The organism is Pseudomonas sp. HLT2-19-2, assembly GCF_054898005.1.
In genome coordinates this window covers 3,892,215-4,006,107 of record NZ_CM142712.1, presented here as the reverse complement: position 1 = coordinate 4,006,107, position 113,893 = coordinate 3,892,215, and the positions used below count along the sequence as shown (strand labels likewise).

General features: G+C 58.8%; 102 protein-coding genes and 9 pseudogenes (2 of these 111 only partly in view). 57 read left to right on the top strand and 54 right to left on the bottom strand.

Annotated features, from left to right (window positions below; translation table 11 throughout):
• From ACYZTU_RS18615 to ACYZTU_RS18580, 8 genes are all read left to right on the top strand, one after another.
• Positions 1-1,261 carry the 3' portion of a secretin N-terminal domain-containing protein gene (locus ACYZTU_RS18615; protein ID WP_461964658.1) on the top strand. 569 nt of this gene lie to the left of the window's left edge, so 1,261 of the gene's 1,830 nt are visible here — the last part of the coding sequence; its start codon lies off the left edge, out of view; the stop codon is at positions 1,259-1,261.
• A gap of 2 nt (positions 1,262-1,263) precedes the next feature.
• Positions 1,264-1,737, top strand: coding sequence for a type II secretion system protein (locus tag ACYZTU_RS18610; RefSeq protein ID WP_461964657.1), 474 nt, complete (start codon positions 1,264-1,266; stop codon positions 1,735-1,737).
• A 4-nt stretch (positions 1,738-1,741) separates the two neighbouring features.
• Positions 1,742-2,116 carry a type II secretion system protein gene (locus tag ACYZTU_RS18605; RefSeq protein ID WP_129443236.1) on the top strand — a complete coding sequence of 125 codons (375 nt, stop codon included), beginning with the start codon at positions 1,742-1,744 and terminating at the stop codon, positions 2,114-2,116.
• The gene (locus ACYZTU_RS18600) at positions 2,091-2,636 is read left to right on the top strand and encodes a type II secretion system protein (protein ID WP_461964656.1); all 546 of its coding nucleotides are present in this window, start codon (positions 2,091-2,093) and stop codon (positions 2,634-2,636) included. Before ACYZTU_RS18605 ends, ACYZTU_RS18600 begins: the two co-directional genes overlap by 26 nt.
• Positions 2,633-3,025, top strand: a complete 393-nt coding sequence (gene csgE / locus ACYZTU_RS18595; RefSeq protein ID WP_282381189.1) for a curli production assembly/transport protein CsgE — start codon at positions 2,633-2,635, stop codon at positions 3,023-3,025. Before ACYZTU_RS18600 ends, csgE begins: the two co-directional genes overlap by 4 nt.
• A complete protein-coding gene (locus ACYZTU_RS18590; RefSeq protein WP_461964655.1) occupies positions 3,022-3,441 on the top strand; it encodes a curli assembly protein CsgF in 420 nt (139 codons plus the stop codon). The genes csgE and ACYZTU_RS18590 overlap by 4 nt, the downstream gene beginning before the upstream one ends.
• A 31-nt stretch (positions 3,442-3,472) precedes the next feature.
• A complete protein-coding gene (locus ACYZTU_RS18585; RefSeq protein ID WP_461964654.1) occupies positions 3,473-4,339 on the top strand; it encodes a CsgG/HfaB family protein in 867 nt (288 codons plus the stop codon).
• Between the two features lie 831 nt (positions 4,340-5,170).
• Complete coding sequence (locus ACYZTU_RS18580; protein ID WP_461964653.1) at positions 5,171-5,377, top strand: DUF6124 family protein; 207 nt, start codon at positions 5,171-5,173, stop codon at positions 5,375-5,377.
• 103 nt (positions 5,378-5,480) lie between these two features.
• Here the strand turns inward: ACYZTU_RS18580 and ACYZTU_RS18575 are convergent, their stop codons facing one another.
• From ACYZTU_RS18575 to ACYZTU_RS18560, 4 genes are read right to left on the bottom strand one after another with little or no spacing between them, the layout of a single operon-like run.
• The gene (locus tag ACYZTU_RS18575; protein ID WP_461964652.1) at positions 5,481-6,929 is read right to left on the bottom strand and encodes a curlin; all 1,449 of its coding nucleotides are present in this window, start codon (positions 6,927-6,929) and stop codon (positions 5,481-5,483) included.
• A 27-nt stretch (positions 6,930-6,956) separates the two neighbouring features.
• Positions 6,957-7,418, bottom strand: coding sequence for a curlin (locus ACYZTU_RS18570; RefSeq protein ID WP_461964651.1), 462 nt, complete (start codon positions 7,416-7,418; stop codon positions 6,957-6,959).
• A gap of 59 nt (positions 7,419-7,477) precedes the next feature.
• Positions 7,478-9,724 carry an Ig-like domain-containing protein gene (locus tag ACYZTU_RS18565; RefSeq protein WP_461964650.1) on the bottom strand — a complete coding sequence of 749 codons (2,247 nt, stop codon included), beginning with the start codon at positions 9,722-9,724 and terminating at the stop codon, positions 7,478-7,480.
• 35 nt (positions 9,725-9,759) lie between these two features.
• The gene (locus ACYZTU_RS18560; protein ID WP_461964649.1) at positions 9,760-11,106 is read right to left on the bottom strand and encodes a hypothetical protein; all 1,347 of its coding nucleotides are present in this window, start codon (positions 11,104-11,106) and stop codon (positions 9,760-9,762) included.
• 278 nt (positions 11,107-11,384) lie between these two features.
• Between ACYZTU_RS18560 and ACYZTU_RS18555 the strand changes: the two genes are divergently transcribed.
• The 5 genes from ACYZTU_RS18555 (at position 11,385) to ACYZTU_RS18535 (ending at position 19,845) form a co-directional block, all read left to right on the top strand.
• Positions 11,385-12,833, top strand: a complete 1,449-nt coding sequence (locus ACYZTU_RS18555) for a sensor histidine kinase (RefSeq protein ID WP_461964648.1) — start codon at positions 11,385-11,387, stop codon at positions 12,831-12,833.
• 183 nt (positions 12,834-13,016) lie between these two features.
• The gene (locus tag ACYZTU_RS18550; protein WP_461964647.1) at positions 13,017-15,821 is read left to right on the top strand and encodes a multicopper oxidase domain-containing protein; all 2,805 of its coding nucleotides are present in this window, start codon (positions 13,017-13,019) and stop codon (positions 15,819-15,821) included.
• Between the two features lie 17 nt (positions 15,822-15,838).
• Positions 15,839-16,849 carry an SCO family protein gene (locus tag ACYZTU_RS18545; RefSeq protein ID WP_461964646.1) on the top strand — a complete coding sequence of 337 codons (1,011 nt, stop codon included), beginning with the start codon at positions 15,839-15,841 and terminating at the stop codon, positions 16,847-16,849.
• Between the two features lie 103 nt (positions 16,850-16,952).
• The gene (locus tag ACYZTU_RS18540; RefSeq protein WP_461964645.1) at positions 16,953-18,446 is read left to right on the top strand and encodes a sensor histidine kinase; all 1,494 of its coding nucleotides are present in this window, start codon (positions 16,953-16,955) and stop codon (positions 18,444-18,446) included.
• Positions 18,415-19,845 (top strand): sigma-54-dependent transcriptional regulator, encoded by a 1,431-nt coding sequence (locus tag ACYZTU_RS18535; RefSeq protein ID WP_449645920.1) that lies wholly within the window; start codon positions 18,415-18,417, stop codon positions 19,843-19,845. Before ACYZTU_RS18540 ends, ACYZTU_RS18535 begins: the two co-directional genes overlap by 32 nt.
• Before the next feature lie 2 nt (positions 19,846-19,847).
• Here ACYZTU_RS18535 and ACYZTU_RS18530 read toward each other — a convergent pair whose 3' ends face one another.
• The gene (locus tag ACYZTU_RS18530) at positions 19,848-20,234 is read right to left on the bottom strand and encodes a hypothetical protein (protein ID WP_461964644.1); all 387 of its coding nucleotides are present in this window, start codon (positions 20,232-20,234) and stop codon (positions 19,848-19,850) included.
• Between the two features lie 178 nt (positions 20,235-20,412).
• On the opposite strand from ACYZTU_RS18530, the gene ACYZTU_RS18525 reads away from it, so the two are divergent.
• Positions 20,413-21,258 carry a class I SAM-dependent methyltransferase gene (locus ACYZTU_RS18525; protein WP_461964643.1) on the top strand — a complete coding sequence of 282 codons (846 nt, stop codon included), beginning with the start codon at positions 20,413-20,415 and terminating at the stop codon, positions 21,256-21,258.
• Here the strand turns inward: ACYZTU_RS18525 and ACYZTU_RS18520 are convergent.
• Complete coding sequence (locus ACYZTU_RS18520) at positions 21,239-21,547, bottom strand: addiction module antidote protein (RefSeq protein ID WP_449645917.1); 309 nt, start codon at positions 21,545-21,547, stop codon at positions 21,239-21,241. The genes ACYZTU_RS18525 and ACYZTU_RS18520 overlap by 20 nt on opposite strands.
• A 2-nt stretch (positions 21,548-21,549) precedes the next feature.
• The gene (locus ACYZTU_RS18515) at positions 21,550-21,843 is read right to left on the bottom strand and encodes a type II toxin-antitoxin system RelE/ParE family toxin (protein ID WP_461964642.1); all 294 of its coding nucleotides are present in this window, start codon (positions 21,841-21,843) and stop codon (positions 21,550-21,552) included.
• 164 nt (positions 21,844-22,007) lie between these two features.
• Here ACYZTU_RS18515 and ACYZTU_RS18510 point away from each other — a divergent pair, with 164 nt between their 5' ends.
• From ACYZTU_RS18510 to ACYZTU_RS18455, 12 genes and pseudogenes are all read left to right on the top strand, one after another.
• Complete coding sequence (locus ACYZTU_RS18510; RefSeq protein WP_461964641.1) at positions 22,008-22,676, top strand: ABC transporter ATP-binding protein; 669 nt, start codon at positions 22,008-22,010, stop codon at positions 22,674-22,676.
• 1 nt (position 22,677) lies between these two features.
• Complete coding sequence (locus tag ACYZTU_RS18505; RefSeq protein ID WP_461971100.1) at positions 22,678-25,149, top strand: ABC transporter permease; 2,472 nt, start codon at positions 22,678-22,680, stop codon at positions 25,147-25,149.
• A complete protein-coding gene (locus tag ACYZTU_RS18500) occupies positions 25,139-26,203 on the top strand; it encodes a lipocalin-like domain-containing protein (RefSeq protein WP_461964640.1) in 1,065 nt (354 codons plus the stop codon). Before ACYZTU_RS18505 ends, ACYZTU_RS18500 begins: the two co-directional genes overlap by 11 nt.
• Positions 26,204-26,265: 62 nt before the next feature.
• Complete coding sequence (locus ACYZTU_RS18495; RefSeq protein WP_282381232.1) at positions 26,266-26,508, top strand: hypothetical protein; 243 nt, start codon at positions 26,266-26,268, stop codon at positions 26,506-26,508.
• Between the two features lie 11 nt (positions 26,509-26,519).
• A complete protein-coding gene (locus ACYZTU_RS18490; protein WP_170206238.1) occupies positions 26,520-26,687 on the top strand; it encodes a hypothetical protein in 168 nt (55 codons plus the stop codon).
• Positions 26,688-27,465: 778 nt separating this feature from the next.
• Positions 27,466-29,171, top strand: a pseudogene (locus tag ACYZTU_RS18485) (ShlB/FhaC/HecB family hemolysin secretion/activation protein).
• Between the two features lie 24 nt (positions 29,172-29,195).
• Positions 29,196-38,882 carry a two-partner secretion domain-containing protein gene (locus ACYZTU_RS18480; protein WP_461964639.1) on the top strand — a complete coding sequence of 3,229 codons (9,687 nt, stop codon included), beginning with the start codon at positions 29,196-29,198 and terminating at the stop codon, positions 38,880-38,882.
• The gene (locus ACYZTU_RS18475; protein ID WP_461964638.1) at positions 38,824-42,105 is read left to right on the top strand and encodes a hemagglutinin repeat-containing protein; all 3,282 of its coding nucleotides are present in this window, start codon (positions 38,824-38,826) and stop codon (positions 42,103-42,105) included. Before ACYZTU_RS18480 ends, ACYZTU_RS18475 begins: the two co-directional genes overlap by 59 nt.
• Before the next feature lie 7 nt (positions 42,106-42,112).
• Positions 42,113-42,505, top strand: a complete 393-nt coding sequence (locus ACYZTU_RS18470; protein ID WP_461964637.1) for an Imm50 family immunity protein — start codon at positions 42,113-42,115, stop codon at positions 42,503-42,505.
• A 120-nt stretch (positions 42,506-42,625) separates the two neighbouring features.
• Positions 42,626-43,882, top strand: coding sequence for an IS256 family transposase (locus ACYZTU_RS18465; protein ID WP_461964636.1), 1,257 nt, complete (start codon positions 42,626-42,628; stop codon positions 43,880-43,882).
• A 136-nt stretch (positions 43,883-44,018) separates the two neighbouring features.
• The gene (locus ACYZTU_RS18460; protein WP_461964635.1) at positions 44,019-44,600 is read left to right on the top strand and encodes a hypothetical protein; all 582 of its coding nucleotides are present in this window, start codon (positions 44,019-44,021) and stop codon (positions 44,598-44,600) included.
• A gap of 129 nt (positions 44,601-44,729) precedes the next feature.
• Positions 44,730-45,373: pseudogene (locus ACYZTU_RS18455) on the top strand (hypothetical protein); the annotation flags it as partial.
• A gap of 37 nt (positions 45,374-45,410) precedes the next feature.
• On the opposite strand, the gene ACYZTU_RS18450 reads toward ACYZTU_RS18455, so the two are convergent.
• A complete protein-coding gene (locus ACYZTU_RS18450) occupies positions 45,411-45,929 on the bottom strand; it encodes an Hcp family type VI secretion system effector (RefSeq protein WP_461964634.1) in 519 nt (172 codons plus the stop codon).
• Positions 45,930-46,374: 445 nt separating this feature from the next.
• Between ACYZTU_RS18450 and ACYZTU_RS18445 the strand changes: the two genes are divergently transcribed.
• A complete protein-coding gene (locus ACYZTU_RS18445) occupies positions 46,375-47,052 on the top strand; it encodes a type 1 glutamine amidotransferase domain-containing protein (protein WP_461964633.1) in 678 nt (225 codons plus the stop codon).
• A gap of 61 nt (positions 47,053-47,113) precedes the next feature.
• Here ACYZTU_RS18445 and hglS read toward each other — a convergent pair whose 3' ends face one another.
• From hglS to ACYZTU_RS18430, 3 genes are all read right to left on the bottom strand, one after another.
• Positions 47,114-48,493: a 2-oxoadipate dioxygenase/decarboxylase HglS gene (gene hglS / locus ACYZTU_RS18440; protein WP_461964632.1), complete on the bottom strand. Its 1,380-nt coding sequence runs from the start codon at positions 48,491-48,493 to the stop codon at positions 47,114-47,116.
• 110 nt (positions 48,494-48,603) lie between these two features.
• Positions 48,604-49,560: an alpha/beta fold hydrolase gene (locus ACYZTU_RS18435; RefSeq protein ID WP_461964631.1), complete on the bottom strand. Its 957-nt coding sequence runs from the start codon at positions 49,558-49,560 to the stop codon at positions 48,604-48,606.
• 22 nt (positions 49,561-49,582) lie between these two features.
• Positions 49,583-51,037 (bottom strand): flavin-containing monooxygenase, encoded by a 1,455-nt coding sequence (locus ACYZTU_RS18430; RefSeq protein WP_461964630.1) that lies wholly within the window; start codon positions 51,035-51,037, stop codon positions 49,583-49,585.
• A 191-nt stretch (positions 51,038-51,228) separates the two neighbouring features.
• On the opposite strand from ACYZTU_RS18430, the gene ACYZTU_RS18425 reads away from it, so the two are divergent.
• Both ACYZTU_RS18425 and ACYZTU_RS18420 read left to right on the top strand, forming a co-directional pair.
• Positions 51,229-52,302, top strand: a complete 1,074-nt coding sequence (locus ACYZTU_RS18425) for a diguanylate cyclase (RefSeq protein WP_461964629.1) — start codon at positions 51,229-51,231, stop codon at positions 52,300-52,302.
• Between the two features lie 344 nt (positions 52,303-52,646).
• The gene (locus ACYZTU_RS18420; RefSeq protein WP_449645534.1) at positions 52,647-52,949 is read left to right on the top strand and encodes a hypothetical protein; all 303 of its coding nucleotides are present in this window, start codon (positions 52,647-52,649) and stop codon (positions 52,947-52,949) included.
• 66 nt (positions 52,950-53,015) lie between these two features.
• Here the strand turns inward: ACYZTU_RS18420 and ACYZTU_RS18415 are convergent, their stop codons facing one another.
• The 11 genes from ACYZTU_RS18415 to ACYZTU_RS18365 form a co-directional block, all read right to left on the bottom strand.
• The gene (locus ACYZTU_RS18415) at positions 53,016-53,885 is read right to left on the bottom strand and encodes an isocitrate lyase/PEP mutase family protein (protein WP_449645535.1); all 870 of its coding nucleotides are present in this window, start codon (positions 53,883-53,885) and stop codon (positions 53,016-53,018) included.
• Positions 53,886-54,094: 209 nt separating this feature from the next.
• Entirely contained in the window at positions 54,095-54,271 is a 177-nt protein-coding gene (locus ACYZTU_RS18410) for a hypothetical protein (protein WP_461964628.1), read from the bottom strand.
• Positions 54,272-54,309: 38 nt separating this feature from the next.
• Positions 54,310-54,951, bottom strand: coding sequence for a transposase (locus ACYZTU_RS18405; RefSeq protein WP_461964627.1), 642 nt, complete (start codon positions 54,949-54,951; stop codon positions 54,310-54,312).
• Positions 54,948-55,724, bottom strand: coding sequence for a hypothetical protein (locus ACYZTU_RS18400; protein ID WP_461964626.1), 777 nt, complete (start codon positions 55,722-55,724; stop codon positions 54,948-54,950). Before ACYZTU_RS18400 ends, ACYZTU_RS18405 begins: the two co-directional genes overlap by 4 nt.
• A gap of 434 nt (positions 55,725-56,158) precedes the next feature.
• A complete protein-coding gene (astA, locus tag ACYZTU_RS18395; protein ID WP_461964625.1) occupies positions 56,159-57,193 on the bottom strand; it encodes an arginine N-succinyltransferase in 1,035 nt (344 codons plus the stop codon).
• Positions 57,194-57,254: 61 nt separating this feature from the next.
• Positions 57,255-58,271 (bottom strand): arginine N-succinyltransferase, encoded by a 1,017-nt coding sequence (locus ACYZTU_RS18390; protein WP_282382185.1) that lies wholly within the window; start codon positions 58,269-58,271, stop codon positions 57,255-57,257.
• Positions 58,272-58,390: 119 nt separating this feature from the next.
• Positions 58,391-59,740, bottom strand: coding sequence for an APC family permease (locus ACYZTU_RS18385; protein ID WP_282382188.1), 1,350 nt, complete (start codon positions 59,738-59,740; stop codon positions 58,391-58,393).
• 57 nt (positions 59,741-59,797) lie between these two features.
• Positions 59,798-60,550 (bottom strand): N-formylglutamate amidohydrolase, encoded by a 753-nt coding sequence (locus ACYZTU_RS18380; protein ID WP_461964624.1) that lies wholly within the window; start codon positions 60,548-60,550, stop codon positions 59,798-59,800.
• The gene (locus ACYZTU_RS18375) at positions 60,534-61,865 is read right to left on the bottom strand and encodes a glutamine synthetase family protein (protein WP_461964623.1); all 1,332 of its coding nucleotides are present in this window, start codon (positions 61,863-61,865) and stop codon (positions 60,534-60,536) included. Before ACYZTU_RS18375 ends, ACYZTU_RS18380 begins: the two co-directional genes overlap by 17 nt.
• A complete protein-coding gene (locus ACYZTU_RS18370) occupies positions 61,862-62,506 on the bottom strand; it encodes a cysteine hydrolase family protein (RefSeq protein WP_282382198.1) in 645 nt (214 codons plus the stop codon). Before ACYZTU_RS18370 ends, ACYZTU_RS18375 begins: the two co-directional genes overlap by 4 nt.
• A 2-nt stretch (positions 62,507-62,508) precedes the next feature.
• Positions 62,509-63,363, bottom strand: coding sequence for a MurR/RpiR family transcriptional regulator (locus tag ACYZTU_RS18365; RefSeq protein WP_461964622.1), 855 nt, complete (start codon positions 63,361-63,363; stop codon positions 62,509-62,511).
• A 339-nt stretch (positions 63,364-63,702) separates the two neighbouring features.
• On the opposite strand from ACYZTU_RS18365, the gene ACYZTU_RS18360 reads away from it, so the two are divergent.
• Together ACYZTU_RS18360 and cobF are read left to right on the top strand one after the other, a co-directional pair.
• Entirely contained in the window at positions 63,703-64,275 is a 573-nt protein-coding gene (locus ACYZTU_RS18360; RefSeq protein ID WP_461964621.1) for a histidine phosphatase family protein, read from the top strand.
• Complete coding sequence (gene cobF / locus ACYZTU_RS18355) at positions 64,275-65,030, top strand: precorrin-6A synthase (deacetylating) (protein WP_461964620.1); 756 nt, start codon at positions 64,275-64,277, stop codon at positions 65,028-65,030. Before ACYZTU_RS18360 ends, cobF begins: the two co-directional genes overlap by 1 nt.
• Here cobF and ftrA read toward each other — a convergent pair.
• The gene (gene ftrA / locus ACYZTU_RS18350) at positions 64,999-65,988 is read right to left on the bottom strand and encodes a transcriptional regulator FtrA (RefSeq protein ID WP_461964619.1); all 990 of its coding nucleotides are present in this window, start codon (positions 65,986-65,988) and stop codon (positions 64,999-65,001) included. The two genes, cobF and ftrA, sit on opposite strands and share 32 nt — an antisense overlap.
• Positions 65,989-66,088: 100 nt before the next feature.
• Between ftrA and ACYZTU_RS18345 the strand changes: the two genes are divergently transcribed.
• On the top strand, positions 66,089-66,523 hold the full coding sequence (locus tag ACYZTU_RS18345; protein ID WP_461964618.1) for a rhodanese-like domain-containing protein: 435 nt from the start codon (positions 66,089-66,091) through the stop codon (positions 66,521-66,523).
• On the opposite strand, the gene ACYZTU_RS18340 is transcribed toward ACYZTU_RS18345, so the two are convergent.
• Positions 66,524-67,165 (bottom strand): type 1 glutamine amidotransferase, encoded by a 642-nt coding sequence (locus ACYZTU_RS18340; RefSeq protein WP_461964617.1) that lies wholly within the window; start codon positions 67,163-67,165, stop codon positions 66,524-66,526. It abuts the gene before it with no gap.
• A gap of 249 nt (positions 67,166-67,414) precedes the next feature.
• Between ACYZTU_RS18340 and ACYZTU_RS18335 the strand changes: the two genes are divergently transcribed.
• Positions 67,415-68,194, top strand: a complete 780-nt coding sequence (locus ACYZTU_RS18335; RefSeq protein ID WP_461964616.1) for an ABC transporter substrate-binding protein — start codon at positions 67,415-67,417, stop codon at positions 68,192-68,194.
• 184 nt (positions 68,195-68,378) lie between these two features.
• Complete coding sequence (locus ACYZTU_RS18330) at positions 68,379-69,095, top strand: alpha/beta hydrolase (protein WP_461964615.1); 717 nt, start codon at positions 68,379-68,381, stop codon at positions 69,093-69,095.
• A 3-nt stretch (positions 69,096-69,098) separates the two neighbouring features.
• Here ACYZTU_RS18330 and ACYZTU_RS18325 read toward each other — a convergent pair whose 3' ends face one another.
• The 3 genes from ACYZTU_RS18325 to relB all read right to left on the bottom strand — a co-directional run bounded on the left by ACYZTU_RS18325 (position 69,099) and on the right by relB (position 70,382).
• Positions 69,099-69,686: a DcrB/PsbP domain-containing protein gene (locus tag ACYZTU_RS18325; protein WP_461964614.1), complete on the bottom strand. Its 588-nt coding sequence runs from the start codon at positions 69,684-69,686 to the stop codon at positions 69,099-69,101.
• 245 nt (positions 69,687-69,931) lie between these two features.
• Positions 69,932-70,201, bottom strand: a complete 270-nt coding sequence (locus tag ACYZTU_RS18320) for a type II toxin-antitoxin system RelE/ParE family toxin (RefSeq protein WP_461964613.1) — start codon at positions 70,199-70,201, stop codon at positions 69,932-69,934.
• The gene (gene relB / locus ACYZTU_RS18315; protein ID WP_007902309.1) at positions 70,191-70,382 is read right to left on the bottom strand and encodes a type II toxin-antitoxin system RelB family antitoxin; all 192 of its coding nucleotides are present in this window, start codon (positions 70,380-70,382) and stop codon (positions 70,191-70,193) included. The genes ACYZTU_RS18320 and relB overlap by 11 nt, the downstream gene beginning before the upstream one ends.
• A gap of 554 nt (positions 70,383-70,936) precedes the next feature.
• Between relB and ACYZTU_RS18310 the strand changes: the two genes are divergently transcribed.
• Entirely contained in the window at positions 70,937-71,305 is a 369-nt protein-coding gene (locus ACYZTU_RS18310; RefSeq protein ID WP_461964612.1) for a DUF6124 family protein, read from the top strand.
• A 221-nt stretch (positions 71,306-71,526) separates the two neighbouring features.
• The gene (locus tag ACYZTU_RS18305) at positions 71,527-71,736 is read left to right on the top strand and encodes a phage tail assembly protein (RefSeq protein ID WP_461964611.1); all 210 of its coding nucleotides are present in this window, start codon (positions 71,527-71,529) and stop codon (positions 71,734-71,736) included.
• Here the strand turns inward: ACYZTU_RS18305 and ACYZTU_RS18300 are convergent.
• From ACYZTU_RS18300 to ACYZTU_RS18270, 7 genes and pseudogenes are all read right to left on the bottom strand, one after another.
• Positions 71,705-72,031, bottom strand: coding sequence for a putative quinol monooxygenase (locus ACYZTU_RS18300; protein ID WP_461964610.1), 327 nt, complete (start codon positions 72,029-72,031; stop codon positions 71,705-71,707). The genes ACYZTU_RS18305 and ACYZTU_RS18300 overlap by 32 nt on opposite strands.
• A 28-nt stretch (positions 72,032-72,059) precedes the next feature.
• A pseudogene (locus ACYZTU_RS18295) lies at positions 72,060-72,734 on the bottom strand (glutathione S-transferase family protein).
• A gap of 84 nt (positions 72,735-72,818) precedes the next feature.
• A pseudogene (locus ACYZTU_RS18290) lies at positions 72,819-73,586 on the bottom strand (DMT family transporter); the annotation flags it as partial.
• Between the two features lie 20 nt (positions 73,587-73,606).
• Positions 73,607-74,401: a hypothetical protein gene (locus ACYZTU_RS18285; protein ID WP_461964609.1), complete on the bottom strand. Its 795-nt coding sequence runs from the start codon at positions 74,399-74,401 to the stop codon at positions 73,607-73,609.
• 210 nt (positions 74,402-74,611) lie between these two features.
• Positions 74,612-75,793 carry an acetyl-CoA C-acetyltransferase gene (locus ACYZTU_RS18280; RefSeq protein ID WP_461964608.1) on the bottom strand — a complete coding sequence of 394 codons (1,182 nt, stop codon included), beginning with the start codon at positions 75,791-75,793 and terminating at the stop codon, positions 74,612-74,614.
• An 11-nt stretch (positions 75,794-75,804) separates the two neighbouring features.
• On the bottom strand, positions 75,805-76,467 hold the full coding sequence (locus ACYZTU_RS18275) for a CoA transferase subunit B (RefSeq protein ID WP_461964607.1): 663 nt from the start codon (positions 76,465-76,467) through the stop codon (positions 75,805-75,807).
• 33 nt (positions 76,468-76,500) lie between these two features.
• Positions 76,501-77,199 carry a CoA transferase subunit A gene (locus tag ACYZTU_RS18270; RefSeq protein ID WP_074875602.1) on the bottom strand — a complete coding sequence of 233 codons (699 nt, stop codon included), beginning with the start codon at positions 77,197-77,199 and terminating at the stop codon, positions 76,501-76,503.
• Positions 77,200-77,349: 150 nt separating this feature from the next.
• Here ACYZTU_RS18270 and ACYZTU_RS18265 point away from each other — a divergent pair, with 150 nt between their 5' ends.
• The gene (locus ACYZTU_RS18265) at positions 77,350-78,246 is read left to right on the top strand and encodes a LysR substrate-binding domain-containing protein (RefSeq protein WP_461964606.1); all 897 of its coding nucleotides are present in this window, start codon (positions 77,350-77,352) and stop codon (positions 78,244-78,246) included.
• 24 nt (positions 78,247-78,270) lie between these two features.
• On the opposite strand, the gene ACYZTU_RS18260 is transcribed toward ACYZTU_RS18265, so the two are convergent.
• Complete coding sequence (locus ACYZTU_RS18260) at positions 78,271-79,113, bottom strand: NAD-dependent protein deacetylase (RefSeq protein WP_461964605.1); 843 nt, start codon at positions 79,111-79,113, stop codon at positions 78,271-78,273.
• Positions 79,114-79,195: 82 nt separating this feature from the next.
• Complete coding sequence (locus tag ACYZTU_RS18255) at positions 79,196-80,242, bottom strand: class I SAM-dependent methyltransferase (RefSeq protein ID WP_449645559.1); 1,047 nt, start codon at positions 80,240-80,242, stop codon at positions 79,196-79,198.
• A gap of 319 nt (positions 80,243-80,561) precedes the next feature.
• On the opposite strand from ACYZTU_RS18255, the gene ACYZTU_RS18250 reads away from it, so the two are divergent.
• Together ACYZTU_RS18250 and ACYZTU_RS18245 are read left to right on the top strand one after the other, a co-directional pair.
• Positions 80,562-81,401 carry an HvfB family MNIO-type RiPP peptide maturase gene (locus ACYZTU_RS18250; protein ID WP_461964604.1) on the top strand — a complete coding sequence of 280 codons (840 nt, stop codon included), beginning with the start codon at positions 80,562-80,564 and terminating at the stop codon, positions 81,399-81,401.
• Positions 81,394-82,143, top strand: coding sequence for an HvfC family RiPP maturation protein (locus ACYZTU_RS18245; protein ID WP_461964603.1), 750 nt, complete (start codon positions 81,394-81,396; stop codon positions 82,141-82,143). The genes ACYZTU_RS18250 and ACYZTU_RS18245 overlap by 8 nt, the downstream gene beginning before the upstream one ends.
• A gap of 45 nt (positions 82,144-82,188) precedes the next feature.
• On the opposite strand, the gene ACYZTU_RS18240 is transcribed toward ACYZTU_RS18245, so the two are convergent.
• Together ACYZTU_RS18240 and ACYZTU_RS18235 are read right to left on the bottom strand one after the other, a co-directional pair.
• On the bottom strand, positions 82,189-83,490 hold the full coding sequence (locus ACYZTU_RS18240; RefSeq protein ID WP_461964602.1) for an ATP-binding protein: 1,302 nt from the start codon (positions 83,488-83,490) through the stop codon (positions 82,189-82,191).
• On the bottom strand, positions 83,487-84,227 hold the full coding sequence (locus ACYZTU_RS18235) for a response regulator (protein WP_461964601.1): 741 nt from the start codon (positions 84,225-84,227) through the stop codon (positions 83,487-83,489). The genes ACYZTU_RS18240 and ACYZTU_RS18235 overlap by 4 nt, the downstream gene beginning before the upstream one ends.
• 305 nt (positions 84,228-84,532) lie before the next feature.
• On the opposite strand from ACYZTU_RS18235, the gene ACYZTU_RS18230 reads away from it, so the two are divergent.
• From ACYZTU_RS18230 to ACYZTU_RS18215, 4 genes are all read left to right on the top strand, one after another.
• Positions 84,533-84,796, top strand: a complete 264-nt coding sequence (locus tag ACYZTU_RS18230; protein WP_461964600.1) for a DUF2790 domain-containing protein — start codon at positions 84,533-84,535, stop codon at positions 84,794-84,796.
• 48 nt (positions 84,797-84,844) lie between these two features.
• Positions 84,845-85,057 carry a hypothetical protein gene (locus ACYZTU_RS18225; protein WP_461964599.1) on the top strand — a complete coding sequence of 71 codons (213 nt, stop codon included), beginning with the start codon at positions 84,845-84,847 and terminating at the stop codon, positions 85,055-85,057.
• Positions 85,058-85,139: 82 nt separating this feature from the next.
• Complete coding sequence (locus ACYZTU_RS18220) at positions 85,140-86,351, top strand: cytochrome c biogenesis protein DipZ (RefSeq protein WP_461964598.1); 1,212 nt, start codon at positions 85,140-85,142, stop codon at positions 86,349-86,351.
• Between the two features lie 257 nt (positions 86,352-86,608).
• The gene (locus ACYZTU_RS18215; protein WP_461964597.1) at positions 86,609-87,421 is read left to right on the top strand and encodes a class I SAM-dependent methyltransferase; all 813 of its coding nucleotides are present in this window, start codon (positions 86,609-86,611) and stop codon (positions 87,419-87,421) included.
• A gap of 18 nt (positions 87,422-87,439) precedes the next feature.
• Here the strand turns inward: ACYZTU_RS18215 and ACYZTU_RS18210 are convergent, their stop codons facing one another.
• A complete protein-coding gene (locus ACYZTU_RS18210; RefSeq protein ID WP_461964596.1) occupies positions 87,440-88,366 on the bottom strand; it encodes a universal stress protein in 927 nt (308 codons plus the stop codon).
• 158 nt (positions 88,367-88,524) lie between these two features.
• Between ACYZTU_RS18210 and ACYZTU_RS18205 the strand changes: the two genes are divergently transcribed.
• Positions 88,525-89,598: an NAD(P)-dependent alcohol dehydrogenase gene (locus tag ACYZTU_RS18205; protein WP_461964595.1), complete on the top strand. Its 1,074-nt coding sequence runs from the start codon at positions 88,525-88,527 to the stop codon at positions 89,596-89,598.
• 34 nt (positions 89,599-89,632) lie between these two features.
• Here the strand turns inward: ACYZTU_RS18205 and ACYZTU_RS18200 are convergent, their stop codons facing one another.
• The 6 genes and pseudogenes from ACYZTU_RS18200 to ACYZTU_RS18175 form a co-directional block, all read right to left on the bottom strand.
• A complete protein-coding gene (locus ACYZTU_RS18200) occupies positions 89,633-90,241 on the bottom strand; it encodes a methyl-accepting chemotaxis protein (RefSeq protein ID WP_461971098.1) in 609 nt (202 codons plus the stop codon).
• A gap of 492 nt (positions 90,242-90,733) precedes the next feature.
• Positions 90,734-91,258 (bottom strand): annotated as a pseudogene (locus ACYZTU_RS18195) (MCP four helix bundle domain-containing protein); the annotation flags it as partial.
• A 285-nt stretch (positions 91,259-91,543) separates the two neighbouring features.
• Positions 91,544-91,981 (bottom strand): hypothetical protein, encoded by a 438-nt coding sequence (locus ACYZTU_RS18190; protein WP_461964594.1) that lies wholly within the window; start codon positions 91,979-91,981, stop codon positions 91,544-91,546.
• Between the two features lie 150 nt (positions 91,982-92,131).
• A pseudogene (locus tag ACYZTU_RS18185) lies at positions 92,132-92,305 on the bottom strand (carbohydrate kinase); the annotation flags it as partial.
• Positions 92,302-92,400: pseudogene (locus ACYZTU_RS18180) on the bottom strand (carbohydrate kinase); the annotation flags it as partial. The pseudogenes ACYZTU_RS18185 and ACYZTU_RS18180, both read right to left, overlap by 4 nt.
• A 60-nt stretch (positions 92,401-92,460) precedes the next feature.
• The gene (locus ACYZTU_RS18175; RefSeq protein WP_461971096.1) at positions 92,461-93,411 is read right to left on the bottom strand and encodes a helix-turn-helix domain-containing protein; all 951 of its coding nucleotides are present in this window, start codon (positions 93,409-93,411) and stop codon (positions 92,461-92,463) included.
• 293 nt (positions 93,412-93,704) lie between these two features.
• Between ACYZTU_RS18175 and ACYZTU_RS18170 the strand changes: the two genes are divergently transcribed.
• The 5 genes from ACYZTU_RS18170 (at position 93,705) to ACYZTU_RS18150 (ending at position 98,914) form a co-directional block, all read left to right on the top strand.
• A complete protein-coding gene (locus tag ACYZTU_RS18170) occupies positions 93,705-95,012 on the top strand; it encodes an ABC transporter substrate-binding protein (RefSeq protein WP_461964593.1) in 1,308 nt (435 codons plus the stop codon).
• Between the two features lie 78 nt (positions 95,013-95,090).
• Complete coding sequence (locus ACYZTU_RS18165; protein WP_282383457.1) at positions 95,091-95,990, top strand: carbohydrate ABC transporter permease; 900 nt, start codon at positions 95,091-95,093, stop codon at positions 95,988-95,990.
• A 10-nt stretch (positions 95,991-96,000) separates the two neighbouring features.
• A complete protein-coding gene (locus tag ACYZTU_RS18160) occupies positions 96,001-96,831 on the top strand; it encodes a carbohydrate ABC transporter permease (protein WP_449645483.1) in 831 nt (276 codons plus the stop codon).
• A 145-nt stretch (positions 96,832-96,976) separates the two neighbouring features.
• Entirely contained in the window at positions 96,977-98,074 is a 1,098-nt protein-coding gene (locus ACYZTU_RS18155; protein ID WP_461964592.1) for an ABC transporter ATP-binding protein, read from the top strand.
• 66 nt (positions 98,075-98,140) lie between these two features.
• On the top strand, positions 98,141-98,914 hold the full coding sequence (locus tag ACYZTU_RS18150; RefSeq protein ID WP_461964591.1) for an L-iditol 2-dehydrogenase: 774 nt from the start codon (positions 98,141-98,143) through the stop codon (positions 98,912-98,914).
• Between the two features lie 113 nt (positions 98,915-99,027).
• On the opposite strand, the gene ACYZTU_RS18145 is transcribed toward ACYZTU_RS18150, so the two are convergent.
• The gene (locus ACYZTU_RS18145) at positions 99,028-99,204 is read right to left on the bottom strand and encodes a hypothetical protein (RefSeq protein WP_461964590.1); all 177 of its coding nucleotides are present in this window, start codon (positions 99,202-99,204) and stop codon (positions 99,028-99,030) included.
• Between the two features lie 290 nt (positions 99,205-99,494).
• Between ACYZTU_RS18145 and ACYZTU_RS18140 the strand changes: the two genes are divergently transcribed.
• From ACYZTU_RS18140 to ACYZTU_RS18125, 4 genes are all read left to right on the top strand, one after another.
• Positions 99,495-99,761 (top strand): ParD-like family protein, encoded by a 267-nt coding sequence (locus tag ACYZTU_RS18140; protein ID WP_461964589.1) that lies wholly within the window; start codon positions 99,495-99,497, stop codon positions 99,759-99,761.
• Complete coding sequence (map, locus tag ACYZTU_RS18135) at positions 99,758-100,549, top strand: type I methionyl aminopeptidase (RefSeq protein ID WP_461964588.1); 792 nt, start codon at positions 99,758-99,760, stop codon at positions 100,547-100,549. The genes ACYZTU_RS18140 and map overlap by 4 nt, the downstream gene beginning before the upstream one ends.
• 206 nt (positions 100,550-100,755) lie before the next feature.
• Positions 100,756-101,769: a GlxA family transcriptional regulator gene (locus ACYZTU_RS18130; protein ID WP_461971094.1), complete on the top strand. Its 1,014-nt coding sequence runs from the start codon at positions 100,756-100,758 to the stop codon at positions 101,767-101,769.
• A gap of 568 nt (positions 101,770-102,337) precedes the next feature.
• Positions 102,338-103,261 (top strand): alpha/beta fold hydrolase, encoded by a 924-nt coding sequence (locus ACYZTU_RS18125; RefSeq protein ID WP_461964587.1) that lies wholly within the window; start codon positions 102,338-102,340, stop codon positions 103,259-103,261.
• Here ACYZTU_RS18125 and ACYZTU_RS18120 read toward each other — a convergent pair.
• The 3 genes from ACYZTU_RS18120 to ACYZTU_RS18110 form a co-directional block, all read right to left on the bottom strand.
• Complete coding sequence (locus ACYZTU_RS18120) at positions 103,218-103,691, bottom strand: GNAT family N-acetyltransferase (RefSeq protein ID WP_461964586.1); 474 nt, start codon at positions 103,689-103,691, stop codon at positions 103,218-103,220. The genes ACYZTU_RS18125 and ACYZTU_RS18120 overlap by 44 nt on opposite strands.
• Before the next feature lie 125 nt (positions 103,692-103,816).
• Positions 103,817-104,536: a phosphatidylcholine synthase gene (pcsA, locus tag ACYZTU_RS18115; RefSeq protein WP_461964585.1), complete on the bottom strand. Its 720-nt coding sequence runs from the start codon at positions 104,534-104,536 to the stop codon at positions 103,817-103,819.
• Between the two features lie 246 nt (positions 104,537-104,782).
• The gene (locus ACYZTU_RS18110; RefSeq protein ID WP_461964584.1) at positions 104,783-105,208 is read right to left on the bottom strand and encodes a GNAT family N-acetyltransferase; all 426 of its coding nucleotides are present in this window, start codon (positions 105,206-105,208) and stop codon (positions 104,783-104,785) included.
• 146 nt (positions 105,209-105,354) lie between these two features.
• Here ACYZTU_RS18110 and ACYZTU_RS18105 point away from each other — a divergent pair, with 146 nt between their 5' ends.
• Positions 105,355-106,080: a tellurite resistance TerB family protein gene (locus tag ACYZTU_RS18105; RefSeq protein ID WP_461964583.1), complete on the top strand. Its 726-nt coding sequence runs from the start codon at positions 105,355-105,357 to the stop codon at positions 106,078-106,080.
• A gap of 29 nt (positions 106,081-106,109) precedes the next feature.
• Here ACYZTU_RS18105 and ACYZTU_RS18100 read toward each other — a convergent pair.
• Positions 106,110-106,344 (bottom strand): annotated as a pseudogene (locus ACYZTU_RS18100) (cupin domain-containing protein); the annotation flags it as partial.
• 194 nt (positions 106,345-106,538) lie between these two features.
• On the opposite strand from ACYZTU_RS18100, the gene ACYZTU_RS18095 reads away from it, so the two are divergent.
• From ACYZTU_RS18095 to ligD, 3 genes are read left to right on the top strand one after another with little or no spacing between them, the layout of a single operon-like run.
• On the top strand, positions 106,539-107,924 hold the full coding sequence (locus ACYZTU_RS18095; RefSeq protein ID WP_461964582.1) for an iron-containing redox enzyme family protein: 1,386 nt from the start codon (positions 106,539-106,541) through the stop codon (positions 107,922-107,924).
• A 10-nt stretch (positions 107,925-107,934) separates the two neighbouring features.
• Positions 107,935-108,942 (top strand): methyltransferase, encoded by a 1,008-nt coding sequence (locus ACYZTU_RS18090; RefSeq protein WP_461964581.1) that lies wholly within the window; start codon positions 107,935-107,937, stop codon positions 108,940-108,942.
• The gene (gene ligD / locus ACYZTU_RS18085) at positions 108,939-111,539 is read left to right on the top strand and encodes a DNA ligase D (protein ID WP_461964580.1); all 2,601 of its coding nucleotides are present in this window, start codon (positions 108,939-108,941) and stop codon (positions 111,537-111,539) included. Before ACYZTU_RS18090 ends, ligD begins: the two co-directional genes overlap by 4 nt.
• A gap of 78 nt (positions 111,540-111,617) precedes the next feature.
• On the opposite strand, the gene ACYZTU_RS18080 is transcribed toward ligD, so the two are convergent.
• The 4 genes and pseudogenes from ACYZTU_RS18080 to ACYZTU_RS18065 form a co-directional block, all read right to left on the bottom strand.
• On the bottom strand, positions 111,618-111,899 hold the full coding sequence (locus tag ACYZTU_RS18080) for a DUF3303 domain-containing protein (protein WP_461964579.1): 282 nt from the start codon (positions 111,897-111,899) through the stop codon (positions 111,618-111,620).
• 189 nt (positions 111,900-112,088) lie between these two features.
• Positions 112,089-112,490, bottom strand: a complete 402-nt coding sequence (locus tag ACYZTU_RS18075; protein ID WP_461964578.1) for a hypothetical protein — start codon at positions 112,488-112,490, stop codon at positions 112,089-112,091.
• A gap of 473 nt (positions 112,491-112,963) precedes the next feature.
• Complete coding sequence (locus tag ACYZTU_RS18070; protein ID WP_461964577.1) at positions 112,964-113,620, bottom strand: DUF2931 family protein; 657 nt, start codon at positions 113,618-113,620, stop codon at positions 112,964-112,966.
• A 144-nt stretch (positions 113,621-113,764) separates the two neighbouring features.
• Positions 113,765-113,893 (bottom strand): annotated as a pseudogene (locus tag ACYZTU_RS18065) (S-type pyocin domain-containing protein); its annotated part runs 218 nt beyond the window's last position; the annotation flags it as partial.

Here is a 113,893-nt window from a genome sequence, read left to right as displayed (position 1 = left end):
CGCCAACTTGAAAACCATCTTCGAAGTGCTGTCGCAGGTCGCCGGTTTGAATTTCATCTTCGACAAGGACCTGCGCCCGGACATGAAAGCCACGATCTTCGTGCGTGACGTGCGCATCGAAGACGCTGTGGAATTGCTGCTGCAACAGAACCAGTTGCACCAGAAGGTGGTGAACGAAAACACCTTGCTGATCTACCCGGACTCGCCGCAGAAGCTCAAGGATTATCAAGAGCTGGTGATGCGCACCTTCTACCTGACCAGCATCGATGCCAACACCGCGCTGAACATGATCAAAACCATGCTCAAGACCCGCGATGTGTTCGTCGATGAACGCCTCAATACCCTGACCATGCGCGACTCTGAAGACGCGATCCGCATGGCCGAAAAACTCCTGCAATCGCAGGATCAGTCCAACCCTGAAGTGGTGCTGGAAGTGGAGGTGATGGAAGTCGCCACCCAGCGGATTCTCGACCTTGGCCTGCAATGGCCGAACACCTTCGGCGTGGTCAACAGCGACGGCTCGGCCGTGACCCTGCTCGATCAACTCAAAGGCATCAACTCCAGCCGGATCTCCATCTCGCCGTCGCCGCAGGCCAAGATCAACGCCCAGGACAACGACATCAACACCCTGGCCAGCCCGGTGATTCGGGTCAGCAACCGCGAACAGGCGCGCATCCACATCGGTCAGCGCGTGCCGATCATCAGCGCCACCTCGGTGCCCTCGACTCAAGGCCCGGTGATCACTGAAAGCGTCACCTACCTGGACGTCGGTCTGAAGCTCGAAGTGCAGCCGACCGTGCATTTGAACAACGAAGTGGCGATCAAAATTGCCCTGGAAGTGAGTAACGCCACGCCACTGGAACCGACCCGTCAGGGCACCATTCCGGTCCAGGTCGACACCCGCAACGCCCAGACCACCTTGCGTCTGCATGACGGCGAAACCCAGATCCTCGCCGGCCTGATGCGCAACGACCATGGCGCCACCGGCAACAAGATCCCCGGCCTTGGCGATATTCCCGGCCTGGGCCGCTTGTTTGGCAGCAACAAGGACACGGTCGGCAAGTCGGAGCTGGTGCTGTCGATCACGCCGCGGATCGTGCGCAATCTGCCGTACCAGAGCCCGTCGGACATGGAGTTCACCACCGGTACCGAAACCAGCATGCACATTCAGGCACCGGACCGTGGGGTGGACTCGGCGATTCGCTCAGAGACCCTCGGTGCTCCGGTTGCCTCCACCCACGTTGGCGTCGAGAAGCCTTGATCATGAGCGCCTCGCAACGCGGTTTTACCCTGATCGAAGTCGTGGTGACGCTGGCGCTGATCGGCTTGCTGGCCGGCATGGCCGCGCCGCTGACCGAGACCGTGGTACGCCGGGGCAAGGAGCAGGAACTGTGCGCTGCGCTGTACCAGATTCGCGATGCCATCGACGCCTACAAACGTGCTTTCGACGCCGGCTACATCGAGAAATCCCTGGACAGCAGCGGCTATCCGCCGAACCTGCAAGTGCTGGTGGACGGTGTGCGTGATGTACGCAGCGCCAAGGGCGCCAAGTTCTTCTTTTTACGGCGCGTGCCCCATGACCCGCTGGCGCCGGTCAAGCGTAACGACGAAGGCGGCTGGGGCGTGCGCTCCTACGACAGTACGGCTCAAAACCCGCGCGAAGGCGAAGACGTCTTTGACGTTTACTCCAAGGCTCGCGGCAAGGGTCTCAACGGCATCGCCTACCGGGAGTGGTGAGATTATGCGTCGGGAAAAGGGGTTTACCCTGCTGGAACTGATGGTGGTCATGGCAATCATCGCCACCCTGATGACCATCGCGTTGCCACGTTATTTCAACAGCCTCGAGGCCTCGAAAGAGACCACGCTGCGCCAGAGCCTGTCGGCCATGCGCGAAGCACTGGATCACTACTACGGCGACACCGGGCGTTATCCCGATTCCATCGAACAGCTGGTCGAGCAGCGTTATCTGCGCAACCCGCCGATGGACCCGATCGCTGAACGCAAAGACCTCTGGGTGCTGGTGGCGCCGCCTGACGGCGTCCCGGGCGGGGTCGCCGATATCAAAAGCGGTGCCACAGGGAGGGCGCGTGATGGCAGCCTTTATTCCGAGTGGTAAACCCTCAAACGAGGCCGGTTTCACTTACCTGGGCGTGCTGTTTCTGATCATGTTGATGGGCATGGGCCTGGCCAGCGCTGGCGAGTTGTGGTCCACCGCCTCGCGCCGTGATCGTGAGCGCCAGCTGCTCTGGGTCGGTACTCAATATGCCCAGGCATTGCGCAGCTACTACCGCACTTCACCTGGCCTGGCTCAGTACCCAAAAGAGCTGGCGGACCTGTTGCAGGACGAGCGTTTTCAGTCGCCCAAACACCACTTGCGCAACCTGTACCCTGACCCGATCGGGGGGGGCGAATGGACGCTGATGCGCGGTTTCGACGGGCGCATCACCGGCCTCAACAGCCCCTCTACGGACACGCCGCTCAAGCAGGCGGATTTCCCCGCTCAATGGTCGGACTTCACCGGCATGGCGAGTTACAAGGACTGGCAGTTCGTTGCCGAGAAGGCCTTCCTCGAGGGTGCGTCCGCACCGAAGGGCCCATCCCAAAACGCCTCAGGCGTTGGGGCGGTGATGCCATGAACAGACACTGGCTACCGGCCCTGGTCCTGATGCTGATGACCTCTTTCGTGTCGGCCGCCGAAGAAGACGAAATGTTGGGTTTTATCGTCGATGACACGATCTCGCACATCGGCCACGACTTTTACTACTCGTTCAGTGAACGCCTGCGCGCCACCAGCCCGATGGATTTCAACCTGGTGGTACGCGAACGACCTTCGGCACGCTGGGGCAGCCTGGTGACCGTGGAATATCAGCAACGATTGGTTTATCGGCGCTTCCTGCCGCCGAACACCGTGGAGTTGAAGGACGAGGCCTATGAGGCTGCCGATCTCGTCCGCGTGCAGATCGTCCAGCGCAAGCTGGAAGCCTTGTTGCAGGACACCACCGACCTTGAGAGGGACGAACTATGAACATTGGAGCTTTCTCGCTACGCACGGGCATGTGGCTACTAGGGCTGGGCAGTTGTGGGCTGGTCCAGGCCACGGAGCTGGTCTACACGCCCATCAACCCGTCGTTTGGCGGTAACCCGTTGAACGGAACCTGGTTGCTCAACAACGCCCAGGCGCAGAACGACTACGACGACCCTGACTTGAAGGACCGTGCATCCGTGGCCGGCGCTTCGGCCCTGGAGCGTTTCACCAGCCAGCTGCAATCACGACTGCTAGGCCAGTTGATGGACAACATCTCCGCGGGCAATGCCGGGAGCCTGACCACCGACGCTTTTGTTGTGAACGTCATCGATGACTCCGGCGCACTGACTATTGAAGTGACCGACCGAGCGACCGGTGAAGTTTCCGAAATCCAGGTGAATGGCCTGGCCCCTTGACGGGGATTTGGGTCGACGGGGAGTTAAGGACATGAAAAAAATAATAGCGCTAGGACTGATGTTGGCGGCATTACAAGGGTGCAGTTTGCGCGAGCCGATGGGGGCCGAGCAGGACACCGAATCACCGACCCTGACACCTCGGGCGTCGACCTATTACGACTTGCTGAACATGCCACGACCCAAGGGCCGGTTGATGGCGGTGGTGTATGGCTTCCGGGATCAGACCGGGCAGTACAAACCGACCCCGGCCAGTTCGTTTTCCACCAGCGTGACCCAGGGGGCGGCCAGCATGTTGATGGATGCGTTGCAGGCCAGTGGCTGGTTTGTGGTGCTGGAACGGGAAGGGCTGCAGAACCTGTTGACCGAACGCAAGATCATTCGCGCCTCGCAGAAAAAGCCCAATACACCGGTGAATATCCTGGGTGAGTTGCCGCCGTTGCAGGCCGCCAATTTGATGCTGGAGGGCGGGATCATCGCCTATGACACCAACGTGCGCAGTGGCGGGGAAGGGGCGCGGTATCTGGGGATCGATATTTCCCGTGAGTATCGGGTGGATCAGGTGTCGGTGAACCTTCGTGCCGTCGATGTGCGCAGTGGGCAGGTGTTGGCCAATGTGATGACGAGTAAGACGATTTACTCTGTTGGGCGCAGTGCCGGGGTGTTCAAGTTTATCGAGTTCAAGAAGTTGCTGGAGGCTGAGGTGGGGTACACCACGAACGAGCCGGCGCAGTTGTGTGTGTTGTCGGCGATCGAGGCGGCCGTTGGGCATTTGCTGGCGCAGGGGATTGAGCGGAATTTGTGGCAGGTGGCGGGGGATAATTCTTCGCCTGACAACAATGCGACGCTTGACCGTTACCTGACTCAGAACAAGGTTGTGCCTGAGGGTGAGGAAGAGTGAACCGAGGCGGCCTTCGGGCCGACCTGGTTTTTGATCTTTTGATCTTGGCGGCCTGATAGCCGACCTATTTCTTTCAGGTGTACATATCCATTTCTGCGGTAACGGCCGCTAATGGTTTCGCCCTTACGTCGAGTCCCTTTTGGCAAACGCCCCAAAAGGAACCAAAAGGTCTCGCCCCGGGCGTCCGGCCCCTCGCCTAGGCTCGGCGTTCCTTCGCTCCGGCATTCATCTGGGGGCATCGCCTCCGGTTGGCTTCGCTTCAACCTCCTCTCGATGTGTTCGACTGCGTCGAACGGCGCTGCGCGCCTGCCCCCCAGATGAACACCTCCACTCAGCCTCCCGAAGGGGCGGGCAAAGCAAGATCAAGAGCTGCAGGCGAGCTAACGCTCGGCCTGTTGAGTGGTGGGTTTGTGTTGTGCTTTAGCTTTTTAAACCTGAGTTCGACTCGATATCTCAGGTCGCAGAATTTCTTTTAAACACATCGGTCGGTCCCCTCGCCCCGTTGGGGAGAGGGTCAGGGTGAGGGGTGGATCTTACTGCCACCCACATTTCCTACAAGCGATGAAAAACAATCAAAAAAGCGAGGAAGTTTCCGACGCCTTTTTAAGGTTGCCCGTCGGAAGCGCGACATCTAGCCTCTGGTCGTCGCTGCCAATTCAGCGGCCGGGATTGGAAACCCTGACGAGCAAACGGCGTAAGGAGTTTTGCCATGGTCAAATCAACACCCCCCCCCCCGAATCAGAAACCGAAAGCACTACCGCCAACGGCACTTCCAACCTCCACCTCAACCCCGCCATTCTAAAAAACTCCGCCCCTCACAATCCCAGCAGAATGTTCGCCATCGTCCTGGACATGGACACCGAAAGCCTGTTGGCCCACGCCTGTGAGTCGTTGGCTTCCGCCAGTGTCATGGCCACTGATTTCGCGGTGTTTCTGGAGGGGCCGCAGCGCAGCATGTTGTTGGGCATCCAGCAGGTCATCATGCTGGCCGACCTTGCGGTAAATCGGGCGCTGGATAACATCGATCCGCAAGAGTAAGCGCTGAACCATTGTGGCGAGGGGGCTCCCCCCCGTTGTGTTGCATCAGCCCATAAAAAAACCGCGCCCCCCACCCAGGGCCGCGGTTTTTTATGCAGCACGATTATTGCTGTAGCACGGTTGCCCTGTTGTCGCTGCCCAGCTGTTGCACAGTCGCCATCTGGGTCATGCCACTCTGATCAACATTGGCAATGTTCCCTGTACCACCCTGTGTCACATAGGCCACGTTCATGGTGTCAGCCTGTTTGACTGTGATCATGTTGTCGCTGCCATACAGCTGCGTGGTGAACGCCTGGTTGCCAGTGCCGGACTGGTCGAACTCGGTGGTGTTGCCAGTGCCCGTGCTAGTGCCCTGGGCCAGGTTGGTGGTGCCGCGCTGGTCGGCGATGAGGATGTTGTCGCTGCCGTTCTGGTCGAAGTACAGCTCGTTGTAGTTTTCAGCCTGTTTGACCGTGGTTTTGTTGCCGGTGCCCGTCTGGCTGGTGGTCATGATGTGGCCGACGCCGTCTTGTTTGAAGCTGGCGGTGTTGTTGTTTCCCGCCTGGGTAATGGTTGCGCGCTGGTTGCTGCCGAATTGGCCGCCCAGTTGCGGGCCTTTCCAGTCGCTGGCGTAGACCTTGTTTTCAGTCCCCACGGAGGTGGCGTTCAGCACATGGCTGTCGCCGCTCTGATAGGTGAAGTGCACGTTGCCGGTGCCTTGTTGATAGAGCGCCAGGACCGAGCCGACGGAGTCGAACTGGTCGGCGTAGATCGCGTTGACGTCGCCGACTTGCAGGACCTGGGCATTGTTGTTTTCGCCGAAGCTTTGGTCGACCACGGTCTCGTTGGTTTGCCCGTACTGGTTGACGGTGGCCTCGCTGGCGGTTTGCCCGCCTTGCCAGACTTCGGCGCCGTTGAAGTCGCCGAACTGGTTGATGGTCACGGTGCCGCCGTTGCCATCGCGCTGGTCGCCATAGGCGTAGTTGCCTTCGCCCGCCTGGTTGAGATTGATCTGGCCACCCATGTGGGCGATCTGTTCGGCGGTGGCGTAGTTGGCGGTGCCGTACTGGATGATCACTGCGTTGTTGGCAGTGCCCAGTTGGATCTGTTCGATATTGGCCTCATTGCTGTCACCAAACTGGAAGGTTTGGCCTTTGGTGGCTTCCTGACTGTCCTGATAAATGAACGAGAAGTTGCCGGTGCCTTGCTGTTGTTGCAGCGCTTCGTTGCCGCCCATGCCTATCGACTGGCTGGCATGGCTGGTGTTAGTGCTGCCGACTTGTTGTTGGGTGATGGTGCTGCCGTCCTCGAACAGTTGCTCGGCGTAACCGGCGTTGTAGTCACCGAGTTGGTCTTGGGTGATGGTGCCGGTGGCGGTGTCTTGCACCGCGGCGGCATCGTTGCCCTGGCCCACTTGCTGCTGGGTGGCGGTACTGAACGGGGCCGCGGTCTGTTTCACATCAGCGACGTTGGCGGTACCGAGCTGGTCTTGGGTGGAAACGCTGTCGTCGGCCATCGCCTGGATACTGACAATGACCAGGATGGCGGCGGTGAGGGGCGTCAGTTTGAACATGATGAAACCTCCAAATGGTGCAGTGCTTTAGCGGTATTGTTTGACCGAAACGCTCATGCCATTTCCGGACTGGGTCACGGCGCTTGAAAGCCCCGTACCGGCCTGGTCGATGCTGGCGTCGTTGTTGTTACCGTTCTGGGAAATCTGCGCGCGGTTGTGGCTGCCGGTCTGAGTGATCGAGGCGGCGTTGCCAGAGCCTTGCTGGGTGATCATTGCCATCAGGTCGCTGCCTTGTTGCAGGATGTAGGCTTCCTGATTACTGCCCGACTGGACGATGCGACCGAGCAGCGACTGGCCGTTCTGTTGCAGCAGCGCAACGTTGGCCTGGCCGTTCTGATCGATCAGTGCTTGCTGGCCAATCGGCGGTGGTAACTCGCCGAGGTCGGCACCGGGGGCCAGGTCGTCGTTCTCCATCAAATCGTCGGCGCGCACGCCCGCACTGCTGCAGAGCAGAAGCAGGCAGAGCAGGGCGGCGGTCGGCGTTTTCATGGCTGCGTCCTTTAGGAAGAGGTCGGCCCACCCACCGAATCGGCGGGTGGGGCAAGGGCTCAGTTGGAGATCACCGACACCGTGCGCACGGTGCCCTGGGACGAGCGGATGGTCGCCGTCGGATTAGCCGACGGAATCACCGTGGTGCTGTTGCTCACCGTCAACCGCCAGCGCCCGGTCACCGGCACCGTGGTGGTGCCCAGGGTTACCAGCCCGGTCGGGGTGGTGACCTGCACGGTGATGGTGTTGCCGGTGGTCACCGATGAGGTGCCCGCAAAGTCCCAGGTGAAGCGGTTATTTGAACGGGCCGACACCGTTGCCGTGGTCACCGCAAAAGTTTCCGCAGCAGGCCTTGGCGAGACTTGCACCGTGACCGTGGCCGGTGACGTCGACAGGGCGCCGAAGCTGTCCCGGGCGATGTAGGTGAAGGTCGTGGTGAAGGCCGTCGTGACCGTGGCCGGTGGGGTGTAGGTGAGCACCGTGCCGTTGCTGCTGACGGTGCCGCGACCTGCCGGTGGTTGGGTGAAACTGGCGACGGCCAGAGGCACGTTGCCTTCTGGATCGGTGTCGTTGGCCAACACGTTGATCGGAACCGCCACGCCCAGGGTTGCGATGCTGTCGGCAACCGCCACCGGAGGCCGGTTAGGCGCAACGGTAATGGTCACGGTCGCCGCAGCGGTCGAGGCCAGACCTTTGACGTCTTGAGCCTTGTAGGTGAAGGTCGTGGTCAGCGGTGCATTGACCACGGCGGGTGGGGTATAGACCACCGATGCCGCTCCGTTCAATGCCACCGTGCCTTGGCCGGCGGCCGGTTGGGTCAGCTCGGTGATGCTCAGCGGCGTGTTGCCGTCCGGGTCGCTGTCGTTGGCCAGCAGGTTGAGGGTGATTGGCACCCCGAAGCTGGTGCTGCCGGTATCGGCAACGGTCAGCGGCGCCTGGTTCTCGCCGGTATCCGGTGCGGTACCGACGACCACGACGAGCTCGGTATCGCTGCCGCCCGCCGCCGATTTGACCGTGACGCTGGCCGGTGGCAGAGTCAGGTCGGCGACGGTCAGGCGTTGCAAGGTGCCGGATTTCGACAGCCTTCCGTAGCCCTGGGCAACCATGTCCGGAACCGCCACTTCATCGGTGGAGGTCGCTTCGATCAGCAGGCTGTGATTGCTCCAGTTGTAGCGAGCGGTTTGGATTTTCACCAGGTCAGTGAGCTTGCTCGACACCGCCGTAGGGCGAGTGGTACCGGCCGGGTTGGTGGCGGTGAGCACCACCACCGGAGGCACGGGGCCGCTGAACAGACGCTGGCCGAAGTACAACCCGGTGCCGTCACCCACCATGTTGGTCAGGCATGGCGTAGGCGGTGGGCCTGGCACAAGGGCGACGGTTTCGCGGAAGCACAAGCTAGAGCTGTTGTCCGCTTTGCCAACGACTTCGACCCGGGTGCTGGTGCCGGTGCCCGAGGCAGTGCGGCGGTAGGTTGCACGGCTAAGGTCTACATGGGTTTGCGCGCGATTGTCGAGAACTTTGCCGGCCAGCGTGAACAGGTTGCTCTCGATCGTCCCGGCCGGGCCCTGGATGCGCACAAAGTTGGTGTTGTTGGGGCTGCCGGTGACTTGTTCAGTGAGGTTCGGGTCGCCGACGAAGGTTTCGATCGAGCCGGTGTCCGGGTTTACTTCGATGTAGGGGCCGTTGACGCTGCGCAGGAAGGGTCCGATAGCACCGTTCAATGCCCCGTTGAAAACTCCCGGCACTCCGACGCCGATGTCTCTGGTGATGTTGATTGCGCGCCGACCGGGGGTGGTGACGTTGACCGTTTCCACGCCATAAGGGTGAGTAATGGTGTAGGTCCCGGCGACGGGCACATTGATCCGCATACGAATCCGCGCAAAGCTGATTTGATCGCCGTCTTGCGGATTCCCGCCGGCAAAAGCTGCTTCTATCCCGGCTACGTAGGCGTCCATTCCATAGCCAGCGGCATTGTTGGGAATGTTCGTCCCGGCGAGGAACCAGAAGGCTTCGTCTGGCCAGTTATCCGGGAACACCATCGGCAGGGTGTCGTCGAAAATGCCCGGTGTCGGCAGCAGGGTGCACATGTAGGCCGGTGGCGTGGCAGCCGGTACCCGCGAACTGGCGGCTCGGGATTGGCACAGTTCCATCGACAGCAGATTGTTGTCCTGATACCAGATCGGGAATTTCCCCGAGGCGAAGGTATAAGGACCGGGGTCGACGGCAGCGAGTTGCGCGTAAGCACTGCTGGACAGCGATAGAGTCAGTCCCAGGGCGTTAAGCGCCAGGCGTGGCCAATTGTTCATGATGCCTCCCGATGAGGATCTGGGCATGTGAGCGTTCATTGCACGATGACCACTTCTTCGGTGTCGCTGCCGCCATTGGATGACGTCACTCGAACCTTGGCCGGTGGAATCGGCGTGATGCCAGTGGCCAGGGATTTCACAGCGCCATCGCCACTGAGGGCGCCGATGGCGACACCTGTGCCAGAGGTGGCAGTGAGCACCGGTGGCGAAGTTTCATCGCTGGTCGAGGCCACGACCGTTATTTGCCCAGTGCTGAGGCTGTACTCGGCACGTGAAATCACCACCAGGTCAGTCAGAGGCATGGATAAGGTGGTCGGCGTGCTGCCAGCGATGGCCAGGTGGTTGTCGGCGGTCACTTGCAAAGTGCTCGGCAAGCTCGGGTTGGTCGAAGACTGCGCGTACCAGTTGCCGGTGGTGTCGGCCTCGGAGAAGTTCAACACGGGGTTGTTGCTGTCCAGGGTCACTTTGGCCGGTGGCGGCGGGGCCAGGACGAACACGTCCTGCTGGGCCACGGGAGCGCTGGCGCCGGGTTTACGCGAGTAGGTGCTGCGCAGGGTGATCATGGGTGTCGGCCGGGCCACGGTCGACAACTTGCCGGAGATGGCCATCACCGTAGTGCGCAAGTCCAGCCCGTTGGGTCCTTCAATGCGGATGTAGTTGGTATTGAAAGGGCTGCCGGTGAAGGCTTCCACCACGTTCGGATCGCCGACGAATTGCTCGGCTGAGCCGGTGACCGGATTGGTCTCGGTGTAGGGGCCATTGACGCTGCGCAGGAACGGTCCAACGTCACCTTTGAGCGCGCCGTCGTAGGTCTTCGGCACGCCGATGCCAATGTCCCGGGTCATGTTGATTGCCCGACGCCCGGGGGTGTCGACGTTGAAGACATCGACGCCATAGGGGTGGGTAATGACATAGGTGCCCGCGGTCGGTACATCGATACGTATGCGTATGCGGGCGAAGCTGATCTGGTCACCTTCCACTGGGTCGCCACCGCTGAAGGCGGCTTCAACGGCGCTGACATAGGTCAGGTCGATACCTCGGGCTGCGTCGACGATGGTGCCGTCGCCGGTGAACCAGAACGCCTCATCGGGGAAGTTGGTCGGGAAGACGAGCGGTTGCGTGTCGTCGAAGATCCCGGGAGCCGGCAGCAAATTGCACATGTATGTCGGTGCGCCCGGCGCACCGGGCACTCGCGAGCTGACGGCCTTGGACAGGCAAAGATCGAGCGTTCGACCGTGAGTGTCCTGATACCAGGCGGCGAACGAGCCGTTGGCGGGTACATAGGGGCCGGGGTCGACGGCAAAAAGCGCCGCTTGAGCGACGCCTTGGGCCAGTGCGCTAACGACCAGAGCGGCCGCGGTTTTGGTCAGTAAAGGGTGCATGAGTTAAGCCCTCTATCAAAATGCCTGCCCATGGAGACGGGTCAGTTGAGAGGTCGTTCGGCAACTTCCATACCAACCGGCTAAAACGGCCGGCAGAGGCCCGAGCCATGGGCATGTCACGCACAAACGGCTTCAAATCGCGGATTTTGGGAACGGGCCACAGTGCCCAGCATTGGGGGTAGATGGGGATAAGGAGGAAGTGGGGGACAAGACCCATCGTCGGGCAAACGGCCATGAGTGGGCTATAACCCTATAGGGGAACCGTCGGGAACACGTCCATGGACATGCCTACTCAAACACTCCATTACGAGGAGGGTGATGTTCGCCTGAGCGCGCGCAAGCCACCGTTCAATTTGCTGCGCTGGTTTTCGCTCATCAGCCTGGCGGTGATTGGCACGGTGGCGGTGGCGTTGGGGTCGGTGTCCACCCGGTTCGTGATTACCGAGAGCGTGCAGCGTGATGCATTGTTGACGTCCCAGTTCATTCAGGCGATTGCCTCGGCCGAGGTGCGTCATGTGTCGATTCCTAACGTGCGGACCCTGGGTGAACTGCTCGATCCGCGCAAAGACAAGGACTTTCCCGACGTCGATCCGCTGGCCCGTGCCGATGCCCGGGGCGAATTCCTCGACCATATCGAGCACTTGCCGGACGTGATCCTGGTCAACATCTACGCCCCCGACCGCATGGTGATCTGGTCGACCAACCCGGCGTTAATGGGCACCACGATCCACGCCGACGAAGACCTGGATCGAGCCTTTGCTTCCAAAATTCCGGTGTCGGCCAGTTATCACGATGTGGATAAAAGCCGCCAGGAACAGAAGTTCGTGACGCCTCCGGAATACATCTTTATCGAGAACTACATTCCGCTGTTCGATGCCGACGGCGACAAAGTCACGGCGATGGTCGAGATCTACAAGGAACCCAAGGACCTGATCAGCCGCATGGAGCGCGGTCTGGTCCTGATCTGGCTGGCCACTGCACTGGGCGGCGGACTGATCTATCTGGGGCTGTACTGGATCGTGCGCCGGGCGGCCATTCTGTTGGCAGTGCAACAAAAGCAACTGATCACCAACGAAACCTTTGTCGCCTTGGGCGAGATGTCGTCGGCGGTGGCCCACAGTTTGCGTAATCCGCTGGCGACTATCCGCTCCAGTGCCGAACTGGCGCTGGAATTCGACAGCGGCCCGGCCTACAAGAACATCAACGACATCATCGGCCAGGTGGATCGCATGTCGAAGTGGGTGAGGGAGCTGCTGCAATCCTTGCGCCCGCTCAACGACGAGGCTGAGCCTGTGAACCTGGTGGCGGCGCTGCATGACAGTCTGATGGCTTTCGAGCACCAAATCGAAAAAGCCTCGGTCCACGTGGTGTTCGACCCACAGCTGACCCCCATGGTCCTGAGCCAGCAGGTGCAGTTGACGCAGATCCTCAACAGTTTGCTGGCCAATGCACTGGAAGCCATGGACAAGGGCGGCACGTTGACCATCACGCTGGAGCCGACCGACTCCCGTGGCCTCAGCGTGGTGGTGAGCGACACCGGCAAAGGCATGAACGAAGAACAGCGAAGCATGGCCTTTCGGCCGTTTTTTACCACCAAGCAAGGCGGGCTCGGTGTCGGGCTGGTTTTGGTCAAGCGGATCATGGAGCGGTTCAGCGGTACGGTGACCTTGGAAAGCCGTGAAGGCGAAGGCACCTGTGTCCGACTGTCGTTCAATTTGGTCCCCTGAAAATGGGGGGGAACTTTCCCCGTTAGCGGGTGCCATTCCCCAGTCGTTTCCCCGGTCATGGCAAATTGATGTTGATAAGCCATTGTTTTATTAGTCTTAATGCTTTTGTACAAAACCGTTACAAATCTGGCGAGGTCCTTGCACGAGCCCCATTACCCCTTCACGACTTTGAGGCGGCTGGTAATGGACAGAAAAGAGCGGTATCCGTTCAAATGGTTCGACCTGACGCGTGTGAGCGTCCTTCTGTCTATGACGCTAGGCACAGCGACTCTACAGGCCAGCCCGATCGACGATGAGCGACAGCCCGAACCGTCCGACCCCTCGGCGTACCACGACGAACCGGCTGACAAAGCAGGCGCCTTGAACGCTATTTTGACCATGCCCCCGGCTAACCTGGATTCCTTCGATTTGCCGGGTGGCGTCAAAGGCACCCGAAAAACCCCGCTCCAGGAAAACATCCTGCCGCCAGCGCTACAGACCAGTTTCAATTACCCTAGTAACGGGAAACCCAGCCCACTGTACGGTGCGCTGCCGTTCACTCAGCCGCTGATGCTGTTCGAAGAATTCGGTTTGGAAAAACTCGACCCCACGACACCGGCGGCACTGTTGCCGTTTCCACCCGCCGCCATCGGTCCGCTACCGCAACAAGACCCCACCAGCGTCGCTCGCAGTGCCCCGCCAAGTGCGGCGCTCGACGCGTTCTTGCGTCAACCGGGCTTGACCCCGTTCCCGAGCCAGTATTCCAACGTGGTCGACCGCAACCCTTGGCAGAAGCAGATTGAATTTTTCCTCAACCGCCGTATCGGCTCGTCGGCGGAAGGCCGTCCGCCAGGAAAAGGCTGGTCACACCAGCGCTGGAACGAGTTTTACCCGCAGGTGGCCTACAAGACCGTGCAAACCGGCGCACGGGTGAATACCGGTTTGCGTGACAGTCGTCAGATGCACCGCTATGCAATGGGCGAGTTTGGCCCCAATGGCCTCTATTACAATGTGGCAGGCGTGCCGGCGACCGCTGGCACCGCCAAGGGCGTTGAACCGCGTTTGCACCCGAAAATGCCGGTGCAGAAACACAATTCCCTGTGGACCTTCGACGGTACCCTGCCGCCCAAATTGCTCATGGTGCGTTATGGGCAACCACTGTTGATGCGCCATTACAACGGCTTGCCGATCGACCCGTCGGCGAACATGGGGTTTGGCTTGCACACCATCACCACCCACGAACACAACGGCCACGTGCCGGCGGAAAGCGACGGTTATGCCAACGCGTTTTTCTTTCCGGGGCAATTTTACGACTATCGCTGGCCGATCCAGTTGGCGGGCTACGACAGCATCAACACCACGGCTGCAGACCCGCGTGCAGCGTTCCCGTGCTCACCGGGCGAAACCCTGTGGACCAACGACCTCAACCCCAGCCGCAAGACCTGCAACAACGGCACGATCAAGATCCGCGGCGACTGGCGCGAAACCATGAGCACCCACTGGTTCCACGACCACATGCTCGATTTCACCGCGCAGAATGTCTACAAGGGCAACGCGGCGGCGATGAACTACTACAGCGCCCTGGACCGCGGCAATGAATCGGTGAATGACGGCGTCAACCTGCGCCTCCCCAGCGGCAGCTCCTTGCCCTGGGGTAACCGCGACTACGACGTCAACCTGATGTTTTCGGACAAGGCGTGGGATAAGAACGGTCAACTGTGGTTCAACCCCTTCAACACTGACGGCTTCCTCGGTGACCAGGTGCTGGTCAACTGGAAATGGAAACCGGTCCTGGATGTGCGCGCCCGCAGCTATCGCTTGCGCATGCTCAATGGTTCCGTGTCGCGCTACTTCAAAATGGCGCTGGTGCGCGAGATCAAGGGCACCACCGGTGAGTTCCAAGGGCCTGCCGGGTCGGGCGTGTCGTATGCCCGGGTGCCGTTCCACATGATTGCCAACGACGGCAATATCATGGAACACAGCGTACCGTTCGACGGCAGCATGGACCTGGATGTCGACGGTGACAAACAGAACCACAACGCGATTTTGCCAACCCTGGGCATCGCCGAGCGTCACGACATCATCGTTAACTTCTCGAAAAACGGGATCAAACCGGGCGACAAGCTGTTCTTCGTCAACCTGCTGGTGCACGAAGACGGCAAGGGTCCGGAAGAACCCGTCGCCCTGGCTGACGTGCTGTCCGAGAAATACCGGGCGATCATCAAGCAAACCAGCAAGGGGCCAAAGTGGGAGGACGGTGATCCGGCGGTAGGCAAGGTGTTGCAACTCAACGTCAAGGCTTACACCGGTCAGGACCTGGCCATGGACCCGGCCGCTTATGAGCCGGCCAAACCGGGCAAGGCTGAAGGTCTGTTTATGATCCCGCTGAAGATTCACCGCGACAATGCTGCCGACAAGGCGCTGCTCGCCAAAGCCCGCCACCGCACCTTTACCTTCGGCCGTTCCGATGGCACCGATGAAGCGCCCTGGACGGTCAAGACCGACGGCGGTTTCGGGTATCGCATGGACCCGCGCCGCCTGAACGTTTCGACCAAACTGGCCAGCGGTCCGACCGACGCCGGCGTCACGGGTTTCGGCACGCTGGAAGTGTGGCTCATCAAGGGCAATGACACGGGCTGGGGCCACCCGGTGCACGTGCACTTCGAGGAAGGGATCATCCTCAGCCGTGGCGGCAAGCCACCACCGGAATGGGAAAAATGGGCACGTAAGGACGTGTATCGCGTCGGTTCGGAAAAGGATGGTACGGACAATGTCGAGATTGCGATCCAATTTCGCGAATTCGCCGGCACCTACATGGAGCACTGCCACAACACGCAACATGAGGACAACTCCATGTTGCTGCGCTGGGACGTTGAGAAACCCGGGCAATTCCAGCTGATGCCGACACCGCTGCCAAGTTGGGATGGTGTGCGCTACGTGAACTCCGCCGCGCTGCCAACCTTCCGCACTGGTGACGGCGTCGGCCCCCAAGTGGTGGTCAAACCATGAACCGCGAGGGAGACGACATGAAAATGCATACGTCGCGCTCCCGCGCCCTGGGCATGCACCTGATTTTGCTACTGGTCACCTGTGTGCTGGCCGCTTGGCTGCTACTCGCTCATGAAGGTTCACCGTCGTCGACGGAATCGGCGACACCCTGGGGTGGCGATTACTTCCCCAACACCTTGCTGACCGATCAGGACGGTCGGCAGGTGCGTTTTTTCGATGACCTGATCAAGGGCAAAGTGGTGGTGATCAACTTCATCTTCACCACGTGCAGCGACTCCTGTCCGCTGGAAACCGCGCGCCTGCGCCAGGTGCAACAGTTGCTGGGGGACCGGGTCGGCCAAGACATCTTTTTCTACTCGATCAGCATCGACCCGTTGAGCGATACACCGCAAGTGCTCAAAGCCTACGCGCAGCGCTACAAGGTCGGGCCAGGCTGGCAGTTCCTCACCGGGGAATTCGAGGCCGTCACCGACCTGCGCAAAAAGCTCGGGCTGTTCATCGAAGGCGTCGACAACGGCCGCAGCAAGGACCACAACCTGAGCCTGATCGTCGGCAACCAGACCACGGGCCGGTGGATGAAAGCTTCACCTTTCGAAAATCCTTGGATTCTGGCCGATCAATTGGCCAACACTCTGCAGAACTGGAAACAGCCCAGCATTGAAGAAAGTTATGCCGATGCGCCCGAGATCCGTCCGCCGAGCAATGGCGAAGAGTTGTTTCGCACCCGCTGCGCGTCGTGCCACAGCCTGGGTCCGATGGACGGGCAGGGCATCGGCATGCGCAGCATCGGCCCGGACCTGATCGGCGTCACTCGCCAGCGTGATCCGGCATGGCTGAGTCGCTGGATTCGCGAGCCGGACCGCATGCTGGCGGAAAAGGACCCGATCGCGATGGAACTGTTTGAACGTTTCGACAAAATCCCCATGCCCAACCTGCGTCTCGATGAGAACGCTGCGCAGTCAATTATGGGATTTTTGCAAGAAGAAACCGATCGTCAGCAACCGCTACAGGCAGCGCAAACGCAATAGCGGCGAAATACTATCATTGGCGCCGCCAGTCTCGATCAATGCCACCTACACTGATCCGAACCACGGCTGAAAAGGCTTGATGCAAGGCATCCGGGAAGGTCCTATGCAGATACCAGGACAACAAAAAATACCTGCGCCGGTTACGTCGGCAGCAGTAGCCAAGGGCTGGCGAGGACAGTTCAATTTGCTGCGCTGGTTTTCCCTGGGCAGCTTTTTCATCATCGCCGCCGTGGCGCTGGGGTTGGGCTACATTTCCACGCGCTTTGTGGTCGAGGAGAGCATCGAGCGCGATTCGATGCTGACCGCGCAGTTCATCCAGGCCATTGGTGATGCCGAAATTCGCCATGCCGCAATTGCCCCGAACAGAACCATGGGTGAAATGCTCGACCCGCGCCAGGACAACGCCTATCCCGACGTGAACCCAGCCTCCCGCGCGGCTTCGCGCATTGAGTTTCTCGATCATGTGAAGCATCTGCCGGACATTCTGTTGGCCACGGTGTACGCCCTGGATCGTACCGTCGTCTGGTCGACCAATCCGGAGCTGATTGGCGTGCGCATCGTAGATGACGAAGAACTGGACGAATCTTTCGAAATGAAGGAACCGGTGTCCACCAGCTACCACGAAATCAATGAGGAGCGTCCCGAGCAGAGGCTGCTGCGTGAGCCTGAATACCTGTTCATCGAGAACTACATCCCGATGTTCAATGCCGACAAGAGCAAAGTGATCGCCATGGTGGAGATCTACAAGGAACCCGTAGACCTGGTGGAACGTATCCAGCGCGGTTTCAGGTCGATCTGGCTGGCAACCTTCCTCGGGGGTCTGGCCATCTACCTCGGGCTGTTCTGGATTGTGCGGCGTGCGGCAAGGCTGCTGCAGAGCCAGCAAAAACAACTGATCAACAATGAGACTTTTGTCGCGCTGGGGGAAATGTCCTCGGCAGTGGCTCACAGCTTGCGTAATCCGTTGGCCAACATTCGTTCCAGTGCCGAACTGGCTCAGGAAATCGCCAGCCAGAACGCGCAGAAGAACATCGGCGACATCATCAGTCAGGTCGATCGCATGTCGCGCTGGGTTCGCGAGTTGCTGGTGTCATTGCGACCCATGAACGACGACTACGAAACGGTAGACCTGGTGCTGGTCATCGACGACACGCTGAGTGCGTTCGACGCGCTGATTAAACGCTTCGACGTCGACGTGCGTTTCACGCCTCGCAGTTGTCCGCCAGTCGTCAGCCAACAGGTGCTGCTCACGCAAATCCTTAATAGCCTGTTTTCCAATGCCCTGGAAGCCATGCCCAAGGGCGGCGTGCTGAGTATCGATATCGAAACGCCGCAGCCCGGGATGGTGCGCATGACCCTGAGCGATACCGGCAAGGGCATGAACCCACAGCAACAACAAATGGCCTTCAAGCCGTTTTTTACCACCAAACAAGGAGGGTTGGGCGTGGGCTTGGCCTTGGTCAAAAGAATAATGGAGCGTTTCGAAGGCTCGGTCGAATTGACCAGCCGCGAGCAGGAAGGAACCCGCGTCTGTCTCATTTTTAAAGTGGCAACGGGAGGGGAATATGGAGCACAGCATTCTGCTGGTCGAGGATGACGAACTCCTCGCCGAGAATATTCAGACCTACCTGGAGCGCAAGGACTTCGAGGTGACGGTCTGCCACTCGGCTGAGGATGCACTGAAGCAATTGGGCACTTTCGTCCCTGACGTGGTGCTGACCGATAACTCGCTGCCAGGCATGAGCGGTCACGACCTGATCCAGAAGCTGCGCATCAGCGCGCCGGATCTGAAAGTGATCATGATGACCGGCTACGGCAATGTCGAAGACGCCGTGGTGGCGATGAAAGAGGGCGCTTTCCATTACGTCACCAAACCGGTGGCCTTGCCGGAGCTCAAGCTGCTGCTGGACAAGGCCCTGGCCACCGACCGAATGGAACGCACGCTGTCGTTCTATCAGGAGCGCGAAGCGCAGAAGTCAGGGGTGCAGGCATTGATTGGCGAATCGGCACCGATGCAGTACCTGAAAAGCACCATTGGCCAGTTACTCGACGCCGAACGGCGCATGGCCAATACCGATTTGCCGCCGGTGTTGGTGGAAGGCGAGACCGGCACTGGCAAGGAACTGGTGGCCCGTGCGTTGCACTTCGATGGCCCGCGCGCCAAAGGCCCGTTTATTGAATTCAACTGCGCCTCTATTCCTTCCAATCTGGTGGAGTCGGAACTGTTCGGCCATGAGAAGGGCGCCTTCACCGACGCCAAGGACCGCCGCGTCGGGCTGGTGGAAGCGGCCGATGGCGGAACGCTGTTTCTCGATGAAGTCGGTGAGATGGACCTGTTGCTGCAAGCCAAATTGCTGAAGCTGCTGGAGGACCGGACCATCCGCCGGGTTGGCTCGGTGAAGGAGCGCAAGGTCGATTTGCGGGTGATCAGCGCCACCAACTGCAACCTCGAACAAATGGTCCAGCAGGGCAAGTTCCGCCGCGACCTGTTCTTCCGTTTGCGGATCATCTCGATCAAGGTGCCGCGCCTGTATGCCCGTGGCGAAGACATCCTGTTGCTGGCCCGGCACTTCCTGGCGATCCACGGCAAACGTTATGGCAAACCGAACTTGCATTTCAGCGACCAGGCCGAAGCGTTGATGCTCAGTTACAGCTGGCCGGGCAATGTGCGCGAGTTGCGCAATATGCTTGAGCAAACCGTGCTGCTGGCCCAGAGCGATACCATCGCCGCGCATCAGTTGAATGTGTGCCTGAGCCTGGTGGATGAGCCGCTGATGTTTCAACAAGAGCCGCAACACAGCGAGCCGCGTCCGGGCTACAACGGCACCGAGTCCATGAACCTGCCGGAAGTGGAGCGCGACATGGTGCGCAAGATGCTCGACAAGACCGACTGGAACGTCACCAAGTCCGCACGACTGCTGGGCCTGAGCCGCGACATGCTGCGTTACCGGATCGAAAAACTTGGCCTCGCGCGCCCGGACAGACGCCAGTGGTAGGCCTATTGCATCAATGGCCCCTGACGGCTGAGGCACGCGAACAGGCACGTGGGGTCGAGGACTTCTTCGTTCACGTAGACACCGCGTTCCTGATCGTAAGAGCGGATGAACACGCGCACAGCGGCATCCGCTACCGTCGGCAATCTTGAGTCGTAGAACTCATGCTGGCTCGAAATGGGGATGAAATCCTGAGGGGCGGTCGGGATGTAGGACCCGGGGGGCACCGTGCTCAGGGACGGAGGCACGGGGTGAGCGAAGGGTTGGTCGGCCCCGTAATAGCTGAACTCACTGCTGTAATCGCTAGTGAAAGGCAGGCTGTCGTCCGCGTGAGCACCGGTTGTGGCGGTCAGGCAGAGGGCGAACCGTAGCGTCAAATCGGTTTTTTTCATGGCGACACCTGCGAAATCGGTTTTCCCGCATTTCCCCAAGGTCATTAACTATAGCTGCCGTACGAGCGCGTGTTCGCGATGCCCGGATTACAAGATTTGAACAAAGACTCGATGGGGTTTTTCGAAACCCTGATCTAGACTCGTGCCGGTCAATCAAGACCCCAGTCTGGAGCGCGCAATGGAAATGCCGACAAAAGAAAAAGCCATCGCCAGCAACCGCGATGCCTGGAATGACTCCGCCCGACACCACAAAGACACCCCCGAATGGCAGGCCCGTTTGACAGCTGTTGGTTATGGGGATTTTTGCTGCCTGGACGACACCCTCCGAGGTTTGCTGGAACACGTGGGTGTCGACGGCAAGGACGTCGTCCAATTGGGCTGCAACAACGGGCGCGAAAGTATCTCGCTGTTTGCGTTGGGGGCCCACAGCGTCGTGGGCGTCGACCAGTCCGAGGCCTTCCTCGATCAGGCGCGCGAGCTGGCGTCACGCTCACCCCATGCGCCTGAGTTCATCGAGGCGGATATTCATCATCTGCCGCTTGAGCTACACAGCCGTTTCGACGTGGCGCTGATCACCATTGGCGTGTTGAACTGGATGCCGGACATCGCCGAATTCTTGCGCCATGTCGCACAAACCCTCAAGCCCGGTGGCAGCCTGGTGGTGTACGAAACCCACCCTTTCCTGGAAATGTTCGACCCCGAGTCAGCCGATCCGTATCGGCCGGACAGCTCGTACTTTCGCAGTGAACCCTTCGTGCAGGATCAGCCGATCGTCTACGAAGGTAAAGTCGACCAGCCGGCGCCTTCGTCCTACTGGTTTGTCCACACCCTGGGCGCCATCTTCACGGGGGCGATCGACGCCGGATTGCAGATCAGCCACTTCAAGGAATACCCGCATTCCAACCGCGAGGAACTCTATGATCGGTATGAGCAGCAAACCGCGCAGCTGCCGTTGTGTTTTACGTGGGTGGCGGTGAAGCGAGCAGTCGAGTCAGAAGAGACTCTCAGTGAGTCGAGTGATTGATTAAATGACCCGGCTGCGCGCAGAGATCAATGCCAAGGGCATGTACGACCTTTAGAACCGTATCGAAACGTGGTTTTGCACCTGGTGCGAAGGCCTTGTACAGGCTTTCGCGGCCCATACCCGAATCCTTGGCTACTTGTGTCATTCCACGCGCTTTCACCACGTAGCCGATAGCGCGAAGAAATTCTTCGTTGTCGCCGTCTGCGAGCACTTGCGAAAGGTACTCGCTGATGGCTTCGTCACTGTCCAGCAGAGCCGCCATATCGAAAGTAGTCAAAGTCTGGCTCATGTTTAAACCTCCTTTGCCAATTTTTTCGCCCGCCTGATGTCGGCGGTTTGCGAAGATTTGTTGCCACCAGCCAACAGCACAATGACGACGCTATCTCGCATAGTGAAGTAGACCCGATAGCCTGCACCGACGTCCACGCGCATTTCGGAAACGCCATCACCCACCGGTTTGATGTCGCCCAGATTACCCGCAGAGGCACGGTCAATGCGACGAGCGATCGCTAACTTCGCCCGCAAGTCACGAACTGAGGCATGCCATGTCGCGAAGATCATAGTTTGTTGAACAAGATAATTCATTGCTCATATGTATCCATATGGATACAAATGAACAGTCAGACATTTCCTTGGTCATGTATGTTTTTTCCCTAAAGTGTGTGGGCTATGGGGTCTCTGAACCGGCCTATTCGCGGTACTGCTGTCGTCCGCTATCCTTGCTCCACGCTCATCGAACGGTTTTCCCCATGCTTACGGTCCAAGGCGTCTTCAAAAGCTACGCCACTCCCCAGGGCCCATTACCGGTTCTGCAAGGTGTCGACCTCACCTTGAAACCCGGCAGCAGCCTGGCGTTGATGGGTGAGTCGGGCAGTGGCAAAAGCACTTTGCTGCACCTGATTGCCGGGCTGGACAAGGTCGATCGCGGCAGTATCCGCAGCGGCGAACATCGGCTGGAACAGATGAACGAAGGGCAACTGGCGAACTGGCGGCGGACCGAAATCGGCCTGGTGTTTCAGCAGTTCAACCTGATCGGCAGTTTGCGCGTGGAGGACAATCTGGCATTCCAGGCGCGATTGGCGGGGCGCCATGATCCGCGCTGGCAGGCGCTTCTGGTGCAACGTCTGGGCTTGGGGGATTTGCTGCGGCGATATCCGGAACAGCTGTCCGGCGGCCAGCAGCAACGGGTCGCTTTGGGCCGGGCCTTGGCGTCCCGGCCAAAACTGCTGCTGGCCGACGAACCCACTGGCAGCCTCGATGAAGCCACCAGCGATGAGGTCTTGACGCTATTACTGGAGTTGCTCGACGACAGTCCCACCACTTTATTAATGGTCACTCACAGCCCACGGGTTGCCGCGCGGCTTGCAGAAAAAGTGGTGCTCCACGGTGGCCGTCTGGCTGGCGCGGACGAGCGCTGAGGTGCGGGTCTTTCGCGAGACGCTGCGGGCGCTGCTCAGTCATTGGCGGCAGCATCCGGTGCAGTTTTTCAGTGTGCTGACCGGGCTCTGGCTCGCCACCAGTTTGCTGACCGGCGTGCAGGCGCTGAACAGCCAGGCGCGTGAAAGTTATGCCCGGGCCAGTCAGTTAATCGGCGGCGAACCCCAGGCCAGCCTCAGTGCGCCCAGTGGCGCAACCTTCTCCCAACACGTGTTTGTCGACCTGCGCCGTGCGGGTTGGCCGGTGTCGCCGGTCCTGCAAGGTCGAGTGACGCTCAAGGGGCATGACGACCAGCGCTTGCAGCTGATGGGGATCGAGCCGGTGTCGCTGCCCGCGGGTTCCGCAGTGGCCGGGCAGGCGTTGGCGATTGAGCAGATTGTCGAGTTTTTCAGCCCGCCGGGTAGTACCTGGATTTCGCCGCAGACGTTGCAGGCACTGGGTCTGCACGAGGGCGAACGCACGGTGAGTTCCAGTGGACAGAGCTTGCCGCCGCTGCATGCCCAGTCCGATATGGCGCCCGGTGTATTGCTGGTGGACATCGGCTTCGCCCAGCAGATCCTCGGCCTGCCGGATCAACTGTCACGCCTGCTGCTGCCGAAGGATTTCACCACGCCCCTGCCTGATCAATTCAAGGGACAACTGCAGTTCAAGACCAGCGACGAAGAGAACAATTTGTCGCGCCTGACCGAGAGTTTTCACTTAAACCTCGACGCTCTGGGTTTTCTGTCATTCGTGGTCGGCCTGTTCATCGTCCACGCCGCGATCGGCCTGGCGCTGGAACAACGCCGTGGCTTGCTCAGAACCCTGCGTGCCTGTGGCGTCAGTGCGCGAATGCTCATTACCTGTCTGGCAGTTGAACTGGGTGGCTTGGCGTTGATCGGCGGACTGGCCGGGGTCGCCAGCGGCTACCTGCTGGCCAGCGTGCTGTTGCCGGACGTCGCCGCCAGTCTGCGCGGGTTGTACGGCGCCGAAGTGGCGGGGCAGTTGAACCTCAGTCCGTGGTGGTGGCTCAGCGGCGTCGGCCTGAGCCTGTTCGGTGCGTTGTTGGCCGGTGCCAACAGTTTGTTGCGGGCCGCGCGTCTGCCTTTGCTGGCCCTGGCCGATCCGCAAGCCTGGCATCAGGCTCACGCGCGCTGGTTGCGGCGCCAGGGTTGGGTCGCCGTGATTGCCGCGGTAGTCGCGCTGCTGGCGTTGATCTTTGGCGACAGCCTGAGCAGTGGATTCGTGCTGATGGCGGCCCTGTTGATCGGCGCCGCACTGGCGTTGCCGGTGGTACTCAACATTGTGTTGAACCTGGTGCTGCATCGCAGTCGCTCGGTGCTCGGCCAATGGTTCCTCGCCGACTGCCGTCAGCAACTGCCGGCCCTGAGCCTGGCGCTGATGGCGCTGTTGTTGGCACTGGCGGCGAACATTGGTGCGGGCAGCATGACGGCCGGATTTCGCCAGACCTTCAGCGATTGGCTCGAACAACGCCTGACCGCCGAACTGTACGTTAATCCGCAAAATCCGGCCCAGGCCAGAGAGCTGCAAACCTGGCTCAAGCAGCAACCCGGACTCACAGCGGTGCTGCCCAACTGGCAAGTGTCGATCCAGTTGCAAGGCTGGCCTGCGGAAGTCTTCGGCGTGATCGATCACCCGACGTATCGCCAGCATTGGCCGCTGCTGGAAGCCTTAGGCGACAACCCTTGGGACCGACTGGCCAAGGACGATGCACTGATGCTCAGCGAACAACTGGCCCGTCGGCTGAAGGTGCGTCTGGGCGATCACCTGACGATTCCCACACCGAGCGGCGTCTGGTCGCCACGGATCGTCGGCATCTACGCCGATTACGGCAATCCCAAGGGCCACATCCTGGTCAACGTCAACCATCTGCTGCGCGGCTGGCCGCAGCTGACACCGAGCCGTTTCAACCTGCGCATCGACCCGACGTTGATCCCCGCGTTCCTGACCGCGCTGCAAACACGCTTCACGCTGGACGACAGTCGCATCGTTGATCAGGCCCGGCTAAAGGGTTGGTCCACGCAAGTGTTCGAACGCACCTTTTCCGCGACCGCCGCGCTCAACAGCCTGACCCTCTGCGTGGCGGGCGTGGCGCTGTTCATCAGCCTGTTGACCCAAAGTCAGAGCCGCCTCGGACAACTCGCCCCCCTGTGGGCGCTGGGTGTGACTCGCCGGCAATTGATGCTGCTCAATCTCGGGCAGACTTGGTTGCTGGCGGTGCTGACCCTGGTGCTGGCGTTGCCGTTGGGGATCGCGCTGGCGTGGTGCCTGGACACGGTAATCAACGTCCAGGCCTTCGGCTGGCGCTTGCCGCTGCGGGTGTTTCCGATGCAGCTGTTGCAGTTGATGGGGTTGGCGCTGCTGGCGACGTTACTGGCGTCGGCGTGGCCGCTGTACTCGCTGTATCGCTCGCAACCGGCGGATCTGTTGAGGTCCTTTGCTCATGAAGATTAAGGTCGGCGTGTTGCTATTGGCTTTGTTAGGCGGGTGCGATAACTCGGCGCCTGTTGAGAAAGGCTTCGCGGGTCTGGGCAATCAGGCCACCGCGTTTACGCCGGTGGTGCCCGGTCGGGTGTTCAGCTTTCCGGCGGATCACGGTCCTCATGACGGTTTTAGAATTGAATGGTGGTACGTCACCGCCAACCTCAAGGACGATCAGGGGCGCGAGTTCGGCGCGCAGTGGACGTTGTTTCGCAGCGCGCTGAAAGCGACGCCCGAGGTCGCTGGCTGGGGTAATCAAATTATCTGGCTTGGCCACGCGGCCGTGACGTCGGCGACGGTGCATCACGCCGCTGAGCGCTATGCCCGTGGTGGCGTGGGTCAGGCTGGCGTCAGTCTCGCGCCGTTCAACGCGTGGATCGATGATTGGCGTTTCAGCAGTCAGGGTCCCGATCCTTTGGCGGATCTTCAACTCAGCGCCCGGGACAAGAATTTTGGCTATCAACTGCGGCTGACCTCTACGCGTCCTTTGGTGCTTCAGGGAGACAAAGGCTTCAGTCAGAAATCCGAACAAGGGCAGGCGTCGTACTACTACAGCCAGCCGTTTTTTCAGGCCCGCGGCACGCTGGAAATCGACGGAAAAACGTATCAAGTCAGTGGCCCGGCCTGGCTCGACCGTGAGTGGAGCAGCCAACCCCTGACCGCCAACCAGACTGGCTGGGACTGGTTTTCCCTGCATCTGGACAGCGGCGAGCAGCTGATGCTCTACCGCATGCGGCAGAAGGACGGCGCGCCTTATCTCACCGGCACCTGGGTCGACGTTCAGGGCCAGACGCAGTTGCTAAACGCCGCCGACATAAGCCTCACACCGCAAGACAGCGCCACAGTCGCCGGACGTTCGATGCCTGTTCGCTGGTTGATCAAAATCCCCGACAAACACCTCGACATAACGATCAGCGCCCTCAACCCGAATGCGTGGATGGCGTTGCGCATTCCCTATTGGGAAGGGCCGGTGCAATTGAGCGGCAGCCACGGAGGGCAGGGTTATCTGGAAATGACCGGGTATTGAGTCGGAACTCTCGGTTGGGCGACAGCCTCCTAAGTTAAGACACCGGTACACAGGAGCCCGCCATGAGCGACGACCTCAAACCACCTGACCTTGCCTCGTGGCAACGCCTTTTCGACGACAAGGCCTACTGGCAGCAGTCCCCCGACGCCCATTACACCGAACTGCTGCGGGTGGCCGATGACTTGCTGGGGCAGGGCGCCATCGACCTGGAACAGTGGCAAGCCCTGAAAGCCAAGGCCGATCAATCCCATAAAGACTCGCCTGCCGTGAACGTCGCCCATGAGGTTGACGATCCCGAAGCTTGAGGAGAACCCACATGAAACCGACAACCCCCACTGAGCACCCTGACGAACCGCGGCCACCGGGTGAAGTCGAGCGCGACAACGATGCCCTGCGCCCGACCGATCCGACCCGACGCAAGGAAAGCGGCAAGGGCACAGACAGCGGCGAATCCACCGCACAGGAAACGGCAAAAACGCCCTGATCAGCGCCTTTTTCTTATCTGCACAGAGGGCGCTGGCCTGGGGGGCAGCGCTCTTTCCGACCGCCATCAACATCGAAACCTGAAATTCAGAAGAAACTGAAGGATCTGAAAGCAGGGCAGAGCGTTGTGGTGACCTACACCGTTATATTGAAAATGACCCGTCATTACGACAGTTGAGTGTTAGCTCTATATATTTTTGTACAAGTTTTTGTACAAGAATAATCAGTTTTAATGGTCGACTTGGTTAATCTAAGTCGCTTGTTAAAATAGTATTTGGGGCGACATTTAATCAATGTTGTTTCGATAAATTTCATGTTCATATACGCGGACATATTCGAAAACTTCAATTAATATACTTCCCGTTCGCCCAGTGTCAGGGCTCTTTACCAGTGCATGGATTGCCAGGCCATTCCACTGGGCGAACACCTTCTCGACGTGCGATACAATCGCGCCCTGCAGCACATCAAAGTCATCAACCTGAAACTGGCGTCAACGAGTGAGCGGCTTATAAGAATCGAGTGTTGGTTAAGTACGCGGTTGAGGCGCTACTTGAAATGCCGGTTGGAATATAAAAAAAACGGGCGATCTTAAGATCGCCCTTTTTTTTATCCTTTAAATCTGAGCCTGAATTGATTTCGCGGATTGGGGCGCTGACGGCGCGGATGCGTGGGATGCGTGGGATGCGTCGAGGGAGTCGAATCATTAATTGACGCCAGAATAGTGGCTATCTAATATCGCGCCACTATTGTGCTACCACTCTCCATTCGAGGGATCGAACATGTACCCACCCGCCCTCGTGGCGAGGTTGTGCCTGGCGTTGCTGTGCCTTTCTCCGCTAAATCTGGCTCACGCCGCTCCCACCCCCGGTGAAACCGACCTCATCCGCGAACGCCAGGATCGCCTGCTCGAAGAGCAACGTCGGCGTCTCGAAGAGCTCAAGGAATTGCCCGGCAAGGCCGCCAAACCCGCGCAACCGGCAGCCCCCGCCGACACCCGTTGTTTCCCGATCAAGGACATCGAACTCAAAGGCGCCGACAGTCTCTCGGACAGCGAGAAAAATCGCCTGCTCAAGCCTTACATCGGCCAATGCCTGGGCGTTACCCAGCTCAATGAACTGCTGAAAGTCATCACCGACCACTACATCGAAAAAGGCTTGGTCACCAGCCGTGCCTACTTGCCGCAGCAGGATTTGTCCGGCGGGCATTTGAAGGTGCTGGTGGTCGAAGGCAAGCAGAAGGCTTGAAAGTCGCGGAGGGCAGCAAGCTGTCGGACCGCGAGTTGGCCATGGCTTTTCCCGGCAAGACCGGTGACCTGGTCAACCTGCGTGAGATCGAGCAACTGGTCGATCAACTGAACCGCTTGCCGTCGAATCAGGCGCAGATGGAGTTGACGCCGGGCAAGAACGTCGGTGGCAGCGAGGTGTCGGTCAAGAACACCCCGCAAAAGCCGTGGCGTGCCGGGTTGTCCCGCAGCAACGATGGCCAGCGCAGCACCGGCGAGCAGCAGTGGGGGACGACGTTTGATTGGGACAGTCCGTTGGGCTTTGCCGATCAGTTGATGCTGCGTGGTGGCCACGATGCGATGACCGATCACCAGCACACGTCTAACAACGCGATGCTCTATTACAACCTGCCGTGGGGCTGGTGGAACTTCAGTTACACCTACAGCCAGAGCGAGTACCGCTCGCAAGCTCAAGCTAACGGCTTCAACTTCAAGCAGACCGGCGACAGCCAAAACCATCAGCTGCGCGCCGAGCGGGTGATCCATCGCGATGCCGTGAGCAAGACCTCCCTCAGTACCGGTCTCTCTTACCTGCGCACCAACAACTTCATCGAAGACAGCAAGCTCAAGCTGAGCAGCAACCGCCTCAGCGAAATGCAGTACGGCATCAACCACGGTCGACGGGTCGGCAGTGCGTTCGTCAACCTCGACCTCGGTATGCAGCAAGGCATCGGCGCGTTCGACGCCCAGGGCAATGGCCATCCAGGTCCTGGCGAACCGGACGCGCGCTACCGCAAATACACCGCCACCGCGAGTTACCTGCAGCCGTTCAAGGTGTGGGGTGAGTCCTTCAGTTTCACCAGCCTGATGACCGGCCAGCGCAGCGAAGACGTGCTGTTTAGCCCGCAGCGCACCAGCCTCGGCGGGCAGTCGTCGATTCGCGGTTACAAGGACCAGTCCTTGTCCGGTGACAGCGGCGGCTACTGGCGCAACGACCTGCGCTGGAGCCGCCCGGTGACGCTGGAATGGCTACGCCCGGTGTTCGCCGAATACGGCACCAGCCTCGGCTACGACCAGGGCGTGATTCGTGGCGATCGCTACAACGGCGATCAACACGGACGCATGTCCAGCAACTCGGTTGAGCTGTTTGCTCGCGGTCAGCATGTGGCCGCAAGCGTGACGTTCGCCCATTCCCTGGAACGCCCGGACACCCTGACCGAGCGCGAAGCGCCGATCTATTTCCGCGTGGATTTCTTCCTCTAATTACGCCTCTTCGAGACTACCGACATGGACGTTCGCCACTACGCTTTTCTCGTTCGCCAGCCCTCTGCGGATCTGAAAGCCCGAGAACACTTCTGGGGCATGCCCAAGCGTGGGTTGGCGTTCCTGTTGGCCAACGTCATGTTCTGGCAGCCGGTGTGGGCCCAGGCCGAGGGCATCGTCGTGGCGACGCCGGGCACCAGTCTCGGTCAGGCGGGCAATGGCGTGCCGATCGTCAACATCGCCACGCCCAATGGCAGCGGTCTGTCGCATAACCAGTTTCACGATTACAACGTCGGCACCCAGGGTGTGATCCTCAACAACGTCGCCGCGCAAACCGGTGCGACGCAGTTGGGCGGCATCATCATCGGCAACCCCAACCTGACCAACCGGATCGCGGCGCAAACCATCCTCAACGAAGTGGTTGGCGGCAGCCCCAGCCAGTTGCGCGGTTACACCGAAGTGGCGGGGCAGTCGGCGCGGGTGATCGTCGCCAACCCGTATGGCATCAGTTGCAACGGTTGCGGGTTTATCAACACCCCGCGGGTGACGTTGACCACCGGCAAACCGGTATTGGATGGCGCGGGTCGGCTGGATCGTTTTCAGGTCGATCAGGGCAGCGTCTCCATCGACGGGGCCGGATTGAACGCCAACAACGTCGACCGCTTCGAAATCATCACCCGCAGCGCGAAGATCAACGCCGAGATTCAGGCGAACAACCTGACCCTCATCGCCGGTCGCAACGACGTCAACGCCGACAGCCTCAACGCCACGGCCCGCGCCGATGACGGCAGCGCCAAACCGCAACTGGCCATCGATTCCTCGGCCCTCGGTGGCATGTACGCCGGGGCGATCAAACTGGTGGGTACCGAAGCCGGGGTCGGGGTGAAACTTGACGGTAAATTGATTGCCAGCGGCGGCGACATTCAGCTCGATGCCAACGGGCACTTGAGCCTGGTCGACACCTCGGCCACAAACGGCGCAGTCAACGTCAAAGCCGCCAGCCTCGATGCGCGCGGCCCGGTCTACGCCGGCACGGCGCTAAACGTGCAAACCCAAGGCAACCTGAGCAACCAGCAAACCCTCGCCGCCCGTGACAGCATCGCGCTGAGCGCTGGCGGCCAGTTGACCAACAGCGGCGTCATTGAGGCCGGGGTTAATGCCGACACTAGCCGCAATGCCACGGGCGATGTGAGCCTGAGCGCGCAGAACCTCAATAACACTGGCAAGAGCGTGGTGGCTAGCCGCAACCTCACCATCAACACCGCACAGACCTTGAGCAACCAAGGCGGCACGCTCAGCGGGCAAACCACCAGCATTACCGCCGCAACTCTGGACAATCAGAACAACGGGCGAGTGCTGAGCAACAGCGCGTTAAATCTCAATGCCAACCAGGTGCTCAACGCCAAAGGCGTGATCAACAGCACCGGCAGCCTCTCTTCGAACATTGGCCGACTGAGCAACAGCAACGGCGAGCTGAGCAGCCTGGCTGATGTTGTCCTGAACGTAACCTCGCTGGATAACGTCGCCGGCTTGATGACAGCCGGTCGCCTGCTGGACATCACCGCCAGTGGCGGCATCAACAACTTCGGCGGCACCCTGGGGGCGAAACAAGCTCTGACAGTCCGCGCACAAAACCTCGACAACAGCCAACAAGGAAAGCTGAGCAGCGAAGGCCAACTGACCACCCGAGTCAGCGGTCTCCTGAACAACAGGAGTAAAGGGCTGATCCAGGCCAACGGCGCGATGGATGTGCAAGCCACGCGGCTAGACAATCGGAACGGCAAGATATCCGGCCTGAACACCCTAAACGTCAGCAGTAATAACACCGACAACCGCAACGGCGTGATTCGTGCCGATCAGGCGTTGAAGCTGCTGGTCACTGACTTGGACAACCGTGACAAAGGCCGCCTCGAAAGCAAGGCTGCACTGAGCCTGGACGGCCATAAACTGGACAACCGCGATGGTGGCCTGCTGACCGCCACCGGTCCGCTGACCCTCAAGGCCAAAGAAGTCGCCAACGATGGCGGCCGAATTTCCGGCAAGGGTGACATCGAAGCCAATATCGATACCTTGAGCCAGCAGGCTGGCGAACTGGTTGCCGAGGGCAATCTGAAGTTGACCGGCAAGACGCTGGACAACCGTAAAGACGGCCTGGTCGCGTCGCTCAAATCGCTGACGGTCAACGTCGATCAGATCGACAACCGTGGCGGCTCACTGTCCAGCCAGACCGACCTGCACATCACCGGTGCGAACCTGAACAACAGCGACAGCGGCAAAGTGCTCTCTGACACGACGCTGGCGCTGAAGGTCGATCAGATCATCAATCAGACCGCCGGGCTGATTTTCAGCAAAGGCGCGAACACGCTCAGTGGCGTCGGGCTCGACAACTCGGGCGGCAAGATCGTCAGCCAGAACAACCTCGCGTTGACCTTCGACGGCATCAAGAACAACCAGCAGGGGCTGATCAGCAGCGAAGGCACACTGGTGCTCAGCGGCGGCAGTCTGGACAACCGTCTGGGCAAGCTCTCGAGCCTCGAAGCCATGACGCTCAACGTAGCGGCAGCCCTGCAAAACCAGGGTGGTTTGATCGCTTCGCAAAAAGGTCTGACGCTGGCCAGCGCCAGTCTCGATAACAGCGATAAAGGCATCATTAGCGCCAAGGCGGCATCGAACGTCACTACGGGTGAATTCAACAACAGCAAGGGCGGCAGTCTGGCGACTGACGGCACCCTTGGTCTGACCGCCAAACACCTGGAAAACTCGGCCGGGCAAATTGGTAGTCAGCAACAGCTGAATGTTTCGGTCACGAGCCTGGATCAAGACGGCGGTGAGCTGTTCAGCAACAGCGACCTGACCGTCGACCTGAACAATGGCCTGCTGAACAACCAGCGCGGCAACCTCCATACACCGGGTCTGTTGCTGTTGAAAAACCTCAATGAGGTGAACAACAGCGGTGGCGAAATCTCCGGTGCCAAGGCCTACAGCATTAACGCCAAAAGCCTGAATAACGATGACGGCAAACTGCTGAGCAATGAAAAACTCACTCTCGTCATCGACCGCGCACTGAGCAACATCCATGGCCTGATCAAGTCTGCCGGCCTCGCCAGTCGCATTGCGAGCCTGAATAACAACAACGGTGAAATCCGTGGTCGTGGTGAGGTTGATCTGACGGTCACCGATGCCTTCGATAACCAGGCCGGGGTGGTCATCGCCGATGACGGCCTGACCGTGAAAGCCACCAGTCTCGATAACCGTCAGAAGGGTTTGGTGGGGGCGACAAAAGCGCTGAAACTGACCGTCGACAACCTCGATAACCGAAGCGGCGAGTTGTCGAGCAAGGCGGACGTGACGCTGATTGGCCAACAACTCGACAACAGCGACGCCGGCTACATCCTGGCGGGTGGCAACCTGGCACTGACCGTGGACAAGGTTATCAACCGCAACAAAGGCCTGCTGTCCGGCGACGCCGGGTTGACGCTGACCGGGCAAACCCTGGAAAACAACGGTCGGCTGACCACGCTGAACAACCTCACGGTGAACCTCACTTCGGATCTGGACAACAATCAGGGCAGCCTCGTCAGCGAGGGTAAATTGGTGATCAATGCCCAGAGCCTGAGCAACAACGGCGGCACGATTTCCAGCGCCAAGGCGCTCACAATCGATAGCAAAGGCGCAGTCAGCAACCAAGGCGGCAAGCTGCTGACCGACACCACACTGACCCTCACTAGCACCAGCCTGGATAACCAGCAAAAAGGTGCGATCAGCAGCAAAGGCAACTCCAGCATCAGCACCGGCGCGCTCAATAACAGCAACCAAGGAACGATTTACGCAGGCGATCGTCTGGACCTGAGCGCCGGGCAAGTCACCAATACCGGGGGCAGCCTCAACGCGGCCACCGGGCTGATCGCTAACATCACAGGTCTTGATCAGCAGGGTGGCAGGCTGTTCAGCAAAGGCACTTTGAGCCTCGACCTGAACGGCGGGGCGTTGAATAACCAGGACGGTTTCATTAGCGCACCGGGCCAATTGCTGCTGAAAAACCTTGCCAACGTGAACAACCGCAACGGCGAAATCTCCAGCGAAGAGGCCTTCTTACTGGCGGCCAAGCAACTGGACAACAGCGACGGTCAACTGCTCAGCAACCAGAAACTTACCCTGCAAATCGACAATGCGCTGACCTCGGCCAAAGGCAAAATCGCCGCCGCTACCTTGCAGGTTCGTGCCGCGAGCCTCGATACCAGCGCCGGCAAAATGCTCAGCGATGGCGACATGCAAATCACCGTCGACGGTCTGCTGACCAACCAGAACCAGGACCTGACCAGAGGTCTGATTAAAGCGACCGGGCAACTCACTCTCAACAGCAACGGCTTGAACAACCTGGGCGGTAACCTGTTCGGTGGCACCGGCATCAGTATCGATCTGGGCACCGCACCTGCCGACCTGAACAACCAGGATGGCTTGATCAACACCAAAGGCCTCCTGAGCATCGCTCACCTGCGCGACCTGAATAACCAGAAAGGCGAAATCTCCAGCGTCCACAGCTTCAACCTGAGCGGCAACCAACTGGATAATCGCGGCGGCAACCTCATTAGCAATGATCAGCTGACGCTCAACGCCGCCAGTCTGAACAACCAGGGCGGTCTGGTTTCCGGTTGGAACAAACTGGCCGTGACGGGCGGCAGTCTCGATAACAGTCAGGCAGGCGCAGTCTCCAGTCAGTTCGGTAACCTGGACATCAACCTCAGCGGTACGTTGACCAATACCGGCAAGGGCGGCATGGGTGGCAACGGTGACGTCACCATTACCGCTGCCAGCCTCGACAACAGCAATGGCGTTGTCAGCAGTAATGGCAAGCAAACACTGACGATGACCCAAGGCCCGATCAACAACACCGCCGGCGGCGTGATCGAAAGTGGCGACACCCTGGATATCAATGCGTCGAGCCTGTACAACCGCACCGGGAAAATCACTGGCAAAAAAGCCCTGACTTTCACGGGTATTAGCCTGGATAACAGCAACGGCAGCCTGGTCGGCAACGACAGCGTCACCCTCGACTTACTCGGTGCGCTGACCAACACCAACGGTGCGCTCGGTAGCACCGGCCCGCTGGTGATCAAACGTTCCGGCAGCATCGACAACCAAGGCGGCCAGTTGCTTAGTCAAAGCCTGTTAACTCTGTTGACTGGCGATTTGAACAACAGCCAGCACGGCACCGTTTCTGCCAATGGACAACTCGACCTCACCGCCACCGGCAGTGTTCGCAACAGTGCCGATGGTCTGATCTACAGCCGTGATGCCGGTGTTAATTTCAAAGCGGCCTCCCTCAACAATGCTGGCGGTGCGTTGCAAAGCCTGGGCGCAATGACCCTGGACGTGACCGGCGGTGAAATCGATAACCAGAGCGGAAAAATCATTGCTCAAAACGGCGACCTGAACATCACCGCCGCCAATCTCGACAGCCGCAGCGGTGTGCTCTCGAGTCTCAAAGGTTTACTGCAAACCCGCCTCACTGGCGTATTGCGCAACGGCCAGGGCGGCAAGATCGAAGGCCGTCGTCTCGACCTGCAAGCCTTGGGCGGGATCTACAGCGATGGCGGACGTATCGCCGCCAACACTGGCGATATCTTGCTCAACGCTGGCAATGCCGCAGTCGATAACAGCGGCGGCGGGATCTACGCCAAAGGTCTGGTCAAGGTCATTGGCGACTCGCTGAACAACAATGCAGGTCAGATCAGTGGTAACGGGATTAATCTGGGGCTTAACGGCAACCTCAGCAACCGCAGCGGCTTGATCGAAAGCGGCAGTGCTCTGGCCGTTCGTGCCACCAGCGTCGACAACCAGGGCGGCAAACTGCGTGCGCTGGGCAACAGTGGGAAAACCAATTTCCAGATCGGCAGCCTGTTCGATAACCGCAATGGTTTGCTGGAAACGGTCAACACTGACCTGACCCTCGCGACACCGACCTTCCTGAACGCTGGCGGTACCGTGACCCATGTGGGCGTGGGAGAGTTCGACATCTCGACGGCCAACGTCATGAATTCTGGCGGTTCGCTGGTGACGCGTGGCGGGCTAACGCTGAATGCGGACAGCTGGACTAACAGCAGTGTGATTCAGGCGGGGCGACTGCGAGTTAACGTCAATAACTTGATACAGACCGCTGGCGGCCAGTTGCTGGCCTCTGACAGTTTCATCGGCAGCGGGGTCAATTGGTCCAACGAAGGCCTGCTGGCCAGTAACGGCACCTTCAGCCTCGACTTGAGCGGAGCGTATGGCGGAAACGGACGGGTCAGCAGTGTCGGGAACCTGAGGCTTACAGCCTCTCAGATCGACTTGACCGCTGCGGCCAGTATTACTGGCGGCACTACTGCAACCGTCACCAGCCGTGGCAGCCTGACCAACCTGGGGCGGCTCACATCGGCTGACAGTCTGACCGTCAATGCCGCCTCGCTGACCAACAACGGAACCCTCGGTGGTGCCGGCAAGTTGCGCATCAGCAGCAACTCATTGCTCAACCAGAACGGGCTGATTTTCAGTGGTGGCGACATGGCGCTGCGGGTGGGGACGCTCACCAATCGCTACGCGGACATCTATGGCATGGGCAACATCAGCATCGCCCGGGATGACAGCAATGGCTGGAGTTCATCGATCAACAACATCTCGGGGACGATTGAAAGTGTCGGCGACCTCACCATGGCAGCCGGTTACATCGAGAACCGCAAGGACGTGTTCGAGGTGGCCGGTGGCGGGCTGATTTCTGGGGCCATTGGTGTCCAGTGCAAGTCCTGTTCTTCATTTGACGATTACATGCAGCAATACCCAAGCTACTTGGTTTGGGTGGAAAACTATCAATCTGAAATCGTCCGGGACTCGGCTTCGGCGACTTTCACCGCTGGACGAAATCTGCTAGTAAACGGCGGGACCTTCCTTAACAAGGTTTCCACCGTCACTGCCGGCAACGACATGACACTCAACCTTCAGGATTTCACCAGTGAAGGTGCGTCGGTCGGTACTTATAGCGTCAGGAAGTCGTTTGAGATTCCATCCAAAAGTTTGAGTTTCTGGCGCTCAATATTGGATTACAACGCAGCCAATGATCCCCTTTATGATTCTGGCGAACTCGGCTACATCGCCGGTCAAGGGGATTTTGTCCGACCGAACATTCGTTTGTGGAACAGTAACGGTGATGAATCGTATACGCGGGTATTGACCAAGCAAGGAGGAGAGTCGACTCCTTACGTAAAGTTTGGCCCTGTGTGGATCGAGTTCGGGGGAGGAGGGTTCAACGTACCCGCACCTCACTATAACGACGGTGTACGCACCGAGGCGCCTGTCCTCGTCAAAAATGCCGGTTTTTTTGAGAACACCATTACCGAAAGCAGCCCGTCGTCAACCGCCAATGCTGTCGTTCAGGCCGGCGGCAAGGTCTACATCAACGCTACAAAAAACCTGACCAATACCGTGCTTCGTGACGGCTACGCTCCTGGCACCCGGGGACCCCGCGTAGGGTCGACGCAACTTGCCGGGCAAGTCACCCCGACCGTCATCAGCATCAACTCACAGTTGCCGCCGGGCCTGGCCCAGCAACAGGTCAACCCGCTGACGTTGCCCGGCTTCACCCTGCCGACTGGTGACAATGGCCTGTTCCGTCTTAGCGGCAAAGGCGGCACCGAGCAAACGATCGTACCCGGACAGAGCTGGACTATTGGTTCCGTTTCGGCCGGTACCACGGAGCGTTCGGACGGCATGCCTGTCGTGCGTGCCACCGAATTCCAGTTCGACAAGAACGACCCGGTATCCGTCAAAAATCGCGAGCTGGCCCTGGCCAGTCGTCCGTCGGTGAATCTCAACGACAAGACCGCTCAGATCAACGTCAATGCCGCCGCCGGTGACGGTCCGGTCGGTATGTTGTTGCCCAATCGCGGGAACATTTCCTTCGACGTGCCGCGCGTTCAGGGCTTGCCTGACACCAGCGTGCGCTCCAACCCGCACAAGTACCTGATCGAAACCAACCCGGTACTGACCAACCTCAAGCAGTTCATGAGTTCGGACTACCTGTTGGCGAACCTCGGCTACAACCCGGACACCAGCGCCAAACGCCTGGGCGATGGTTTGTTCGAGCAACGCCTGGTCCAGCAGTCGATCGTCGCACGCACCGGCCAGCGCTTCCTCGACGGTCAGACCTCTGACGAAGCGATGTTCAAATACCTGATGAACAACGCCATCGCCAGCAAGGATCAACTGAACTTGTCCATGGGCGTGACGCTGACCTCCCAACAAGTTGCCGCCCTGACCCACGACATTGTCTGGCTCGAAGAGCATGTGGTGAATGGCGAAAAAGTATTGGTGCCGGTGCTTTACCTGGCCCAGGCGAACAATCGTCTGGCACCCAATGGCGCCTTGATCCAGGGAGGTGACGTCAAGCTGATCGCCGGCCAGGACCTGAACAACGCCGGCACCCTGCGCGCCACCAACAACCTTTCGGCCGAGGCCGGCAACGACCTCACCAACACCGGCCTGATCGAGGCGGGTGATCGCCTGACGCTGAAGGCGGGCAACAACATCGTCAACAAATCGGGCGGGATCATTTCCGGTCGCGACGTGACCTTGACGGCGACCAACGGCGATGTGATCAACCAGCGTGACGTGACCGGTGTTGATGTCCGTCGGGGTGGAAGTCTGCTGCATCGCGATTATCTCGATAACGCGGCACGGATCGAGGCGGCCAATGACCTGAGCATTAATGCCGGTCGAGACATCAACAACATCGGTGGCGTTTTGCAAAGCGGGCGTGATCTTGAGCTCATCGCCGATCGTGACGTCAACATCACCTCGGTCCAGGATCGCAGCACCAATGCGCGTGGCAGCCATTTTCTCAACCAGACCATTACCCAGAATGCTGCTGAGGTGACGTCTGGCCGGGATCTAACCATCCGTGCCGACCGCAACATCACCGCCATTGCCAGTCGGTTGGATGCCAAACTCGATGTTGAATTGAGCGCGGGCAATGACATTCTCCTGGCCTCTGCGGCCAACGAGAGCGATTACGTATCTCGCAGCAAGAAAAGGGCGCAGGAGAGCCACAGCATCAGCCAACAGGCCACAGTGCTGAACTCAGGGCGGGATATTGCGATTTATGCGGGCAATGATCTGGGCATTATCGCCAGCCGAATCAAGGCCCAGGAGGACATCAGTCTCGGTGCTGAGCAGGACATCATTGTCGCTTCAGCCAAAAATGAAAACTCTTCTTACTACTACAAGAAGAAAAATGGTTCTTTCGGGCGCAGTAAAACCACTCAGAGCGAGAGCTACGACAGCTCTAACGTCGCTTCGGTCATCGACGCAGGCCAGGATCTGACCGTCAACACCAGAAAAGACGAAGACGGCAGTGTCAGTCTCAACGGAGGGCGCAATGTCACTATCATCGGCAGTCAACTGAAGGCCGGTGATGATTTGGTAGTGGGTGCCACGAATGACGTCTCGATACTTTCAGGTATCGAAGAAAGCGGCTCCTACAACAAAAAAACCAAAACAGGGTTGTTCGGGATGTCGTCGAGCGGCAGCAGCCAGCTCAAGACCAACCTTACCCAAGTCGGTAGCGAGCTCACTGCCGGTAATGATGCAGTCATCATTGGTGGCCGTGATGTGAATTTGAATGCCAGTGTCATCAACGCCGACCAACAATGCAGAACTGCATGCCGGACTGTTGGATAAAACCGGTGACATCAATCTCTCTTCCGCTGACAACGAAGCCTACAGTCGTGCCGAAGAGTTCAAGAAAAAGCTTGGTTTATCGCTCAAAGACACTGTAGGTCTGTTCGCGGGCACACCGGGCGCGGGCGCTGACATCACGCTGAATGCTTCGCACAAGGGCGGACGCGAAGTCGTCAATTCCACCAGTGTTGGCAGTCAGATCAATGCCGGCAACGACGCCATTTTGAAAGCCACTCGGGATATCAACATCATCGGCAGCGGTATCAACGCCGGTCACGACGCGAACATTGATGCGGGCCGTGATGTGAACGTAGTGGCGAGTACCGATCAGCAGCGCAGCAGCAGTTGGGAAACTGATAAGAGCTACGGCATCAAGCAAACAATCGATAACAATGGGTTCAGCACGTTTGTTGGTAATGAAACCATTAAGCACGGGGTCGACAGCAGCGGTCACACCGCAGCAGGTAGCTCGATCTCTGCCGGGCAAAACCTGAAGGTCAACGCTGGTCGCGACGTTAATCTGCAGGGCTCGGACTTGCAGTCGGGTATCGATCTGAAGTTGAAAGCCGAGCGCGACATCAATATCGACGCCGCAGAGCAGGCCAGTGCAATCACTACCTGGGACAGCGTGAAGCGTAACGGCACCACGACTACGGTTGCCTACAACATTGGTAACACGATCGATGGCCTCAAAGGCACCGGTAAAGGTGAGGATGGGGTTAGCAAAGGATCAAGTGTGTTGAAGGCGGTCGATACCCTCGATCAATTCTTCAGCGGGCCCAAGTTCGATGGCCATGTGGGGGCTTCGAGTACCAGCCAGACTCGGACGCAGACATCTGTTACTAATCGCCCTTCGACTCTTTCGGCGGGCAATGACATCAGTCTGGAAGCCGGCAACAACGTCAGCGTGCACGGGAGTCAGTTTGATTCGGGGCGCAACATCAATATCACGGGTCGCAACATTACGCTCGATGTCGCTCATGGTGCGGAAGGCGGTGACGGAAATCAGACCCAGAGCAAGGGCGGCCTCAAGGGCGGCACAACCGGTGGTTTCAAGCTCGGGGTCGGCATCAGCAATGCCGGAAGCCAGGATGAGTCGACTCAAGGCAACTCCACACCAACACATCTCAATGCTGGTGGCAGCATCAATCTGGATGCCAAAAACGACCTGACACTGATCGGCACCCAAGCCATCGCTGAACGCGATATCAAGCTCAAGGCCGGCAACGACTTGAATATCCTGTCGGCGCAAAATGCGTCGAGCAGTGAAAACAGTCGTCGCAGTTGGGGCGCTGAAGGGGGCGTGATTGCCGGACAGGACGGGTTTGGCTTCTATGGCTCCGTCAACGCCGGTCTTGGTGACCTTAAACGACAGGGTGTTCAGCAGCAAGAAGCCTACCTGTACGCGGGCAATAGCCTGAACTTCGAAAGCGGTCGTGATACCACCATTGCCGGCGCCACATTACGTGGCGACGAAGTGATTGGTGATGTCGGTCGCAACCTCACCGTGACGTCAGTGCCCAACACCGGCAAGGTCGAAGGCAAAGAGTTCGATGCCAGCCTCACCGTGGCCTTCAGCATCGGCGCCACCGTCAGCGGTTCTCTGGGTTATGGCCAGACCACTGGTAAAACCAACTGGGTCGAAAACCAGAGCGTCATTAGCGGCAAAAGCAAAGTCGATATCCGTACCGAGAAACACACCCAACTGGACGGTGCTGTGCTGTCTTCTGACAGCGGCAACCTGAAACTCGACACCGACACGCTGGGTACACGCGACATCATCGGCAAAGACAAAGAGCACGGTTACTACCTCAGTGTCAGTGGCAGTTATGGATCTTCCGGCGGTGCGCAGACCGACAAGCCGAACAAGGGCATGGAAGGTAAGGACAAGAGCAGCTGGGCCGTCGAAGGTTACAACTACAACAAGGATCGCGAGCAGATTGTCCGCGCCACTGTGGGTGCCGGTGACATCATCGTGCGTGACGATAAAGTCACGGGCAAGGACTCGACTGCTGGCCTGAACCGGGATCTGGATAAGGCCTATGAGATCACTCGGGATGATGAACATCGGACGGAATTGTATGTCAGTGATACGTCTTTAAAAGCGGCTTCTGAACCGACCAAGACAGCCAAGGAGTGGGCCACAAGTCTTGTCAATTATGACAAAACTGCATTTTCCAACTTTGAACTGGCGGGCCAAATCATTGGGAATCAACTAGACGCTCTGGAGCATCCAGGCGCGGGCGCAGAAGCAATCGAGGCTGGTGGTGCCGAGATCGCGGCGCAAGCACTATCCGGACTTCTTGAAGCTGGTATTGATCGTGAAGATGCACGCGCACTACTGGAGGATAAGGATTTCCAGAGCAAAGTGCTGTTGCAGTTGAGCTCGTTGGTAGGTCAGGATCCTGGCTCGATTGCTGATGCAAAAGCTGCTCTTGAGCCGATCACTGGTGAAAAAAATATCGTGGTTAAGGGCAAAGCCTTTACCTTGGATCAGCGCATTGTGTATGGCGCTGCCACCATCAGCGAATACATCCAGAATAATCCCGATAAAGCAGAGGCTGTGGAGTACGTTCTAGCTGCTGCTCAAGGTCCCAAGGGATTGATTTTACTAGCGGCCCAAAAAGCGCTAGGTGCTACTTCCGCAGGCCAGGCTATTGCTGAGTATGAAAATACAGCAACGGAGAAAGTTGGGAAGCTGATAGCCGACAGCCTGGATGGGAAAGAGCATAAGCTGAATAACGCAGACGACGCCTGGGTTGTCGGGGGCGGCAAGCTCATGGCTACCCTGCTGATTGGGGCGTCCGTAGCTGGTGGGGCCAAGACTATCAGTGCGGGTAGAAAAATTAGCTTCGAAGGAAATGATAGGGTAAAACTTGATGGCCTGAACGGTCCGAAGGTAGTAAGCAGACCGGGGGCCTTAAATGCTGCAAAGAGAGACTTAGGCATTCCACGCTCACAGCATCCTGATGCCGTTAATCGTGTTCCGATGACTCGAAATGGTGAAAAAATTCTCGGTTCTGACCATAAACCCATTATGACTCGTGAGTACACGTACACACGCCCAGATGGGAGCAAAGTAGTTATTCAAGATCATTCGGCAGGCCATGAGTTTGGCCAGGGTGGTGTTGGAGACCAAGGACCTCACCTCAACGTACGACCACCTGAAAATACCCGCAATGGCACGGTGCCTGGTACTGAAGAGCACTATTATTTTGAATAGGACTGAAATGAGTAATTGGACTGATTTTCTGACTGATGCCGCCGGTCTGCAGGCGATTTTTGGCGATGAATTACCTACTCTGAATCAGGTCGATCTGCATGAGGTTATAATGCATAGGGATGGTCCAAGAGTGGTGCTGCGGTTTGACTTATCAGAGTTTCCATTAACCTCCCCCAAGAAATGGGTGCAGGCTGGATATAACTGCGTACAACTAAAGTTAGTGGCAATAGGAATTCGTGAATTTTTTGTTGACGGGTGGTGCTCGGAGTGCAAGTGCAATATTGTTGTTGGCTCTTGTGGCGGTTCTGTTGAACTGCGTGTTGAAAGTGAGTTGGTTAAAATAAAAATTGTTGCTGATTTTTTGGTTTTTGATGGCGTAAGTGCCTATCGAGCTACATAAAAGAAGCAGAGGGAGAGGGAAGGGGCGAATTTATTTGAGCCAAAGCAGTAACCCCGAGGGTGTAATTAGTTTTGTGTAAACGGTCATTTGGCAGGAGACTGCCTACCCCAAGGAAATCCAATGACCGAGTCAAAACCCAAGCGAGCCAAACGAGTCAAGCCTGATCCTGAGCTGGTTAAACTGGCCGACAGTCTGTTGGCCAATTACAAAAAGCCCGAAGATCTCATCGGCGAAAACGGCCTGCTCAAACAGCTCACCAAGATGCTGGTCGAGCGGGCCCTTGAAGCCGAGATGACCGAACACCTGGGGCACGACAAAAGCGCGACGATCACCAACACCGCCGCCAATGCGCGCAACGGTCACAGCGGTAAAACCCTGAAGGGCGACTTCGGCGAACTGCCGCTCGACATCCCTCGCGACCGGCAGGCGTCCTTCGAGCCGCAGTTGGTGGCCAAGCATCAAACCCGCTGGACGGGCTTCGATGACAAAGTCATCTCGCTGTACGCTCGCGGTTTGAGTGTCAGAGAAATTCAGGCGCACTTGCAGGAAATGTACGGCACCGAGGTCTCTCCCAGCCTGATCTCGGCGATTACCGACGCGGTGAGTGATGAGGTCAAACTCTGGCAGGCGCGGCCGCTGGACGCGCTGTACCCGATCCTCTATCTGGACTGCATTCACGTCAAAGTGCGCGATGCCGGCGCCGTGCGCAACAAGGCGGTTTATCTGGCCATCGGCGTCAACATGGCGGGTCACAAAGAGGTGCTGGGCTTGTGGATCGCGCAAACCGAAGGCGCCAAATTCTGGCTGCAAGTGGTGACCGAACTCAAGAATCGGGGCGTGCAGGACATCTTCATCGCCTGCGTGGACGGCCTCAAAGGCTTCCCTGAGGCGATTGAAACGGTTTACCCGAAAGCCGTCGTTCAGCTGTGCATCGTGCACATGGTGCGCAACAGTTTGAACTTCGTATCGTGGAAACGGCAGAAGGAAGTCGCGGCTGACCTCAAGCTGATTTACACCTCGGCCACCGCCGAGCTGGCTGAGCAACGGCTCTGCGAATTTGAAGCCAAATGGGACGCCGAGTACCAATCGATCAGCCTGTCATGGCGACGAAACTGGGCTCGGGTGATTCCGTTTTTTGACTATCCAGCCGAAATTCGCAAGGTGATCTACACCACCAACGCCATCGAATCGATCAACATGAGCCTGCGTAAAGTGATCAAAACGCGTGCGTCATTTCCGACCGACGAGGCGGTGATGAAGCTGTTTTATCTGGCGCTGAACAACATCAGCAAAAAGTGGACAATGCCGATCCGGGACTGGAAAGCGGCTTTGAATCGCTTCAGTATCCAGTTTGAAGATCGGCTGTTAACGGTTTAATAGAAATCCCGTTTACACAAAATCAGGGACACCCTCGTAACCCCCCCCTTTGTTTCCTTAAATAACTTGAACATCCCCCCAATCTCGTAAAATATCGCTCTTAAATTAACATAACCTTCCACAAGGACGAATTGACATGCGTGTGTTGGCTTTACTGTTGGCAATCTTATTTTTGTCGGGCTGCGCCTCGAAGCCGGATTACTACATCTCCCCCTCGCCGGTTCAGATCCCGGCGACCGCTACCTACTGGATCGATACCTTCGACGTTGAACTGATCGGCAAGAATGAGCGGTTTCTGCCGCAAGACACGTTGCGCGAGCAGCTCAGCGTTGAGCTGATCAATCAATTGTCGAGCGCTAATCGCTATGCAGCGAGCAAGGAAAGTGCCGACTACCTGCTGGATGTGAACACCGTCTACAAGCGCCGGATCGGCAACTCGAATGGCGGATTGGTGTCGATCATCGTCGACGACGATACGATCCTTGCCAGTGTCGATTTCAGTTATCAGGTCAAGGTCAAAAAGGCCGGCACCGAAGTCTTGCATTTCTCCCATGCTCGCGAGGGGCTGCAGCCTGGCGGTGCACTTGGCCAGCTTCGCAATATGAAGACGATGGTGGCGGCGCTGACTCACAAGGATAATTCGGACGTGGAGCCTTTCTATATCCGTACCTTGCCGAAATATATCGTGTCCGACATCAGGGATATTCCTTCGCGCTAGACATCCCACAGATGCGGCGGATCCGGTAATCGCATTAACCGGTTTTGCGGCTGCTGCGCAGTCGAGCGGGAGCAAACTCCCTCGCCACCGGTGTGGTTCAGCGCTTCTTTAGAGAACAGGGGACTCCCCTTTTCGATTAGTCCCCTTTTCGGTAAGGAAAGCGCCAACACGGACCCTGAGTCTGGCTGTCGGTGGTTTCCTCAATGTCGGCGGCAGCCTGTTGCACGTCGGCACCGGCACCTTCGACATTTCCACCGCCAACGTCACGGGGGCCGGCGGCTCCATCGTGACCCGTGGTGGCTTGACCCTCAACGCCGACAGTTGGACCAACAGCAGCGTGATCCAGGCCGGACGCCTGAACGTCAACGTCTACAACTTCAGCCAGCCGCCCGCGGTCAGTTGCTGGCCTCTGACAGTTTCGTCGGTAGCGGTGTCAATTGGTACAACGAAGGTTGGTTGCCAGTGATGGCAGCCTCAGCCTGAGCCTGGGCGGTGCTTACTGGGGCGCTGGTCGTCTCAGCAGCCAGGAGACCCTTGGCCTGAGCACCGCGCAAGTGAGCCTCAATAGCGTTACTTCCAGCATCGCCGGCGGTAGCGACACCAGACTCAATGTCAGCGGCCAACTGAACAACGCCGGTCGCCTGACTTTCAAAGTGAGTTTGATTGGCCGGCGCGAACATCCCTTGTTCCTCGCGCAGTGCTGCGGCGTTGCCAATACCGGAAAAAGGAATCAGCAGACGCAAAATTCTGGAAGGGCGAAAACAACATCGACCAGCAGAGCTGGCCGATGCTTGAAACGGTCGGCCAGACTTAGCCAGCGACTGGGGAACGCCAGTCATCGGAACCCGAAGTACCGGATACTTCGTGGGTCCAGGTGATTTTGCGGTAGGTGAATTGCACTTCTTCCAGGTGAGTGAAGTGCGAGTTCGACGGATCCTGGCAGTTGTGCATTTTGTTGTTGATGGCGACGATGATCGCGTCTTCAAGTTTGGTGGTGTAGTAGTGCTCTTGGGTACCTTGAGCCGAGGTGCGGTACCACTGGATAACGATTTCGCTCATGCGCTCGCCGGAGGTCAGAGCCGCCTGCAGCAGTGGCGAAGCCTTGTCGTATACCTTGGTGATCACGACTGGCTTGTGTACGCGCTGACCGGTCGGTTGGCCGGACTGCGGGTCACGCGGGATGATCACGTCGTGGCTGAACGCCTGAACCATGACCTGGTCTTCGTGACCTTCCTGGTAGGTGTTGCCAACCGAGTCGGCAGTGAACGCGCCGGCAGTGATCAGACCTTGTTTTTCGCCAGTGACGGACATATACGCTGGTGTAGCCATGGATGTGCTCCTTGCTAAAAGTGAGGGTGCCCGGGAGGCGGTATCGCCCGGTGGGTGCCTGACTGTTATCAAAATCCGTGCCAGAAACGGTTAACGCTATATAAATCAAGTGGTTGAGGTATTTTTCAGCGTTTGCTGAGAGTTTCTGGCAGAGATCGCCTGTGAATGTGCGCAAGAAGTTGCGCAGTACTGCGCAACTTCTTGCGCACTTGGCTGGAGCGCCTGACAGGCCGGGCGATCAGCGACCCGGAAAGGGCTTTCTCAGCGTTGAGTGCGCAACTTCTTGCGCATCAAGGCGGTTAGCCATCATCCGGGTGAGCAATCGTCTTATCGGCCGAAAACCTTTAGCAGAACCGCTAGGGTGACAGGTGCAACGAACAGTGCCGCCTGGAGGTCAAACTCAGCGCCAAGATGAATGAACATCTGCGAACTCAAGGAGAACGAGATGAAGATCCTGATGGTTTTAACGTCCCACGATCAATTAGGTAATACGGGTAAGAAAACCGGCTTCTGGCTGGAAGAATTCGCCGCTCCGTATTTCGCCTTCAAGGACGCCGGCGCTCAGCTGACCTTGGCCTCGCCCAAGGGCGGCCAACCACCGCTGGACCCAAAAAGCGACGAGCCGGACGCGCAAACCGCGGCCACTGAGCGCTTTCGTAAAGACTCCGCCGCCCAGTCCGCCTTGGCGTCTACCGCTCTGCTGAGCAGCGCGAGAGCTGAAGATTACGATGCGATTTTCTACCCGGGCGGCCATGGCCCACTGTGGGATTTGACCGAAGACAAAATTTCGATCGCTCTGATCGAGGCGTTTTACAAGTCGGGCAAGCCGGTCGCGGCCGTCTGCCACGCCCCCGGGGTGTTGCGTGACGTCAAGGGCGCGGACGGCCAGCCGTTGGTCAAAGGCAAGCGCGTGACGGGCTTCACCAATTCCGAAGAAGAGGCTGTGCAACTGACGGACGTCGTGCCGTTTTTGGTGGAGGACATGCTGCAGGAGAAGGGGGGTATTTATTCCAAGGAGGCGGATTGGGCGAGTTATGTGGTCACGGATGGGATGTTGATAACCGGTCAGAATCCAGCGTCGTCTGAGGCCGCCGCCGAGGCGTTGTTGGCGAAGCTGAAATAAGATCAAAAGATCGTCCGTAAGCAGCCCGAGGCTTCGGACGATCTTTTTGAGGCGTTAACGTTTAATCGTCCAATGCGGCGAAACATTCCTCGATCGAGCGCCGCTGCGTCTCGGCATACAACGCCAGCTCATCAATCGTCGATCGCCCCAGGGCCTTCTCGAACACCTGTCGGTTCGAATGCACGCCATAGTGGGTTTGCGCCGCATCCCCCAGGTTCGACTGAAAAATTCCCGCTGCGCTAACCGGCAGGAAATCTTCGTACACCAACGGTTCAACCTGCAAATACCCGCCGCTGAGCAGATCTTCCAGCGTCAACGATTTCAGCTCATCGGCCCCCAAACCTTTTTCCGTGACGAAGTAGCGAAAGTACGCCAGTTCCTGTTGGCGCATGCCTTCGTAGGTGTCAGGAAATTCGCTGAAGTGCTGTGCCATCAGCGCGTTGTAACGTGCGGCATTGCCCTCATTGGGGAAATCCTTGAGTTCGTCCCGGGCCGCATTGAGCAAGCGGTCGTAAAGCGTCCGGCCCTTGGGGGTGAGTGCGGCACCGCGTTGCTCGATTTCGCCGAAACGGGCGCTGTGGCTGCCGCGAGTCTCGGTTTGATCGGTGAAGGAGACAGGTTCGTCCAGGGCTTTGAAACTGGTCTGGCGCAGCAGGATCGGGCACTGACGGCGGGGCGGGCCTTCGATCACCGCTTTGGGGGTGATGCCGTGGGCGGGCATTTGCGCCTGGACGATGTCGATGTCCAGGGTGCGCGGCGTCAGGTGGTTGATATGCGGGCCTGTGAACGCCACCACGTCGGCGATCAGGCGATGCTGGGCGCTGAGTTTGCGGTACTGCTCGGCGGTAACGGTGGCGGTGTGGTGCCAGCGAAACGTTTCCAGCGCCTGCTCGACGAAGTTCCGGGCTTCTTGTTCGGTGAGGCCGCCCTGGGTTTCGGCGCGATCGATGAGGGCCAGCGCGGTGGGCGTGAAGATCGAACGCTTATCCAGCACCGATTGGGCGAACGCTCGCAGTTCCAGGTCGTCGATCAGTTCCAGGCGCAGCAGGGAGGTGAAGACCCGGAACGGGCTGACCTGCAACGCCGCCTCATGCACCGCGCGAAAAGCCGTGGAATGCACCGGCACGCCGGCCGGAGTCAGGTCGTAATAACCCACCGGCTGCATGCCCATCACCGCAAACAGCCGGGCGAGGGTCGCCAGTTCATCGGCAGTGCCGACGCGGATCGCGCCATGCCGCTCCAGGTCCAGGCGCTGGATTTCGCCGGTGCTGTCCAACTGTCGGGCGATCTGCGGGTTGCTGTCCAGCACGTGATGGTTGGTCTGTTCCACCAGTTCCATCAGCTTGCCGTACAGCGGCACTTCTTCGCGGTACATGTCGGACATCGCTTTGGAGAAGCGTTGGCGGATCAGGTCAGGGCTGACGAAGTTCGGGTGGTTCATGAACAAATTCCTGGTGCGGTGACGTAAAGGATGCGGGAAAAGATCGCAGCCTTGCGCGGCGCCGACAAACGAAGAATCTTACGAACTTCATTCTGCAAAGGACTGCTGGTTCAGTGCAGCCGCTGATCCTGGGGGCTTTCCGAGCGCAGCGATGCCAAAAACTCCAGATATAACCGTGCCGTGTTCGTGGGCTGTTCCACCATCGGCATATGACCGGTGTGGTCCCAGACTTCCACTCGCAGATCAGCGATGCCTTTGCTCCAGATCGCCACGCTGCTGACATCGATCAAGCGGTCCTTGTGCCCCCACAGCAACAGCGCCTGGCACTTGATGTCGGGCAGTTTCGGCTCCATCGGCGGGCTGGCGCGCAAGTCTTTGAAGATTTCTTCCAGCTCCTCGCATTGCTGTTCATAGCGCTGGGCGATGGCGTCCAGTACCACCTTGGGCACCCACGGTGGTTCGGCCATGGTCATGGCGTAGAAACGCTGGAATTCTTCCCGTGAATGAATAAGGAACGGGTTGTGGCCCTTGGCCAAATGTCGCTCCAGGTCGCTGACTTCGGGGGCGGTGACGCCCGCCGGGTCGATCAGGGCGACCGAAACAATGCGATCGGGATACGTGGCCGCGAGCCACGCCGCCATGTAACCGCCCATCGAGTTGCCGATCACATGGACTTTCTCGACGCCGCAGACATCGAGCAACTGGATCATCCGCTTGGCCTGCAAAGGAATGTCGTAGCCGCCACCCGCCTTGAAGCCGGTTTCGCCATGGCCGGCGATGTCGGGGATGATCACCCGATAGCTGCCGACAAAGTGCCGGGCAAAACGCAGCCAGATGTTCTTGTCGGCGCTGAAACCGTGGAGCATCAGCACACTGCTGGACGCTTCGTACGGCCCGCCTTGCCAGGTCGAAACGGTCATTTCGGCGATCGGCACAACAATTTTGTGCAGTCGATACAGCTTCGCCTCTATCGACATGCTCAAGTCATAGAGCCAATGACCGATGGCCGGGTAACTCAACCAGCTCCAGGCCACGAAAACTGCGATTGCGACAACCAACACAAGCATCAGGCATCTTCCTTCTACGTGATCAGGACAGAATGTGATCGGCGGGTTTCAGCGCCCGGGTCAACCGGTGATAGCTGAAACTGAACCCCGGAAACATCGCAATCACATGGCCGCTCTTGCTTTGATACCAACTGTGGCAGCCCCCGGACTTCCATACGGTGCGTTCCATCTCCCGGTGGATCATTTCAGTGTAGGTACGTTCTGCTTCGGGGCGTACTTCGATGCTGCGCAAACCGTGTTCTTTTAACGTGCGGATGCAATCAAGAATGTAATTCATCTGTGATTCGATGATGAACAACGCCGAGGTGTGGCCGATGCCCGTGTTGGGGCCGGTGACGATGAACAGATTGGGGAAGTCCGGCAGGCTGGTGCCGAGATAGGCCCGCGGGTACTGCGCCCAGAAATCGCTGAGTTGCTTGCCGTTTTTTCCGGTGACCGGGTAAGAAATCACCCCATCGGTGGCGTCGTAACCGGTGGACCAGACGATCAGGTCCAGGTCGATGTGTTGGCCGTCCTGGGTGACGATGCCGGTTTCGTCGATGGAAACGATGCCTTGCTCGCGGCTGTGTAGCGTCACATTACTGCGACCGAGTGCCGGGTACAGGGTGCTCGAGACGATTATCCGTTTGCAGCCGATTGCGTAATCCGGCGTCAGTTTTCGCCTCAGTTCCGGATCGGGCACTTGCCGTTTGAGAACGCGCAGTGCGTGTTGCTGGACCAAACGGATTGCCGGCCGTGAGTATTTGAAGGCAATCACTCGGGTTTCGAACTGCCAGTAGATCATCCAGCGCAACAGCTTGTAGGCGGGTTTGAGTCCCAGCAACCAACGCTGGACAGGCCCGAAGGCGCGGTCGGCTCGAGGCAATACCCAGTGGGGCGTGCGCTGGAACACATGCAGATGCTCGACGTCCGGGGCAATCGTCGGAATCACCTGGGCCGCGCTGGCGCCGCTGCCAACGATGGCCACGCGTTTTTGCCGGTAATCGTAGGCGTGGTCCCAGTTGTTGGTGTGAAAGGTCTTGCCCTGAAACCGCTCCTGGCCGTCGAAGTGCGGGATCACGGGTTGGCTCAACGGCCCTGTGGCGTTGATCAGGAACTGCGCATGAAACGTGCCTTTGCTGACGGTGTGCACCGCCCAGCGTTTGCCATCGTCGTCCCATTCGATGCGCTCGACATTGGCCTGCAGTTCCAACTTGTCTCGCAGGCCGAAGTGTTCCACCACGTACTGGGTGTAGTGGTGCAGTTCGGCCTGTTCGGCGAACATTTGCGTCCAGCGGTAGGGCGCGAAGGACAGCGAATAAAGCGGCGAGGGCACGTCGACCGCGGCACCTGGGTAGGTGTTTTGGCACCAGGTGCCGCCGAAAAAGTCCCGCCGTTCCAGCAGGCGGAAATCGCTGATGCCTGCCTTGAGCAAATTGATCGCCGCGCACTGGCCGCCAAAACCGCTGCCGATGATCAACACTTGAAAGGTTTGCATGGGCCTCCTTTTTTATCGTTAATGATCGAACCCTCCTTTCATGTATAGCCAAACATTGGGCGCCCGCCTCATGGCTATGCCTGGGTATTCAGACCGCCAGCCGGTGATGGCTATTTGCCGTTGCCCTGATAGACTCTCACCACACTTGAAACCCTGTGTTTCAGGTTCCGTTCTGTGGCGCAGAGGCTCCTATGGGAAAAACGGGAGGAAAAGGACTTTCACTGGCCAGGAGGCTTTATACATCGCGAATCCTGGGATTAGCTTTGGGGCTGTTGCTCGTGAGCGCGGCGATGTATCCACTCAACCCTGCACCGTGGGTCTGGGTGGCGATGCTGCTCAACGCCGTACTCTGGCCGCACCTGGCTTATCAATGGGCGCGCCGCGCGCAAGTGCCTTATCACGCCGAACACCGCAACCTGCTGGTGGACGCCTTTCTCGGCGGCTTTTGGGTCGCTGCCATGCAGTTCAATCCGCTTCCCGGCGCGACGACCCTGGCCATGATGGCGATGAACAATGTGGCCATTGGCGGTTTGCGTTTCCTGTTGGCGGGAACCGTGGCGCAGATGCTCGGGATAGGTGTCGGACTGCTGATTTTCACCCCCGCATTTATCCCGCAAACCAGCCAAATGCAGCTGTATGCCTGCCTACCCTTAATGTGTTTGTATCCGCTGGCATTGGGCTGGATCTGCTTCCGCCAGGCCCACACCCTCGGCCGCCAAAAGCGTGAGTTGCTGGCCCTGAGCCGCACCGACAGCCTCACCGGCCTGCTGAACCACGGCGCCTGGAAGGATCAACTGGAAGTCGAATTCCAGCGTTGCAAACGTCAGCAGCAGGGCGGGGCGATTGCGCTGATCGACATCGACCATTTCAAAACCATCAACGACACGTACGGCCACGTTGCCGGGGACATCGTCCTGCGTCAGTTGAGCAAAATGCTCAAGCAGAACCTGCGCGCGGCTGATGTTGCCGGGCGCTACGGTGGCGACGAGTTCTGCGTGATCCTCCCGGACCTTCCGCTCACGAGCGCTGCGGTCGTCATGGATGCCCTGCGTGATCGCTTCGCCACCTTGGGCTACGAGCAGAGCCCGACGCTGAAAGTCAGCCTGAGCATTGGCCTGGCCGCCTTCGACCCGGCCCACACCGACGCGACCCTGTGGCTCAACGACGCCGACCAGGCGCTCTACGAAGCCAAAGCCACCGGTCGTAACCGCGTCATCTGCTGCGGCGATGGCAATCTTCATCACGAATTACTCGATTCGGTGTGAAACGTGATGTGATCGTTCCCACGCAGAGCGTGGGAGCGATCAACTTGTGGCGCACAACTTTCCAAGACGTTTCCTACGACGTACCCTGTTGCCGCGTTTCGGCATCGACCCCTATAGTTCGGGCTCGCGGAAAACACCGCGAGCGACCTTGGCCGGTCGGTCACCCCAAACGCATCAGCGTCATTGTTTAGACCTTTTTATGTCTGAGCATCGTGTTATGGCAGCTGTGCGCGGGACACCCTCGGGTGTGCCGGATGTGGGTGTGCCGGTCGGCCAACCCGCACACAGCTGCCACCTTATTCGCTTGGCCGCGAACGGTGGTTGCTCTATTTGGAGTTACACCCATGTTCGACCAAGTCATGCCCCGTTACCTCCCCATCGACACCTACGACGCCGAAACCCCGGTGCTCTTCATCAACACCCACAAAGAACTCAGCGACATCGCCGCTTGCGCTGCGCATCGCTTCACCGTGGTTCGTGATCTGGCGGACACCTTGTCCAGCCTGAACCTCAAAGACATTTCCGATTGCGATCTGACGCGCGTTACCCGGGCGGTTCATCTGTTGATGCGTGAAGGCTGCGCGATGCTGGATGTGGTTCAGGCGCGGGCGTTGCAGCGGGAGGTGGAGTTCAAGACTCCGGCCTGACAGGCGAGTGAGTTCTGTGTCGAGGGCGCAAGCTCCCTCGGCACAGGCAAAACACTCTGGCCATCATTACTCTTTAACACTCATAAACTCTTCCGCCCAACGGATGTATTCCTCAGGCTGCGTATAGGTGTGGGTCAACTCGGTAGCGCTCAGGTCCGACGCCTGAGTAAAGATCTGCCGTTGTTCCCGCAGGCTGTCGTAAGTGGCCTTGATCGCGGCGAAGTAGGCGCCGTGACCATCGATAGTGACCCGCACGCCAAGTTCGGCCAGACGTTTATCGTCACGCAACAGTGGATTGCCGTAGGTGACCAGCATCAGCGGCACGCTCAGGTGCTCGGCGATCTGTTCCAGTTGGTCAAAGTCCTGCACACCCACCATGCAAATCCCGTCCGCACCGGCCTGTTGGTAGTGCTTTGTGCGGCTGATAATTTCCTGGATCGGCAAAATCCCCGCGTTGGTGCGGGCAATGATCGCCATCTCCGAGTCGACCCGGGCTTCCAGCGCCGCGCGAATCTTGCCGACGCCTTCCGCCACCCCGATCAGGTCGGTGGACTTGCGGCCGAACTGGGCCGGCAGCAGCGTGTCTTCGATGGTCAGGGCCGCCACACCGGCGCGTTCGAGTTCGACGATGGTGCGCATGACATTGAGCGCGTTGCCGTAGCCGTGGTCGGCGTCGGCGATGACCGGCAACTGGGCAACACGGCCGATGCGGGTGGCCTGCTCAGCGAACTCGCTGAGGGTGATCAAGGCAAAGTCGGGTGCGCCCAGTACCTGCAACGACGCAACCGAACCGCCCAGGATCCCCACTTCGAAACCCAGGTCAGCAGCAATACGGGCCGACATCGGGTCGAAGACCGACGCCGTGTGATAGCAGGCGTTGGAAGCGAACAGCTCGCGAAAGTTACGGCGTAAATCCTGATGAGAAAGCCTGGACATATGAGTTCCACCACTGCAATGGGAATGGAAGGGCTTGAGCAAAAGTGTCAACGCCGAAGGAGTAAAAGGCTATCACGCGGGCGAGGGAAGGATGATGACGAATTTGTAGAGGCCTGCAGTTGATCGCTGAGCGATACCTCTTGGCGAAAAAAAGGCTGCAGACCTTGTCAGTCTGCAGCCTTGGCAGTGCGCTTAAAAAGAGAGCGATTTCAGCCTTGGGCCGGCACGCCCCAGATTTTCTTGATCTCGTGGATATTACCCACGTTATAACGAGGCATGAAGTTGGAGCATGGAGCTACCGACGTTGTCTTGACCGGCGTGTTGATTACGTTGGTTCCAGCGCACAGAAGCGGAGTTTCGTTCCAGTTGTTCATTGGCTTGTTCATAATGATTTCCTTTTAAAGATTAGTGGGGTAGCCAATGGCTACTCGCCTTGAAGCAGTGACAGCGTGCTTTCAAAGAATGCTGTTTCCTGCATAGCAATACCGGGGTAAGTCGGTACATGGTTTTCGTCGAAGCACCAAGCTTCTTCGGTTATATCCGATCGTTGAGGATGAATAAGTAAACTCAACGATGCGGACATTGTTCTGGGTGGAAGTTGTTTATGTATTTCCTTTAGTGGGAGCATGTGCAGAACCTCTCCGGGTGCTAGTTTAAGTACGCGCTCTTCACTGAGTGCTGGTCTGGCACCGGTTTGTATTGGTGTATTGTCAAGTATCTTTCGTGTGACAGTTGTGTACCCATCGCCGCTATAACCCACGGCATAGATTTCAAAGTCGTGTGTGTGGTTTAGATCATAGATGAACGTTTCACTTTCGTCTTGTGACGTGACCGGAGACCAGAAGCCCAGGCGAACTGTAAACATATCATTGTAGGCCAGTACAAAAGCATAAGAACTGTAGAGGCTGTTATTAGTACTAAACCCTTCTCGCTGAATAGTGGTGTAAAGGTGCTCGCTCAGCAACGTTCGATTTGTAGCCAGTTGACGCAAATCTTCTATGATTTTTGGCTTGTCTCGCTCAAGGTCGTAAGTTGTCATACGCTCAATAAACGCCTCCAGTTTCATGCCGCCTCACTTTGCTCGTCGAGTAAATGGTTCAGGCGACTGTTTTGCAGTTTTCTCAACAGCGGCACGTAATGCAGTGCGGCCTGCGGATCGGTTTGCTGAATCAACTGAAACGCTTTCCATGCAACGGCAGGGTGGTAGTGATAAACCAGTTCTTCGGCCACTTTTCCGGCCTCGGGATCTTGTGCGGCTTCAAGTAACTCAAGGCTCACCAGGTAACGGGCGGCGCTATCGTCATGAGGGAACCAGGCGATTTTGCGCAATGAGGTGCGATCAAATACACCAATGTCTGCACTCCTGTCTGGCAGGTTGATGCTGCCGATAAATGCCGCATGCCCGGTGCCCATTGGATTGCTGTCGAACAGGACCTTTGAGCCATCAATGAACAATGGGTTGTCGGCGTCGATGATGATCTGCTTCCCGAGTTTCAGGTGGTTATCCTGTACCGCATAAAGCTGAACGGGAAATGATTGATCGTTGATGGCGAACAAAATACTGTTCCCTGGAACGGTGTAGAGCAACTGTGATGCGGGTGCGCTGTCAGGTGCCTTGAGGCTGATATTTCCACTTTCGTTGCAGTGCAGTAGCAATGTTCCGGTATGGATGTTCGTTAACTTCATGATCGCAGCGGATTGAGAAACGGCATGGGGGCGTACGGTGTCTTCGCGCACCTTGCTGACCAGTTTATTAATGTCGGAGGTGATGTCGAAGGTTTTGATAGTGGTCATAAGTCGGGCTGGCGATAAATCGGCGTTTAAAAGTGTCTCGATCATGAAGGGCTCTGCTTTTTATTTTTTGAGGTTGGACAACTATTAGTCGGGGTGCGCAGTCAGTGCTGGTTTTTCGCGCTAGTTAAGTTTTTAATGTCGTTGTGAGGTTTTTGGTAAAAAAGAATGCGGGTCTCAGTGTTGATCATATGAAAAATATAAAATGCGGTATTGGTTATTTTTATGGGTTGTATGGTTAATTCGTTTCGTGTGGCCGGTTGATGTTTTGGAGTATGGAGGGGGCGATTTTTAAAGGCAATTAGGTAGTTGTTAGTTAATGTTGTTAGTTGTCAGCGGATATTTTTGGAGAATGCAGATTGCAGCTCCATGCACCGCTTGCGCAGTGGCTGGCCATTAGCGGTAGTTCGAGAGAGGCGCTTCAGAATACGGTGATCGTAGTTGAACCTATACTGGCTCGATCCGTTTCAAACTGGAGTGAATCACGCCGCAACAGCTTGATGCTGTTGATTGAGCAACGGCACGGCGCGTACCGAGTTGCCGGGTTGCAGTTGCAGGCGTTTGGCGGTGAGGCGGTCGACAATCAGGCTGTTGCCCACCTGTCTGGCCTGGGCGGCGGTGATGCGGCAGTTTTCCAGGCGACGGTTGTGGATCATCCACACCGGGGCCTGCTCGTCGGGCGTGCCGATGGCCAGCACCAGCGGTTGGCTGTCGCGCACGGTACGGATAGTCGAGACCGGGGCTTCGATCACCGGGCCGGCGTCGAAGATGTCGATGTAACCCTTATGGGCAAAGCCTTCGGCGGTGAGGATTTTCAGGGCCGGCTCGGTGTTCGGGTGCGCCTTGCCAATCACGGCTTGAGCCTGTTCGGTGAGCAGACAGGTGTAAAGCGGCTGGCGCGGCATCAGTTCAGCGATGAACGACTTGCTGCCCAGCCCCGACAAGTGATCGGCATGGCTGAAATCCATTTTGAAGAAGTGCCGGCCCAGACTGTCCCAGAACGGTGAACAGCCTTTTTCGTCTGCGCTGCCACGCAGTTCGGCAATGAGTTTATCGCCGAACAGGTGCGGAAATTCGGCAACAAACAGCAAACGCCCCAACGACAGCAATCGACCATTACTGCCCCGGCGTTGATCGGGTCGCAGAAACAGCGAGCAAATCTCCGATTGGCCGGTCATTTCATTATTCAGGAACAACGTCGGAATCTGCCGTTGAATACCCAGGTCCGGTGACGAACTGACCGTGAGCCCGACCCGGTAGTTGTACCAGGGCTCGCGCAGGCCCACGGCGCCCGCCAGGCCGCTGACGCCCACCAGTTGCTGATCGTCGTCTTCGAGCACGAAGAGGTAATCGGCATCGGCGCGTTCGACCTGTTCGGCGAAGGTTCGTTGCGCCCAGCGTATCCGGTGGGTCAGGCGTTCTTCGTTGGCCGGCAGGGTTGTGAAGCCGGGGCCTGCCTGGTGCACCAGATTCAGCAAGGCGGGCAGGTCGGTGACGTGAACCGGGCGGACAATCATGATGCAACTCCTTCTGCACGCCTGCTCGGGCGCTGTCGTTGGGCACGGGGCCGGGTGATGCTCACAGGGCGATCAACCGGATCGGGCAGCCTTCGGTCACGTTCAGGGCGGCGCACATCTCGGCGCTCAACCCCACAGGTTCCCCGGTCTGGTAATCCAGATCGGCGACGATGGCGCGATAGTCTGTCAGCGAATCGTTGCTGACCAGAAAGCTGCCGCGTGCGTCGATGGACAAATCCAACCGAGCCGTGCCGGTCTGGCTCTGGGCGATAGAGCGGATACCCGGGGTGCGCGCATACAGCGTCGGACCACCGTCGAACAGGTCAATGTAGCTGTTGGTCTCGAACCCTTCGCGCTCGAGGATATCGAAGGCCTCCTGGCCATCGGGGTGAATACGGCCGATGCAGTCCTGCGCAGCCTGGGGCAGCATCGGCACGTAGATCGGGTATTGCGGCATCAGTTCGGCGAGAAAGGTTCGGCTCTCCAGACCGCAAAGCCGCTCGGCCTCGGCGTAGGGCAGGTCGAAGAAATGCTTTCCCACTGCGTCCCAGAACGGCGATTGCTCTTCATCGCTGCTGAAGCCGACGATCTCGGTGATGACGGCTTCGGCAAAGCGCCGCGAGTGCGCGGCGATGAACAATAGCCGCGCCCGGGACAGCAGTTCAGAGAACCGTGTTCGTACCAGCGCTGCGTCAATATGAAAACCTCGCAGCAAGGTATGGCCACTGAGGTCGTGACACAACGACAGTGCCGGCACGCCGTGCTCGATGTTCAGCTCCCGCGAGGCACTGGTGAAATGCCGGTTGCGCAGGCTGTAGAACGGCTCGCTGAAACCGGCGGTGGCAAGGATCTCCGAGCAGCCCACCAAACGCTCTCGGGTGAGATCTTCCAGCACGAAGAAATAATTCTCCGGACCCTGACCCTCAACGTCTTTTTCGAATGAGGCGCAGGAGTCGAGAATCTTCTCGCGCAGGCATTCGGTGTCGTCCGGCAAGGACGTGACGCCTACCAGACTGTCGCGAGCCAGTTGCTGCAACTGGGGCAGGTCGGTTAACTCGACTGGGCGTAAGACCAGCATGGATGCACTCCTGTATCAAAGGGTTCGGCGGTTAGCACCGAACCTGACTATCACTGTCGGTTTCCACGCGATATGTCGGCGGTCGCCTGAATTTTTGTCAGACGCCGCTCTTTTTCTTGTCAGCCGTTGCTCGGGTCGGGCAGTACCGTACCGGTGCCCAATTTGTTGAGTACAAACAGGTAGACCAGGCCCAGGGCAATCCAGATCAGGCCGAGTTTCTGTGCATCGACGCCCATGTTGTACATGATGGCCGCGACGATGATGAAGCCGATCACCGGGCAGATCAGGTGACGGATCACCTGTCCGGATTTCTGCCGACGCCAGTAGTAGTTGATGACCGTCAGGTGCAGCAACATGAAGCCGCTCAGTGCGCCGAAGTTCACCAGCGAGGTGAGGGTGTCCACCGAGTTGATGAACAGGTAGCAGATCACCAGCGACAGCACGGCCACCAGATAAATGCTCACGTACGGCGTGTTGTGTTTGGGGTGAACCTTGGCCAGTACTTTCGGCAGCTTGCCGTCTCGGGCCATGCCGAACAGCAGACGAGACACCGCCGCTTGAGAGGTGATTGCCACCGCAACGCCCCAGGCCAGGGCCGTAGCCACGGCGGTCAGGGTGGCGAGCCAGCTGCCGGCTGCGATTTCAGCGATTTCATAAAACGCCGTGTCAGCTGATTTGAAACCCATGCCGGCCGCCAGATCCGTCGCAATCCAGGTCTGCACGACAAAGATCACGCCCATGACCACCAGCGTTATCAGCGCGGCCTTACCGACGCTGCGGCCCGGGTCACCCTTGACCTCTTCGGCGAGGGTGGAAATCGCATCGAACCCGAGGAACGACAGCACCGCAATCGACACCGCTTGCATCAGCAGGGCGAAGTTGAACGTCTCGGGGTTATACAGCGGCGCCAGTGTCAGCTGACCGTTACCGCCGCCGCTGTGCAGCGCGTTCCAGGCGTAGAACAGGAAGATTCCCAGCACCACCAGCTGCGCCAGCAGAAAGATGATGTTCATTCGCGCGGTGAAAGTGATGCCCCGCAGATTGACGAAGGTCGCGCTGACCAGGAAGGCCAGGATGAAACCGACCTTCGGAATGTCCGGGTACAAATGATTCAGCGCCATGGCCGCGTACACATACAACAGCGGCGGAATCAGCAGGTAATCGAGGAGCATTAGCCAACCGGCGATAAACCCTACGTGCTGGTTCAGGCCCCGCTGGGCGTAGGAGTAAACCGAGCCAGCAATCGGAAAGGCCCGAGCCATGCTGCCGTAACTCAGGGCAGTGAAGAGCATCGCCACCATGCCGATGATGTAGGCCAGCGGTACCAGCCCCGGTGCCTCGGCGTTGACGTAGCCATAAACACCAAACGGTGCGATGGGGATCATGAAGATCATCCCGTACACCACCAGGTCGGTCAGCGACAAGCTGCGTTTCAATTCTTGCTTATAGCCGAATTCTTCTAATTCCATGAAGCCATTCTCCTAGGGATGAAAGCAGCTGCAAGCTGCGAGTTTGAAGCGATTCCTTTACAGCAGCGGCGCCAGGTATTCGGTCCAGCGACTGATGTCTCCAGGCGTGCGCAGCAGGTCGTTGCGTACCTCGATCAACACCGACTCCAGGCCTCGTGCATCGCCGTGGACCGGCACGGTCATATCGCCCAGCGGGTTGATTTTGTACGGTTCATTACCGGCAACCTTCAAAGGGTGCTGGCTCAAACCGTCAATCAAACGCTGGGCATAGGTCGTGGCTTGCCCATACAACACGCCGATTTCCAGCATGCGTGGCTGGCCGTGATAGACCGGCGTGAAACTGTGAATGCCCACCACCCGTACAGGCCGCCCTTGAACGACACGTTGGTCAATCAAGGTGTGCAGTCGAGCATGAAAGGGCTCGAACAAGGATTGCCGACGGTACTCGCGGGTGGCTTCGTCGAGATCCCGGTTGCCCGGGACCTGATAGATTTCACTCTGCGCCGGAATGCTGTCCGGGGCTTGGCGCGGTCGGTTGAGGTCGACCAACAGTCGCGAATAATTGGCCGCCAACAACGTTGCGCCCAATGCCTGCGACAAACCCTCGGCCAGCGCCAGGGCACCGATGTCCCAGGCGATGTGCTCGCGGGCCGCCTCGTGACTCAGGCCCAAGTCATTTAACCCGGCAGGAATAAAACGACTGGCGTGCTCGCACACCAGAATCAACGGGTGCTGGGAGTCTTCCCGGCTCAAGGTGTACGCGGGCTCGGTGTAAAGACCGAGCTCAGCAGATTCAGTACAGGCGCGCATAGTGCTCGCAGCGTTCGGCGGTCGACAGCTGTTCCGTCAGTGTCAGTTCCTCGGTTTTAAGGGCGAAGTAGGTGTCCAGCAACGCCCTCGGCAGGGCTTCGATCAGTGCCTCGCTGTTGCGCAGGCAGTCCAGGGCCTGGGCAAGGGAAGCGGGCAGGGCGACGATGCCGCGCGCCTGGCGTTGTTCATCGTTCAGGGAATCGGGGACTTCATCGGTGATGGCGTTCAAGGCCAGGCGTTGCTCGATGCCCAACCGACCGGCAATCAGCAGCGCGGCCATGGCCAGGTGCGGCGAGGACGTGGCGTCCATGGCGCGAAATTCCAGGTTGAATTGCGTCGCCACCGATTTGCCGCCCAGGCTCGTCGTCGGGCAGATTCGCAGCGCCGCTTCGCGGTTGCGCTGCCCGAGGCACGCGTAGGACGCGCTCCAGTGATGGGGCTGCAAACGCTCGTAAGACACCGGCGTCGGTGCAGTAAACGCACAGAGCGCAGGCAAGTAATGCAGGATGCCAGCGGCCCAGTGCTGGCCGAGGGTCGACAAGCCATTGGTGGTGCCGGCGTCGTACATCACCGGTTGGCCGGCCAGGTCCAGCAGGCTGACGTGCAGGTGCACGCCGTTACACACCGCCTGCTCCGAGGGCTTGGGCGCGAAGCTCAAATCCAGGCCCATTTGCCGGGCGATCTCGCGGGTGATTTCACGAACGTTCACCGCGCGGTCGGCAACCGCCACCCCAAGGGTCGGGCGACAGGTGATTTCGTATTGATGCTTGCCGTACTCGGGCAGGAACATTTCCGGTTCGACGCCACCCGCGCGCAAGGCGCTGAGCAGCCAACCACCAAATTCGGCACCCTGACGCTGGGCTTGCAGAGAAAACGCCAGGTGTTCAACTTCGCCGGTGTTCATGTTGAACTCATGCTCGAATGCAGCATTGACCTGCAAACCCAACTCGGCGCGATAACGCTCTACCTCGTTGCGCAACAGCGTACGCGGGCAAGCACCCCAAGGGCGTCCATCGGTTTCGCGAATGTCGCTGTGAATAAAATCCAGCGCCGGGGCGTCGGGATCCGGGCCGTTATTGACCGTCACTCGGCTGGCCAGATCGGGCATCAGCCGCAAATCACCATAAGCGCCCCAAGGATTTGTGGAGGCGATGATGTCTTGTGGGGTCAGGGCACTGTTGGCCGGCACCCAGCCACACCCCGCCCTTTGATAGTGCTCGAGTTCGTCCGTGGGAAAGGAGCGCCCGCGAGTCACGCCAATCAGGTCGGTGGTGACGAGGGTGGTCATGGGCAGTGGCAGCAGGCGCTCGCTCATGGCTGCATCTCCTGCAACCGGCCGAGCACGGTCTGGGTGTCGGTGATCCAGCAGTAACCCTTGATTGCATTCAGGCAGGCCTGATGCCGCTCGGCTGTGTAAGTCGCGCAGGCATCTTCCACCAGCGTCACGAAGTAACCGCGGTCGGCGGCATCACGCACGGCCATGTCCACGCACTGGTCGGTGACGATGCCGGCGATGATCAGGTGCCGCGTCTCGAGGTTGCGCAGCACGTAGTCGATATTGGTGGAGTTGAAGACCCCGGACGAGGTCTTGGGCAGCACGATTTCGTTTTCTACCGGGGTCAAGTCGTCGATGATCCGCGCTTGCGGGCTGCCATTGGGCAAGTGCATATCCGAGAGTTTGTGGTCCAGCGAGCGGTCGCGGCCATCAGCGGTGAGGCTTTCGATGATCGTGTGCAGCACGTTTTGCCTGGCGCTGCGAAAGGCGCTGAGCAGCCGGCGTTGATTGGGCACCACCTGCAGGCGGGTGCGGGTCAGGAAGTACTCGGCGTCCGGCCCGTCGAGGTGCGGGTCGAACTGCGGCTCAAGCCAGGCGCGTTGCATGTCCACCAGCAATAGCGCGGTGTGATCGGTGACGAACGGTAAATTCCGAGGCGAGTGGTGGGGGAGCGTGAACATCCTTATTTTTCCTCCAGCAGGTGAGTGTCGAAGTCGGTCCGCAGGGTATCGATGCCTTCCAGGCGATCGGCCAGATCAGGACTGCGCAGGGTCAGGCAGGCAATCAGCGCCTCGACCTGAGCCAGCGCCGGGACCAGGGAGTCGAAGGCCGACACCGATTCCACCGGCGCACTGATAATCAGGTCGGCCATTTCTCGCAGCGGTGAAGCATAGATGTCAGTGAACAACACCACGCGTGCATATCGATTTTTCGCCGCATTGGCCACGCGCAGAGCCTGTGATTGGTAGCGGCGATAGTCGAACACCAGCACCACGTCCTGACGCTGCACGTCGAACAATCGGTCTGGCAGTTGCGCGTTGTCCTCCAGCGCGAAACAGCCAGGACGCAACAGGCGCAGGTGATTGAGCAAATAATTGGCGAGGAAACTGCTGAAGCGCCCGCCGAAGCAATGCACCTGATGGCGGGTGTCGAGCAGCCATTCCACCAGAATCCGCACATCTTCGGGCTGGGTCAGGGCGTGGGTGTCCACCAGCGCGCGATGGCTGTCCGCCAGATAATGGCTCCAGGCGTCGCCTTTCGGAAGATGAGAACGAGGCTGCAACAGGGTGCTGGGGGACCGGAGGCGGTGGTCCATGTCGCTGAGCAGGGCATCCTGGAAATCGGCGTAACCGCTGAAACCCAGTTTTTTCACCAGCCGCACGATGGTGGGGTCGCTGACACCGGCATGTTCGGCCAACCGTGACATCGGGCCCAGTCCGTTACGCGGGTACTGGTCCAACAAGGCACGGATGACTTTGCGTTCCGACGGCGTAAGGTCCAGGCCGGGATCGGTGAACAGGTCTCTGAGAGAAGGCATCCGGGCTCCTGCTGGATGGATGTGTCGGTTTCGTTTCACAAATTGCTAAAACAGTATTTATGTAGCGGACTCTACATGTCTAGTGAATTTTTTCATGGTTTTTTAAAGCCCCAAAATGGGGCGAAAGCTAGGTGCGCCCGGGGCTACACGGAAGTCGACAGAGCTTGTAGGTCATTGCCCCTAGCGGTGTCGGATATCGCCAATTCTCAAGTGAAATAAGTTTTTGAACGTGTATGACTGGATCAAACGAAACGTCCTGGATCGCGCTTCTTACGGCACAATTGAGCAATTGCCGCGGCGTGAAGCCGTTTCCCATTCCCATCGACCGAGTGATCCTTCGTGCAGGCAACCCGTGTGACCCTGATGTGCCACGCTCGAACCGTCGCACAGAAATTGGCGCGTTTTCCTACGAATGAGCCGTTGGAAATGGATTGGCTATCGGCAAGGGGATCTCGTTGTGCTCAGTTCAAAGGGACGCCACGATTGGTGTGTGGACCTGAACTGAGAACCCGGCAAACCGCCGAGCTGTTCGGCAGCGACGTGGAGATTGTCACGGCACTGAGGGATTGCGATTTCGGGAACTGGAAAGGCGCGCGGATCGACGATCTGCAAAAATCCGCAGCCACAACGCTGCAGATCTGGCTCGATGACCCGAACTCGGCACCCCACGGTGGCGAGTCGGTGGCGCAACTCTCTGAGCGGGTGGCCGCTTGGCTGAAAACGCTGGAGGCAACGCCCGTGCACACCGTTGCCATCACCCATCCGTTTGTCATTCGCGCCGCGCTGACGCAGGTGCTGCAAGGTGCAGCGTTCAACCTGATCGACGTTGAACCGCTGTCGGCCATCGAGTTGCGGTTCAACGGCCGCTGGCGCCTGCGCTTGCTGGGCACTGACTCTGAGGGAGCACATTGATGAAAAAACTTCTGGTCATTGGCATCGGCGCCGGCAACCCCGACTACATCACGATGCAAGCCGTGAAAGCGCTGAACCTCGTCGACGTGTTTTTCCTCATGGACAAGGGCCAGAGCAAAGACAAGCTGATCGACCTGCGCCGCGAGATCTGCGAGCGCTACATCACCGATCGCGACTACCGCTTCGTCGAAGCCCATAGCCCGGAGCGCGAACGCGGCGATGTGGACTACAAGGCCAGCGTGGAAGACTTGAACCTGGCCAAACAGCAGACCTTCGAACGGTTGATCAACGAGGAAATGACTGACGACCAGTGCGCAGGTTTTCTGGTGTGGGGCGATCCGGCGTTGTACGACAGCACGATTCGGATCTTGCAGGCGATTCTGGCTTCAGGCCGGTGCGTCTTTGAGTTCGAAGTGATCCCCGGCATCACCAGTGTCCAGGCGCTGGCGGCGCAGCATAAGGTGCCGCTGAACCGCATTGGCCGTTCGATTGAAATCACCACCGGCCGGCGGCTGGCGGCGGGGCAGGTGAGCGATGCCGACAGCCTGGTGGTGATGCTGGATGCGGAGGATTCCTACCATCAAGTGGTGGATCAGGAGACAGAGATTTACTGGGGGGCCTACCTCGGGACGCCGGATGAAATCCTGATCAGCGGCAAGCTCAAGGAGGTGGCGGATGAGATCGAACGGGTGCGCAAGGCGGCTCGGTTGGCCAATGGGTGGATTATGGACACGTATCTGCTGCGCAAACCTTGATCTCACGCCCAAACCGCTCCCGATACACCGATGGCGGCACGCCGACTACGCTACGAAACGCCACCCGAAAACTCTCCACCGAGCGATACCCACAGCGTTGGGCAATCTGGTCGGTGTTCTGATTCGTGCTCTCTAGCAGCTCGCGGGCCCGGCCCAGGCGCTCATGCTGCAACCAGGCTTTAGGTGGCATGCCAGTGGCTTCAGTGAACCGGCGCAGAAACGTCCGTTCACTCATGGCCGCCTCACTTGCCAGCTCGCGAACCTCCAGCGGTTCATGCAAACGCTCCCGCGCCCACTGCATGACGCGGGACAAATCGCTACGCGGCGTAGGACTGACCGGTGTCGGTATGAACTGCGCCTGTCCGCCGGTGCGTTGCGGCGCCATCACCAGCCGCCGCGCTACCGAGTTGGCCACCTGCGTACCGAAGTCCCGCGCCACCAAGTGCAGGCAGGCATCGATACCTGCAGCGCTGCCGGCCGAGGTGATCAACTGACCTGAATCAACATAAAGAACGTCCGGGTCCACCAGAATGTTCGGAAAACGCTCGGCCAACTCAGCGGTGTAACGCCAATGCGTCGTGGCGCCGCGACCGTCGAGCAACCCGGTGGCCGCCAGCACGAACACGCCCGAACAGATCGACAGCAGCCGCGCACCCCGTGCATGGGCCTGGTGCAGGGCCGCGATCAATGCCTCAGGCACCGGGGCGCTGCGATCACGCCAGCCGGGAATGATGATGGTCCGGGCGTCCTCGAGCAGTTCCATGCCGCCATCGGCCAGCACCTGAATGCCGCCCATGGCACGCATCGGGCCTTGATCGACAGCGGCGATCCGATGCTCGTACCAAGGGAAGTCGAACTCCGGACGTGCCAGGCCGAAGATCTCCACGGCGATGCCGAATTCGAACGTACAGAGGCCGTCGTAGGCCAGAATCGCAACTAATCCAGGGGTGGGCTGCATTTGGCGGAAAGTTCCCGGTGAGTGTCTTGTGCGCCACTGTAGCCGCAAGCGCCGGGCGGATAAAGTTTCTCACACCCACAGAGACTTTGGAGTACAGCCCATGACCAGCCTGGTCCGCGAGATTCCCGCCGCCCCATCGGCCATCGCCCTGATGCATTTCAGCAACCGTCTGACCTTCGAAACCGACTGTTCCGACGTCCACGGCAGCCAACAGGCCGGCGAGGTGGATTTTGTCCTGGTGGACGTGCGCGGTCCGCTCGCGTTCGAGCGTGGCCATGTGCCGGGAGCGATCAATATTCCGGGGCGACTGCTGAGCGCTGAAGGTCTGGCGGCTTACCCGAAAACCAGCTTGTTCGTGGTTTATTGCGCCGGACCCCACTGCAACGGCGCTAACAAGGCGGCGGTGAAGCTGGCAGCGCTGGGTTACCCGGTCAAGGAAATGATCGGCGGGGTGACCGGGTGGCTGGATGAAGGGTTTGAGTTGAGCACTGCAGTGCATCGGTCGGTGAATGCTGTGATCGGTTGCGAGTGCTGATCAAACGGTAGCCTGCGCCTCCCACCACCCATCCAGCGTCGTCTGTAACCACTCGAACACGGTTGCGTAGGCGGCGCTGTCCTGTTGATCCCGAGGCAGCGGTGACTCGCCGGAAAAATGCGCATTGAGCGTCGCCACTGATTCAGCATTCCACTCTGGATGAAACTGCACACCCACCCGCGTCGGCCCGACGCGATACATCTGCTGCTTGCACTGATCACTGCTGGCCAGCAACTGCGCGTTGGGCGGCAAGTCGATGGCGTCTTCGTGCCATTCCAGCACCTGCAACGTCGGGCCATCGACAAAGGTCACGGGCGTCCATCCGGTTTCGGTGCGGTCCATCCGCCGCACCTTCCCGCCCAGGCTCAGCGCCAGCAACTGCGCCCCCAGACAAATCGCAAACACCGCCGCGCCTTGATCCAGGCTGCCCGCCAGCCACTGGCGTTCAGCTTCCAGCCAAGCCGGCCCGGCGTTGGATTCATAAGGCCCGCCCAACAGGATCACGGGTGCTGCACTGACTGACGGCAACTGGCCGAGGTCGGCGCGAAACACGTTTAGCGTCAAACCTCGGGACGCAGCAAACTCGGCAATGGCGCCAGGACCTTCGGCGGGGTGGTGCTGGATCAGATTCAACGTTGGCATCAGGGCTCACTTGTAGTTTTTGCTTGTAGGTTTTGTCTGAAAGAAGGGCTTGTCCTACAGTCTTTGCACCGGCTTGGCGCACGCTTCAAGGAGGTTTAATTCGCCGGCCACTTTTCTATAAGTATTTGTCGCTTAAACACAATTTGCGCTCCTGAAGCCGCTCTAGACTTCCGGCCACTTCGGTGCTCTCCAACCGGACGCAGCCTACCGAAAGCTGCCAATAAAAGCCTTCGCATACAGGAGTTATAAATGAAGAAGCTAGTGATGTTCGGTGCCCTGGCACTGTCGATGTTGTCCCTGACGACCGTGGCCGAAGACGCCAAGCCGATCCGCCTCGGTATCGAAGCCGGTTACCCGCCATTCTCGATGAAAACCCCTGACGGCAAACTCACCGGTTTCGACGTGGACATCGGCGACGCGCTGTGCGAGCAGATGAAAGTGAAGTGCACCTGGGTCGAGCAAGAGTTCGACGGCCTGATCCCGGCCCTGAAGGTCAAGAAAATCGACGCGATCCTGTCGTCCATGACCATCACTGACGATCGCAAAAAGAACGTCGATTTCACCATCAAGTACTACCACACCCCGGCGCGCTTCGTGATGAAGGCCGGCACCGACGTCAAAGACCCGTTGACTGAGCTCAAAGGCAAGAAAGTCGGTGTGCTGCGCGCCAGTACCCACGACCGCTTCGCCACTGAAGTGCTGGTGCCGGCCGGTATCAATCTGGTCCGCTACGGCTCCCAGCAGGAAGCCAACCTGGACATGGTCGCCGGTCGTCTCGACGCGATGCTGGCCGACTCGGTCAACCTGGATGACGGTTTCCTGAAAACCGACGCCGGTAAAGGCTTCGCTTTCGTGGGCCCGACTTACGAAGACGCCAAGTACTTCGGCGGCGGCGCCGGTATTGCTGTGCGCAAGGGTGATAAAGAGCTGGCGGACAAATTCAACACCGCCATCACTGAAATCCGCGCCAACGGCAAGTACAAGCAAGTGCAAGACAAGTATTTTGACTTTGACGTTTACGGCCAGTAATTACGCCGTTCAAAAAAGTGGCAACCGTTGACGCGGTTGCCATTTTTTTTTATGTGATTTCGCAAGGTTTACATCCAGTCCCGGCTGCATTCCCACGCAGAGTGTGGCAACGATCGTTAGGGCGGCGTATCCGAAAAGAGATGTTAGGCTCTGCCCCGAATCCTGCACTTGTGAAGGAAGGTTTATGTTGAAGTTTCTCGCTCTGCTGACACTCCTGGTGTCTGCCACCGTCCACGCTCAAACCCCGCTGCAAACCGATCTGCCGCTCAAGTACCTGGAGCAGGTCAACCCCGAATCGCGCAATCAGCCCCTGGTGATTTTCCTCCACGGTTACGGCAGTAACGAGGAGGATTTGTTCGACATCAAGGATGAGTTGCCCGCGCCATACAACTACCTGTCGGTACGCGCACCGAGGGTGATGGAGGAGGGTAGTTACAAGTGGTTTCGCGAGAAGGGCAACGCTGCCTACAACGGTGAGACCGATGATCTGAAGTCCAGCGGCGAGGTCTTGCTGGATTTTGTCGCACAGGCGGCGAAGAAGTATCACACCGAACCCAACAAGGTATTCCTGGTGGGTTTCAGCCAGGGCGCGATCATGTCCTACGAGGTAGCCCTGCGTCATCCCGAGGCGGTGGGCGGGATCGCGGCGTTGAGCGGGCGGATTTTGCCGGTGCTCAAGTCCGAGCTGAAACCGGATGAAAACCGCCAGAAGCTGGCGATTTTCATCGGTCATGGCACGGCGGACAAACGCCTGCCGTACATTGACGGCACCGACGCCGACAGTCTGTTGCAGAGCCTGGCGCTAAAGCCTGAGTTTCATGCCTACCCTGGCGTCGGTCACAGCATCAGTGCCACCGAGATACAGGACTTGAGCGCCTGGTTGCAGCGTCTCAATCCCTGATGCTTATTTGCCGGTGACGATCTGTTTGACCAGCGTCTCGTGGCCGGCATTGTCACTGAGGCGGGAAATCACCTGAACGATCGCCATGCGCGTGTTGGACGCGGCCATCAGCGTGGTGTCGAGGGTTTTGCCGCCGCCCTGGGTGGCGGTGCTGTCGATCTGCCGCAGCCCCAGTCCGGTGCCTTTCTGGGTCAGGCTTTTTTCGCTGAGTTTGGTGAAGTCCGGCAGCGCCTGGGCTTGTTCGGTGGCGAAGTCGGAGGCCGCCGAGTCGAGGAACTGACCGTCGTTGTCTTTGACGTTGAGGCCGCCGGGGATGGTGTTTTCAGCCGCGATTACTACGGTTTTAGTGGCTTGATTGGTGTACATGGTGCCTGTTGCCCCGGCGGTACCGGTGGCCGCGTCGCCGGCGGGTAACGGGTTGGCGACGAAGCCCTTGGGCAGGGTGAACTTGAACTTGCCGCCGAGCATCGAGACTTTCTGTGCTGGCGCGGTATCGCTGGCAGTAGCCTTAGCGGCCTGCGCATTCAGCGCTCCCAAACTGGCAACCGCCGTCAGAAACAGGACAACGGTTTTTTTACTCAACAATGACATTCAGAAACTCCAGGGGATGGTCGGTCTCGCGATGGGGGGCGATCATCCCATGGAGGTTGCGGCGCATTCCAGCGCGGTCTAACGGACGGTCACGTTCCTTTGGCCAGCTTAGCGGGGATGGAAAGATGGGTTCACTGTTTGCTTACGGTGCGGCCGTAACGCGACACACCCCAAATAATGTCGGACGCGACCTCGATTCTTGGAAAGCTTTTGCACGGACCATAGCAACCAGCCCTGATTGGGAGTCAGGGGTATTCCTGCCTGGCATGCAAAACGGTCACGATCTCGATTCGATCCGTCACCCGGTAGACCACCAGGTAATTGGGGTGCACAACGATTTCCCGCGTACCGGGTACACGACCAAATCGATAAAGGTAGGGATGTTGCGGAAGGGCTGAGGTAGCAGCCTCGATGGCTTGGTACAGCTCGCTCGCCGCTACAAGGTGGCGGTCGCCAATATAATTAATGATTTGCCACAGTTCAGCCCGCGCTTCGGGCCGCCACTCAACCAGCATCGCGCTTATTGCGCTTGGCTTCGAGAAGGGATCGCATATCAGCCATTACCTGATCGTGCGGGACATTCGGGCGTGGATCATCGAGCGACGCCTGCACTTTGGCACGGAACCAACGGTCGTAGCTGGCGGCCTGCTCTTCGGTTTCAAACTCTGAAACGATGGGGGAAAGTTCGGCGCTCATAGTGACCTCCGGGATCAATACCTAGCAGTCTAATCGGTATGTGGCTTACTGTCGTGGGTGTCAAGATGAAATGCAACCTGCCAAGCACCACGTGGCCCTATCTCCCTACCTGATGGGAGCAACCACACGAAACCTCTCGCTTGCGACAGCCAACCCCTAAAAAATGTCAGAAGCTTCCTCAATTTTTTGAACGCTCTCATGCGTTTAACGTACGCGTTTAAAGACACCCGCTGTTACGTCCTAACGGCTACAACACCTTGCGTCGTTCCCTACGCGTGCGCCAGAATTCGCTGGCTTGTGCGGCTGTGGGGCGGGCTATATCGTTTCCCTGTCACTGAAAAACAGTGATCGGGTTTGGTAGACCCGTAGCATCGACGCATAGCGTCACCTTTGGCGGCCCTTTCCCAGGGCTGCGGTTTCATGGTGGCCATGCGTAGGGCTCCTCCGGGGGCGCCGGTTCCGATGCCCGGTCTACCAACCTCCGTATGGCCGCCACCCTCCGTTTGGTAGCGAGATGGTGATGGCTCCAATTAAGTAGCATCGGAGTTCCATCTATGTTCAAAGTTACGCCCAACCCCCCGAATACCGGTCCGATACCCTACGACGCCTTTCTTGATCTTGACCCCAAGAAAATGAAAGCGGCGGCTGACCGCGCACTCAGCTTCTACCTCAACCCCGGGGCGTCGAAAACGCAGATACCGCCCCGCAAGCCCAGCACCATTTTCACCATCGACGCAGCGGTGGATGACGAAACGATGCTCGTCGAGGCCTGCGAATCGTTGGCAGCAGCCAGCGCCATAGCCAACGATCTCACCGACTTGACGGACGGCCCACGACGCCAAACGATGCTGGTGCTGCAACGGGTGATCATGTTGGGTGAGTTAGCGGTCAATCGAGTACTGGACAACCACAAGCCTGGATAGCCGCCAGGCACTGTAGGAGCGAAGCTTGCTCGCGATGAAGGCGTCAGGTCTGACACACCGCGTTGTCGTTCTTCGCGGGCAAGCCTCGCTCCTACACCACAATCAGGTCACCAATCCCGTAGCGGCGAAGTTCGCACACGAAATCCCTTCCTTAAACCCGATTAAAATCCAGCATCGACGCCAAGCGACATCATCAGGGCTCCCAATTTGGAGCACCTTTGATGACCGACGCAATTAGCTTCACCCTCAAATTCCCCTTCAACAGTGCCAGCGGCGAGCTGATCTCGACGCTGCCCATCAAACGCCTCAAACGCAAAGACATCAGCGCCGCTCAGGCTGTAGCCCAAAAAGACGAAGGTGCGATGGAAGACATGCTCGTGGTCACGCTGGAAGGTCCGTTCAGCCCCCACGTCGCACCGGATAGCTCTTGATCACATCCAGAAACTCGATGCGACGTTCGCTAACCAGCAATTGTGGGAGCAGCTGTTCATACGCCTGTCGGTACGGCTTGCTCAGGTGACGCGAAATGAAGTCGTCCTTGCTGCAGTTCCAGGTTTCGTAAAGCACCAAGGTGTTCGGGTCGTCCTGGAGTTGGTGAACCCAGGTGTTGACGAAGTCTGGTTCGGCCGACATCTGGTGCACCACGTCCAGCAGCCGTTCTTTCATTTCGGCGTAACGTTCTGGTTTGGCCGGCAGGTAAACGATAAACGCGACTTGATCACTCATTTCATCACCTTCGAATGCTGTGAATGGGTTACTGCGCCTGGTTCTGCGGGAACAGGTTGCGACGGGTTTCTTCGTCGAACTCGGTCTTCAGCACCAGTCTCTCTTTAAGACCATGGGCACGTTGGGCGGCCGGACGGGCGCTGATTTCATCGAACAGGCGCTTGACGTTCGGGTGCGCCGCCAGACCGTTCTCGCCGAGGCTGTACGGCGCGTAGTTGGCCCAACCCCAGAGCGCCATATCGGCGATGCTGTAGGTGTCGCCGGCCAGGTACTGATGGTCGCTCAGGCGCTGATCGAGCACGCGGTAGTGGCGTTCGACTTCCTAGAGGTAGCGTTTTTTTGCGTAAGGCAGGTCTTCCGGTGCGTGGCGCAGGAAATGCACCGCCTGGCCGGAAAATGGCGACAGGCCAGTGGCGATGAACATCAGCCAGGACAGTAGCTCGGCCTGACCTGCGACGGAGGTCGGCAGGAAGCGCTGAGTGTTTTGCGCCAGATGCAGCAGGATCGCCTGGGAGTCGAAGACAGTAGCGTCGCCATCGACCAGGGCTGGCACTTTGGCGTTCGGGTTGATCGCCAAAAAGGCCGGCAGGTGTTGCTCGCCCTTGAAGGTGTCGACGCCGATCAATTCGTAGGGTGTTTGCAGTTCTTCGAGCAGCAGGGCGACTTTCATCGGGTTGGGCGAAGGGTGGAAAAAGAATTTCATGGTGTAGGCCTCAGTCAGTGATTGGTTTTGAACTGAGGCTGATGTTGAAGTAAACCTGTTCGAATGACGTGCGAGCTTTTTGCTTTACTCATTCGAAACTATCGAACGTGTTATCGGCACTTTGGTGGTTGATCGCGAGGTGGCGATGGCTGCACCGGCAATAATCAGCAGCGCAGGGACGATCAGAATCGGGCTGGCATGGCTGCGCCCGACGGTGATCAGCAACAACGTGGACATCAGCGGTGCGAGGTAGGAAAGCGCACCCAGCGTCGCCAGACTGCCGTGTTTGGTGGCGTGGTCCCAAGCAAAAAACGCCAGTCCGACCGGCCCCAGACCGAGGACGACAATCGCGGTCCATTGGTTGAAGTCGGGCTGTACCGTGGTTTCTAAGGCCAGGTGACAGACCAGTCCGGCCACGGCGACCAGGCCGCAGATTCCGCCGATGATGCTGCTCGGTACTTCGCTGAACCGGCGGTTGATCACCGAATAAACCGACCAGATCAGCGCACAGCCAAACGCCGCGAGATAACCGGCGATGGGCATCGCTGCACCCGCATTCGGGGCGTGCTGCTGCATGATGAAAGCCGTGCCGGCCAGGCCCAGCAGTGCGCCGAGCAATTGCCGTTTGTGCCGCTTTTCGCCGGCCGAAAACGCCGACAGCAACACCAGCAACAGCGGCCAAAGGTAATTGATCAGACTGACTTCGGCCGCCGGCGCAGCTTTGAGTGCGAAAAAGTACAACGCGTGATAAACGAAAATCCCGACGAACCCGGTCGCCCAAACAGCCCAGGGCTGGCGCCAGCTATTGAACCCGGCGATCCCGCGTCGGCCCATAATCACCAGGCTCGTCACGCCCGATGACATCAAGCAGCTTAGCGTTTGATTGCCGTACGTCCAGCGTCCGCCGTCGGGCTCATCGGTTTTGCCAGCAAGCGCTTGGTCACTCCGAGCATGCCCACTGACACCGTGACGCCAAGGGCAAACGCGGTCAGACCCATGCCAGGCAACGCCAACACCAACACCAGGCAAAACGCCGCGAACGAATACATCCCGGTCGCCGTCGCCCGCAGCAAAGCAGCGGTAAACGCCGGACCGCGGGTTTGCTGGGAGAACACCGCCATCACGCTGCCCAACACCGGGAACACGGCGAGCAGGCCGCTCCAGCGTTCGCCGACGCTGCTGGCCAACAACGTGACCGCGAGGGTGAGCAGTGCGCCGGCAATCATGCGCAACAGCAGTTTGTCGGACTTCGGCACCGGACCTGAAACGATTGGCTGTACCGAGGGAAACAGATACGGCGCCGCCAGCAGGGCAGTTGCGGCGGCGATCACCGAGAACATCAGGGACGGTGGAATCAACGACAGCACAACGGCCGCCGTGGCCCAGACTGACAGCGATATCACCAGCGCCCACGGCCAACTCGCGCGTTGAGCAACCCGAGCGTAAGTCACGCAAAAGGCAATCATCGCGAACATCGCGGACAGTGCAGCCGTCGCCGATTGAGCGGCGAACACCTGGCCCTGTTCGATGGCGAGAAAGAACAAAATCGGCCCGACCACCACCGGCAACCCCGACAGCCAACCGGCGACACTCGGTCCCCAGCGTTTACCGGCTAGGGAAATCAACAAGAGAAATCCTGGGATGACCAGCAGTTTGAGCATCAGCACGCACGCACCTCCGACCTGAGTGAGGCGGCAACGTTAGCATTGCGGACGGTTGATTGCTCTATGGATTGCTGCGTTTTGTATACAAAGTTGTTGCTACCGAGCGTGATTTGGCGCCGTTGTACCTTGAACCCGGTGCGACGTGAGTCGCACCGAGTGTTTTTCCAGACTGTCGCGGATCTTCGTGGGTCCCCGCGCCGTCTGTTGAACGCTTTACGCCCGTTCGATCGCCAGTGCCACGCCTTGACCACCACCAATGCACAGGGTGGCGAGGCCTTTTTTGGCGTCACGCTTGATCATTTCATGCAGCAAGGTCACCAGCACCCGGCAACCCGATGCACCGATCGGGTGACCCAGCGCGATGGCACCGCCATTGACATTGACTTTGTTCAGGTCCCATTCCAGGTCCTTGGCCACCGCCAGAGATTGCGCAGCGAACGCTTCGTTGGCTTCGATCAGGTCCAGTTGGTCGATGGACCAGCCGGCCTTGTCCAGGCAACGACGAGTCGCGCTGACCGGGCCGATGCCCATGATCGCCGGGTCGACGCCAGCGTTAGCGTACGCAGCGATTTTCGCCAGCACTGGCAGGCCGAGGGCCTTGGCTTTTTCGGCGCTCATCAGGATCACGGCGGCGGCGCCGTCGTTCAGGGACGAGGCGTTACCAGCGGTTACCGAACCGTCTTTTTTGAAGGCAGGTTTCAGTTTGCCCAGCGCTTCAGCGGTGGTACCTGCTCGGGGTTGTTCGTCAACCTGGAAAGCAACCGGATCGCCTTTGCGCTGAGGAATCAGGATCGGCGTGATCTCGTCGGCAAAACGCCCGGCTTCGATGGCGGCCGTGGCTTTCTGCTGCGAGGCCGCGGCGAAGGCGTCTTGCTGTTCGCGGTTCAGGTTGTACTTGTCAGCCAGGTTTTCGGCGGTGATGCCCATGTGGTAATCGTTGAACGCATCCCACAGGCCGTCGCTGATCATGGTGTCGACGATTTGCGCGTGACCCATGCGCAGACCGGTGCGCGCACCGGGCATGACGTAATTGGACAGACTCATGTTTTCCTGGCCGCCGGCAATGATCACGTCGGCATCGCCGCAACGAATCGCCTGGGTCGCCAGATGCAACGCTTTGAGGCCCGAACCGCAAACCTTGTTCAGGGTCATCGCCGGCACGGTAAACGGCAGGCCGGCCTTGATCGCTGACTGGCGCGCTGGGTTTTGTCCGGCGCCGGCGGTCAACACCTGGCCCATGATCACTTCATCGACCTCAGCAACGTCCAGGCCGGTTTGCGCCAGCAGCTGGCGGATCACCGCAGCGCCGAGGTCAACGGCGGACACATTCGCCAGTGAGCCCTGGAAACTGCCGATGGCAGTACGGGTGGCGGCGACAATGACGACTTCTTGCATGGAATGATTCCTCACTGGGCGAACTGCATTTCCGGAACATGATCGGGCACGATCAGTTTACCGGCGGTCTTGGCGACAATCTCCTCGACGCTGACGCCCGGTGCACGTTCCTTGAGAATGAACGCACCGTCCTGGATTTCCAGGTAGGCGAGGTCGGTCAGCACACGCTTGATGCACCCGGCGCCGGTCAGCGGCAGGCTGCATTTGGACAACAGCTTGGACTCACCGTCCTTGGACGCGTGGGTCATGATGACGATGATGTTGTCTGCGCCGGCCACCAGGTCCATTGCGCCGCCCATGCCCTTGACCAGTTTGCCGGGAATCATCCACGAGGCGATGTTGCCTTCCACGTCCACTTCAAACGCACCGAGTACGGTCAGGTCGACATGACCACCGCGAATCATCGCGAAGGACTCGGCCGAGGAAAAGATCGACGCGCCGATACGCGCGGTCACCGTTTGTTTGCCGGCGTTGATCATGTCGGCATCAATGGTTTCTTCAGTAGGAAAGGGACCCATGCCGAGCAAGCCGTTTTCCGACTGCAGCATGACTTCCATGCCTTCAGGGATGTAGTTGGCGACGAGGGTCGGAATGCCGATACCCAGGTTCACGTAAAAGCCGTCCTGCATTTCGCGGGCGACGCGTTGAGCCATTTGTTCGCGGGAAAGTGCCATTGTTGTTGTTCCTTCAGGTCCGGGGGCAGGGGATCACTTACGCACGGTGCGCTGTTCGATGCGCTTCTCGAACGTGCCGCAAATGACCCGGTCGACGTAGATGCCAGGGGTGTGGATCTGCGCCGGGTCCAGCTCGCCGGGCTCGACGATTTCTTCGACTTCGACCACGGTGATCTTGCCGGCAGTGGCGGCCAGGGGATTGAAGTTTTGGGCGGTATGGCGATAGATCACGTTGCCGAAATGGTCGGCTTTCCAGCCTTTGACGATGGCGAAGTCACCGGTGATGGATTCTTCCATCAGGTACTTGCGACCGTGGAACTCGCGCACTTCCTTGCCGTCGGCAACCGGAGTGCCGACGCCAGTGGCGGTGAAGAAAGCGGGGATGCCGGCACCGCCAGCGCGCATTTTTTCGGCCAGGGTGCCTTGAGGGGTCAGGACCACTTCGATGGCGCCGCTGAGCAGTTGCTCCTCGAACATTTTGTTTTCGCCAACGTAGGAGGCCACCACCTTGCGGATCTGCCGGTCTTCCAGCAGCACACCCAGGCCGAAACCGTCGACGCCGCAATTGTTGGAAACGACGGTGAGGTCACGGGTGCCTTTGCGCTTGATCTCGGCGATGAGGTTTTCCGGGATCCCGCACAGACCGAAGCCGCCGGCGATCACGGTCATGCCGTCTTCGAGACCTGCCAGAGCTTCCTCATAGGAACTCACGCGCTTGTCGAAACCTGCCATATGCACCTCTTTTATTCTTTGTGGGCGGCTGGCTAGCCGAATGAGTTGAGTGTCTCTTCAGTGGATTCATTTGTTAAGTTGATTTTTAAGGTTGATTGATAGATAAAACTCACCAATCACTTGCCTCGAACTACGTTGGAGACACCGGTCATGACAGTCAAGCAGATCCGCGCCTTCCTGGCCGTGGCCCAGAGTTTGAGTTTTGCCGTGGCTTGCGAGCGGTTGCACCTGTCGCAATCAGCGTTGAGCCTGACCATCAAGGCGCTGGAGGAGGGGCTGGGCGGGCGTCTGTTCACCCGCAATACACGCAATGTGGCGTTGACCGCTGAAGGCGAGTCGTTGGTGCCACTGGCTCGGCGGCTGATTGCTGATTGGGACAATGCCGAGGATGAACTGCGGCAGCGTTTCACGCTTCAGCGCGGTCGCGTGACGTTGGCGGCAATGCCGTCGTTTGCCGGCAACCTGCTGCCGCCGATCCTGAAAACCTTCCGCGCGCGGTATCCCAAGGTCAATGTCACGGTGAACGACGTGATCAACGAGCAGGTGCTGGAAATGGTGCGTGATCGACAGGTTGAGCTGGGGGTGGCGTTTGAGCCGACTCAGAGTTCATCGCTGGAATTCACGCCGTTGTACATGGACCGTTTCGTTGCCGTGGTGCCTCTTGATTCTGCGTTCGCCGAACTGGGCGATATCGATTGGCAGACCTTGCTCAAGGAACCGTTCATAACCTTGCAGCGTCCGTCGACGGTGCGGGTGATGCTGGAGGAACACTTGCAGGCTCGAGGGATGAAGTTGCCGGTGGAGTTTGAGAGTCATCAATTGGCGACGGTGGGGCGGATGGTGGCCAGCGGGTTAGGGGTGAGTGCAGTGCCGGCGTTGTGCGCCGGGCAGATGCGCGAGCTGGGGGCGCGGTGTATTACCTTGCGGGACCCGGTGGTGGAGCGGGCGATCGGGGTGTTGACGAAGCCTGGGGTGGAATTGTCGGCGGCGGCGCAGGCGTTGTTCGATATCCTCAAGGAAGAAAACCTCGGCCAGCGCCTCCACTGATCGTTCCCACGCGCGTGGGAACGATCAGAGTGAGAGGTGTTGCGCCAGTAAGGGTAAAAGCCGCTCACACGAGGCTTCTATTTTCATATCCAGAATCTCATCCGCCCGAGTCTTCCCCAAATTAATCGCAATCAACGGTTTCCCCTGATCCGCCACCGCCCGGCACAACCGAAACGCCGAATACGCCATCAACGAAGACCCGACCACCAACAATCCCGCCGCCTTTTCGACCGCCGCCATTGCTTTGGCCGCCGTCGCCTGCGCCACGTTCTCGCCAAAAAACACCACGTCCGGCTTCATCCGTTCCCCTGCGCAGTGCGGACAATGCGGCACCTGAAAGCGCGCTTCAAAAGCTGCGTCGAGCAGGGTATCGCCATCCGGTGCCTGTACGGCGTCCACCCCGGCCAGATACGGGTTCTGCACTTCCATCAGTTGCTGGATCGAATCCCGTTCGCTGCGCTTCCCGCAGTCCAGACACAGGACCCGGTGCAGGCTGCCGTGGAGTTCGATGACGTCATGGCTGCCGGCCTGGTCGTGCAGGGTGTCGACGTTTTGAGTGATCAGCCCGCTGATCTGCTGCGAACTTTGCAAACTGGCCAAAGCCTCGTGGGCCACGTTCGGCTGAGCCTGACGCACCCGTGGCCAACCGAGCATCGCTCGCGCCCAATAGCGCCGCCGGGATTCGGGTGCCGAGAGGAATTCCTGATACATCATCGGTTGCCGCCCACGCCGCACGCCTTGGTTGTCGCGGTAGTCCGGAATGCCCGACGGGGTGCTGACGCCGGCACCGGTCAGGACCACAAACGGCTGGTCAGCCATTAACTGCTGGAGGCGGTCGAGTTGCTCGCGAATGGGGCTACCTGGCATGTTCAACACTCCGCCGCAGGGACTGTAGGAGCTGCCGAAGGCTTGGGCCGCGTTCGGCAGCTCCTACAATAACTGACGGTAGTTACTTACGCGCCTCCAGAATCAAGTTGAACGGTGTTTCCGTGGCCCGACGGAACGTCTTGAACCCCGCCTCGGTGAAGACTTTGCGCAGCCGCGCCTCGCCAGCCTGGGCGCCGAGCCCGAGGCCGACTTCCTGGGACAGCGAGTTCGGTGTGCAGATGAAGGTCGAGGCGGCGTAGAACAACCGACCAACGGGGGTGGTGTTGTCGTCGAGCGAGTCATTGGCGAACGGTTCCACCAGCAACACCGTTCCGTCCGGTTTCAGCGAGTCATAAGCGTGCCGCGCTGCACCCACCGGGTCGCCCATGTCGTGCAGGCAGTCGAAGTAGCAGACCAGGTCATAGTCGTCGCCGGGGTAGCTTTTTGCCGTGCCCTGAAAGAACCGCGCCCGCCCGGACACGCCACCGGCTTCGGCGCGCTGGGTGGCGACCGTGACAGAGGGCGCGTGGTAGTCGAACCCGACGAACCGCGAATCGGGGAACGCCTGGGCCATGATCACGGTTGATGCGCCGTGCCCGCAGCCGATATCGGCCACCTTGGCGCCAGCCTCCAGTTTGGCGACCACGCCTTCGAGTGCCGGCAGCCATTCGGCGACCAAGTGCGCTTTGTAACCGGGCCGGAAGAACCGCTCCGTGCCGCTGAACATGCACGGATGGTGATCGCCCCAGGCGAGGGCGCCGTCGCCGCGCATGGCCTTGACCAGTTTGTCCTTGTCATGGAAAAACGATGCGACCACCCCGATGCCGCCCGCTATATAGACCGGCGAATCTTCGATCGCCAGCGCCAGGGCTTGCTCTTCGGGCAGGCGGAACTGACCGTCGGTGTGTTCCATGTAGCCGGAAGCGGCGTGGGCGCTGAGCCATTCGCGCAGCAGGCGGGTGTTGCAGCCGGTTTTGTCAGCGAGGGCTTCAGGGGTGACTGGCTGACTGTCGGCCATGGCCCGGTACAGGCCGAGCTCTTCGCCGAGGATGACATTGGCAAGCATCGCCGCGCCGCCCATGTCGTTCACCAGTTTACCCATGAAATCATTGAGTCTGGCCTCGTCCATCACGTGTGCTCCTTCAGCAGGATCACGGTCCAGAAGCCTTGTTTTTCGAGGCGTTCACTTCTGGGCGGTGGTCGTGGGAATGAACAGGACGATAAGCGCGCCCTGCGTGCAGTAAGTTTAGTCCGGGGTCCGTACAGCGCTGCTCGGAGCGACGAAAGTCCCGCGGAGCACATTTCCCTGACTGCCACCGTGTATCCCACTGTATCCAACCCCCGTCCCGATACAGTTCCCCCCAACACCAGGACACTGCCGAACACAGACTCGATACACCGCTTCGATTAACTGTGATTCCGTTCTGACAATCATTGAGATCGACATCATGCAAACTCCCACCCTCTCAGCGAAAGCGACCGTCGGGTTTGGCTTGCGTCGCGGTTTAATGAAGGACCTTCAAGCCGCCCGCGTGGGCGATTTTGATTTTCTGGAAGTCGCGCCGGAGAACTGGATCGGCATCGGCGGCGCTCATGGCCATGCATTACGAGCCCTGGCCGAGCGTTATCCGTTGTCCTGTCATGGCTTGTCCCTGTCATTGGGCGGCCCGGCACCGCTGGACGTCGGGTTTGTGCAGGAAGTCCGGCTTTTCCTCGATCAATACAACGTGCCGCTGTACAGCGAGCACTTGAGCTACTGCAGCGATGACGGCCACCTGTACGACCTGCTGCCGTTGCCCTTTACCGAAGAAGCGGTGCACCACGTCGCCGCGCGAATTCGCCAGTCCCAGGACATTCTCGGTCGGCGTCTGGCGGTGGAGAACGTCTCCTACTACGCCGCGCCACAGCAGGACATGGACGAGCTGACGTTCACCAATGCGGTGCTGCGCGAAGCCGATTGCGACCTGCTGCTGGACGTCAATAACGTCTACGTCAACTCGATCAATCATGCTTTCGATCCGCAGAGCTTTTTGGCCGGCATCGATTCGGGCCGGGTGGTTGCCATGCACGTGGCCGGGCATTTCGATGAGTCCGACACGTTGAAAATCGACACCCACGGCGCTTCAGTGAAACCGGTGGTCTGGTCGTTGCTGGCTGAGGCTTACGCTCGATTCGGCGCGCAGCCGACACTGTTGGAGCGGGATTTCAACTTTCCGGTATTTTCCGAACTGGTGGCTGAGTTGCAGACCATTCGCCGCCTGCAAACCGAGGGGGTGAACCGTGGATAAGCCGAGCTTGTTTCAGCAGCAAAACACCTTGGGCCTGTACCTGCGCGATCCCGATCATTGTGCGCCACCGGCTGAAATGGACGTGGCACGGGCGCGGGTTTACCGCGACCTGGTGTTCACCAACCTGTCATCGCTGCTCAGCGGCACCTTTCCGGTACTGGTGAAGATTCTGGGCGATGATGGCTGGCGTTCGCTGGTGCGGATATTTCTGCGGGACTACCGTGCACAAACGCCAAAATTCGGCGAGATAGCCAAGGAATTTGTTGAGTTCCTGGCCTCGGAACCGCAAGCGTTGAGCGATGGGCCGTGGCCGCCTTTCATGGTGGAGCTGGCGCATTACGAGTGGGTTGAGATGGCGCTGCAGCAATCCGAAGCCGAGCCGTTGCCGCTGAGCGACGCCGGGTTGTTGCTGGACCAACCGTTGCAGGTGTCGCCGCTGGCCTGGGCGTTGGCGTATGCCTGGCCGGTGCATCTGGTCGGGCCGGATTACCGGCCTGAAACACCATCGGCTCAGCCGACGCTGTTGTTGGTCCGTCGAGCTGAGGACTGGAGCGTGAAGTTCTCCGAGTTGAGTCCGTTGGCGTGGCGGTTGTTGCAGCGGATTGAAGCGTTTCCTCAGCTGGACGGGCGTGCGCAGCTGGAAGGGTTGGCGGTGGAGGCGGGGATGGCGGGGTCGCTGGAGTTTATGGAGAGCGGCTTGGCATTACTGCAGCAGATGCATGAAGAAGGGGTTTTGGGCTAGGTAGCATGATCGTTCCCACGCGCGTGGGAACGATCAAACGATCAGCTACAGAGTCGGTAATTTCAGCTCCGCACACAACCCACCCCCCTCACGATTACTCAACGTCAACGATCCCCCGATCGCCAACGCCAACTGCTGCGCAATCGCCAAGCCCAACCCGGTCCCGCCGGTGCTGCGGTTACGCGAGTTCTCCACGCGATAAAACGGTTCCATCACCTGAGCCAATTCCTCCTTCGCAATCCCTGGCCCGCGGTCCATCACCTTCACCGACAAACTGCCGTCAGCCTTCGCTTCCACCCACAACTCGGCGGCACCCGCGAACTTCAGTGCGTTGTCCGTCAGGTTCACCAGCACCCGACGCAAGGCGTGCGGTCGGGTGTCGATCACCGTGTCGCTTTTGCCTCCGAGCTGCACGTCTTTGCCCATGTCCTGATAGTCGAACACCAGGCTGTCGAGGAACGAATCCAGATGGGTGCGGCGACTTTCCTCGGTGGCTCCATGAACGCTGCGGGCATAGGCCACGCCTTCTCGCACCAGGTGTTCTATCTCGCCAAGATCATTCCAGAGTTTGTCTTTCTCGGCGGAGTCATCCATGAATTCGGCGCGCAGTTTCATGCGGGTGATCGGGGTTTGCAAGTCGTGGGAAATCGCCGCCAGCAGCTGCATGCGCTCCTTCAGGTAAGCGGCGATGCGCGCCTGCATCGAATTGAACGCCTTGGCGGCATGCGCGACTTCGGTCGGGCCTTTTTCATCCAGGTGCACTGCATGGGTGTTGGGGTCCAGGGTTTCTACGGCCTGAGCCAGACGGGTAAGGGGGCGAATGACGATTCTTACGGCCAGCCAGGTGCAGAGGATCATCAGTGCCAGTTGCCCCAGCAATACGATGGGTAACCACGGCGACAACGGCACCATCGAGGGTCGCACGTCGATGGTCAGCGGGCTGCCGTCCGCCAGTTTCAGGTGGACCTGAAAATGTTTATTTGCCCCGGGGATGTCAGTCACCGTCATCGGGTAATCCTTGCCGATGGCCTCTTTGATCGAAGTCATCGCTATTGGCGAATCGCTCATGGGTATGCCGGGCGAGCCTTCGTTCAACAAATAGCGGTAGTTACGTCGATCCAGTTGTTGCAGCCAACTCATGCGCTCTACGGCCGGCAAGCGGTCGAGGATGGCGATGGAGGTCGAGACGTCGGTTTCCAGATTGCCCAGCATGGTGTTCTTCGTGCTTTCGTATCGCTCGTAGTACTGCGCGCCGAAGGACAGTGCCTGCGCGAGAATCAAGCCGATCAGGAAGATCAGCGACAGCCGCGAGGCGAGGGTGCGTGGCCAACGAATCGAGCGTTTCATGAGGGCGCACCGAGCACTTCCACCGGCAGGGAAAACACATAGCCTTCACTGCGCACGGTTTTGATGTACGCCGGTTCGCGGGCATCGTCCAGCAAGCGCTGACGCAAACGGCTGACCAGCAAGTCGATGGAACGGTCGAACAGATCAGCGTCGCGGCCCTGGGTCAGGTTCAGCAATTGATCGCGATTGAGTACCCGCTGAGGGTGATCGAGGAACACCCGCAGCAGCCGATATTCCGCGCCACTGAGCGCGACCATGGTGCCGTCGTTATCGAGCAAGTGCCGGGCCGAGGTGTCCAGTCGCCAGCGCCCGAAGGCCAGCAGACGACCGCTTTCGGTGACCACCAGGTTGGGCGGCAGCATCCGCGTGCGGCGCAGCACGGCGTTGATTCGGGCGAGCAATTCACGAGCAGCGAACGGCTTGACCAGGTAATCGTCGGCGCCCATTTCCAGGCCGATGATGCGGTCGGTTTCATCGTTGCGCGCGGTGAGCATCAGCACCGGCGTGGCTTTGTGTTTGCCGGCGCGCAACTCACGGCACAGCATCAGGCCATCGTCGCCCGGCATCATGATGTCGAGCACGATCAGGTCCACCGGCGTGGACTCCAGGAAGGCGCGCATTTGCCGTCCATCCGCCACGACGGTGGTGCGCAGGCCGTTTTTCTTGAGGTAGTTGCCTACCAGCTCTCTGATCTCGCGGTCATCGTCCACGATGAGAATGTGATCGACGTGTTCCATTTGGCCAGGCCTCTGTAGATGGGGGATGTCGCGCAGTCTATCGAGCCTTGGCCCGTTCGCCCGCCGCCCTTTGTATTGCAGTGTATCTGGCGTGTCGACGGATACACGTGGACGCAAAAACACTCATTTTCAGGGCTTTTGTATCGCTCTGTATCCCGAGCCGGTTTTGATACGTACCGATTTACACGCGCCTGTTCCCGACACAGTCGGGATACCTCGCGAGCTTCTAATAGGTTCCATCGAGGCAAGCCAAGTCGCCTCGGCCCAGTAAACGATTGACCTATTGAAGCCTTGAGGAAACCACCATGAACACCAAAGCCGTCTACGCCGCTTGCCTGTTTGCGGCACTGAACATCTGCACTTTGTCGGCCCGCGCCGAAGCCGATGTCACCCCTGAAACCTACACCTACGGCACGCATCTGGACATCAAGAAAGTGGTGTCGCTGAAACAGGACGCCTCACCTTCCTGTGGGGTTGTGGATGCCCAGATGACCTACCTGGATTCCCATAACAAAACCCGGGTTCTGGACTACCGCAAAGTGGCTGACAGTTGCAACTCAGACAACTGAGTGCTTCGGCCGCCCAACGCCAAGCCCCTTTGAAACAGGAAGAACATCATGAACAACGTCACCCGTTTTTTGACTGCCATTGCCTTCTCCGTAGCCGGCGCCGGCGCCCATGCTAACGCTGCTGTTGAACAAAAAAGCTGTGGCAGCGCTAGTTGCTTCCAACTGACGCCAGTGGCGGAGAAGGGTGGGAACGCCTTTCTGGCAGAGGATGGATCGAGTCGTACGCCGCAGGGGCAGCAGCTGGAAAACCAGACGGCCTGAGGCCAGAACATTGATCTGTGAACACCACCGATCCCACAGGGAATGGGTGGTGAGTCGCCCTCCATAATTTCAAGGTGACTCCATGTTTCTCATCGCTTTCCTCGGCGGCATATTGACCGTCCTCAGCCCTTGCATCCTCCCGGTCGTGCCGTTCCTGTTCGCCGGTGTTAAACGTACACGCTCCTCGATCATGCTCACCCTCGGCGGCATGGTGCTGACCTTTGCCCTAATCTCCAGCCTGGCCGTGGTCAGCAGCGAGTGGGTGATACACGCCAGTAACACCGGCCGTCATGTGGCCCTCATCGTGATGGTGCTGTTCGCCCTGTCGCTGATTTCCGCCCGTGTCGGTGACTGGCTGGCCCGTCCTTTCGTGGCGCTGGGCAATCGCATCGACCCCGACACCCGCAAAATGTCCGGCCCGTTGAGTTCGGTCATGATCGGTGTAGCCACCGGCCTGCTCTGGGCACCGTGTGCCGGGCCGATCCTCGGGGTTATCCTCACGGGCGCCATGCTGCAAGGTGCGAACGCTCAAACCAGCCTGTTACTGGTGGCGTACGGCTTGGGCAGCGCGCTGTCCCTGGGTACCTTGATCTTTGCCGGTCGCGGCCTGGTCAATCGCTTGAAATCGTCGACCCCGATTACCGGTTGGCTGCGTCGCGGCACCGGTGTCGCGGTGCTGGCGGCTGCGGCGGTGATTTCCACCGGTGCCGATAAAACACTGCTGGCCGGCACTTCGTCCGAAGGCGTCACCACGGTTGAACAACGCGTGTTGGAAACTGTACCGAAAGTCGTCGATTACTTCGTCAGCAAGGTCAAGGCAGACTCGTCCATGGACAACGCCCAAGGCGCCATGCCGTCGCTGTCCGGTGCGGTGGAATGGCTCAACTCACCGGCGCTGAGCAACGATTTGCTGAAAGGCAAAGTGGTGCTGGTGGACTTCTGGACCTACGACTGCATCAACTGCCAGCACACCTTGCCGTACGTGAAGGACTGGGCGAAGAAATACGAGAAGGACGGCCTGGTCGTGATCGGCGTGCACACCCCTGAATACGGTTACGAACGCATCATCGACAACGTCAAGGATCAGGTAAAAAAGCTCGGCATCACCTACCCGGTGGCCATCGACAACAACTACGCCATCTGGCGCAACTTCGACAACCAGTACTGGCCCGCTCACTACCTGATCGATGCCAAGGGTCAGGTGCGTTACACCCACTTTGGTGAAGGTCGATATGAAACCCAGGAGAAGATGATCCAGCAGTTGCTGGAAGAGGCTAAAGCGCCCGCTGCGTAATGCATCAAATCAATGGCTCACAGGCTACGCGCCGTGGGCCATTGTTTTTTCTCCTGACTGCGCCGCCCGCTGCGGGTGGTGAACTTGATTGTGAGCCTGTCGCGCCAAAGCGTGAAATCTCCGGACGATCGGACAGGGTTGGCCGACGATCGGGCAGGACGCCAGCGTTGCCCGGCGCGATAGTGGGCAAACAGGATCTGCCGACCCTGTCATCAATAACAAGAATGAGAGGTCCAGCCCGCAACGGAGCGGAATTCATGAGTACACCTATTGATCTTACTGCCTTGAAAAACCGTCAGATGGCCTCGTGGGCCAGTGGCGACTATGCCGTGATCGGCACCACTTTGCAGATTGTCGGTGAGCAACTGGCCGAGGCCTGCGACCTGCTTTGCGATGAACGCGTGCTCGACGTGGCCGCCGGCAACGGTAACGCGACGCTCGCGGCTGCGCGCCGTGGTTGCCACGTCACGTCTACCGACTACGTGGCCGCGCTGCTTGAACGCGGCGAAGACCGGGCCAGGGCAGAACGCCTCGATGTGATGTTTCAAGTGGCCGACGCTGAAGCCTTGCCGTTCGAGGATGGGAGCTTCGATGCCGTGCTGTCGACCTTCGGCGTGATGTTTACGCCGGATCAGCCCAAGGCTGCTGCAGAACTGGCGCGGGTCTGTCGTCCTGGAGGGCGTATCGGCCTGGCGAACTGGACGCCCGAAGGTTTCGTCGGCCAGATGTTCAAGACCCTCGGACGCCACCTACCGCCACCGCCGGGGGCACAACCGCCTTCGCAGTGGGGCACCGAAGCCTGGTTGCACACGCATTTTGACGAAAGTGACTTTCTGGTTCAGGTGACGCGCAAGGCTTTCAATTTCCGTTACCGCTCGGCCGCGCATTTCATCGATACGTTCCGCACTTGGTACGGCCCGGTCCACAAGGCGTTCGCGGCGCTGCCTCCTGAAGGCGCCCAGGCACTGGAAAACGACCTGACTGAACTGATCAACCGCCTGAACAGGGCGGGAGAAAAATCGCTGGTGGTGCCGAGTGAATACCTTGAGGTCGTCATCACCCGGCGTTGACCTCACAAGGTAGATCAATCACTCATCCAGCCGCTCGGTGTACACCACCCAAACACTGCACGGCATTTTGTACAGCAGATGCTCCACCGTACTGCCGATCAGTCGGCCCATGCCGCGATGGCCGATCCGGCCCATGACAATCACGTCGACGTCATAAGCATCGGCATAGCGGGTGAGGACCTTGGCCGGGTTGCCCATGATCATGTGCCGCTGCTCCGGCCCGATGCCGTTGCGCTCGGCCAGTTCGTTGAAGGCATCCTCCTGGTAATCGAACACGGTCTTGGCCTTGCCCGACGAGAAGAACGCCGAACCGTTGTCGAAGCCGAATTCGTCGGCGCTGATGGATGAAAGGTCATAGGCGTAGACCACATCGAGCTCGGCATTACAGGCGCTCGCCAGTTTTACCGCTTCGTGAAGAATTCGGTCGTTGAAGGTTTTGTAATGGTCATCGCGATGAAAGGGGTCGACCGCCGCGACGATCTTTCGCGGCAAGGCGTGCACGGCGTGGCTCACGAAATGCAGCGGCACCGGACATTCGCGCAGCAAATGCACATCGAGCGGGGTAAACATCAGCCGCGACAGCAGCGATTCGTGCTCCAGCGCCTTGATCAGCACGTCCATCGGCTGCTCTTTGAGGTGAATCAGGATTTCCTCCAATGGGCGTTCGACCCAAGTCACTTCGGTGGTGACGTGCACACCGATTTTGCGCAAGGGGCGGGCCTGCTCCTCAAGCCATTGGCGATGGCGATCGACGTAGCCCAGGCGCATCTGTTCCAGGGCCTTTTCGTTGACCAGACTGGCGGTTGCCAGGCCCTCAAGATAATCGAAGGCGACGATATGCAGCGCTGCGTCTTCGGCCTTGGCCAGCGCAGCGGCCCTGTCGAAAGCAGGGCTGTGTTCCATCAGCGGTGATGCAACCAGCATGAAGCGGGATTGACCAGACATGACGAACCTCCCGTGGGATTAGCCGCCCGACGTGCGGCTCGTGCGACGTACATCCAGTCTCTAAGTATTGACCATGATCAACCTCTCGTCCGTAAACCGGGTGCAGGCTGAGGTTCGTGCTGAACTCAAGTGCACGTGAACGCTCAGGAGAACCCCCGATGGCAACCATGAAAGCCGCGATATTCGTTGAGAAAAACCGCATCGTGCTGGATGACAAGCCGATCCCCGAGGTCGGGCCGCTGGATGCGCTGGTGCGCATTACCACCACAACGATCTGCGGCACCGACGTACACATCCTGCGGGGTGAATACCCGGTGGCCAAAGGGCTGACCATCGGTCACGAACCGGTGGGCATCATCGAACGGCTGGGTTCGCAGGTGAGTGGTTTTGTCGAAGGACAACGGGTGATTGCCGGGGCCATCACCCCCAGCGGACAAAGTTACGCCTGCCTGTGCGGTTGCAGCTCACAGGATGGTCCGGACACGCGCCATGGCTTTCGCGCTGCCGGTGGCTGGAAGTTCGGCAACACCATTGATGGCTGCCAGGCCGAGTACGTGCTGGTGCCGGATGCGTTGGCCAACCTGTGCCCGATCCCCGATGGCCTCAGCGACGAACAGGTGCTGATGTGCCCGGACATCATGTCCACGGGGTTTTCCGGGGCGGAGCGGGGCGAGGTCAAGATTGGCGATACCGTCGCGGTGTTCGCCCTCGGGCCGATCGGCCTGTGTGCCGTGGCCGGCGCGCGCCTCAAGGGCGCCACCACCATTATCGGCATCGATACCGTCGCTGAACGGATGAACGTCGCCCGGCAGTTGGGAGCGACCCACGTGGTCAATTTCAAGGACGGCGACGTGGTCGCGCAGATCATGGCCCTGACCGACGGTCGAGGCGTCGACGTGGCCATCGAAGCGCTGGGCACCCAAGGCACTTTCGAGTCCGCGCTGCGGGTATTGCGCCCCGGTGGTCGTTTGTCCAGCCTGGGGGTTTATTCCAGTGATCTGCGCATCCCCCTCGAAGCCTTTGCTGCGGGGCTCGGGGATTTCAGCATCGTCAGCACCCTGTGCCCCGGCGGTAAAGAACGCATGAGACGCTTGATGGCGGTGGTGCAAAGCGGTGGCGTCGATCTGTCGCCGCTGGTGACGCATCGTTTCAAACTCGACGACATCGAAGCCGCCTATGAGTTATTTGCGCATCAGCGGGACGGGGTGATGAAGGTTGCGATTACGCCTTGAGGTTGTCCTCTGTTTTTTTGTTTCCCAGGGTCATTTACAAACTGAACCGCTGCAGAATAACGCCCAGTCCGTCGGACATCGCTTTGAGTTCCTGGGTTGTTCGCACGATCCCGCTTTGGGCTGTGGCGTTTTCTTCCACACTTTGCGCCACTCTTTCGACGTTGCAGGCGACCTGTTCACTGGCGGCGCGCTGCTCCTGCAGTGACAACGAAATGAAACTGACGGCCGCAAGGGATTCGTCCAGTGCACCCTTGATCCTGCCCATGGAAAGGCCCGCGCTTTCGACCAGTTTCTGGCCATGGGTCACGCGCTCACAGCCAGCGGCCATGCTGTCTTTGGCTTTGACCATGCCGCTTTGTATGGCATTGACCAAGGCAACGATTTCCGTGGTGGATTGGGCTGTGCGGGCGGCCAGGCTGCGCACTTCATCGGCGACCACGGCAAAGCCGCGACCTTGCTCGCCCGCGCGTGCCGCTTCGATGGCGGCATTGAGCGCAAGGAGATTGGTCTGTTCGGCGATGCCCCGAATCACACCGACAATCAGACTGATGTCGTTCGACTGAATCGCCAGTTGATCGATATCCGATGAGCTTTGTGCAACCAGATCGGCAATCTGGCCCATTTCCTGGATGGAGGCTTGCATCACCGCCATGCCTTCGCTGGTGATTTCGCCCGCTTTCTGCGCGGTGCTCTGAGCCTGTCGAGCATTGTCGGCAATGTGAGTGATGCTCACGGAAAGCTCTTCTACCGTGGCCGCCATGGAGGAGGCTGTCTCGCTTTGCAGTGCGGCGCTGCTCAAGCCCTGCTCGGAGGACGCAGATAATTGCAGCGTGGCACCCTCGATCTGCTCGGAGGCCTGGCTGATCTTGCCAATCATATCGCTCAGACTGTGGCGCATCGCCTGGACGGAGTGCAGAACACCCGTCGACGGCTGCTGCTGATCATGCTGCGTACGGGCCAGTTTTCCCTGGGCGATGTTTGAACTGATGGCGGCAAGTTCCGCGGGTTCAGCGCCGAGCTGGCGACTCAACAGTCTGGAGAAAAAGAAGGTATAGGCCGCGCCCGCAATCAACGCCAACGCCAAAATCAGCAGGCTGATCTGCAAGTTGGAGGTGTAGGCGATCTGGTTGTGGTCGAACTGGTTCTTGGCTTCCTTCAGTTGTACCTCGATCAGCTCGGAAAATTTGTCTGATAAAGGATCAATCAGCGGATACAACTGATCGGTCGCAAAGCGTGCGATACCGGCGTCGTCGTTCTGGCGCAGCATGCCCTGCAAATTTTGCAATGGCCCCCGGGTGGCTTCCATCAGCGGGTTGATTTGCGCGATCAGACGCGTTTCTGCCGGAATCAATTGCGTCGATTTATAGGCTTGCCACGTCTGGTCGATTTCCCTCTGGGCCTGCTCGATCCGGCTCAGTGACTCCGCTTTGGTAACGTTGCTATTGCGCGCCTTGTGGGTAGCGCCGACGATGTTCACAGCGTACAGGTCGGCGATTTTTTTCAGATCCCGCAGGGGGACGACTCGATCGAGATAGACGGTCTCCAGGCTGCGTACAGCGGATTGCATGCCCAAGAGTCCAAGCCCGCCGACACACAACAATCCAAACAGTAACGCACTGGTGAGTAGAAGCAGATGAGTTCTGATTTTCCAACTTTCCATAGTCCAGTACTCCTGAGTCACCTTATTAAGGTGAGCGATCGAAGGGGCAGAGTCTGTTGCTGCAAAGCGCACTGAAGGCGCATTGATATCATGTGCGGTGTCAACGAACAAAAACGTTTCGTTACCGGCGAGAAGTTACAAAATTGCGACTTTGGATAGAGGTCAGGGATCGGCGTCTGCAGGTCTCCTGCGTCAGTCCTTAGAATTCGCGCCATCAGCTTCGTCCAACTATTCAATGATTCAGGGAGCAAAACCAAGATGAATGCCCTTGTCTAGCGTTGAACGCTAACTACACGTGACATTAACGGCCTTCGCGGCGCGTTGCAGTTCTTGTTTAACATCGACAGGTATCCGCTGTTTCACGAGTCGCTGCTCGAGGAATGTCTGATCGCCTCGAGTATCAACTTCAGCGTTAATAGCGGCATCCACCGCTTCTATGGCGGCAGCGTGTGCCTCGATGACCGAGTCAACCTCGTCACTGGTGGCGGCGTCGAGAGCACTAATGAGCGTCGCCACTTCGTCTTCTTCAGCCTTGCCATAGGCGTCTACGGACAGCCCGGCAGCCAGCGCTCGCGCGCGGATTTCCACGCCTTTCAGCGCCTGCTTGGCCTCTCCACACAGAACTTCATGTTGGTGGTTTTCGGCGACTTTCCATTGGAAAAATCCAAACGTCATCGTGCCGATAATCGCTACGGTGATACCACCGATCAGGATCCGCTTCATGGTTGCAGTCGTGAACGTCTGGGGATTGAGAGGTCGGTGGGCATCGCTTCGTTCTCTATTCGAGGAAATGAAAGCGTAGCACCGGAATCGGCCTAGCTCCGTCCAACATCATTGCAAATACAGGGGTGAAGGCGCGGCGTGTCTTCAAGCTTATGGCGCATCAAGTAAACCTTTCACATCGGCCAACGTTGGAGCATGGGCCCCGGCATGGCGGCAGGACAGGGATGCGCAGGCTGATGAAAATCGCAAGCGTTCCCTGAAATCGGTCATTCCGAGCAAATCCGATGCCAGCCATCCGGCCATGCAAGCGTCTCCAGCACCCAGGGCGCACCGCCGGGATAGCCTTTCCACTGTCCGGGAGTGCCTTGGACAAGGTCGGTCAGGGCTTCGCCAAACACGACTGCGCGAGGCAATTGCATGGTCATTTCCTCATTTTTTTTTAAAGTTGCTGCTGACAGATCAGAGTCGACCGCCTCGCATCAATGGGCTCGGGTGAAAGGCAGGGAAGGGTGAGCACCGTTGCGATTGAACAACGTCATCGCCGTTTCGCGACGATACTCGCTCGGTGTCTGTTCCATTTCGATGCGAAAGTGCCTGTTGAAGTTAGAAAGGTTTTCATAGCCAACCTCAAAACAGATGTCAGCCACCGACATCTCTGTTTGCAATAACAGCCTGCAGGCGCGCTGAACCCTGAGTTTGCGCATGAGATCGATGAAGCCGTGGCCGGTAATCCTTTTGAAGAAGCGCGAAAAACCTGGCTCGCTCATCTCCAGGCGCTGAGCGATAACTGATAGGCGAATGTCGCCGGTGAGCTCAGTCAGTAGATAGTCAAAGGCCTTGTTGATTCGCTCGGAACTGCGGGCGTCGAGGGTGGGCGCGTAGCAAGCGCTGGCGAGCAAGTGAACGTCATGCGCGGGCGCTTTCATCAGCACGTTGATCAATTGCAGAAACAGAATCAAACGCTCGAGACCTTGCGCGTGACCTATCTCCTCCAGCAGTCGCGCTGCCTGTAGAGCCGTTGCCCCAGTGAATTCCAGGCCACGACGCGCTTGTTCAAAAAGGTGTTGAAGCTCCCCCAGCTCAGGCATCGTTGCGCGTAAGGCCAAGATGGCAGCGCCATCAAACTGCAGCACCACATCGCGCCCCGCGAGGTGTTCACCGGGCGCGAGATCCCCAATCCAGTCATGGGGAAGGTCGGGGCCGATGAGCGCTACGTGTCCGGCACCGAACGCACCGATGTAATCGCCCGCGACGAGCTTGCCGCTGCCTTGACGGATCAGATGAATTTCGAATTCAGGGTGATGATTCCAGCGAGCCAGGGCGTAGGGGTAATCGTGTTCGTACCAGCGAAAGCTATGATCGGGCTCGGGAAGAATAACCTCCAGCTCGGCGGGTCGCTGCTCGAACAGGGCTGCTCGGGTATCAGGCATGTCATGCCCCTTTTTAATTATTTGTTCTTCGAATGCAACCAACATACGCCTTCTCGGCCGGCACCTGCTAGCTCACGTATTGCCTGCAACTGATACTTTTTTGATCTCTGGCAGCCAGGCTGCGGTCGGTTAAAAAAGTATCAGATGAGCATCCGCTATGCGTTTGTCCGGGCCTTTTTAAGCTGCTGTAATCGAGTCGTCCACCATTGCCGGCCAGACGTATTTGATTAGCGGTGGTTAACAACAAAAATAATAGCTCCCGTCGTCCAAGGCGCGGAGCGGAGAGCACTACGATGAAAATCCCGAAAGCGCTTTTCCTTTCCGCAGGCCTATCCTTCGCCCTTGTCAGTCAAGCCGCTGAAACAGTGACCATTGCCACCGTCAACAATGGCGACATGATCCGCATGCAGCGACTCTCCAAAATTTTTGAACAGCAGCATCCTGATGTGAAGCTCAATTGGGTGGTGCTGGAAGAAAACGTCCTGCGTCAGCGCCTGACCACCGATATCGCCACACAAGGCGGCCAATTCGATGTGCTGACGATTGGTACTTATGAAACGCCGCTTTGGGGGGCCAAGGGTTGGCTCGAGCCCATCACCGGGCTGCCACCGGAGTACGACCTGGAAGACATCTTCCCTTCGGTACGCCAAGGCCTGTCAGTCAACAACACGCTCTACGCGTTGCCTTTCTACGGCGAAAGCACGATCACCTATTACCGCACCGATCTGTTCAAGCAAGCGGATCTGAGCATGCCGGAGCATCCGACCTGGACGCAGCTAGGCGAACTTGCGTCCAGGCTCCACCAGCCTGACAAAGGACAATACGGCATGTGCCTGCGTGGCAAGGCTGGTTGGGGGGAGAACATGGCACTGATGAGCACAATGGCCAACGCCTTTGGTGCCCGTTGGTTCGATGAAAAGTGGCAGCCGGAACTTTCCAGCCCAGAGTGGACAGCAGCGGCGCACTTCTACGTTGATACCCTCAAGAAGTATGGGCCGCCAGGTGTATCCAGCAATGGGTTCAACGAAACCCTGGCCCTGTTCAACAGCGGCAAATGCGCCATCTGGGTGGATGCCAGCGTCGCGGGGTCGTTCACCACCGACAAAGAGCAGAGCAAGGTCGTCGACAGTGTGGGCTTTGCGCCTGCACCGACTGAGGTGACCGACAAAGGTTCGTCGTGGCTGTATGCGTGGTCGCTGGCGATACCGGCAACCTCCAAGCACAAAGACACCGCGAAGGCCTTTATCACGTGGGCGACGTCGAAAGAATACATCCAGCTTGTCGCTGAAATGGACGGCATCACCCATGTGCCGCCAGGTACTCGACAGTCCACCTACAACGAGGCCTATTTGAAGGCCGCGCCTTTCGCCCAAGTGACCTTGCAGATGATGCAGCACGCCGATCCTGCGCACCCCTCGAGCAAGCCTGTTCCTTACGTGGGCATCCAGTACGTCACCATTCCCGAGTTCCAGGCGATCGGCACTTCTGTCGGGAAGCTGTTTTCGGCGGCGCTTACTGGACAGATGTCGGTCGATCAAGCACTCGCCGCCGCACAGGCCTCCACTGAACGTGAAATGAAGCGCGCCGGTTACCCCAAGTAACCCGCTCCCACAGTTGATCTTCATTTGTCTGTTCTTAATCGGTTCTTCGCCATGAATATTTCAACTGCCAACGCTCACATGGACATTCCCCAACCGGTGCGTAAAAGCCGGTTGGCCAACCCCGGCTGGTTCCTGGTCAGCCCCTCGGTGGCGTTGTTGCTGCTGTGGATGATCGTGCCGCTGGGCATGACCGTTTACTTCTCGCTGATCCGCTACAACCTGCTCTACCCCGGTGAAAACCAGTTCGTGGGGCTTGAGAACTTCAGCTACTTCCTCAGCGACTCGGGGTTCCTGCCCGGCGCCACCAACACCCTGTTGCTGGTCGGCAGCGTGCTGTTGATCAGCGTGGTGTTCGGGGTGCTGATCAGTGCGCTGCTGGAGGCCAGTGAGTTTCTCGGTCGCGGCATCGTGCGGGTGATGCTGATCTCGCCGTTTTTCATCATGCCCACCGTCGGTGCGCTGATCTGGAAGAACCTGATTTTCCACCCGGTGTCGGGGATCCTCGCCTACGTCTGGAAGCTGTTCGGCGCGCAACCGGTGGACTGGCTGGCGCATTACCCGCTGCTGTCGATCATCATCATTGTCTCCTGGCAATGGCTGCCCTTTGCGATCCTGATCCTGATGACCGCCATGCAGTCCCTCGACCAGGAACAGAAGGAAGCCGCGCGCCTCGACGGTGCCGGACCGATCGCGATCTTCTGGCACCTGACTCTGCCGCACCTGGCGCGGCCGATTGCGGTGGTGGTGATGATCGAAACCATCTTCCTGCTCTCGGTGTTCGCCGAAATCTTCACCACCACCAACGGTGGCCCCGGCTACGCCTCGACCAACCTGGCCTACCTGATCTACAACCAGGCGCTGGTGCAGTTCGACGTCGGCATGGCGTCCGCCGGCGGTTTGATCGCGGTGGTGATCGCCAACATCGCGGCCATCGTGCTGGTGCGCATGATCGGCAAAAACCTGACTGACAAAGCCTGAGGCCTGCGCCATGACCCTTCAACAATCCCGCCGTCTGCAAAGCCTGCTGCTCGGCACCCTGGCCTGGGCCATCGCGATCCTGATCTTCTTTCCGATCTTCTGGATGGTGATGACCAGTTTCAAGACCGAAATCGATGCGTTCGCCACGCCGCCGCAGTTCATCTTCACCCCGACGCTGGAGAACTACCTGCACATCAACGAGCGCAGCGATTACTTCAGTTTCGCCTGGAACTCGGTGGTGATTTCGTTCAGCGCCACGGCCCTGTGCCTGCTGATCGCGGTGCCGGCGGCGTACTCGATGGCGTTCTACGAAACCCAGCGCACCAAAGGCACGCTGTTGTGGATGCTCTCGACCAAGATGCTGCCACCGGTGGGCGTGCTGATGCCGATCTACCTGCTGGCCAAGAGTTTGGGCCTGCTCGATACGCGGATCGCCCTGATCGTGATCTACACGCTGATCAACCTGCCGATCGTGGTCTGGATGATTTACACCTACTTCAAGGACATCCCCAAGGACATCCTCGAAGCCGCGCGCCTGGATGGCGCCACCCTGTGGCAGGAAATGGTCCGGGTGCTGCTGCCGATCGCCAAGGGCGGCCTGGCGTCCACGGTGCTGCTGTCGCTGATCCTGTGCTGGAACGAGGCGTTCTGGTCGCTGAACCTGACCTCGTCGAAAGCCGCGCCACTGACCGCGTTGATCGCCTCGTACTCCAGTCCCGAAGGTCTGTTCTGGGCCAAGTTGTCGGCGGTGTCGACGCTGGCCTGTGCGCCGATCCTGATCTTCGGCTGGATCAGCCAGAAACAATTGGTCCGCGGCCTATCGTTCGGCGCCGTGAAATAAACGCCCCAACCCCTGTAGGAGCACGGCTTGCCGGCGAAGGCGATCTCCCGGACGCCTTCGCCGGCAAGTCGGATCGCCGCACCGCTGGCTCCTACAAAAAGCCCGTCCGGCTCAAATGAATAAAAACAAGCGGAGGCCCATCACCATGGCCAACCTGACAATCAAGAATCTGCAAAAAGGCTTCGAAGGCTTTTCCATCATCAAAGGCATCGACCTGGAAGTGAACGACCGCGAGTTCGTGGTGTTTGTCGGCCCGTCGGGCTGCGGAAAATCCACGTTGCTGCGCCTGATCGCCGGCCTGGAAGAGGTCAGCGGCGGCACCATCGAACTGGATGGTCGCGACATCACCGAAGTCAGTCCGGCCAAGCGCGATCTGGCGATGGTGTTCCAGACCTACGCCCTGTACCCGCACATGACGGTGCGCAAGAACATGTCGTTTGCGCTGGATCTGGCGGGTGATGACAAGCAGGACGTCGAGCGAAAGGTGACTGAGGCCGCCCGGATCCTGGAGCTGGAACGCTTGTTGGAACGTAAGCCGAAGCAACTCTCGGGCGGTCAACGTCAGCGCGTGGCCATCGGCCGCGCCATCGTACGCAATCCGAAGATCTTCCTGTTCGATGAGCCACTGTCCAACCTCGACGCCGCTCTACGGGTGCAGATGCGTCTGGAGCTGTCGCGGCTGCACAAGGAACTGCAAGCCACGATGATCTACGTGACCCACGATCAGGTCGAAGCCATGACGCTCGCCACCAAAGTGGTGGTGCTCAACGGCGGTCGAATAGAACAGATTGGTTCACCGCTCGACCTCTATCACCAGCCTGCCAATCTGTTCGTGGCAGGCTTTTTGGGCACTCCAAAAATGGGCTTCCTCAAGGCCACCGTGGTTGCCAGCAGCTATCAGGGTGTAGAGGTCGAGCTGGCCTCCGGTCGACGTTTGCTCATCCCTCGTGACGCAAGCACGTTGAGCGTGGGCAACCCGGTCACAGTCGGCATACGCCCTGAACACCTCAGCCTGGATGATCAAGGGCAACTGCCCATCACCACAGACGTCACCGAACGCCTGGGCAGCGACACCTTCTGCCACGTCGTCGCCAAGTCCGGTGAAGCACTCACCGTACGCGTCAACGGCGATTGCGATGTCGCTTATGGAGAGCAGCGGTGGGTCGCGCTGGACGTTGCGCATTGCCATTTGTTCGACGAGCACGGGAAGGCTATCGCCCCGTTGGTGCGACTCGCCGCCTGATCTTCAAGCCTCTCCACTGCCCTCGGTTGGGCGTACCCGATATTCAAGAAAACGGATGAACAATCAATGAAACGACTAGAAGGTAAAAGCGCGCTTGTCACCGGATCCGCCCGAGGCATTGGCCGTTCTTTTGCTCAGGCCTATGTGAATGAAGGCGCAAGGGTAGCCATCGCTGACATCAACCTTGAACGCGCCCGGGCCACGGCTGAAGAGCTTGGGCCGAACGCCTACGCTGTCGAGATGGACGTGACCGACCAAGCGTCTATCGAGGATGCGATGGCTGCCGTCATCGCACAGACAGGCAAGTTGGATATCTTGATCAACAACGCTGCGCTCTTCGATCTCGCGCCCATTGTCGACATCACCCGCGACAGCTTCGAGCGATTGTTTTCGATCAATGTCGCAGGAACACTGTTCACCCTTCAGGCCGCTGCTCGTCAGATGATTCGGCAGGGGCATGGCGGCAAGATCATCAACATGGCCAGCCAGGCTGGCAGGAGAGGGGAAGCGCTCGTGGGGGTGTATTGCGCGACCAAAGCGGCCGTGATCAGCCTTACACAATCAGCAGGTCTGGACCTGATCAAGCATGGGATCAATGTGAATGCCATCGCGCCAGGCGTGGTAGACGGCGAGCACTGGGATGGCGTCGATGCAATGTTCGCTCGATATGAGAATCGGCCATTGGGTGAAAAGAAAAGGCTCGTGGGTCAAGAGGTGCCTTTTGGACGGATGGGGACCGCTGATGACCTGACGGGAATGGCGATATTCCTCGCTTCGTCCGAGAGCGAATATGTGGTGGCTCAGACCTACAATGTCGACGGTGGAAACTGGATGAGTTGATTTCAAGGCACAGGCAATTGCAATGGCAACGCGTACCCATCAATGCTAAAAAAGCGGCCAGCCCGACCCAGGTCAATGGCCGCTTTTGACGCCTGCCAACGTCAAGCATCTTGCTAGTTGCCGTCCGCCACCTTGCGTTCTATCTCAGCTATTTTTCGACTGAGCTCCTCAGCGTCCTGCTCCTTGGTTGGGGTTGAAGAGGGCGTAATGGTTTCATCCACACTTTTGGCGTCAGGGTCCCTGTCCTCAGGATCTTTTTCGACGTCGTTGACTCTGTCATCGTTGTTCATATCGCTTACCTCCATTGACCTGAACATTGGATTCAGCGCTATGGCTGGAGTTCGAGATTTTTTGTCGCCGGTCCCCGTGACCAAACGGCGCCAGCGCTGATGCGCGCCTGCATCAAAGCCGGGGTCAACTATCTGGACATCACGGCCGAGATCAACGTTTAGCAACCGCACTCGCTGAACGATGCACTTCAGGTGCCTGGCTGCCTCAGCGGGTTCTGTCCGTGAAATTGCAATCCCTCACCCTCATCAATTAATGTATGTTTCATATGCATTTCATATTGGATGAGTCAGTGGGTATCGTAAAAATTTCAGAGGGCATGCACGAGAATTTGCGCGTCGCCAGCGATGCGCTGAGCCGCTCGATCAACGCCCAGGCTGAGCACTGGATGCGCATAGGGATGCTTGCGGAGTTACATCCCAACCTGGATCACAGCGACCTCTGCCGCGTGCTGATTCGTGCCGAACTGGCGGGGGGGCTCGATTTAAAACAGCTCTGCGCACTCGCCGATTTTTCGCAAAGCTCCCAGGTTCATGTAACACCAGGAGCCAAGCAATGAAGGCGAATGTCGCTATCAACAGCCCGGCAGAGATAGCCATGTCTCGCGCTGCAGGCACGCTGGCCGCCGAGGTCCTGGCCATGATTGCTCCCCACGTCAAAGCAGGGGTCACCACCGACGAACTTGATCAGCTCTGTCACGACTACATCGTCAACGTGCAAAAAGCCATTCCAGGCAATGTCGGCTATCACGGCTTCCCGAAAACCGTGTGTACATCGGTCAACCAGGTGGTCTGCCATGGCATCCCTTCGGCCAACGCACTCAAGGATGGCGATATCGTGAATATCGACATTGCCGTTATCAAGGAGGGCTGGTACGGCGACACCAGCCGCATGTACTTCGTGGGGGAGCCCGGCCCGGATGCTCGGCGCCTGGCGAAGACGACCTATGAAGCGATGTGTGCCGGTATTCGCGTCGTCCGCCCCGGCGCTACGCTGGGCGACATTGGCCATGCCATTCAGACCGTGGCCGAAAGAGACGGATTCAGCGTCGTGCGCGAATACTGCGGTCACGGTATCGGCAAGGTTTATCACGATGAGCCGCAGGTCCTTCATTACGGCTACCCAGGCCAGGGTTTGACACTGAAAACCGGCATGATCTTTACCATTGAGCCCATGCTGAACGCTGGCAAACGCCATGTGAAAACGCTGGCTGATGGCTGGACCGTGGTCACCAAGGATCACTCGCTCTCGGCTCAATGGGAGCATATGGTCGCAGTCACTGACGACGGCTTCGAGGTTCTGACCCGTTGGCCCGATAGTGTCGATGGGTATCCCGCCATCGTTTAGGCGCGTCGTTCATCACACTCGAGTGGGCCAGGATTACTGGCCACAACACCCTTTTTGTCGATGCTGAAGACCCACTTCGTCACGGCTTTCAGCTTGCCTGATCAATCGCATAATGGCGCTAGTGGTTTTGAAACTTTTGTGGTTAGCATGCGCGTTATCAACGCACCCAACGACAGGGTCGTTAACGTAACCGAGTGGATCAAACATTGATCGAGCGACGGCAATTTAGCGGAGGCATGAAGGGGAAAAATCTTCGCTATCTGAACGATAACCCCAACGAGACGACTCAAAGGGTTCGGACAGGATTTCTGTTGCTCGAGCATTTCTCGCTGCCCGCATTCACGCAAGCACTGGATACGATTGTCACCGCGAATCTACTGCGACCCCTGTTGTTCTCTTCCCGGACATTTGGCTTGAACGATGGAGAAGTCGTCAGTGACCTGGGCTTGGTCATTCGGCCAGATGCCCGTATCGATTGTTCAGCGATCCAAGACCTGGATTTGCTGGTCATTTGTGGTGGCTACCGAACAGAACTGAAGGCGAGTGATGATTTCATCAGTCTGTTGAGAGCGGCGGCAGACCAGGGTGTCAGTCTGGCCGGGTTGTGGAATGGCGCATGGTTTCTGGGAAGGGCAGGCTTGCTTGACGGATATCGTTGCGCGATTCACCCCGAACATCGCCCCGCACTCGCGGAAATCGCCAAGGCGACGCATGTCACCAGTGAGCCCTACGTCATTGATCGAGACCGGCTCACGGCTTCCAGTCCCTCGGGGGCGTTCCATATGGCGTTGGACTGGATCAAAGGGCTGCACGACAAAGCACTCGTCGAGGGTATCGAGGACATCCTGGCTTTCGAGGAGTCTCGTTATCGGCGCATAAAGCCGACTGAAAATATCTGTGTGAGCGCGCCATTACGCGAGGTGGTGAAACTGATGGATGCCAACCTCGAAGAGCCTCTGGAGTTGGAGCAGTTGGCCGTTTACGCAGGCCGTTCTCGTCGACAACTCGAGCGCTTGTTCAAGGAGCAACTGGGTACAACGCCACAACGGTATTACATGGAATTGCGGATTACCGAAGCGCGTCGACTGCTCCAGCACACAGAGCTGTCCCAGGTGGACGTGTTGGTTGCGTGTGGCTTTGTATCGCCCAGCCACTTCAGCAAATGCTATAGCTCGTACTTTGGATACCGGCCTTCCAAGGAAACGCGACTCGTCAAATAGGGGCGGCGCAATTTTACAGTCGGGTTCAAAACCCTATGTAGCCGTTCATAGTGGTAGTGCATGATTGCCCGGTAGGGGTTTTGATTGGTTTTGGAACAGTACGAGCATATTTCAAGCTGCGTGCTCCACTCGCGGCCACCGGCTCTGACCAGTTGTCCGTGCTCCAACGCCTCTGCAACAGCGCACACGGCCTAAGCCGCCTACGGGCGGTTTTTTTGCAACTGTAGTTCCGCGATCTGAGCCCGTTCAGGGCTTAGGGGCCGACGTAATAACTCGTCTGCGTTCTTGCAGACGGAGAAATCCCTGCTTAACTCTGAATCAATGGTCAGTCAGTGACTCATTGGTCACGGTAGCCATCGGAGCACCCTCGCGCTGTTGTTGCTTGCCCGTGTTGCCAGGTTAAGCCCGAGGAGGCCTATGCGCTAACGCTTGAAAACCGCCCTGAATTATTAATGTATTGGCCTGGCACTTCGCTGTCAGGTCCACGTGTTGTGCTTTCTGCGATAGGGCCCTGTGGGCATCCCTCACGCTGTGCGCTTAGTCCAATGGGTTCAAGGAAGTAAATGACATGATGCCGAAAACTGCCATCGTCGAGATCTGCGGGAAGTACAAGGTTTATACCGAGCACTATCTCAACACTGCAGCTGACAAGACCATCATTCTGGTCAACGGCTCGCTGGCAACAACCGCATCCTTTGCCCAAACGGTGCGTTATCTGCAGCCGCAATTCAATGTGGTTCTCTACGACCAGCCCTACGCCGGTCAGTCGAGGCAACACAATCTCCACTGCCAACCGATCCGAAAGGAAGACGAGGCAGCGATACTGCTGGAATTAATCGAACACTTCTGTGCGCACCACGTGCTGTCTTTTTCCTGGGGCGGCGCGGCTACCTTGTTGGCGCTGGCCCAGCGGCCGCGACGAATCGAGAAGGCGGTGATCAATTCATTCGCAGCGCGGATCAATACGCCGATGCGCGATTACCTGGAAAGCGGCCTGAACCATCTCCAGGCCTGCGACCGCCTCAATGTCGGTCGCTTGATCAACAGCACGATCGGCAAGCACCTTCCATCGCTGTTCAAACGCTTTAATGACCGCCATATCCGCAGTCTGGCCGAGCACGAGTACAAGCAGATGCATTTCCACGTCGATGAGGTGCTGACCCAAGACACCCATTGCTACGTCGCCTGTGCCGGGGCCATCGAAATCCCGCTGCTGTTCGTCAACGGCGAATGGGATGAGTACACCTCGGTAGAAGACGCCTGGCTTTTTGCCGATCATGCCCCTCAGTCCCAGTTCCATACCATCAAGAACGCCGGGCACTTCCTCGATATGGAACACCCGGCGGCCTGGCATGACACTCGGCAGGCCTTGCTCGGTTTTCTGCAGCCGGCTTCCAGGACGCAGGGCCGTGTTGCCTCAGATATCCAGGTCAATCACGTACGAGCCATTAGTTCGAGGCGTCGACAATGGGTGTCAGACGCCGCTCCATGATGATCGTGCGCTCGGCACCGTGAAATTCGTCGCGGACTTTTCGATAACCCAGCTTGAAGTAAAAGGCTTCTGCGGTAATGGAGGAGGGGACGCGCAGTACCTCGATTTTTGCGTGTTGGGCGACAGAATGAAGCGTCGCCATCAGCTGCCTGCCGAGTCCGCGCGCTTGATGGCTTGGCTCGACGAATACGCTGCGCACAACGTCTTGATCTAGGCTGGCCGTGGCGACCACGCGCTTATTGATGGTTGCGACAAAGACCAAGCGTTGTTTCAACAAAGCGCGGATGGCCTCGGCAGAAAAGCTTTTCTCTACCTGCGAAATGACTTCGGGCGGATAGTCCAGGGCATTGGACTTGCGCAACGACTGAATGATGACCTGGCTTATGACTGCCGCATCGTCAGGGGTGGCGAGTCGAATCTGGTTATTCATTTGAAGACCCCAGTCCTTGTGTCCTTCGCTTGAAGGCTTCCCACGCCTTGGCGTCCTCGGCCTTCGGCACGCGACGTTGGCCGATTTCTGCAGTTTGTGGGAGAAATCGGCCACGCTACAATCCATTATCCCCGCGAGCTATCGAACCACTCCAGCGCCGTGCGCCAGATGCAGATCCCCAGGAAATAAGCCGACATCAGCAGCCAAAGCCCCATCACCATCGGGTTGATCACCGGATGGTTGACCACCAACGACAAACTGCACAGCAGCCAGATCGCCGTCACGGCGATGTTGATCGGCATGAACTTGCGCACGCGGAACGGGTGGAGGAACTTCATCCGGGTCACGGTCAACAGCGCCAGGCCGATGACGGTGAGAAAAGTGATCCACGGCGATGGGGCGATGATGTACAGGCACAGGGCTACCACGTTCCAGGCGGCGGGGAAGCCCTGGAAGTAGTTGTCTTTGCTCTTCATGTTGACGTTGCAGAAGCAAAACAGCGACGAGACCAGAATCAGCGACACGGTCAACAGCAGCGTGTAGTCCGGCAAAGGTATGTAGCGATAGATGAACAGCGCTGGGATAAACACATACGTCAGGTAGTCGATGACCAGATCGAGGATCGAGCCATCGAAACTTGGCAGCACCGACTGGACATTGACCTTGCGCGCCAACGCGCCGTCCAGGCCATCGACAATCAGGGCGACGCCCAGCCACAGCAAGCAGTTTGTGGCCTGGTTTTCCAGCAAGGCGAGGGTTGCGAGGAAGGCAGTGACCACGCCAGTGGCGGTAAAACCATGGGCGCCCCATGCTTTGAGCCTGGCGATGTGTAGGGTCGATATCACGGGGGTGTTCTCCAGAAAGTGAAGCAAGCCTGTTATCACCCCTTCAATTGGGGGTGTCGGCAAACGAAGTCAGGTTGCATGTATCGACCGGGTATCCGGGGATAAGGTTCACCATCTGTAAATCTTAGCTGGGCGGCAAAAAAATACCCCGGATAAATCCGGGGTATTAAATGAAACATCGGCACAGGGCGATATTTTTACTCAAACGTGGCTATCTCCGGATTGACCTGGTGCAGATCGGCTCATTCACAGCACCTTGCTCATAAACACCCGACTCGTGCCTTGCGGGTTGCAGGGCACTTCCCCGAATCGCTGCCAGCCGTTTTTTTCATAGAACTCCGGGGCCTGGAAACTGAGGGTATAGAGCACTGCCGAGTTGCAACCGCGACGGCGACCTTCGTCTTCGTACGCTTTGAGCAGTCGAGAACCGAGCCCGGAGCCACGCAGTGACTCGGGCAAGTAGAAAAGATCGAGAAACAGCAGGCCGAGCGACGTACGCCCGGTAATACCGCCCAGCACCTGATGGGTTTCCGGATCGCGGACCGTTACCGCCAGCGACTGGCGGTCGTTGATTCCGGTCATCTGTTCATTGAAGGCACTCAGCCCGGCGCTAAGTACTTGCTCGACTTCAGGTTCGATAACGTCGCTGACGACAATCAGAGGGCGGTCCATGTGTTGGTTGATCCTGTGGGCATCGGGTTAGCGAGGGTAGAACACTCGCAGCCGATGGTCATCAGGGTCAGCCAAACGGTGGTGGCGCATTTGCCAGCGAGTACTATCGTTGCTTGACTATCACTCCCATCGATGAGGACATCGTCATGAACACCAGCGATCTGCTCGAACAACTTCTGCGAGCCGGTCAAGGCTCAATGTCGCAACAGGGCGGCGGTGGCGCGTCGGCCCAAGGTGGCCTCGGCGGGCTCGGTGGATTGCTCGGTGGCCTGTTGGGCGGTGGCGCCGGTTCAAGCGCCGGGGGCGGTGGCCTGGGTGGTTTACTCGGTGGCCTGCTGGGCGGAGGCTCAGCCATGGGCGGTTCGACCCGGACCCGGTCGGGTGGTGGTACCAACTACGCGGCGCTGGCTTCGCTCGGAATGATGGCGTTCCAGGCTTATCAGGCCTGGCAACGCAGCCAGGCCTCGGCGCCGCAACAGGCACTGCGCACTGTTGACCTGTTGTCCGGCCCGGAAGTCGAGAACCACAGCCATGCGATCCTCCGCGCGTTGATTGCGGCGGCCAAGGCCGACGGCCGGATCGACGACGCCGAGAAGCAGATGATCAGCACCGAAATCGGCCGCCACACCGACGATCCAGAGCTCCAGCAATGGCTGGACGATGAAGTCGCGCGGCCACTGGACGCCGCCGATGTGGCGCAGTCGGCCACGGATCCTGGCATGGCGGCGGAGATGTACCTGGCCAGTGTGATGCTGGTGGACGATCAGCAGGACGCCGAACGTAGCTATCTGGATGAATTGGCTGCTGCGTTGAAAATCGAACCGGAGCTGCAAGTGCATCTGGAGCAACAGGCCAAAGTTGGCGTGGCCTAATGATCGCTCGCCATCACACTGACTGAAGCTGCTGAAACCGACCCACTAGGGATATGCACATAACCCCCAAGTGAAACGGTGGTGGACTTACCCCCAACCGTCACTTCCACCTGCCCGTCAATGACGTAGAACGCCTCGTCCCAAGGGTGAAAATGCGGACGGCCCACCCCCTTGCACGCCCGCCCGCGAGAATGGTGATGGCCTCACCCACGACAATGACCGGGTCGGGGTTTTTTGGGGCTCGATGACATGAACCGTGCGCATGATTGCTCTCCGAAGGATGAGTCCACACCCGCTGAGTATATTCACTCGAACGTCCGCCAAGCCCCTCGCCACAAGCCCGTCTGTCTGGGCGATTTCAACGCAGATGGAATTTTTTTCCGCGCGTGTCGCTCTGCTGATGTAGAGACGTGCTGATTCAGCGTCCTGCCACTGGCCTCAGACCGAGAGACACACCCATGACTGCCCTGACACGACTTGAATCCCTGCCGGCCCACGAACGCTCGATTCTGACCGCCGGCAGCTTGAAGCTTATCTATGAACAGTTATTGCTGAGCGACGATGTCGAACATCAGCGCGCACTCGGCAAAACCTTCCTCGAGGCTCAACTTGCTCACGCAGCAGACTTGCCTGAGGACATGCCGCAAGACCTGTCGGCACTGCAAACCTTTGTCGAACAACACTGCGTCGAAGTCGCTCGCCAATACGCCGACTACTTGCAAAAACGCAAGGAAGGCGGGCCGCGGCAGTTCTTCACTAACAAGGCGCACGCGTTGTTTTTCCTGCAAGCCGTTGCCCCGACCAAACTGGTGGACGGTGCGTGGCTGTATGGCCTGCTGCAGCACTGGCATGACCCTCGTTTCGAAGGGTTGATCTGCACTTATCTGGAAGAGTTGGGCGAGGGCAACCCGGCGCAAAATCATGTGGTGATCTACCGCAAACTGCTCGCCGAGCATGGCTTACAAGACAACGGCTTCATCGACGATGAGCGTTACCTGCAAGGTGCGGTGCAATTGGCGCTCGGTTATTGCAGCGACGATTTTTTGCCGGAGGTGATCGGCTACAACCTCGGTTATGAACAATTGCCGCTGCATTTGCTGATCAGCGCCTATGAACTCAGCGAGTTGGGTATCGATCCGTATTACTTCACGCTGCACGTGACCATCGACAATGCGAGCACCGGCCACGCGAAAAAAGCCGTGCAGTCGGTGCTGCAATTGCTGCCGGTGGAAGGTGACCGCGAAGATTTTCTGCACAGGGTCGCGTTGGGTTATCGGCTCAACGATCTGGGGCAGGGCAGTCGCGCGATCATCGAGTCGTTCGACTTGTACGGCGAGTTGCTGAACATGCTTGAGCGCAAGCGCCCGTTTGGTCAGCACATGCATTCCGACTACTGTCGGTTTGAAGGCAAGACGGTCAATCGATGGCTGTCGTCGCCGGAGCAGTTGCCAGGTTTCCTCAGCGCCCTGGAAAACAAGGGCTGGATCAAACGTCACCAAGACCCGCAAGCCAGCCGTTTCTGGCAATTGATCGATGGCAACGGCGCGGCCATGTTCGGGGTGTTCAGCCCCTACGAAAAACAGCTGCTGCACGACTGGATCGCCGGAGACTGGCGACCTGAGCGTTCGCCGGCAGCGGTTCGACGTGGCACCAGCGTCGCGACCGAACCGCCAGTACCCGCCAATGACCCGGATATCCAAAGCCTGCACGCTACACTTAAAGGGCTTGCCGCCGACGAGCAAATGCAGGTGTTGATCCCATGGCTTTCTGCCCATCGGCACGCTCACCCGGCTGGCCTGATGGCCACGCGACGGTTCATCGAACTCAAATCCGGATTTCGATAGGGAGCCCTTCATGCATCAGGAAGAACAGCTGAGCGCCGCCGATCTGGCCTTACTGCAACTGGGGCGCCGCTTGCAGGCTGACGGATACCGATTTATCACGCCAACGCCGCTGACCCATCAGCGGGTGAATGATCGCGCCTTCGGGCAAAGCGCCCGGACATTGCGTGAAGTATTCGGCTGGTCGCGGCCGTTTGAACCCGATCTGTTGTCAGTGGATGAACAGCGGCAGTTGCAACAGGCGGGCGTCCTCGAGGAAGGCAATGGTCGACTGAGAAGTCATGTGCGCTGGTCAAGCCTCGATGACCTGCTGTTCGTGCATTCGGGCTACCCCACCGACGCCGCTGATGCGGTGTTCTTCGGACCCGACACCTACCGTTTTGCCCGGCTGATTCACGCCCATCTGCAACAGAGCTTCGCGCCCATCAGGCGCGCCGTGGACATCGGCTGCGGTGCGGGCGTTGGGGCGATTGTGATTGCCCGCGCTCGCCGGGAAGCCGAAGTGCTGGCCGTGGACATCAACCCGTTGGCGTTACGCATGACGGCAGTCAACGCCGCGCTCGCCGAGGTGACTAACGTCAGCATAGAGGCCAGCGATGTGCTGCAGGACGTCGACGGCAACTTCGACCTGATCGTCGCCAATCCACCCTACATGGCCGACCCGGCCGAGCGTGCTTACCGGCATGGCGGCGGGGCGTTCGGCGCGCAATTGTCGCTGCGCATTGTCGAGCAAGCCCTGTATCGGTTAGCCCCCGGTGGCTCTTTGGTGCTGTACACCGGCGTGGCGATGATCGATGGTCTCGATCCTTTCCTGGATGCGGTGACGCCGCGTCTGGAATCGCCGATGTTCGGCTGGACTTACCACGAACTCGACCCTGACGTGTTCGGTGAAGAACTGTTAACCCCTGGCTATCAACGGGTGGAACGCATTGCCGTCGTCGCCCTGATCGTCACGCGCATCGGCGCAGGCATCGGCGCAGGCATCGGGGGAATCGTTACGTCGTCCGCAGGTGCGCCATGACCAGGAGCCTGGACGATTACAATCGCATGCGCGACTTCTCGGCGACCTCTGAACCGGCCGCCGCCAAACGCGGGGGCAAAAAAAATGCGAAAGACCACGCCTTGCAGTTCTGTATCCAGAAGCACGACGCCTCGCGCCTGCATTACGACTTTCGCCTGGAATTCGATGGCGCGCTGAAAAGCTGGGCGGTGCCCAAAGGCCCGTCACTGGACCCCAAGGTCAAGCGCCTGGCGGTCCACGTCGAAGACCATCCGCTTGATTACGCGACCTTCGAGGGCAACATTCCTGAAGGGCATTACGGCGCCGGCGATGTGATTGTCTGGGACCGAGGGGTGTGGATTCCACAGGATGACCCGGCCAAGGCGTACGCCAAGGGCAAGCTGAAGTTCGAGTTGCAAGGTGAGAAGCTCGGAGGCCTGTGGAACCTGGTGCGAACGCACATGCCGGGCAAGCAGGAACAATGGTTTCTGATCAAGCATCAGGACGGCGCAGCCAAACCCGAAAGCGATTACGACGTGGTCACCGCCGAGCCCGACAGCGTGCTCAGTGATCGGACCATCGTTGCTAAAAAGTCGAAGACCGCTGCCAAACCCAAACCCATCAAAAAACCCGCCGCCGAGGCGCGCAAGGAACAGTCGGCGCCATTGACGGGCGCCCGCAAAGCCAAATTGCCGGACTTGCTCAAGCCGGAACTGGCGACGCTGGTCGAAAAAGCCCCGGACGGCGAGTGGAGCTATGAGATCAAATTCGATGGCTATCGGATCATGGCCCGCATCGACCACGACGAGGTCAAACTCTTCACCCGTAACGGTCACGACTGGACCCATAAACTGCCCAGACAAGCCGAGGTGTTGGCTTCGCTGGGTCTCGAATCCGCCTGGCTCGACGGTGAAATGGTGGTCGCCGACGAGCAGGGCGTGCCGGACTTTCAGGCCTTGCAAAACGCCTTCGACTCGGGCCGCAGTGGCAACATCGCCTACTACCTGTTCGATATGCCTTACCTCAACGGCGTGGACCTGCGCGAGGTGCCTGTCGAGGAGCGAAGGGTTGCGCTGTCGACGGTGCTCACCCCTAATAAAGACCCGTTGCTACGCTTCTCCGATGCCTTTAGTGAAGAGCCGGAAGCGTTGCTCAACAGCGCCTGCCAAATGCAGATGGAAGGGTTGATCGGCAAGCGTCGGGGCTCGCCTTACGTTTCACGGCGCAGCAGCGACTGGATCAAACTCAAGTGCAAGCATCGGCAGGAGTTCGTCGTCGTTGGCTTCACAGATCCCAAAGGTTCGCGCAATGCCTTTGGTGCGCTGCTGCTGGGATTGCATGACCGCGACAGCGGTGAATTGCGTTACGCGGGCAAGGTCGGCACCGGGTTCAACGAGACGACGCTCAAGCGCATCTACGAGCAACTGAAACCGTTGCAAACCAAAAAGAGTTCAGTGGTCAATCCACCAACCGGTTTTGACGCCAAGGGTGTGCACTGGCTCAAGCCCACGCTGCTGGCTGAGGTCGCTTTTGCCGAAATGACCAAAGAAGGTTCAGTCCGTCATGCGGTGTTCCATGGTCTGCGTGACGACAAACCTGCCGAAGACATTACCGAGGAGCGTCCAAAAGCCGTGAAGCCCAAAGCCGCTAAAAAAGCCCCCGCAGAAAAACCCTCTACCGCGACCAAAAAGAAAACCACCCAAGCCGCACCCGCGCCCTCACAAATCGGCCTGGGCGAGGGCAAGGTGCGCATCACTCACCCGGACCGGGTGATCGACGCCAGCAGCGGTACCACCAAAGTGCAACTGGCCGAGTATTACGCCAGCGTCGCCGAATGGATTTTGCCCGAATTGAAGGACCGACCCGTGGCGCTGGTTCGCGCCCCGGACGGCATCGCCGGCGAACTGTTTTTCCAGAAAAACGCCGAGCGCCTGGCCGTTCCGGGGATCACCACCCTGGACAAGGAACTCACCGGCCAACCGGTGATGATCATCAATAATGCCGAAGCCCTGATCGGCGCCGTGCAAATGAGCACCGTTGAGCTGCACACCTGGAACGCTACCTCGGACAACCTCGACAAACCCGACCGCTTCGTCCTCGACCTCGACCCGGACCCGGCGCTGCCCTGGAAAAGCATGGTGGAGGCAACTCAACTGACCCTGTCGGTACTCGATGAGTTGGGGCTCAAGGCGTTCCTCAAGACCAGCGGCGGCAAAGGGATTCACCTGGTGGTGCCACTGACCCGCAAGCTCGGTTGGGACGAGGTGAAAGACTTCAGCCACGCGATTGTCAGCCACATGGCCAAGTTGCTGCCGGAGCGTTTTTCCGCCGTGTCCGGACCGAAGAACCGGGTAGGGCGGATCTTCATCGATTACCTGCGCAACGGTCTGGGCGCCACGACCATCTGCGCCTACGCCGTGCGCACCCGCGAAGGGCTGCCGGTGTCGGTGCCGATCTTTCGCGAGGAGGTGGGCGAGCTCAAGGGTGGGAATCAGTGGAACGTGCACACCGTGCATGAACGCCTGGCCGAGGTCGGTGATGAACCTTGGGCGGACCTGAAGAGCACCCGGCAGTCGATCACCGCCGAGATGCGGCGGCGGGTCGGGATGAGGAAGTAGTCGAGACGCCGCTGAGCGCTGGCGTCACGTTGGTTTTACCTGCATGAGGCGGCGAGCGTGGCTCGCCGCCCCAAACGACTACTTCTTGCCGACAGCGGCGGCCAGCAGCGGCGCCGCCTGTTCATCGGTCAACGCCGCATGGACTTCCATGCTCATGAGGTCGTTCCATTGCAGCACCCATTTCTGAATCTGTACGGCATCACTCGTTTCAGCGATGCCAAAACCGTTAGAACCACCGACGGCATGCCAGCGCCCCAACATCTTGACGCCTTCGGGTGGAGCGCCTTTGGTTTCGAGAAAACGCTTGATCACGGCGTTTCGGTTTTCCGGACTGATGGACCAACTGACCATGAATAACATCTGCCACCTCCTGCTACGGATTGGCACCTGTTTCTCTTCGCGCACCTGGCTGGCGCCGGGACCACGGTCACGCGTGTGTTTCCAGCTTCATCCTTGACTGGTTGCAACCATTACTCCCATGAGAAGGCATAGCAGCGGCCCAGACTCTGCGTATGACCGCTGATCCTGTTTCGTTGCGGGGCTCTGGTTTCACGCGTCGCGCAACAGGTCGTTGGCATTGAGCAGCGCGTAGGCAATTTCCGGGTGCCGCTCAAGACCGCGACGAATCGCGGCAGGGATCGACTGACGGGTTTTGCGGCATAGCCCCGGCTGATCGCCGAGATTAATACCGATACCGCGCATGGTTCGTACTTCGTTGAAACCGGGAACGATGCTCACGCTGATGCCCAACTGCTCGTACATCCGCTGTTGCAGACGTTCGAGGTCACTCAGGCTCTGGAGGTTCTCCAGGCGTTCGATCAGGCGCTTTTCCTCTGAACGGGTCAGGAACAGGATGCGCACGTCCGCCCCCGGTGTTTCCAGCAGCGGGTCACGCCCGCAGTCGCAGGCGCCGGGCGGGCAGGGTGGGCGAATCGGAAGCGTGGTCGTCATGGGCATCAATCATAGAGTGCTCCGATCGGGTTTGCCCATAGGGTTTCTTGCCCTTCTGGCGAACGGGTCACGCCGCGTCCAGGCTTAATAATCAGCCTTGATACCGAGGCGCTACGTGAGCCTGTTATCGCTCGCAACCACCTCGGTCTGACGCTGGGCCTGGTCACTGATGTGGATGCCCGACCCCAGCGCGCACAAGGGCACGCCAGGGCATCGGTCAATCGTGCGCCGACGCCCACTGCCCAAAGGGCTCAGCGCACCAACACCGGCAGGGCAGCGATGTGACTTATGTGGTGGTGAATGCGCCTTGAGTCGGGGGTCATGCCGTTGGTGACAGGTTGCTATCGACCCAAAGCCGTTGCCGAGTGTTGAATGGCTTCTTCTTGATTACGCCTCCCAGTTTTTTCTGTGAGCAGGGGCGCCCAAGTACAGTGACCTAGTTGCGATTCTCTAGAGCAAGACAGTTTTGCCACTCACCAGCTGCCGTAAGGTATTCCGAATTGTTCGATGTAGCGCTTGGATTTTTCACTCACCGGGTAAGCATAACGGCCTTCATTCTTGCCTTGGCTGGGGCCCAAAGGCTCAATCTCTGCTTGGGCATGCGCCACCTCGACGGGACGGTGGCATGAGTCTCTGACCCATACTTGTATGACGCCACCGGGGGCTAGGCCCATGTAAATAGCGGCCATGTATCGCGCCTCTTGTTCCGGGGTTTGCGGGCAACGTTGCATGATCGATGAGCGCATTAGCTGTCTGGCTTGCTCGGGGATGTCCACCCAGACTTTATAGGTCTGCGGCTCTACGATGGACTGCCAGCGCACGAAAATGCGTTTGGGTAGATCAGCGCCGATTACTGTTTTGCCGGAACCGCCAACGCCTCGCCAACCTTTGGCAGACTCTGTGCCGTCATCGGGTTGGCCGCCTGAGGCAGAGCCGCCACCGGTGTGGTGAAACACCTTGCCGCTTATGTCTTCTACGGCACTGTCCTCCACCCACACCTTCATGTAGTGGGGTTCGGTAAACGCCAGTTCCCACCATTGAGACTTAGGGTCGTTTTTTGCTGAAAGCGGGTCGGCAGACTGACAGCCGGCGATGAGCAGAATGCTCAGTAGCGTGATGAGTCGTTTCATTACCAAAGCGTCCATTCAAGTACATGAGGGTGTTGCACGCGAATCGCGTCCTGCGTCGGGGCATTGATGTAAACAGCCTTTAGACCGCTACCATCGTTTCTACCTAAAGGGTGATGATTTGCCGGAGGGAGTCCGCTGGTTGTCGGCAAGAGAGCCGCCCAGCCGCTGGGCAATGGCGCCACCGGTTGTTGAGCCACCTACCAGTTGGAGCGAGGTGCCTTCGGCGGTGATTGCGGCCCCAGTGGCCAGCACGGCCCACAACCCGTAGTCCGC

Bases quoted from the DNA above. Each gene is read 5' to 3' on its own strand.
- ACYZTU_RS18610 (WP_461964657.1), top strand. From the start codon at position 1,264: ATGAGCGCCTCGCAACGCGGTTTTACCCTGATCGAAGTCGTGGTGACG.
- ACYZTU_RS18605 (WP_129443236.1), top strand. From the start codon at position 1,742: ATGCGTCGGGAAAAGGGGTTTACCCTGCTGGAACTGATGGTGGTCATG.
- ACYZTU_RS18600 (WP_461964656.1), top strand. From the start codon at position 2,091: ATGGCAGCCTTTATTCCGAGTGGTAAACCCTCAAACGAGGCCGGTTTC.
- csgE (WP_282381189.1), top strand. From the start codon at position 2,633: ATGAACAGACACTGGCTACCGGCCCTGGTCCTGATGCTGATGACCTCT.
- ACYZTU_RS18590 (WP_461964655.1), top strand. From the start codon at position 3,022: ATGAACATTGGAGCTTTCTCGCTACGCACGGGCATGTGGCTACTAGGG.
- ACYZTU_RS18585 (WP_461964654.1), top strand. From the start codon at position 3,473: ATGAAAAAAATAATAGCGCTAGGACTGATGTTGGCGGCATTACAAGGG.
- ACYZTU_RS18580 (WP_461964653.1), top strand. From the start codon at position 5,171: ATGTTCGCCATCGTCCTGGACATGGACACCGAAAGCCTGTTGGCCCAC.
- ACYZTU_RS18575 (WP_461964652.1), bottom strand. From the start codon at position 6,929: ATGTTCAAACTGACGCCCCTCACCGCCGCCATCCTGGTCATTGTCAGT.
- ACYZTU_RS18570 (WP_461964651.1), bottom strand. From the start codon at position 7,418: ATGAAAACGCCGACCGCCGCCCTGCTCTGCCTGCTTCTGCTCTGCAGC.
- ACYZTU_RS18565 (WP_461964650.1), bottom strand. From the start codon at position 9,724: ATGAACAATTGGCCACGCCTGGCGCTTAACGCCCTGGGACTGACTCTA.
- ACYZTU_RS18560 (WP_461964649.1), bottom strand. From the start codon at position 11,106: ATGCACCCTTTACTGACCAAAACCGCGGCCGCTCTGGTCGTTAGCGCA.
- ACYZTU_RS18555 (WP_461964648.1), top strand. From the start codon at position 11,385: ATGGACATGCCTACTCAAACACTCCATTACGAGGAGGGTGATGTTCGC.
- ACYZTU_RS18550 (WP_461964647.1), top strand. From the start codon at position 13,017: ATGGACAGAAAAGAGCGGTATCCGTTCAAATGGTTCGACCTGACGCGT.
- ACYZTU_RS18545 (WP_461964646.1), top strand. From the start codon at position 15,839: ATGAAAATGCATACGTCGCGCTCCCGCGCCCTGGGCATGCACCTGATT.
- ACYZTU_RS18540 (WP_461964645.1), top strand. From the start codon at position 16,953: ATGCAGATACCAGGACAACAAAAAATACCTGCGCCGGTTACGTCGGCA.
- ACYZTU_RS18535 (WP_449645920.1), top strand. From the start codon at position 18,415: ATGGAGCACAGCATTCTGCTGGTCGAGGATGACGAACTCCTCGCCGAG.
- ACYZTU_RS18530 (WP_461964644.1), bottom strand. From the start codon at position 20,234: ATGAAAAAAACCGATTTGACGCTACGGTTCGCCCTCTGCCTGACCGCC.
- ACYZTU_RS18525 (WP_461964643.1), top strand. From the start codon at position 20,413: ATGGAAATGCCGACAAAAGAAAAAGCCATCGCCAGCAACCGCGATGCC.
- ACYZTU_RS18520 (WP_449645917.1), bottom strand. From the start codon at position 21,547: ATGAGCCAGACTTTGACTACTTTCGATATGGCGGCTCTGCTGGACAGT.
- ACYZTU_RS18515 (WP_461964642.1), bottom strand. From the start codon at position 21,843: ATGAATTATCTTGTTCAACAAACTATGATCTTCGCGACATGGCATGCC.
- ACYZTU_RS18510 (WP_461964641.1), top strand. From the start codon at position 22,008: ATGCTTACGGTCCAAGGCGTCTTCAAAAGCTACGCCACTCCCCAGGGC.
- ACYZTU_RS18500 (WP_461964640.1), top strand. From the start codon at position 25,139: ATGAAGATTAAGGTCGGCGTGTTGCTATTGGCTTTGTTAGGCGGGTGC.
- ACYZTU_RS18495 (WP_282381232.1), top strand. From the start codon at position 26,266: ATGAGCGACGACCTCAAACCACCTGACCTTGCCTCGTGGCAACGCCTT.
- ACYZTU_RS18490 (WP_170206238.1), top strand. From the start codon at position 26,520: ATGAAACCGACAACCCCCACTGAGCACCCTGACGAACCGCGGCCACCG.
- ACYZTU_RS18480 (WP_461964639.1), top strand. From the start codon at position 29,196: ATGGACGTTCGCCACTACGCTTTTCTCGTTCGCCAGCCCTCTGCGGAT.
- ACYZTU_RS18475 (WP_461964638.1), top strand. From the start codon at position 38,824: ATGCCAGTGTCATCAACGCCGACCAACAATGCAGAACTGCATGCCGGA.
- ACYZTU_RS18470 (WP_461964637.1), top strand. From the start codon at position 42,113: ATGAGTAATTGGACTGATTTTCTGACTGATGCCGCCGGTCTGCAGGCG.
- ACYZTU_RS18465 (WP_461964636.1), top strand. From the start codon at position 42,626: ATGACCGAGTCAAAACCCAAGCGAGCCAAACGAGTCAAGCCTGATCCT.
- ACYZTU_RS18460 (WP_461964635.1), top strand. From the start codon at position 44,019: ATGCGTGTGTTGGCTTTACTGTTGGCAATCTTATTTTTGTCGGGCTGC.
- ACYZTU_RS18450 (WP_461964634.1), bottom strand. From the start codon at position 45,929: ATGGCTACACCAGCGTATATGTCCGTCACTGGCGAAAAACAAGGTCTG.
- ACYZTU_RS18445 (WP_461964633.1), top strand. From the start codon at position 46,375: ATGAAGATCCTGATGGTTTTAACGTCCCACGATCAATTAGGTAATACG.
- hglS (WP_461964632.1), bottom strand. From the start codon at position 48,493: ATGAACCACCCGAACTTCGTCAGCCCTGACCTGATCCGCCAACGCTTC.
- ACYZTU_RS18435 (WP_461964631.1), bottom strand. From the start codon at position 49,560: ATGCTTGTGTTGGTTGTCGCAATCGCAGTTTTCGTGGCCTGGAGCTGG.
- ACYZTU_RS18430 (WP_461964630.1), bottom strand. From the start codon at position 51,037: ATGCAAACCTTTCAAGTGTTGATCATCGGCAGCGGTTTTGGCGGCCAG.
- ACYZTU_RS18425 (WP_461964629.1), top strand. From the start codon at position 51,229: ATGGGAAAAACGGGAGGAAAAGGACTTTCACTGGCCAGGAGGCTTTAT.
- ACYZTU_RS18420 (WP_449645534.1), top strand. From the start codon at position 52,647: ATGTTCGACCAAGTCATGCCCCGTTACCTCCCCATCGACACCTACGAC.
- ACYZTU_RS18415 (WP_449645535.1), bottom strand. From the start codon at position 53,885: ATGTCCAGGCTTTCTCATCAGGATTTACGCCGTAACTTTCGCGAGCTG.
- ACYZTU_RS18410 (WP_461964628.1), bottom strand. From the start codon at position 54,271: ATGAACAAGCCAATGAACAACTGGAACGAAACTCCGCTTCTGTGCGCT.
- ACYZTU_RS18405 (WP_461964627.1), bottom strand. From the start codon at position 54,951: ATGAAACTGGAGGCGTTTATTGAGCGTATGACAACTTACGACCTTGAG.
- ACYZTU_RS18400 (WP_461964626.1), bottom strand. From the start codon at position 55,724: ATGATCGAGACACTTTTAAACGCCGATTTATCGCCAGCCCGACTTATG.
- astA (WP_461964625.1), bottom strand. From the start codon at position 57,193: ATGATTGTCCGCCCGGTTCACGTCACCGACCTGCCCGCCTTGCTGAAT.
- ACYZTU_RS18390 (WP_282382185.1), bottom strand. From the start codon at position 58,271: ATGCTGGTCTTACGCCCAGTCGAGTTAACCGACCTGCCCCAGTTGCAG.
- ACYZTU_RS18385 (WP_282382188.1), bottom strand. From the start codon at position 59,740: ATGGAATTAGAAGAATTCGGCTATAAGCAAGAATTGAAACGCAGCTTG.
- ACYZTU_RS18380 (WP_461964624.1), bottom strand. From the start codon at position 60,550: ATGCGCGCCTGTACTGAATCTGCTGAGCTCGGTCTTTACACCGAGCCC.
- ACYZTU_RS18375 (WP_461964623.1), bottom strand. From the start codon at position 61,865: ATGAGCGAGCGCCTGCTGCCACTGCCCATGACCACCCTCGTCACCACC.
- ACYZTU_RS18370 (WP_282382198.1), bottom strand. From the start codon at position 62,506: ATGTTCACGCTCCCCCACCACTCGCCTCGGAATTTACCGTTCGTCACC.
- ACYZTU_RS18365 (WP_461964622.1), bottom strand. From the start codon at position 63,363: ATGCCTTCTCTCAGAGACCTGTTCACCGATCCCGGCCTGGACCTTACG.
- cobF (WP_461964620.1), top strand. From the start codon at position 64,275: ATGAAAAAACTTCTGGTCATTGGCATCGGCGCCGGCAACCCCGACTAC.
- ftrA (WP_461964619.1), bottom strand. From the start codon at position 65,988: ATGCAGCCCACCCCTGGATTAGTTGCGATTCTGGCCTACGACGGCCTC.
- ACYZTU_RS18345 (WP_461964618.1), top strand. From the start codon at position 66,089: ATGACCAGCCTGGTCCGCGAGATTCCCGCCGCCCCATCGGCCATCGCC.
- ACYZTU_RS18340 (WP_461964617.1), bottom strand. From the start codon at position 67,165: ATGCCAACGTTGAATCTGATCCAGCACCACCCCGCCGAAGGTCCTGGC.
- ACYZTU_RS18335 (WP_461964616.1), top strand. From the start codon at position 67,415: ATGAAGAAGCTAGTGATGTTCGGTGCCCTGGCACTGTCGATGTTGTCC.
- ACYZTU_RS18330 (WP_461964615.1), top strand. From the start codon at position 68,379: ATGTTGAAGTTTCTCGCTCTGCTGACACTCCTGGTGTCTGCCACCGTC.
- ACYZTU_RS18325 (WP_461964614.1), bottom strand. From the start codon at position 69,686: ATGTCATTGTTGAGTAAAAAAACCGTTGTCCTGTTTCTGACGGCGGTT.
- ACYZTU_RS18320 (WP_461964613.1), bottom strand. From the start codon at position 70,201: ATGCTGGTTGAGTGGCGGCCCGAAGCGCGGGCTGAACTGTGGCAAATC.
- relB (WP_007902309.1), bottom strand. From the start codon at position 70,382: ATGAGCGCCGAACTTTCCCCCATCGTTTCAGAGTTTGAAACCGAAGAG.
- ACYZTU_RS18310 (WP_461964612.1), top strand. From the start codon at position 70,937: ATGTTCAAAGTTACGCCCAACCCCCCGAATACCGGTCCGATACCCTAC.
- ACYZTU_RS18305 (WP_461964611.1), top strand. From the start codon at position 71,527: ATGACCGACGCAATTAGCTTCACCCTCAAATTCCCCTTCAACAGTGCC.
- ACYZTU_RS18300 (WP_461964610.1), bottom strand. From the start codon at position 72,031: ATGAGTGATCAAGTCGCGTTTATCGTTTACCTGCCGGCCAAACCAGAA.
- ACYZTU_RS18280 (WP_461964608.1), bottom strand. From the start codon at position 75,793: ATGCAAGAAGTCGTCATTGTCGCCGCCACCCGTACTGCCATCGGCAGT.
- ACYZTU_RS18275 (WP_461964607.1), bottom strand. From the start codon at position 76,467: ATGGCACTTTCCCGCGAACAAATGGCTCAACGCGTCGCCCGCGAAATG.
- ACYZTU_RS18270 (WP_074875602.1), bottom strand. From the start codon at position 77,199: ATGGCAGGTTTCGACAAGCGCGTGAGTTCCTATGAGGAAGCTCTGGCA.
- ACYZTU_RS18265 (WP_461964606.1), top strand. From the start codon at position 77,350: ATGACAGTCAAGCAGATCCGCGCCTTCCTGGCCGTGGCCCAGAGTTTG.
- ACYZTU_RS18260 (WP_461964605.1), bottom strand. From the start codon at position 79,113: ATGCCAGGTAGCCCCATTCGCGAGCAACTCGACCGCCTCCAGCAGTTA.
- ACYZTU_RS18255 (WP_449645559.1), bottom strand. From the start codon at position 80,242: ATGGACGAGGCCAGACTCAATGATTTCATGGGTAAACTGGTGAACGAC.
- ACYZTU_RS18250 (WP_461964604.1), top strand. From the start codon at position 80,562: ATGCAAACTCCCACCCTCTCAGCGAAAGCGACCGTCGGGTTTGGCTTG.
- ACYZTU_RS18240 (WP_461964602.1), bottom strand. From the start codon at position 83,490: ATGAAACGCTCGATTCGTTGGCCACGCACCCTCGCCTCGCGGCTGTCG.
- ACYZTU_RS18235 (WP_461964601.1), bottom strand. From the start codon at position 84,227: ATGGAACACGTCGATCACATTCTCATCGTGGACGATGACCGCGAGATC.
- ACYZTU_RS18230 (WP_461964600.1), top strand. From the start codon at position 84,533: ATGAACACCAAAGCCGTCTACGCCGCTTGCCTGTTTGCGGCACTGAAC.
- ACYZTU_RS18225 (WP_461964599.1), top strand. From the start codon at position 84,845: ATGAACAACGTCACCCGTTTTTTGACTGCCATTGCCTTCTCCGTAGCC.
- ACYZTU_RS18220 (WP_461964598.1), top strand. From the start codon at position 85,140: ATGTTTCTCATCGCTTTCCTCGGCGGCATATTGACCGTCCTCAGCCCT.
- ACYZTU_RS18215 (WP_461964597.1), top strand. From the start codon at position 86,609: ATGAGTACACCTATTGATCTTACTGCCTTGAAAAACCGTCAGATGGCC.
- ACYZTU_RS18210 (WP_461964596.1), bottom strand. From the start codon at position 88,366: ATGTCTGGTCAATCCCGCTTCATGCTGGTTGCATCACCGCTGATGGAA.
- ACYZTU_RS18205 (WP_461964595.1), top strand. From the start codon at position 88,525: ATGGCAACCATGAAAGCCGCGATATTCGTTGAGAAAAACCGCATCGTG.
- ACYZTU_RS18200 (WP_461971098.1), bottom strand. From the start codon at position 90,241: ATGCAAGCCTCCATCCAGGAAATGGGCCAGATTGCCGATCTGGTTGCA.
- ACYZTU_RS18190 (WP_461964594.1), bottom strand. From the start codon at position 91,981: ATGAAGCGGATCCTGATCGGTGGTATCACCGTAGCGATTATCGGCACG.
- ACYZTU_RS18175 (WP_461971096.1), bottom strand. From the start codon at position 93,411: ATGCCTGATACCCGAGCAGCCCTGTTCGAGCAGCGACCCGCCGAGCTG.
- ACYZTU_RS18170 (WP_461964593.1), top strand. From the start codon at position 93,705: ATGAAAATCCCGAAAGCGCTTTTCCTTTCCGCAGGCCTATCCTTCGCC.
- ACYZTU_RS18165 (WP_282383457.1), top strand. From the start codon at position 95,091: ATGGACATTCCCCAACCGGTGCGTAAAAGCCGGTTGGCCAACCCCGGC.
- ACYZTU_RS18160 (WP_449645483.1), top strand. From the start codon at position 96,001: ATGACCCTTCAACAATCCCGCCGTCTGCAAAGCCTGCTGCTCGGCACC.
- ACYZTU_RS18155 (WP_461964592.1), top strand. From the start codon at position 96,977: ATGGCCAACCTGACAATCAAGAATCTGCAAAAAGGCTTCGAAGGCTTT.
- ACYZTU_RS18150 (WP_461964591.1), top strand. From the start codon at position 98,141: ATGAAACGACTAGAAGGTAAAAGCGCGCTTGTCACCGGATCCGCCCGA.
- ACYZTU_RS18145 (WP_461964590.1), bottom strand. From the start codon at position 99,204: ATGAACAACGATGACAGAGTCAACGACGTCGAAAAAGATCCTGAGGAC.
- map (WP_461964588.1), top strand. From the start codon at position 99,758: ATGAAGGCGAATGTCGCTATCAACAGCCCGGCAGAGATAGCCATGTCT.
- ACYZTU_RS18125 (WP_461964587.1), top strand. From the start codon at position 102,338: ATGATGCCGAAAACTGCCATCGTCGAGATCTGCGGGAAGTACAAGGTT.
- ACYZTU_RS18120 (WP_461964586.1), bottom strand. From the start codon at position 103,691: ATGAATAACCAGATTCGACTCGCCACCCCTGACGATGCGGCAGTCATA.
- ACYZTU_RS18110 (WP_461964584.1), bottom strand. From the start codon at position 105,208: ATGGACCGCCCTCTGATTGTCGTCAGCGACGTTATCGAACCTGAAGTC.
- ACYZTU_RS18105 (WP_461964583.1), top strand. From the start codon at position 105,355: ATGAACACCAGCGATCTGCTCGAACAACTTCTGCGAGCCGGTCAAGGC.
- ACYZTU_RS18095 (WP_461964582.1), top strand. From the start codon at position 106,539: ATGACTGCCCTGACACGACTTGAATCCCTGCCGGCCCACGAACGCTCG.
- ACYZTU_RS18090 (WP_461964581.1), top strand. From the start codon at position 107,935: ATGCATCAGGAAGAACAGCTGAGCGCCGCCGATCTGGCCTTACTGCAA.
- ligD (WP_461964580.1), top strand. From the start codon at position 108,939: ATGACCAGGAGCCTGGACGATTACAATCGCATGCGCGACTTCTCGGCG.
- ACYZTU_RS18080 (WP_461964579.1), bottom strand. From the start codon at position 111,899: ATGTTATTCATGGTCAGTTGGTCCATCAGTCCGGAAAACCGAAACGCC.
- ACYZTU_RS18075 (WP_461964578.1), bottom strand. From the start codon at position 112,490: ATGACGACCACGCTTCCGATTCGCCCACCCTGCCCGCCCGGCGCCTGC.
- ACYZTU_RS18070 (WP_461964577.1), bottom strand. From the start codon at position 113,620: ATGAAACGACTCATCACGCTACTGAGCATTCTGCTCATCGCCGGCTGT.